This is a genomic window from Bordetella tumbae (assembly GCF_054780995.1).
Genome location: NZ_BAAGVG010000018.1, coordinates 1026857 through 1142199 on the forward strand (window position 1 = coordinate 1026857; position 115343 = coordinate 1142199).

Annotated in this window: 93 protein-coding genes and 2 riboswitches (2 of these 95 running past the window's edge); of the genes, 56 read left to right on the top strand and 37 right to left on the bottom strand. The window is 60.6% G+C overall.

Annotation, left to right across the window (positions count from 1 at the left end; genetic code table 11):
- Nucleotides 1-453, top strand: the 3' portion of a protein-coding gene (locus ACYVI2_RS19665; protein ID WP_094823318.1) for a (2Fe-2S)-binding protein. The gene continues 27 nt to the left of window position 1, outside the view; only the last 453 of its 480 coding nucleotides appear in the window; its start codon lies off the left edge, out of view; its stop codon occupies nucleotides 451-453.
- Nucleotides 454-470: 17 nt separating this feature from the next.
- Nucleotides 471-2801: a xanthine dehydrogenase family protein molybdopterin-binding subunit gene (locus tag ACYVI2_RS19670; protein ID WP_415818594.1), complete on the top strand. Its 2331-nt coding sequence runs from the start codon at nucleotides 471-473 to the stop codon at nucleotides 2799-2801.
- Between the two features lie 60 nt (nucleotides 2802-2861).
- On the opposite strand, the gene ACYVI2_RS19675 is transcribed toward ACYVI2_RS19670, so the two are convergent.
- Nucleotides 2862-3848 (bottom strand): tripartite tricarboxylate transporter substrate-binding protein, encoded by a 987-nt coding sequence (locus tag ACYVI2_RS19675; protein ID WP_415818367.1) that lies wholly within the window; start codon nucleotides 3846-3848, stop codon nucleotides 2862-2864.
- Nucleotides 3849-4329: 481 nt separating this feature from the next.
- On the opposite strand from ACYVI2_RS19675, the gene tssA reads away from it, so the two are divergent.
- From tssA to tssH, 12 genes are all read left to right on the top strand, one after another.
- Nucleotides 4330-5400, top strand: a complete 1071-nt coding sequence (gene tssA, locus ACYVI2_RS19680) for a type VI secretion system protein TssA (RefSeq protein ID WP_460490337.1) — start codon at nucleotides 4330-4332, stop codon at nucleotides 5398-5400.
- Nucleotides 5401-5445: 45 nt separating this feature from the next.
- Entirely contained in the window at nucleotides 5446-6000 is a 555-nt protein-coding gene (gene tssB / locus ACYVI2_RS19685; RefSeq protein WP_415818363.1) for a type VI secretion system contractile sheath small subunit, read from the top strand.
- 18 nt (nucleotides 6001-6018) lie between these two features.
- Entirely contained in the window at nucleotides 6019-7521 is a 1503-nt protein-coding gene (gene tssC / locus ACYVI2_RS19690) for a type VI secretion system contractile sheath large subunit (RefSeq protein ID WP_415818361.1), read from the top strand.
- 56 nt (nucleotides 7522-7577) lie between these two features.
- A complete protein-coding gene (locus ACYVI2_RS19695; protein ID WP_415818359.1) occupies nucleotides 7578-8063 on the top strand; it encodes an Hcp family type VI secretion system effector in 486 nt (161 codons plus the stop codon).
- A 171-nt stretch (nucleotides 8064-8234) separates the two neighbouring features.
- Complete coding sequence (locus ACYVI2_RS19700; RefSeq protein WP_415818357.1) at nucleotides 8235-9050, top strand: type VI secretion system accessory protein TagJ; 816 nt, start codon at nucleotides 8235-8237, stop codon at nucleotides 9048-9050.
- Nucleotides 9050-9613: a type VI secretion system baseplate subunit TssE gene (gene tssE, locus ACYVI2_RS19705; RefSeq protein WP_415818355.1), complete on the top strand. Its 564-nt coding sequence runs from the start codon at nucleotides 9050-9052 to the stop codon at nucleotides 9611-9613. Before ACYVI2_RS19700 ends, tssE begins: the two co-directional genes overlap by 1 nt.
- Entirely contained in the window at nucleotides 9613-11517 is a 1905-nt protein-coding gene (tssF, locus tag ACYVI2_RS19710) for a type VI secretion system baseplate subunit TssF (protein WP_415818353.1), read from the top strand. The genes tssE and tssF overlap by 1 nt, the downstream gene beginning before the upstream one ends.
- Before the next feature lie 32 nt (nucleotides 11518-11549).
- Nucleotides 11550-12206 (top strand): DUF3540 domain-containing protein, encoded by a 657-nt coding sequence (locus ACYVI2_RS19715; protein ID WP_415818352.1) that lies wholly within the window; start codon nucleotides 11550-11552, stop codon nucleotides 12204-12206.
- A 3-nt stretch (nucleotides 12207-12209) separates the two neighbouring features.
- Entirely contained in the window at nucleotides 12210-13394 is a 1185-nt protein-coding gene (tssG, locus tag ACYVI2_RS19720) for a type VI secretion system baseplate subunit TssG (protein WP_415818350.1), read from the top strand.
- Entirely contained in the window at nucleotides 13391-13915 is a 525-nt protein-coding gene (locus tag ACYVI2_RS19725) for a DUF2778 domain-containing protein (protein WP_415818348.1), read from the top strand. Before tssG ends, ACYVI2_RS19725 begins: the two co-directional genes overlap by 4 nt.
- Nucleotides 13905-14291, top strand: coding sequence for a DUF2195 family protein (locus tag ACYVI2_RS19730; protein WP_415818346.1), 387 nt, complete (start codon nucleotides 13905-13907; stop codon nucleotides 14289-14291). Before ACYVI2_RS19725 ends, ACYVI2_RS19730 begins: the two co-directional genes overlap by 11 nt.
- Before the next feature lie 99 nt (nucleotides 14292-14390).
- Nucleotides 14391-17165: a type VI secretion system ATPase TssH gene (tssH, locus tag ACYVI2_RS19735; protein WP_415818344.1), complete on the top strand. Its 2775-nt coding sequence runs from the start codon at nucleotides 14391-14393 to the stop codon at nucleotides 17163-17165.
- A 25-nt stretch (nucleotides 17166-17190) separates the two neighbouring features.
- Here the strand turns inward: tssH and ACYVI2_RS19740 are convergent, their stop codons facing one another.
- Entirely contained in the window at nucleotides 17191-18555 is a 1365-nt protein-coding gene (locus ACYVI2_RS19740; protein WP_415818342.1) for an FHA domain-containing protein, read from the bottom strand.
- A gap of 201 nt (nucleotides 18556-18756) precedes the next feature.
- Between ACYVI2_RS19740 and tssJ the strand changes: the two genes are divergently transcribed.
- From tssJ to tagF, 5 genes are read left to right on the top strand one after another with little or no spacing between them, the layout of a single operon-like run.
- Nucleotides 18757-19311, top strand: coding sequence for a type VI secretion system lipoprotein TssJ (gene tssJ, locus ACYVI2_RS19745; RefSeq protein ID WP_415818340.1), 555 nt, complete (start codon nucleotides 18757-18759; stop codon nucleotides 19309-19311).
- 54 nt (nucleotides 19312-19365) lie between these two features.
- Nucleotides 19366-20700, top strand: a complete 1335-nt coding sequence (gene tssK, locus ACYVI2_RS19750; protein ID WP_415818338.1) for a type VI secretion system baseplate subunit TssK — start codon at nucleotides 19366-19368, stop codon at nucleotides 20698-20700.
- A 20-nt stretch (nucleotides 20701-20720) separates the two neighbouring features.
- A complete protein-coding gene (locus ACYVI2_RS19755) occupies nucleotides 20721-22004 on the top strand; it encodes a DotU family type VI secretion system protein (RefSeq protein WP_415818336.1) in 1284 nt (427 codons plus the stop codon).
- Nucleotides 22001-25609 (top strand): type VI secretion system membrane subunit TssM, encoded by a 3609-nt coding sequence (gene tssM / locus ACYVI2_RS19760; RefSeq protein WP_415818334.1) that lies wholly within the window; start codon nucleotides 22001-22003, stop codon nucleotides 25607-25609. Before ACYVI2_RS19755 ends, tssM begins: the two co-directional genes overlap by 4 nt.
- Before the next feature lie 12 nt (nucleotides 25610-25621).
- Nucleotides 25622-26326, top strand: coding sequence for a type VI secretion system-associated protein TagF (gene tagF, locus ACYVI2_RS19765; protein WP_415818332.1), 705 nt, complete (start codon nucleotides 25622-25624; stop codon nucleotides 26324-26326).
- Here tagF and ACYVI2_RS19770 read toward each other — a convergent pair.
- Nucleotides 26323-27606, bottom strand: coding sequence for an RNA-guided endonuclease TnpB family protein (locus ACYVI2_RS19770; RefSeq protein WP_415818330.1), 1284 nt, complete (start codon nucleotides 27604-27606; stop codon nucleotides 26323-26325). The two genes, tagF and ACYVI2_RS19770, sit on opposite strands and share 4 nt — an antisense overlap.
- Before the next feature lie 86 nt (nucleotides 27607-27692).
- Here ACYVI2_RS19770 and ACYVI2_RS19775 point away from each other — a divergent pair, with 86 nt between their 5' ends.
- Nucleotides 27693-29444, top strand: coding sequence for a hypothetical protein (locus ACYVI2_RS19775; RefSeq protein ID WP_460490338.1), 1752 nt, complete (start codon nucleotides 27693-27695; stop codon nucleotides 29442-29444).
- Between the two features lie 77 nt (nucleotides 29445-29521).
- On the opposite strand, the gene ACYVI2_RS19780 is transcribed toward ACYVI2_RS19775, so the two are convergent.
- Entirely contained in the window at nucleotides 29522-30352 is an 831-nt protein-coding gene (locus tag ACYVI2_RS19780; RefSeq protein WP_415818326.1) for a winged helix-turn-helix domain-containing protein, read from the bottom strand.
- Between the two features lie 280 nt (nucleotides 30353-30632).
- Here ACYVI2_RS19780 and ACYVI2_RS19785 point away from each other — a divergent pair, with 280 nt between their 5' ends.
- Both ACYVI2_RS19785 and ACYVI2_RS19790 read left to right on the top strand, forming a co-directional pair.
- Nucleotides 30633-31160, top strand: a complete 528-nt coding sequence (locus ACYVI2_RS19785; protein WP_415818324.1) for an META domain-containing protein — start codon at nucleotides 30633-30635, stop codon at nucleotides 31158-31160.
- Nucleotides 31161-31248: 88 nt separating this feature from the next.
- Entirely contained in the window at nucleotides 31249-32013 is a 765-nt protein-coding gene (locus ACYVI2_RS19790) for a sulfurtransferase (protein ID WP_415818322.1), read from the top strand.
- 106 nt (nucleotides 32014-32119) lie between these two features.
- Here ACYVI2_RS19790 and metG read toward each other — a convergent pair whose 3' ends face one another.
- Nucleotides 32120-34195 carry a methionine--tRNA ligase gene (gene metG, locus ACYVI2_RS19795; RefSeq protein ID WP_415818320.1) on the bottom strand — a complete coding sequence of 692 codons (2076 nt, stop codon included), beginning with the start codon at nucleotides 34193-34195 and terminating at the stop codon, nucleotides 32120-32122.
- 371 nt (nucleotides 34196-34566) lie between these two features.
- Entirely contained in the window at nucleotides 34567-34869 is a 303-nt protein-coding gene (locus tag ACYVI2_RS19800) for a hypothetical protein (protein ID WP_415818318.1), read from the bottom strand.
- Nucleotides 34870-34967: 98 nt separating this feature from the next.
- Here ACYVI2_RS19800 and apbC point away from each other — a divergent pair, with 98 nt between their 5' ends.
- The 13 genes from apbC (at nucleotide 34968) to gcvP (ending at nucleotide 54390) form a co-directional block, all read left to right on the top strand.
- Nucleotides 34968-36074, top strand: coding sequence for an iron-sulfur cluster carrier protein ApbC (apbC, locus tag ACYVI2_RS19805; RefSeq protein ID WP_415818316.1), 1107 nt, complete (start codon nucleotides 34968-34970; stop codon nucleotides 36072-36074).
- A gap of 3 nt (nucleotides 36075-36077) precedes the next feature.
- The gene (locus ACYVI2_RS19810) at nucleotides 36078-37949 is read left to right on the top strand and encodes an autotransporter assembly complex protein TamA (protein ID WP_415818314.1); all 1872 of its coding nucleotides are present in this window, start codon (nucleotides 36078-36080) and stop codon (nucleotides 37947-37949) included.
- Nucleotides 37946-41788: a translocation/assembly module TamB domain-containing protein gene (locus ACYVI2_RS19815; RefSeq protein WP_415818312.1), complete on the top strand. Its 3843-nt coding sequence runs from the start codon at nucleotides 37946-37948 to the stop codon at nucleotides 41786-41788. Before ACYVI2_RS19810 ends, ACYVI2_RS19815 begins: the two co-directional genes overlap by 4 nt.
- Before the next feature lie 42 nt (nucleotides 41789-41830).
- Nucleotides 41831-42394 carry a dCTP deaminase gene (gene dcd / locus ACYVI2_RS19820; protein WP_415804027.1) on the top strand — a complete coding sequence of 188 codons (564 nt, stop codon included), beginning with the start codon at nucleotides 41831-41833 and terminating at the stop codon, nucleotides 42392-42394.
- Between the two features lie 118 nt (nucleotides 42395-42512).
- Nucleotides 42513-42959, top strand: coding sequence for a hypothetical protein (locus ACYVI2_RS19825; protein ID WP_415818310.1), 447 nt, complete (start codon nucleotides 42513-42515; stop codon nucleotides 42957-42959).
- A gap of 124 nt (nucleotides 42960-43083) precedes the next feature.
- On the top strand, nucleotides 43084-45345 hold the full coding sequence (locus ACYVI2_RS19830) for an Orn/Lys/Arg family decarboxylase (protein WP_415818308.1): 2262 nt from the start codon (nucleotides 43084-43086) through the stop codon (nucleotides 45343-45345).
- Between the two features lie 67 nt (nucleotides 45346-45412).
- Nucleotides 45413-46699 (top strand): BaiN/RdsA family NAD(P)/FAD-dependent oxidoreductase, encoded by a 1287-nt coding sequence (locus ACYVI2_RS19835; protein WP_415818306.1) that lies wholly within the window; start codon nucleotides 45413-45415, stop codon nucleotides 46697-46699.
- A gap of 196 nt (nucleotides 46700-46895) precedes the next feature.
- A complete protein-coding gene (locus ACYVI2_RS19840; RefSeq protein ID WP_415818304.1) occupies nucleotides 46896-47372 on the top strand; it encodes a DUF2753 family protein in 477 nt (158 codons plus the stop codon).
- Between the two features lie 118 nt (nucleotides 47373-47490).
- Nucleotides 47491-48105: a superoxide dismutase gene (locus tag ACYVI2_RS19845; protein WP_415818302.1), complete on the top strand. Its 615-nt coding sequence runs from the start codon at nucleotides 47491-47493 to the stop codon at nucleotides 48103-48105.
- Nucleotides 48106-48142: 37 nt separating this feature from the next.
- Nucleotides 48143-49036 carry a ZIP family metal transporter gene (locus ACYVI2_RS19850; protein WP_415818300.1) on the top strand — a complete coding sequence of 298 codons (894 nt, stop codon included), beginning with the start codon at nucleotides 48143-48145 and terminating at the stop codon, nucleotides 49034-49036.
- 540 nt (nucleotides 49037-49576) lie between these two features.
- A riboswitch (glycine riboswitch) is annotated at nucleotides 49577-49679 on the top strand.
- A gap of 38 nt (nucleotides 49680-49717) precedes the next feature.
- Nucleotides 49718-49831: riboswitch (glycine riboswitch) on the top strand.
- Between the two features lie 83 nt (nucleotides 49832-49914).
- Entirely contained in the window at nucleotides 49915-51015 is a 1101-nt protein-coding gene (gene gcvT / locus ACYVI2_RS19855; protein WP_415818298.1) for a glycine cleavage system aminomethyltransferase GcvT, read from the top strand.
- Nucleotides 51016-51076: 61 nt separating this feature from the next.
- On the top strand, nucleotides 51077-51454 hold the full coding sequence (gcvH, locus tag ACYVI2_RS19860; protein ID WP_415818296.1) for a glycine cleavage system protein GcvH: 378 nt from the start codon (nucleotides 51077-51079) through the stop codon (nucleotides 51452-51454).
- 62 nt (nucleotides 51455-51516) lie between these two features.
- Nucleotides 51517-54390, top strand: coding sequence for an aminomethyl-transferring glycine dehydrogenase (gene gcvP / locus ACYVI2_RS19865; RefSeq protein WP_415818295.1), 2874 nt, complete (start codon nucleotides 51517-51519; stop codon nucleotides 54388-54390).
- 121 nt (nucleotides 54391-54511) lie between these two features.
- On the opposite strand, the gene ACYVI2_RS19870 is transcribed toward gcvP, so the two are convergent.
- From ACYVI2_RS19870 to aptA, 8 genes are all read right to left on the bottom strand, one after another.
- A complete protein-coding gene (locus tag ACYVI2_RS19870; protein WP_415818293.1) occupies nucleotides 54512-56641 on the bottom strand; it encodes a DUF945 family protein in 2130 nt (709 codons plus the stop codon).
- Between the two features lie 239 nt (nucleotides 56642-56880).
- Nucleotides 56881-58356: a M81 family metallopeptidase gene (locus tag ACYVI2_RS19875; RefSeq protein ID WP_415818291.1), complete on the bottom strand. Its 1476-nt coding sequence runs from the start codon at nucleotides 58354-58356 to the stop codon at nucleotides 56881-56883.
- 168 nt (nucleotides 58357-58524) lie between these two features.
- The gene (locus tag ACYVI2_RS19880; protein WP_415818289.1) at nucleotides 58525-60186 is read right to left on the bottom strand and encodes an ABC transporter ATP-binding protein; all 1662 of its coding nucleotides are present in this window, start codon (nucleotides 60184-60186) and stop codon (nucleotides 58525-58527) included.
- A gap of 4 nt (nucleotides 60187-60190) precedes the next feature.
- Complete coding sequence (locus ACYVI2_RS19885; RefSeq protein ID WP_415818287.1) at nucleotides 60191-61090, bottom strand: ABC transporter permease; 900 nt, start codon at nucleotides 61088-61090, stop codon at nucleotides 60191-60193.
- Nucleotides 61091-61092: 2 nt separating this feature from the next.
- On the bottom strand, nucleotides 61093-62034 hold the full coding sequence (locus tag ACYVI2_RS19890) for an ABC transporter permease (protein ID WP_415818285.1): 942 nt from the start codon (nucleotides 62032-62034) through the stop codon (nucleotides 61093-61095).
- 15 nt (nucleotides 62035-62049) lie between these two features.
- Nucleotides 62050-63615, bottom strand: a complete 1566-nt coding sequence (locus ACYVI2_RS19895; RefSeq protein WP_415818283.1) for an ABC transporter substrate-binding protein — start codon at nucleotides 63613-63615, stop codon at nucleotides 62050-62052.
- Between the two features lie 77 nt (nucleotides 63616-63692).
- On the bottom strand, nucleotides 63693-65204 hold the full coding sequence (locus ACYVI2_RS19900; RefSeq protein WP_415818281.1) for a M81 family metallopeptidase: 1512 nt from the start codon (nucleotides 65202-65204) through the stop codon (nucleotides 63693-63695).
- A 657-nt stretch (nucleotides 65205-65861) separates the two neighbouring features.
- Nucleotides 65862-67187: an omega-aminotransferase AptA gene (gene aptA / locus ACYVI2_RS19905; RefSeq protein WP_415818279.1), complete on the bottom strand. Its 1326-nt coding sequence runs from the start codon at nucleotides 67185-67187 to the stop codon at nucleotides 65862-65864.
- 145 nt (nucleotides 67188-67332) lie between these two features.
- On the opposite strand from aptA, the gene ACYVI2_RS19910 reads away from it, so the two are divergent.
- Nucleotides 67333-68757, top strand: a complete 1425-nt coding sequence (locus tag ACYVI2_RS19910; protein WP_415818277.1) for an aminotransferase-like domain-containing protein — start codon at nucleotides 67333-67335, stop codon at nucleotides 68755-68757.
- A gap of 126 nt (nucleotides 68758-68883) precedes the next feature.
- Here the strand turns inward: ACYVI2_RS19910 and ACYVI2_RS19915 are convergent, their stop codons facing one another.
- The 4 genes from ACYVI2_RS19915 to ACYVI2_RS19930 are packed head-to-tail and all read right to left on the bottom strand — an operon-like array spanning nucleotide 68884 to nucleotide 71887.
- Nucleotides 68884-69378, bottom strand: coding sequence for a dihydrofolate reductase (locus ACYVI2_RS19915; protein ID WP_415818275.1), 495 nt, complete (start codon nucleotides 69376-69378; stop codon nucleotides 68884-68886).
- Between the two features lie 15 nt (nucleotides 69379-69393).
- A complete protein-coding gene (locus ACYVI2_RS19920) occupies nucleotides 69394-70215 on the bottom strand; it encodes an IclR family transcriptional regulator (protein ID WP_415818273.1) in 822 nt (273 codons plus the stop codon).
- A gap of 33 nt (nucleotides 70216-70248) precedes the next feature.
- Entirely contained in the window at nucleotides 70249-70695 is a 447-nt protein-coding gene (locus tag ACYVI2_RS19925) for a MaoC family dehydratase (protein ID WP_415818271.1), read from the bottom strand.
- Nucleotides 70696-70711: 16 nt separating this feature from the next.
- Entirely contained in the window at nucleotides 70712-71887 is a 1176-nt protein-coding gene (locus ACYVI2_RS19930) for a CaiB/BaiF CoA transferase family protein (protein ID WP_415818269.1), read from the bottom strand.
- A 190-nt stretch (nucleotides 71888-72077) separates the two neighbouring features.
- On the opposite strand from ACYVI2_RS19930, the gene ACYVI2_RS19935 reads away from it, so the two are divergent.
- From ACYVI2_RS19935 to ACYVI2_RS19955, 5 genes are read left to right on the top strand one after another with little or no spacing between them, the layout of a single operon-like run.
- On the top strand, nucleotides 72078-73052 hold the full coding sequence (locus ACYVI2_RS19935) for a C4-dicarboxylate TRAP transporter substrate-binding protein (protein WP_415818267.1): 975 nt from the start codon (nucleotides 72078-72080) through the stop codon (nucleotides 73050-73052).
- Between the two features lie 11 nt (nucleotides 73053-73063).
- Nucleotides 73064-73582 (top strand): TRAP transporter small permease, encoded by a 519-nt coding sequence (locus ACYVI2_RS19940; RefSeq protein WP_415818265.1) that lies wholly within the window; start codon nucleotides 73064-73066, stop codon nucleotides 73580-73582.
- Nucleotides 73579-74892 (top strand): TRAP transporter large permease, encoded by a 1314-nt coding sequence (locus ACYVI2_RS19945; RefSeq protein ID WP_415818263.1) that lies wholly within the window; start codon nucleotides 73579-73581, stop codon nucleotides 74890-74892. Before ACYVI2_RS19940 ends, ACYVI2_RS19945 begins: the two co-directional genes overlap by 4 nt.
- A gap of 16 nt (nucleotides 74893-74908) precedes the next feature.
- Nucleotides 74909-76048 carry an extracellular solute-binding protein gene (locus tag ACYVI2_RS19950; protein ID WP_415818262.1) on the top strand — a complete coding sequence of 380 codons (1140 nt, stop codon included), beginning with the start codon at nucleotides 74909-74911 and terminating at the stop codon, nucleotides 76046-76048.
- Nucleotides 76045-77271: a CaiB/BaiF CoA transferase family protein gene (locus ACYVI2_RS19955; protein ID WP_415818260.1), complete on the top strand. Its 1227-nt coding sequence runs from the start codon at nucleotides 76045-76047 to the stop codon at nucleotides 77269-77271. Before ACYVI2_RS19950 ends, ACYVI2_RS19955 begins: the two co-directional genes overlap by 4 nt.
- On the opposite strand, the gene ACYVI2_RS19960 is transcribed toward ACYVI2_RS19955, so the two are convergent.
- From ACYVI2_RS19960 to ACYVI2_RS19975, 4 genes are all read right to left on the bottom strand, one after another.
- Nucleotides 77207-78178 carry a thymidylate synthase gene (locus tag ACYVI2_RS19960; RefSeq protein ID WP_415818258.1) on the bottom strand — a complete coding sequence of 324 codons (972 nt, stop codon included), beginning with the start codon at nucleotides 78176-78178 and terminating at the stop codon, nucleotides 77207-77209. The genes ACYVI2_RS19955 and ACYVI2_RS19960 overlap by 65 nt on opposite strands.
- Nucleotides 78179-78296: 118 nt before the next feature.
- The gene (locus tag ACYVI2_RS19965; protein WP_415818256.1) at nucleotides 78297-78737 is read right to left on the bottom strand and encodes an OsmC family protein; all 441 of its coding nucleotides are present in this window, start codon (nucleotides 78735-78737) and stop codon (nucleotides 78297-78299) included.
- Between the two features lie 156 nt (nucleotides 78738-78893).
- Entirely contained in the window at nucleotides 78894-79649 is a 756-nt protein-coding gene (locus ACYVI2_RS19970) for an RES family NAD+ phosphorylase (RefSeq protein WP_415818254.1), read from the bottom strand.
- The gene (locus tag ACYVI2_RS19975; protein ID WP_415818252.1) at nucleotides 79649-80020 is read right to left on the bottom strand and encodes an MbcA/ParS/Xre antitoxin family protein; all 372 of its coding nucleotides are present in this window, start codon (nucleotides 80018-80020) and stop codon (nucleotides 79649-79651) included. The genes ACYVI2_RS19970 and ACYVI2_RS19975 overlap by 1 nt, the downstream gene beginning before the upstream one ends.
- A 174-nt stretch (nucleotides 80021-80194) precedes the next feature.
- On the opposite strand from ACYVI2_RS19975, the gene coq7 reads away from it, so the two are divergent.
- From coq7 to ACYVI2_RS20025, 10 genes are all read left to right on the top strand, one after another.
- On the top strand, nucleotides 80195-80872 hold the full coding sequence (gene coq7, locus ACYVI2_RS19980; RefSeq protein WP_415818250.1) for a 2-polyprenyl-3-methyl-6-methoxy-1,4-benzoquinone monooxygenase: 678 nt from the start codon (nucleotides 80195-80197) through the stop codon (nucleotides 80870-80872).
- Nucleotides 80873-81690: 818 nt separating this feature from the next.
- Nucleotides 81691-82785 (top strand): MraY family glycosyltransferase, encoded by a 1095-nt coding sequence (locus ACYVI2_RS19985; RefSeq protein ID WP_415818248.1) that lies wholly within the window; start codon nucleotides 81691-81693, stop codon nucleotides 82783-82785.
- 107 nt (nucleotides 82786-82892) lie between these two features.
- The gene (gene tviB / locus ACYVI2_RS19990) at nucleotides 82893-84167 is read left to right on the top strand and encodes a Vi polysaccharide biosynthesis UDP-N-acetylglucosamine C-6 dehydrogenase TviB (RefSeq protein WP_415818246.1); all 1275 of its coding nucleotides are present in this window, start codon (nucleotides 82893-82895) and stop codon (nucleotides 84165-84167) included.
- 10 nt (nucleotides 84168-84177) lie between these two features.
- Nucleotides 84178-85203 carry an SDR family oxidoreductase gene (locus ACYVI2_RS19995; protein WP_415818244.1) on the top strand — a complete coding sequence of 342 codons (1026 nt, stop codon included), beginning with the start codon at nucleotides 84178-84180 and terminating at the stop codon, nucleotides 85201-85203.
- Nucleotides 85204-85296: 93 nt separating this feature from the next.
- A complete protein-coding gene (gene murJ / locus ACYVI2_RS20000) occupies nucleotides 85297-86658 on the top strand; it encodes a murein biosynthesis integral membrane protein MurJ (protein WP_415818242.1) in 1362 nt (453 codons plus the stop codon).
- Nucleotides 86658-87794, top strand: a complete 1137-nt coding sequence (locus ACYVI2_RS20005; RefSeq protein WP_415818240.1) for a glycosyltransferase family 4 protein — start codon at nucleotides 86658-86660, stop codon at nucleotides 87792-87794. The genes murJ and ACYVI2_RS20005 overlap by 1 nt, the downstream gene beginning before the upstream one ends.
- A 45-nt stretch (nucleotides 87795-87839) precedes the next feature.
- On the top strand, nucleotides 87840-89768 hold the full coding sequence (asnB, locus tag ACYVI2_RS20010; RefSeq protein ID WP_415818238.1) for an asparagine synthase (glutamine-hydrolyzing): 1929 nt from the start codon (nucleotides 87840-87842) through the stop codon (nucleotides 89766-89768).
- Complete coding sequence (locus ACYVI2_RS20015; RefSeq protein WP_415818236.1) at nucleotides 89765-90889, top strand: glycosyltransferase family 4 protein; 1125 nt, start codon at nucleotides 89765-89767, stop codon at nucleotides 90887-90889. The genes asnB and ACYVI2_RS20015 overlap by 4 nt, the downstream gene beginning before the upstream one ends.
- On the top strand, nucleotides 90886-92133 hold the full coding sequence (locus tag ACYVI2_RS20020; protein ID WP_415818234.1) for a glycosyltransferase family 4 protein: 1248 nt from the start codon (nucleotides 90886-90888) through the stop codon (nucleotides 92131-92133). The genes ACYVI2_RS20015 and ACYVI2_RS20020 overlap by 4 nt, the downstream gene beginning before the upstream one ends.
- Complete coding sequence (locus tag ACYVI2_RS20025) at nucleotides 92130-93269, top strand: glycosyltransferase family 4 protein (protein WP_415818232.1); 1140 nt, start codon at nucleotides 92130-92132, stop codon at nucleotides 93267-93269. The genes ACYVI2_RS20020 and ACYVI2_RS20025 overlap by 4 nt, the downstream gene beginning before the upstream one ends.
- Nucleotides 93270-93365: 96 nt before the next feature.
- On the opposite strand, the gene ACYVI2_RS20030 is transcribed toward ACYVI2_RS20025, so the two are convergent.
- Nucleotides 93366-94769 carry a phosphomannomutase/phosphoglucomutase gene (locus tag ACYVI2_RS20030; RefSeq protein WP_415818230.1) on the bottom strand — a complete coding sequence of 468 codons (1404 nt, stop codon included), beginning with the start codon at nucleotides 94767-94769 and terminating at the stop codon, nucleotides 93366-93368.
- A gap of 237 nt (nucleotides 94770-95006) precedes the next feature.
- Between ACYVI2_RS20030 and ACYVI2_RS20035 the strand changes: the two genes are divergently transcribed.
- Nucleotides 95007-96422: an FAD-binding oxidoreductase gene (locus ACYVI2_RS20035; protein WP_415818228.1), complete on the top strand. Its 1416-nt coding sequence runs from the start codon at nucleotides 95007-95009 to the stop codon at nucleotides 96420-96422.
- Between the two features lie 42 nt (nucleotides 96423-96464).
- Here the strand turns inward: ACYVI2_RS20035 and ACYVI2_RS20040 are convergent, their stop codons facing one another.
- The 4 genes from ACYVI2_RS20040 to ACYVI2_RS20055 all read right to left on the bottom strand — a co-directional run bounded on the left by ACYVI2_RS20040 (nucleotide 96465) and on the right by ACYVI2_RS20055 (nucleotide 100323).
- Complete coding sequence (locus tag ACYVI2_RS20040) at nucleotides 96465-97748, bottom strand: TRAP transporter large permease (RefSeq protein WP_415818226.1); 1284 nt, start codon at nucleotides 97746-97748, stop codon at nucleotides 96465-96467.
- The gene (locus tag ACYVI2_RS20045; RefSeq protein WP_415818592.1) at nucleotides 97739-98245 is read right to left on the bottom strand and encodes a TRAP transporter small permease; all 507 of its coding nucleotides are present in this window, start codon (nucleotides 98243-98245) and stop codon (nucleotides 97739-97741) included. Before ACYVI2_RS20045 ends, ACYVI2_RS20040 begins: the two co-directional genes overlap by 10 nt.
- A 54-nt stretch (nucleotides 98246-98299) precedes the next feature.
- Entirely contained in the window at nucleotides 98300-99283 is a 984-nt protein-coding gene (locus tag ACYVI2_RS20050; protein ID WP_415818224.1) for a TRAP transporter substrate-binding protein, read from the bottom strand.
- A 122-nt stretch (nucleotides 99284-99405) separates the two neighbouring features.
- Nucleotides 99406-100323 carry an SMP-30/gluconolactonase/LRE family protein gene (locus ACYVI2_RS20055; RefSeq protein ID WP_415818222.1) on the bottom strand — a complete coding sequence of 306 codons (918 nt, stop codon included), beginning with the start codon at nucleotides 100321-100323 and terminating at the stop codon, nucleotides 99406-99408.
- Between the two features lie 254 nt (nucleotides 100324-100577).
- Here ACYVI2_RS20055 and ACYVI2_RS20060 point away from each other — a divergent pair, with 254 nt between their 5' ends.
- Nucleotides 100578-101312, top strand: coding sequence for a FadR/GntR family transcriptional regulator (locus ACYVI2_RS20060; RefSeq protein WP_415818220.1), 735 nt, complete (start codon nucleotides 100578-100580; stop codon nucleotides 101310-101312).
- Nucleotides 101313-101919: 607 nt separating this feature from the next.
- Here the strand turns inward: ACYVI2_RS20060 and fahA are convergent.
- Both fahA and hmgA read right to left on the bottom strand, forming a co-directional pair.
- Nucleotides 101920-103233, bottom strand: a complete 1314-nt coding sequence (gene fahA / locus ACYVI2_RS20065; protein WP_415821539.1) for a fumarylacetoacetase — start codon at nucleotides 103231-103233, stop codon at nucleotides 101920-101922.
- Between the two features lie 14 nt (nucleotides 103234-103247).
- Nucleotides 103248-104549, bottom strand: a complete 1302-nt coding sequence (gene hmgA / locus ACYVI2_RS20070) for a homogentisate 1,2-dioxygenase (protein WP_415821538.1) — start codon at nucleotides 104547-104549, stop codon at nucleotides 103248-103250.
- Nucleotides 104550-104740: 191 nt separating this feature from the next.
- On the opposite strand from hmgA, the gene ACYVI2_RS20075 reads away from it, so the two are divergent.
- On the top strand, nucleotides 104741-105649 hold the full coding sequence (locus tag ACYVI2_RS20075) for a LysR family transcriptional regulator (RefSeq protein WP_415821537.1): 909 nt from the start codon (nucleotides 104741-104743) through the stop codon (nucleotides 105647-105649).
- A 14-nt stretch (nucleotides 105650-105663) separates the two neighbouring features.
- Here the strand turns inward: ACYVI2_RS20075 and ACYVI2_RS20080 are convergent, their stop codons facing one another.
- Genes ACYVI2_RS20080 through ACYVI2_RS20095 form a run of 4 tightly spaced genes read right to left on the bottom strand, consistent with a single transcriptional unit; the run spans nucleotide 105664 to nucleotide 108956 of the window.
- On the bottom strand, nucleotides 105664-106059 hold the full coding sequence (locus ACYVI2_RS20080) for a RidA family protein (RefSeq protein ID WP_415821568.1): 396 nt from the start codon (nucleotides 106057-106059) through the stop codon (nucleotides 105664-105666).
- A 56-nt stretch (nucleotides 106060-106115) separates the two neighbouring features.
- Nucleotides 106116-107261 (bottom strand): DSD1 family PLP-dependent enzyme, encoded by a 1146-nt coding sequence (locus ACYVI2_RS20085; RefSeq protein WP_415821536.1) that lies wholly within the window; start codon nucleotides 107259-107261, stop codon nucleotides 106116-106118.
- 28 nt (nucleotides 107262-107289) lie between these two features.
- Complete coding sequence (locus tag ACYVI2_RS20090; RefSeq protein WP_415821535.1) at nucleotides 107290-108282, bottom strand: tripartite tricarboxylate transporter substrate-binding protein; 993 nt, start codon at nucleotides 108280-108282, stop codon at nucleotides 107290-107292.
- Nucleotides 108279-108956 (bottom strand): HAD family hydrolase, encoded by a 678-nt coding sequence (locus tag ACYVI2_RS20095; RefSeq protein ID WP_415821534.1) that lies wholly within the window; start codon nucleotides 108954-108956, stop codon nucleotides 108279-108281. The genes ACYVI2_RS20090 and ACYVI2_RS20095 overlap by 4 nt, the downstream gene beginning before the upstream one ends.
- A gap of 96 nt (nucleotides 108957-109052) precedes the next feature.
- Here ACYVI2_RS20095 and ACYVI2_RS20100 point away from each other — a divergent pair, with 96 nt between their 5' ends.
- A complete protein-coding gene (locus ACYVI2_RS20100) occupies nucleotides 109053-109952 on the top strand; it encodes a LysR family transcriptional regulator (RefSeq protein WP_415821533.1) in 900 nt (299 codons plus the stop codon).
- A gap of 34 nt (nucleotides 109953-109986) precedes the next feature.
- Here the strand turns inward: ACYVI2_RS20100 and ACYVI2_RS20105 are convergent, their stop codons facing one another.
- From ACYVI2_RS20105 to mutM, 4 genes are all read right to left on the bottom strand, one after another.
- On the bottom strand, nucleotides 109987-110184 hold the full coding sequence (locus tag ACYVI2_RS20105; RefSeq protein WP_415821532.1) for a DUF2783 domain-containing protein: 198 nt from the start codon (nucleotides 110182-110184) through the stop codon (nucleotides 109987-109989).
- 11 nt (nucleotides 110185-110195) lie between these two features.
- A complete protein-coding gene (locus ACYVI2_RS20110) occupies nucleotides 110196-111929 on the bottom strand; it encodes an FAD-dependent oxidoreductase (RefSeq protein ID WP_415821531.1) in 1734 nt (577 codons plus the stop codon).
- A 120-nt stretch (nucleotides 111930-112049) separates the two neighbouring features.
- Nucleotides 112050-113003 carry an MBL fold metallo-hydrolase gene (locus tag ACYVI2_RS20115; protein ID WP_415821530.1) on the bottom strand — a complete coding sequence of 318 codons (954 nt, stop codon included), beginning with the start codon at nucleotides 113001-113003 and terminating at the stop codon, nucleotides 112050-112052.
- A 307-nt stretch (nucleotides 113004-113310) separates the two neighbouring features.
- Nucleotides 113311-114138: a bifunctional DNA-formamidopyrimidine glycosylase/DNA-(apurinic or apyrimidinic site) lyase gene (mutM, locus tag ACYVI2_RS20120; protein WP_415821529.1), complete on the bottom strand. Its 828-nt coding sequence runs from the start codon at nucleotides 114136-114138 to the stop codon at nucleotides 113311-113313.
- On the opposite strand from mutM, the gene ACYVI2_RS20125 reads away from it, so the two are divergent.
- A protein-coding gene (locus ACYVI2_RS20125; protein ID WP_415821528.1) for a tetratricopeptide repeat protein crosses the window boundary here: on the top strand, nucleotides 114137-115343 show its 5' portion. It continues 692 nt past the right edge of the window; 1207 of the gene's 1899 nt are visible here — the first part of the coding sequence; its start codon is at nucleotides 114137-114139; its stop codon lies beyond the right edge, outside the window. The two genes, mutM and ACYVI2_RS20125, sit on opposite strands and share 2 nt — an antisense overlap.

Here is a 115343-nt window from a genome sequence, read left to right on the forward strand (position 1 = left end):
TCCCAAGAGGTAGACGTTCCCGATGATATGCCGTTGCTATGGGTGATACGTGACCGGCTGGGAATGACCGGCACGAAATTTGGGTGTGGCATGGCCATGTGCGGCGCCTGTACGGTGCATCTGGACGGTCAACCGATACGCTCCTGTATCACGCCGGTCGCCGCTGCGGCCGGCAAGCCGATCACGACCATCGAGGCAATAGGCGATGACGCCGTCGGCAAAGCTGTCAAAGAAGCCTGGGTAGAGATCGGCGTGCCCCAATGCGGATACTGTCAGTCGGGCCAGATCATGTCGGCGACCGCGCTGATCAAAGGCAACCCGAAACCTACCGATGAGGACATCGACGCGGCCATGAGCGGCAATATCTGCCGCTGCGGCACCTATCCGCGCATCCGGGCTGCGATCAAGGAAGTGGCCATCAAACAGGTCGCCAGCACAGGAGCCGCGAAATGAACCATTTTGCTCATTTGATGACGCAGCCGTCCGGAGCGATGGCTGATATGGCTCGTGCGGATCAACTGGCCTCGCCGGGCCGGCGCGATTGGATGAAAGCGGCAGGCGCGTTGACCGGTCTGGTGCTGATGGTGGGCGCGGGCGGCATGGTGCGTGCTGCAGAGGCCGCTAAAGAAGAAAAGAAGTACGGCGCCGACGGCATGCCACATGGTACGGTGGACGATCCTCTGGTGTTCGTATCGATCGGCAAGGATGGCATTGTCACGATCATCGCGCATCGCGCCGAGATGGGTACGGGGGTACGGACGGGTTTGCCGATGGTGGTGGCCGACGAGCTTGAGGCCGACTGGAGCAAAGTCCGTGTGATCCAGGCGCCAGGCGATGAGCCGCGCTATGGCAATCAGGACACGGATGGTTCGCGCAGTACGCGGCATTTCTTTCAGCCCATGCGGCGTGTCGGTGCGTCAGCGCGAGCGATGTTGGAAATCGCGGCAGCCAAGCAATGGAATGTGCCTGTGACCGAGGTCGTGGCGCGCAATCACGAAGTCCTGCACGAAGCCTCCGGACGCAAGCTCGGTTATGGAGAGCTCGCCGAGGCAGCCGCTGCGCTGCCGGTACCGGCCACCGACGCATTGCGGTTGAAAAAGCCAGAGCAGTTCCGCTATATCGGCAAGCAAAGCACGCGCAGCGTCGATATTCAGGACGTGGTGTCCGGCACGACGCATTTTGGTATCGATACCCGCCTGGATGGCATGCTGTATGCCGCGGTCGCGCGGCCGGCGGTACTGGGCGGCAAGGTCAAGAGCTATAAGGCCGATGCCGCCTTGAAAGTGCCGGGGGTGCTCAAGGTCGTGGAGATTCCTGCGGGTCCGATGCCGCCGGTGTTTGCCGCGTTGGGTGGCGTGGCGGTTGTTGCGGCCGATACGTGGGCGGCGATGAAAGGGCGTAATGCCCTGGAAATCGAGTGGGATGATGGCCCTAACGCGAGCTACGATTCAGAGGCGTTTCGCAAGACCCTGAGCGAGGGGGCGAATAAACCGGCCCCGGCGGTGCGCAATGATGGCGATGCGATGAAAGCCCTGGAGGGCGCAGCACAACGCATTCAAGCGGAATATTACCTGCCTCATTTGGCGCATGCGACCATGGAGCCTCCTGCGGCGACGGCGCGTGTGGCCGATGGCAAGTGCGAGGTCTGGGCCTGTGTGCAGTCGCCATACGGCACGCGCGAGAACGTGGCCAAGCAGCTGGGGTTGGATATCTCGGCCGTCACGGTTCATCAAACACTGTTGGGCGGCGGTTTTGGCCGCAAGTCCAAGTCGGATTACGCCGTCGAAGCGGCGTTGTTATCGCGTGCCATGGACGGCAAACCGGTCAAAGTCACCTGGTCGCGCGAGGATGACATCACCAATGATTATTTCCATACCGTATCGGTCGAACGCCTGGAGGCTGGGGTCGATGCCAACGGCAAGGCCGTCGCATGGCTGCATCGCACTGCCGCGCCGACCATAGGTTCGACCTTTGTCGCGAATGCGCAGGGCCAGCAGCCTTTCGAGCTGGGTATGTCGGCCGTGAATATTCCGTTTGCCATCCCGAATTTTCGGGTCGAGTCGGTGCCGGTGCCTGCCCATACGCGGATAGGCTGGTTCCGCTCCGTGTCGAATATTCCGCATGTTTTTGCGGTGCAGAGTTTCGTTGCGGAGATGGCGCATGCGCTCAAACGCGATCCGAAGGATTACTTGTTAGAGCTCATCGGGCCTGCGCGCAAGATCTCTCCGCCAGATATGTCCGACAGCTGGAATTATGGCGAATCGCCCATGATTTATCCACTGGACACAGGCCGTATGCGGCATGTGGTCGAGGTGGCTGCCAAAGCCGCGGGCTGGGGGCGCGAGCTGCCAGCCGGTCGAGGGCTGGGCTTGGCGGTGTCGTATAGCTTTGTGACCTACGTGGCCACGGTGGTAGAGGTCGAGGTCGGCAAGGACGGCAGTCTCATCGTGCATCAAGTGGACGTAGCCGTCGATTGTGGCCCGCAAGTCCATCCCGACCGGGTGCGTGCCCAGGTCGAAGGCGCATGCATCATGGGGCAAAGCCTGGCTACACGCAGTGAGATTTCGTTCGCCAAGGGCCGCACCAACCAGACGAACTTTCACCAATATGAGGTCACGCGCATGTCGGAGGCGCCGCGGGTGATCAAGGTGCATCTTGTTGAGCACGGCTTTGATGTGCCGTTGGGTGGCGTAGGCGAGCCCGCGGTGCCGCCATTTGCGCCAGCCTTGTGTAATGCGATTTTTGCCGCGACAGGCAAGCGTATTCGCAATTTGCCGATACGGGATCAGCTCAAGGCATGACGGGACAGATGCTTCGGCCCGGGCGATGTGCCCGGGCCGAAGTTCGTGTCACGATGGCTATCAGTTGACGTTAATGCCCTCGGCTTTCAGGATGGGTGTCCATTTGTTGATTTCGGATTGCACCCATTTTTTGAGGGACTCGGGCGTCTGACGGTCTTCCGAGACGATTTCCGCTCCCAGATCGGCCATCCTTGCGGTGAACTCAGGCGACTTGAGTGCGGCCTTGAGCGCTTTATTAAAGATGGCGATGTCTGCGGCAGGCGTGCCTTTCGGCGCGTAGATGCCGTGCCACACCTTCACCTCAAAGTCCTTGAGCCCTTGTTCGTTCAGGGTGGGAGCATCTGGCAGTTTAGAGATGCGGTTCAGTGTGGTGACGCCATAGAACTTCACATTGCCTGCCTGGATGTGAGGGATGGTCTGCGTGGTCTGGTCGCACAGCACGTCGACTTGTCCGCCCAGCAGGGCCGACATGGCGGGGCCGGTGCCTTGGTACGGAATGGTAGTGAATTTCACGTCCAGCGCTTGTTGCAGCAGTGAGCCGCACAGTTGCGAGACTGCACCCGGGCCGGCATTCGCCAGGTTGATTTTGTCGGCGTTGGCTTTGGCATAGGTAATGAATTCGGCCATGTTGCTGGCCGGGAAATCCTTGCGGGCCAACAAGGTCATGGGCACATCGATGACTTCGCCGACGTACTCGAAACTCGTCAGCGGATCGTATTTCAACGCGGGATAGAGCGCTGTGGCGGTGGCCATGCCATTGTGGTGGATGAAATACGTATAGCCGTCAGGCGCAGCGTTGGCGACATAGTTGGCTGCCACGGTGCCGCCCGCGCCAGTGCGGTTTTCTACGACGATGGGTTGCTTGAGTATTTTGCCGAGTTCAGCGCCGAGCGAACGGGCGACGACGTCAGTGGGCCCGCCTGCAGCAAAGGGAACGACCAGCGTGATGGGGCGGGAGGGATAGTCTGCGGCCTGTACGCTCGATGCGATGGAAAAGGACAAGGCGAGCGCCGACAAAGCAATATTTATAGGGCGATGGAAAAGCATACTGTCTCCTGTTAGGGGGCTTATGTTTTCCGAACCGCTCCAGTTCAGCAATTTGATTTTTTGGAAGCAGGGGTTTGGAGTGAGGAAAGCGGGGTAAACCCTGTTGTTGCGTCGCCGCAAAAATAAGCAAAGCTATGGCCTTAATTAGAGCCATAAAAATATTGCGGCCCTTGGGACTCTATTAAAAGAAAGAATTAAAAATAAGTGTCACAAATAAGGCTGACTCGGCACTGCAAAAACACGGTGATTTGCGGTGATGGGGGCTGTTGTGACGTGGCAGTATTGTTTCAATATATTGAAATTAGCAGTGTGGAATTTGTTCGAAGATTTTCTTATTTGTTAATGAATCGTAAGAAAAAACAGTAGCTGTTAGGTGTCATTGGGATGCGCACAGGCTATGCCTAGAATTCCGACTTCTGCGGGAGATAAGCGAAGATGGCCTATTTTAGGCTCAGGGTAATCCCGGATATGAACGATAGTTATGGAATTTGCCGATATTCTGACCGCTCTGGACCCACGTCTGCCTTGCGGCGAAGACTTGGAATACGACGCCGAGTTTCTGCAATTGCAGCAAGCTGCGGTCGAGCGTAGCGAGCAGCAATTCGGGTCGACGATCATTCCGGCCCAGCCGCCTGACTGGCGCGAAGTCGAAAGGCTGGCGCGCGGGTTATTGGACCGGACGCGCGACGTGCGCATCATGGGCTATTTGACGCAGGCCTGGACAGAGGCTCGTGGTCTGCCGGGTTATGCCGATGGCCTGACATTGGTGGCGGACACATTGGAGCGTTATTGGGACGCGGTGCATCCTCGTCTGGATAGTGTGGACGATAACGATCCGATGCCGCGCATCAATGCGTTGGTATCGCTGGGGGATCATGCCGGCGGCGCGCGGAGCGCGCGTTCCAGCCGATTGGTTAATGGCGTGCACGGGCAATTGTCGTTGCGCGATGCCGAATCCTTGCTGGACGGCAGCCGTTCGGATCCGGATTTTTATCCGGGCGGCCGCACACGCCTGATCGAGCATTTGCGTCAAGCATGGCTGCAGCAAGATGAAGATTTGATTGCCTTGTCGGCTGCCGTACAGGCGTTGCGCCGCATCCAGAATCAAGTCGCGGACAAGCTTGGGCAAGAATGGGTGCCGGATTACGCGGGCATCCTGCGGACGCTGGATGTGGTGATGCAGGTGCTGGGTGATAACGCCCCCATGACCAGTGCGGACACGTTAACTGGGGACGCAAGTGCTACGGCACAGCGTGAGGTTGCCGTAAAGGCCGCTGCAGAGCCCGCCTCATCGCATGCCGCGCCAGCGCCCGTGATGCGTTGGCAAGACGCACAGATTCAATCACGCGAAGAAGCTGCGGCGATGTTGGCCAAGGTCTGCGCGTATTTTGAAGTGCATGAGCCCAGTCATCCGGCACCGTATTTGATCCGGCGGGCGCAGCAGTTGATTTCCATGAGTTTTCACGACATTGTTAAAAATCTGGCGCCGCAAGGTCTCGAGCAGTTCGAGGCCTGGTTACCCAGGGACGCCAATGGCGGACCTGGCAACTGAGGTGACGTAATGCAGGCACACATATAGCTGGACAGGAGAGCACACATGGTAACGACACTAAAAGGCAGCGGGCAGAAGTTCATCGCACGTAACCGAGCCCCGCGCGTGCAGATCGAATATGACGTGGAAATCTATGGTGCAGAGCGCAAGATTCAACTGCCTTTTGTGATGGGCGTGTTGGCAGATCTGGCCGGTAAGTCTGTGGAGCCTCAACCTGATGTGGCCGAACGCAAGTTTCTGGATATCGACATCGATAACTTCGATGAGCGCATGAAATCCATTCAACCGCGCGCGGCTTTCCAGGTGCCCAATACGTTGACCGGCGACGGCAATCTGAACGTGGATATCACGTTCGAGAGCATTGACGATTTTTCGCCTGCTACGGTGGCGCGCAAGGTGGGCGCATTGAACGAGCTGCTGGAGGCTCGTACGCAGTTGGCGAACCTGTTGACCTACATGGATGGGAAAACAGGTGCCGAGGAATTGATCGGCAAGGTATTGAAAAACCCCGCTCTGATGAATGCGTTGGCTGCCGCACCGAATCCGGATGCGCCGACGACGGACGCCAATACGTCCGAATCTGATCCGGCCGCGAAATAAACGATAACGGAGATCGCGATGACTGCAGTAGCCAAACACGCAGATGCCCGCAGCACTGAAACGCTGGAGGCCGATGGCCTGTCCGCGTTGCTGAAGAAAGAGTTCAAACCCAAGACCGAGCAGGCCCGCGAGGCCGTCGAACACGCTGTCCGTACGCTGGCGCATCAAGCGCTGGAAAACAGCGGTGTGGCGGTGTCGGCAGATGCCTATCGAACGATTCAGGCCATCATTGCCGAGATTGACCGCAAGCTGTCGGATCAGATCAATCTGGTCATGCACCATGCTGATTTCCAGCAACTGGAAGGGGCATGGCGCGGTCTGCATTATCTGGTGACCAACACAGAAACGGACGAGTTGCTGAAGATCCGCGTGATGTGTATCTCGAAAAAGGAACTGGGCCGTACCTTGAAGCGTCACAAAGGCGTGGGCTGGGATCAAAGCCCGATCTTCAAGCGTGTGTACGAGGAGGAATACGGCCAGTTTGGTGGCGAGCCGATCGGTTGCCTGGTGGGCGATTACCATTTTGACCACAGCCCGCCCGATGTGGAGCTGCTGAGCGAAATCGCGAAGATTTCCGCCGCAGCGCATTGCCCGTTCATCGCAGGTGCATCGCCCAATGTGATGCAGATGGATTCGTGGCAAGAACTGGCGAACCCGCGCGATCTGACGAAGATCTTTACGAACACGGAATACGCTGCATGGCGTAGCCTGCGCGAGTCGGAGGATGCGCGTTATATCGGCTTGGCGATGCCGCGATTCCTGGCACGCCTGCCCTATGGGGCACGCACGAATCCTGTCGATGAGTTCGATTTCGAAGAAGACACCGACGGCGCGAATCACGACCGTTATGCGTGGGCGAACTCGGCGTATGCCATGGCGGCCAACATTAACCGTTCGTTCAAGTTGTACGGTTGGTGCACGTCGATTCGCGGCGTGGAGTCGGGCGGCGCGGTGGAAAATCTGCCATGCCATACGTTCCCGACCGATGACGGTGGCGTGGACATGAAGTGCCCCACCGAAATCGCGATCAGCGATCGCCGCGAGGCCGAGTTGGCCAAGAATGGTTTCATGCCGCTCGTGCATCGCAAGAACTCTGACTTTGCGGCGTTCATCGGCGCGCAGTCCCTGCAAAAACCGCACGAATACTACGATGCCGATGCGTCGGCCAACGCCAAGCTGTCGGCACGCCTGCCGTATTTGTTTGCCTGCTGCCGTTTTGCGCACTATCTGAAGTGCATCGTGCGCGACAAGATTGGTTCGTTCCGTGAGCGTGATGACATGGAACGCTGGCTCAATGACTGGATCATGAATTACGTCGATGGTGATCCTGCGAACTCGTCCCAAGAGACCAAAGCACGCAAGCCGCTCGCGGCGGCCGAGGTCCAGGTGCAAGAGATCGAGGACAACCCCGGCTATTACTCCGCGAAGTTTTTCTTGCGGCCTCACTATCAGTTGGAAGGGCTGACAGTGTCGCTGCGTCTTGTGTCCAAGCTGCCATCCTTGAAAAAGAATGATGGTTGAGATGGGCATTTTTTTCAGGGCACTTCGTGCCGTGACAGCAACTTAGGGAGAGAGAAGTGTCTGTTGACATGTTCATGAAGATCGACGGTGCCAACGGCGAGTCGAAGGATGCCAATCATAAGAATTGGACCGATATCGTTTCGTTCTCGTGGGGTGCCACACAGCCCGGCAACATGGCTAGCGGCGGAGGCCTGGGTGCTGGAAAAGCCAGTTTCAACGACTTGCACGTGGTGGCGCGTATTGACAAGGCCGCTCCGGCTGTCATGAAGCATTGCGCCAGCGGCAAACACCTGAGCAAGATTGAGTTGTCGGTGTGCAAGGCTGGCGGCCAGCAGATTGAATACACGAAGATCACGTTGGAAGACGTACTGGTGTCGTCCGTGCAATTGTCGGGTGAACTGAACCAGGAGTCCGTGACGGTGAACTTCGCTTTTCAAGCTGCCAAGGTCAAACAGCAATACTGGGAGCAGACGGAGCAAGGCGGCAAGGGCGCGGAAAGCGTGGTCGCTTGGGATATCAAGAAGAACCAGGAAGTCGGTTAAGCCGTCGGTACGGGCCTGGCGTTTCGGTGTCGGGTCCGTCCACGTCAACTCTTGCTCCCTTGAGCTGGCGCCACTGCGGGAAGTGTGTTGTGGTGGAGTCTCTTTGTTTTATGGCGACGGGCGATTTTCGGATCGACCGTCGACTTTGTTTTCTGTCTGCGGTGCTTTCTTATGATCAGACCTGCCGTTGCGTTGCGTGAAAGCAGCTTGTCCCAGCATCTGGAGACGATCCAGTCCCAGATACGTCGTCAACCGGCGGACGCTGATTTGCGGGCGCAGTTGTTCCAGTTGATGGTTGTGCAGGGTGATTGGGGACGAGCATCCGAACAATTGAAGTTGTCTGCCCAGTTGAATGCGCAGGCGCAGCCTACTGCCATCTTGTATGAGCAGGCGATTGCCGCTGAACGTCAACGCGAGCGCGTGTTGATCGGCCAGGAACAGCCGGCCGCGTTTGGTGAGGCACCCTCGTGGTTCGCTGATTTATGGAGAGCTTTGAGTTGTGATGCTGATGCGCCGGAGGAAGCGGCGCAATTGCGTGAACGTGCTTATGAGGCGGCCGAATCCCGAGCCGGGACATTGACGGTGTCCATGGATGATGCCGCGGCGACGTTCGAGTGGATCAGCGATGGCGACAGTCGTCTGGGGCCGGTTTTTGAATTCATGTCGGCGGGGCGTTATGGCTGGCTCCCGTTCTCGGCGTTGCGCGAGGTGCGGCTGTTGCCACCCGAAGGGTTGTGCGATGTGGTGTGGGCACAAGCGGAAGTGACGCTCGACGAAGGCCGTACCCAATACGGCCTGATCCCCGCGCGCTATCCGGCCCTGCCGGGACAAGTATTCGCTGATTTGCCGGACGGGGTGAAACTCGGTCGAATGACAGATTGGCATCCCCTGCAAGGCGAGATGTATGCCGGCGTGGGGCAAAAAATGTGGATGACCGATCAGGGGGAATACGCATTGCTGGATATCCGGTCGCTGGAGATGCGCTGATGGCAGTATCTGAGTCGACGGCGAGCCTGCGTCCCTGGGAGCAGTTGCCGCGCAGTGAGCGCGTGGCTCGGGATCGTTTGCAGCCGTCGCTGTTGGATCGCTTGATGGATAACGATCCATCCAAACGGCAGGAGCCTCGCGAAGCGTCGATGCTGACTCATGATGAGCTGCGGGTTGCCGTGCTGCGAGATCTGCGCTGGCTGCTCAATACCGTCAATTTACAGACCACGGATGATTTATCGTCGTATCCGTCTGTGCCGGAATCGACATTGAATTTCGGCGTACGGGCCATGGCAGGCAAGCGCATGTCGGAGATCGACTGGATCGACGTCGAGGATTCGATTCGTAATGCGATCGCGGCGTTCGAGCCTCGTATCCTGGATTCGTCGGTCGAGGTCCGGTGCGTGACAGATACCGGTACGCTGGAGCATCACAATGTGCTGAGCCTGGAAATCAAGGGCATGCTGTGGTGCGTGCCGCATCCCATGGAGTTCCTGTTTCGTACGGATATTGATCTGGAAAGCGGTCATATGGACCTGCGCGACCTGGGGGGTGTTGCCTGATGGATTCGCGCTTGCTCGACTATTACAACCGCGAGTTGGTGTACATGCGGGAAATGGGCGCCGAGTTTGCCCAGATGTACCCCAAGGTCGCCGGTCGTCTGGGGATGCATGGCACTGAGGTGGCGGATCCCTATGTCGAGCGGCTGCTTGAGGGGTTTAGCTTTCTGACGGCGCGTATCCATCTGAAGATGGATGCCGAGTTCCCGCGGTTTTCGCAGCGCCTGTTGGAGGTGGTGTATCCGAATTACCTCGCGCCTACGCCTGCGATGGCGGTGGTGCAGTTCTCTCCCAGCATGAACGAGGGGACGCTGGCCCGCGGCTTTGATCTGCCACGAGGGACGTTGTTGCGCGGACGTGTGCCGCGCGGCGAGCAGACACCGTGCGAATTCATGACGGGCCATGAGGTGCGTCTGTGGCCGCTGCGTGTGACGCAGGCCGAGTTCACGGGGACGCCGCCGGATCTGCCCTTGGCCCGGCTCGGATTGGGCGGACGCAATAGCCGCGTGCTGAGCGCTTTGCGAATTCGCATCGAGGTCTGCGGCGGTGTGCGTCTGGAAGACATGGATCTCGACCAGCTCGTGTTTCACCTGGCGGGCCAGGATCTGCAGATGCAGCGCTTGTTGGAAATCCTGATGGGCCATACCGTGGCGGTGCTGGGGCACGATACGCAGCGGCCGGTCAGTTGGATCAACAAGCTGTCTCCCTCGTCGATACGCCATGAGGGATTTGACGACGATCAGGCATTGCTGCCGGCCGATTCCCGCGTGTTTCAAGGGTATCGTTTGCTGCAGGAATATTTTGCATTTCCGCGCCGCTTCCTGTTTTTCAGTGTGAACGATCTGAAACGCGGCTTGCGTACGCCGCCCTTGTCGGGAAGTACTCGCCGCGAGACACGCAGTTTTGATCTGACGTTCTTGTTTTCCGTTGCGGCGCCGGAACTGGAAGGCGCCATTGCGGCGGAGCATCTGGCGTTGCATTGTGCGCCTATCATCAATCTGTTTCCCAAGCGTGCCGATCGTATTGCAGTGACCTCGCGTACGAGCGAATACCACTTGGTCGTGGATCGTACGCGCCCATTGGACTATGAGGTGTTTGGGGTAACCCAGGTGTTGGGGCATGCCTCGGCAGAGCGGCCCGAGCAGGAGTTCAGGCCGTTTTACGGGACGCTCGGGTCGGACCCGGATGATTACGGTGCGTATTACTCGACGCGTCGTGAGCCGCGCTTGTTATCTGAGCAGGCAAAACGCAACGGCACACGTACGGGGTATATCGGCAGCGAGGTGTTTGTGTCGCTCGTAGACCGGAATGAGGTGCCGTTTTCCGGTCAACTGCGTCATCTGACGCTGGATACGCTGTGCACGAATCGGGATCTGGCGATGTTGTTGCCGCTGGGAACGGATACGGATTTCACCTTGCGCGTATCGGCGCCAGTCGGTGCGGTAAAGGTGCTGCACGGTCCGACCCGTCCGCACGCTGCGTTGGCAGAGCATGCTGCGACGTGGCATCTGATCAGCCACTTGGGTCTGAACTACCTGAGTTTGATGGACCTGGACGCGGAGCAGGGCGCCCAGACGCTGCGCGAAATGTTGAATGTGTACGGCAATCTGGCCGATCCTGTCGTGCGTAAGCACATAGGCGGTGTACGTCACGTGCGTGCGGATCCGATGCATCACCGTCTGCCCCTGCCTGGTCCTATTGTGTACGGACGAGGCGTTCGTATCAGTATGCAAGTCGACGAGGCTGCGTTTTCGGGCATCAGTCCGTATTTGTTCGGCGCCGTACTGGAACAATTTTTTGCCCGGCATGTATCGATCAATATGATGTCGGAATTGGTGTTGTCTACATTGCAGCGCGGCGATATCGCCCGCTGGAAGCCTCGCATGGGGGCGCGGCCCGCCGTATAGGGCTGTCAAGGTTGATAGAAAGGAGTCGTGCCATGAATACCGCTGCGAAACGTCAGTATCCGGTCTACGATCCGGTGCATTTAATTGGCACGGTGTTGCATCGTGATGACGACGGTGGCTTTGTTGTCGAGTGTGATGGCCACCAGTGGCGCACGCGCTTGGCCGCCAGTTGCTTGTTGGTGCCGCAAGAGGGGGATCATGTGCTGATCAGTGGTCCTGAGGCGTCTCGCGTATATCTGATCGCTGTAGTTGAGCAGGCGGATCCGCAGCGTGCGCAGCTCGAGACGGTGGGCGACGTCGTACTGCGTTCGCGCACGGGCAGCGTGTCTCTTGAAGGGGCAACGGATGTCAATGTGTCCGGACAGAACGCGGTCAAGATCGATACTGTGTCGTTGGCGCTGCAGGCGAAAGAAGCCAGCTTCGTCACGGAAAAAATGAAATATCTCGGCGCAGAGGTGACGGCCACGGTCGGGTCTACGCGGGTCGTGGGCAAGGTATACGAGGCCATCATGGATCGGCTGTCGTTCTTGTCGCGCGTGACGTTCCGTGCGGCGGAGGAGGTCGAACATGTGCGCGCCGGGTCGTTGGACTATCGCGCCGACAAGAGCGCGCGATTGCATGCGTCGTACACCATGGTGACCGGCGAGAAGCTCGTGAAGGTGGACGCCAAGCAGATTCACATGGGCTGACGGATGACAGACACGATGGCGCAGGCAGGGGTACAAGCGACGGCCGACGAAATGTCAGGGTCGCAACCCGCTGCGACCGAAGCGGATCAGCAGGCGCCACAGACGTTGCCACCATCCAACGGCACGCTGCCGGGCATGCCGGCCGAGTTCTGGCGGGCATTGTCGCAGGACCCGTATTCCCACGATCTGTTTCATACGTTGCGCTGGATCGATGCACGGGCCGGCGCCCGTTTGCCGCTAGGCCGCGATACGGTCGCGCGCAATGAGCCCGTACGCTTGAGGCAAGAGCCGTCGATGGCTTTTGCGCCATCGACGCTGGCTTCGGTCGCGCTTGGGCGCGGAAACCGGCCGCCTGAACTCTCGATCTACAGCTTTGGCCTGTTCGGTCCGAATGGTCCGCTGCCGCTGCATTTGACGGAGTATGCACGCGAGCGCATGCATCACTATGGCGATCGAACGTTGTCGGGCTTTGCCGATGTCTTTCATCACCGGTTGATCCTGTTGTTTTATCGGGCATGGGCCGATGCGCAGAGCACGGTCAGCCTGGATCGGAAAGAAGCCCGTTTTACCCGCTATGTGGCGAGCTTGCTGCATATGGGCATGCCTTCGCTGGCCAGGCGCGACGCGGTGATGGATCACGCCAAGTTTTTCATGGCGGGCCATTTGTTGCGGCAAACCCGGAATCCCGAAGGGTTAAAGCAGATTCTGCAGACGTTTTTCTCCGTGCCGGTACGTATTGCGGAATTTGTGCCGCAGTGGATACGGCTGGATCCCTCGCAGCGATTAGGGCTGGGTGGATCCATGGGATTAGGGCAGGACACGATTCTCGGGGCGGCGGTGCGGGACGCGCAGCACAAGTTCCGCATCGAGCTGGGGCCGTTGACGCGGGCCGATTACGCCAGCTTTTTGCCTGGCGGCAGACGCGCCAAACAATTGCTGCATTGGGTGCGCGACTACATCGGTGTCGAACTGGCGTGGGATGTCCGGCCGGTGCTCAAGCGGCAGGACGTGCGCGGGGTCAAATTGGGCGAGCAGCAACCCTTGGGTTTGTCATCCTGGCTGGGTAAGCGCCGGGCAGAGCAAGGTGATGCTCGCGATTTACTACTGGATTATGAAGGCCGTGATCGTGCAAAGCGTGATGCACGCCAGGCGGCCGCAACATCGCAGCCCGAGGAGGCGAGATCGTGACGCATGACATGTTCTACGATGGCCAGGTACTGCATTGGCCAGGCCATGGAAAATTCCGTGCGACAAGCGGGATGCGCGGATCACAGATTCCGTCGGAATCGTGCACACCGGATGCTGGCCCGGTGCCGCCCGGGCTGTACAAGATATTCCTGGCGGATCAGGGCGCGGCGCAGGACGATGGGCGCGGCGCTTGCGCGTTGCAGCCGGCGTGGGGAATTCAGACGATCCCGCGTGGCGCTTCTGCCGGCGCGTGCGAACCGTATTGGGCCAACTGGGGCGTCAATCGCGCACGGATGGAGCCTGCCGATACGGCCACGCGTAATCGTTGCTCTCCGGTGCGCGGCGGGTTCTATCTGCATGATTCGACCAAGGGATTCAGTCATGGATGCATCGAAGTCGATGGCCGTATCTTTCCGCTGCTGCGCACGTATGCGCGTGGCGGCCGAGGGCGTTCGACGATGATCATCAAGGTCGATTATGTGGCCGGGCGCCAGACCAATGGAGGCACGCTTGTCGAATAATGCACGATGCCTGGCGGTGTTGTTGGCGGCCGCCCTGATCGGCACGGCGGCACAAGCGGCCGGGCCGATCAAAGTCGAGAATGCCCTGGCGCAATGCGTAACCTTGCAGCCAGGCGTGCGCACGACAACCGGAAAACAGGTGGTGACTGAAGCCACCCTCACTGTCAAAAAGCCAATCGGGGAATGTGGCTGCAAGTCTGCTATTGCGACGTATACCTCGCAGGTAGAGATGGAAGGAGGATATCGCAGCTTTTTGCAGCGCGGCGCCTTGTTGGTCAAGGAGTCGGGAGTGCAGCCGCTGACATTGGCCAGCAGTGAGCAATTGCTGGGGGATCGCGGTGTGGTGCTATCGTTGGCTTGCGCAGGACCGGATTGACGTTGCTCGAGCATGGCACTTGATTGATTTTCCTGTTTGATTCCTGCCGGATGATGCTGGCGGGCAGATTCGCTTTCACGCTGGGTACAACACAACGATATGTCTGACATTGGCCGCATAGATTTGTTTGGCAAGCTCAATCCGCTGCTATACCAGGCGCTGGAGGGGGCGACCTCATTCTGCAAACTGCGAGGTAATCCCTACGTTGAACTGGTGCACTGGATACACCAGATCGTACACACGCAGGATAGCGATCTGCATCGCATCGCGCGTCGGTTTGATGTTGATATGGGGATGCTGCAGGCCGATCTGACACAGGCGCTGGATCAACTGCCACGCGGTGCGGGGTCAGTATCCGATCTGTCGGAGCATATTGATCATGCCGTTGAACGAGCCTGGGTGCTCGGATCGCTGCGCTATGGTGCCGGACGCATTCGCGGCGGGCATTTGATCGCGGGTCTGGTAAAGACTTATGCCTTGCGCAACGTGCTGCTGGGGATGTCCGACCAGTTTTCACGCATTGTGCCGGATGTGTTGCTGGAGCAGTTGGACGCCATCGTGCATGGTTCGCCTGAGGATGCCACGGCGCAGCCGGTGGAGACTGACTCGGGGGCACCGGCATCCGTCGAAGGCGGTGGTTCCGCTTTGGCGAAGTATGCGGTCGACCTGACTGCCAAGGCCCGTGCGGGCGAAATCGACCCTGTGTCCGGAAGGGATGAGGAAATTCGCCAGATCGTCGATATTCTGATGCGGCGCCGGCAGAACAATCCCTTGCTGGCGGGCGAAGCCGGTGTAGGCAAGACGGCGGTGGTGGAGGGCCTGGCCTTGCGTCTGGCCAGTGGCGACGTGCCGCCTCCGCTGCGTGAGGTTTCTCTGCTGCTGCTGGATATCGGGCTGTTGCAGGCTGGGGCCGGCGTCAAGGGCGAATTCGAGCAGCGTCTGCGCGGCGTGATTGACGAGGTGCAATCCAGTCCTCGTCCGATCGTGTTGTTTATCGATGAGATTCACACGTTGGTAGGTGCAGGCGGCGCAGCGGGTACCGGCGATGCGGCCAATCTGCTCAAACCTGCATTGGCGCGTGGCCAGTTGCGTACGATCGGCGCAACAACCTGGTCGGAGTACAAAAAGTACATCGAGAAAGACCCGGCGCTGACCCGGCGTTTTCAGGTGGTGCAGATTCATGAACCGGCCGAACCTCGGGCGGTAGGTATGTTGCGCGGCCTGGCCGCGACGCTGGAGGCGCACCATCAGGTGTTGTTGCTGGACGAGGCGATCGAGGCGGCGGTGTCGTTATCGCATCGATATATTCCTGCCCGGCAATTGCCTGACAAGGCGGTTGCCTTGCTGGATACAGCGTGCGCTCGCGTTGCCGTGAGCCAACATGCGGTGCCTGCTGCACTGGAAGATGCGCGTCGCCGTATCGAAGCCCTGGAAATCGAGCAGCGTATCGCCGTGCGCGAGGCGCACTTGGGTGCGGGCGAGGAAGACCGGGTGGCCCAGGTCGGGACGGGTCTCGAACAAGCACGTGCACAAGAGAGCGAACTGGTGCAACGCTGGGAGGCCGAACGTGAGCTGGCTGAGCGGGTGTTTGCGTTGAGGCAGGCGCTGGATGCGTCGAATGCGCACGATGGTGAGCCGACAGGCGCAACGGCTGGCAGTGAGGCTGTCGCGGGTGAAGCATCGACGGTGCGCGCCGCTGACGCGGCCGATGCTGCTGGAGTGAGTGCAACGGCTGCGGCTGATGCATCGGCGCAGAGCCCGGCCGCCACGGTGGCCCCTGCGCAATTGCGTGCCGAGTTGGCGCAGGCGCAAGAGGAACTGGCGCGCCGTCAGGGCGAACAAGCGCTGATTTACCCCGCCGTGGATGCCGCCGCGGTGGCATCCGTCGTTGCCGATTGGACCGGCATCCCTGTGGGCCGCATGGTACGCGACGAGGCCCATTCGGTATTGCGTTTGGCAGATACGCTGGAACAGCGGGTCATTGGACAACGGCATGGTCTGGAGGCTATCGCACGGCGTATTCAGACGTCCCGTGCGCGCCTGACCGATCCCAACAAGCCGGTGGGCGTGTTCTTGCTGTGCGGCCCCAGTGGCGTGGGCAAGACCGAGACGGCATTGACCTTGGCCGAGGCCCTGTACGGTGGCGAGCAGAATCTGATCTCGATCAATATGAGCGAGTTCCAGGAATCGCATACGGTGTCCACGCTGAAGGGCGCGCCGCCGGGCTATGTAGGCTACGGCGAGGGCGGCGTACTGACTGAAGCCGTGCGGCGCCGTCCCTACAGCGTCGTGTTGCTCGACGAGGTGGAAAAGGCCCATGCGGACGTGCATGAGATTTTTTTCCAGGTCTTCGACAAAGGCTGGATGGAAGACGGCGAAGGCCGCTACATCGATTTTCGCAATACCGTCATCATCCTCACTTCGAATGTCGGTACAGAGTTGATCAGCAGCCTGTGCAAGGATCCGGATCTGATGCCGGATGCGGATGGTTTGGCCTCAGCCTTGCGAGAACCGCTGTTAAAGGCGTTTCCTGCGGCATTGCTGGGGCGTCTGGTGGCGGTGCCCTATTTGCCGCTCTCTGACGAGATGCTGGCCCGTATCGTGGATCTGCAGTTTGAGCGAATCCGCCAACGGCTCCGGGATAACCACGGCATTACGTTGACGGTCAGTCCTGGGGCGACGGCGCTGGTGGTGGCGCGTTGCACCGAGGTCGAGTCGGGCGGACGCATGGTGGATGCAATCCTGACGAATACGGTATTGCCGCAGATCAGCCACGAGTTGCTGACGGCATCAATGGATGGGCGCAATGTGCGTGCAGTCAGTTTGCTGGCGGCTGATGGCGAGTTTCAGTACGAGTACGAATCGCAGTCTTGAGTGTGCGGGCGCGCCTGCAGCGCAGTTACTTGCGGCGAGGCGTGTCTGTTTTTTGGCCGGTATTATCGTCAGATGCAGGAGAGGGCTGTTGCACGCGTGCAGGGCGCAGGTAGCCACCATATTCGCGTAAATGATCGCGTGCGGCCCAGCCCTGATTATCGTGATCCTGCGTGTTGCGCAGAGCCTCGCTGACGGGATCCAGTCGATGCGGGGCCAGCGGATCATCTGAGGGCAGGGTCGAGGGCGTTTGATCTGAAAATACGTTGTGCACGTCATCGCCTTCGTGAGAGTCCAGCAGGTCCAGTGGATCGCGCAGGGGACCGGAAACATTGGCATCGCCGCGCGGCAAATGACGTAAGGGGTCTTCAGGGTTGCGGTTTTGTGCGGATTCCATATCGAAGGGATGCGCGGAAACATCGGGTACGCTCCCGACCGGGAGGGTGCCAGGGCCGAACAGGTCGCTGAAAACGTCGGTGGATGAGGTATCAGCAGCCGACGTATTGGCAAACGGTTCGTCGAACAAGCGTTCCTCGGCGACCGGTGGACTGGACACGGCTGCCGTATCAGTAACGGCGTCCGTGGCCGCGGGTTCTGCGAAGTGTGTTGTGGGTGGCGACGGGGCAATGGCCTCGTCCGCGGGCTGAGGAATATCCTCGTTCAAGGGGGCCGTTGCAGTGGTATCTGCAGCAGTTGTAGTAGTAGTGTGGGCCTCGGCGACGGCTGCCGTGTCCTCGATATGTGAGGAGGGTGCGTTGTCGGACTGAGCCGTGGTGTCGGGCTCGGGCTGGGCGGCGGTGAGCGGGGCTGCGGCTTCTGCAGCAGCGGTCATCGCGACACTGGCCGTGGCGAGGGCGACAGGCGCCGATGATACTGATGGAGGCGAGGGAGGTGCTGAGGTGGTTAGCGAGATAGGAGTCGGGTTTTCCCGAGGTGGTGTGGGCGTTGGTGCTATCGCTGCAAGGTCGAGCAACGGGCTTTCCAGCAGAGGGTCCGGTTCTGCCGAGAGCGGGGTTTGCCCCGCATTCAGCGTCGTGAATCCGTCTGCCGATGCTGCGGTGTTCTCGACGGTGGGGGCAAGCGGGTCTTCTGCTCTGAGCTTATAGGAGCCGATCACCAATTCGTCGCCGAGGGAGAGCGGCACCTCCTGGTCTCGATGAATGGCGCGGCCGTTGATACTGACGCTGCTCATGCTGCTGAGATTCACCAGGTAGCAGGCATCGTTGCTGATGCGCACGGCTGCTTGGATACGGCATATGCCATGCGTGGGATCGGGCAGGACGAGGTGATTGTCTGCCGACCGTCCCAGCGTGCCGCCCGGGGCTTTGAATACCGCGGACCAGGGTGTGATGAAGCCGGAGTCTTCGGGGCGTTGCTGAACGGTGAGTTTCATGCAGAGATCTCCAATGCAGATGATCCAATGATAACGACCCTGGTAGGTAGAAGTGATGACGGGGAGTGATGAAAATTAATCGGCTCGGGTTTTTTTCGCCATGAGCGTAACAGTCGTAACTGTTTCTGTATTTACACGACAGTTTCTTATTTTTCGCTTGATATAGTCGGTTTATTCATAAGCTAGGGAGGCGTGCCGCGAATGATGGTGTTCCGTAGTACCTCGACTGCGCTTGGGAAAGCCCTGCGCATAGGGCTGCTGATGATTTTCTCGCTGGTGATCGCGGGCTGTTCTTCCACGGCGAGCCGTGTTGCGGTGCCGTATGCCATTGAGTTGACGGCTGATAAGCAGGTAAACCCTGATATCAACGGGCGGCCGTCTCCTGTGCAGATCACTATTTATGAGTTGAGCTCCACGAGCGCGTTCAGTTCCCGCGATTTTTTTGCACTGCAATCTGATCCCCAGGTCGCGTTGGGCAAAGAGCTGCTGAATTCGGATCAGGTGGTGCTGCGTCCTGGCGAAACAAAGACCCTGCACTATTCGGGCAACACCGAAGCCCGTATGGTGGGTATCGTCGCGGCGTATCGCGATCTAGAGAAAAGCCAATGGCGCCTGGCTGTGGAGTTGCCCGAGGCGCAGAAAACGAACATCTTCAAAGTATGGCAGTTTTCACCCAACGAAGAGACGATCAAGGTCTCTGTCAAAGATAACGAAGTGGTTGTCACGGATCGGGATAGATCGTGGTGGCCGTTCTAGGCGCATGGCTCGCGCTGCCCGCGGTCTGACTCCAACCCTATTGCAAGCATAACCATGGCAGAGAAGAACAAGGTCATTTGGTCAGAGGGGATGTTTCTGCGTCCCCAACACTTTCAACAATTCGAACGTTATCTCGATGGTGCGTTAAAGCAGCGCACTGCGGCGTTGCAGGGGTTTTCCTGGGGCTTCAGTCATCTGGTGCTGGATCGCGATGCGTTGGCGATCGGCAAGCTGGTGATGACGCAGGCCAGCGGCGTCTTGCCCGACGGCACGCCGTTCGATTTTTCTCATCCCGATGATGCGCCGGAAGCTTTAGATGTGCCAGGCTCGGTGCAGGACGTCCGCGTCATGTTGGCCTTGCCGCGTGTGCGGCCCGGGGCCACCGATGTGCAGTACGAGGACGAAGCCGATTCGCTGGCGCGGTACCTTGTGCAAGAGCTGGAGGTTGCCGATTCGGGATCGGTGGGATTGGAGCCTGCATTGCTGCAGGTGGGGCGTCTGCGCTTGCGTTTGATGCTCGAGACCGATATGGGTGACGAGTGGCTGGGCCTGGGGGTGGTGCGCGTCATTGAGCGCCGCGCGGACAACCGGGTCGTGCTGGATGAGCGCTACATTGCCCCATGGCTGTCGGTGGGGGCTCATCCCTTGTTGCTGGGTTTTGTACAGGAGCTTTACGGCCTGCTGCAGGCGCGCAGCGAGGCGCTGGCGATGCGTTTGTCGCAACCTGGCCGCGGCGGCGTGTCCGAAGTCTCCGATTTCATGCTGTTGGAGACGGTCAATCGCTATATCGGGTCGTTATGGCACACCCGTCAGACAACTTGGCTGCATCCCGAACGGCTGTTTCATGACTGGCTGATGCTGGCGTGCGATTTGGCGACTTATACCGCCGCGACGCGACGGCCGGAGGTACTGCCGACCTATGAGCATGACGATCTGCAGTTGACGTTCGGTACCCTGATGGATGAGTTGCGCCGTTCGCTGTCTGCAGTGTTGGAGCAGCACGCTTTGCAGATCCCGCTGCACGATCGTGGCCAAGGGGTGAAGGTGGCGCAGATTCCCGATCTGGAACTGCTGCGCACAGCGGGCTTTATCCTGGCAGTGCATGCGGATATGCCGTCGGATACGGTGCGCTCGCGTTTCCCCGCGCAGGTCAAGATTGGCCCGGTAGAACGTATTCGCGATCTGGTGCATTTGCAGTTGCCCGGTGTGACGGTACGGGCTTTGCCGGTAGCGCCTCGCCAGATTCCGTACAGCGCGGGCCATGTGTATTTCGAGCTCGACAAGGGCGGCGATTTCTGGAAACAGCTGGAGCGCACGGGCGCTCTGGCGTTGCATTTGGCGGGTGAATTCCCGGGCCTGTCCATGGAGTTCTGGGCCTTGCGCGATTAGGGTAGCCTGCCGGAGATATCATGCACGCATCTGATTCTGCATTACCCGGTCCCATGGGGTCGGGCCTTCCGGAAGGGGGCGCTTCGGCCTCCGGTCGCTTGCGGCCACACGAGTATGTGATCAGCGGTTCCAATCCACTGGTGGCTGCTGCGAACCCACTGCTGGACTTGATCCCCCAGATACGTGCGACCACGTCGCACCCGTCGCCAGCCATACTGCGCGAGCATCTGCTCGATGAGATTCGACAGTTCGAGTTGCGTGCACAACAGGCGGGTATTCCTAACGAGACTATTCTCGGAGCACGATATTGCCTGTGCACCGCCTTGGACGAGGCCGCCGCATTGACCCCGTGGGGGGGCAATGGGGTGTGGTCCGCACACAGTTTGCTCGTGACGTTTCACAACGAGACCTGGGGCGGGGAGAAGTTTTTTCAGTTGCTGGCGAAACTCTCGCAGAATCCCGGTCAGCATCTGGACTTGTTGGAACTGCTGTACTTTTGCCTGGCGTTGGGATTTGAGGGGCGCTATCGCGTACTCGATAATGGCCGTTCGCAGCTGGAGACGCTGCGTCAACGCTTGCTGCGGATTCTGCGCGGCGCCCGCGGCGAATATGCGCTGGCCTTGTCGCCGCATTGGCAGGACGTGCCGGCCCAGACGCAATTGCGGCGCTTGCCTGTGCCGTTATGGGTGTTTGGTGCACTGATTGCCGTGTTGGCATTGGCAATTTATTGGGCCTTGGCTTGGAGTCTGAGCCGGCAGTCTGACGTGGTGTTTTCTGCGGTGAATAGTCTGAGACCGCCTACGGTGCAGATCGCACCGACACGCCAGCCGGCGTCTTCTCCGCGTTTGGCCGTGTTTTTGGCGCCCGAGATCAGAGATGACCTGGTGACTGTGCGTGATGAGGTCGATCGCAGTGTGGTCGTGCTGCGCGGCGACGGATTGTTTGAGTCGGGGTCGGCCTCGGTGAGAGATCAGTATTTGCCGGTGCTGTCGCGCGTGGCCGATGCCATGCGTCAAACCGAAGGCAATATTCTGGTGCGTGGATATTCCGACAATGTCCCGATACGCAGTGCGCGCTATCCATCGAACTGGCATTTGTCGCAGGAGCGTGCAGATGCGGTCAAGGATCTGCTGGAGGCCCGATTGAATCAGCCGAACCGCGTGCGGGCAGAGGGCCGTGGCGATGCCGATCCGGTTGCGCCCAACGATACGGCAGCAGGGCGCGCGCGCAATCGTCGCGTTGAGATAACGCTGATGGTGCCGCCGGTGCCGCGAGGGGAAACTGTCGAGGGTACGCGGCAATGATTCATAACGTATTTAGTTTTATCTTTAGCCGAGGGCTGTGGAATTTCTTTGGCCTGGTGGCGATTTCCTTGCTGATCTGGATTGCTGGGCCGCTGTTGGCCATCGGCACGACTCGCCCTCTGGAAAGCGAGATGACCCGCATCATTGTGATTGCGGTGTTGTTCGGGCTCTGGTTGTTGCGCATTATCTGGCGCAAATGGCGCGAGGGCCGATTGAATGCGCAGTTGCTAGGTCAGCTGCGCAAGCCTGCGGCCAAAAAGAAAGTCGAGCCGGAACCCGGTAACCCCGAGATTCGTCAGCTCGAGGAGCGTTTCAACGAGGCCGTGGAGTTATTGCGCAAGACGCGCTTTGAGGGCGACAAAAGGCGATTTTCGTTGTCCCGCTTTTCCAAGCAGCATCTGTATCAGTTGCCTTGGTACGTCATCATCGGTGCGCCGGGGGCAGGAAAGACGACGGCGTTGGTGAACTCGGGCCTGAATTTTCCGCTCGCGGATCGTTTTGGCAAGGTGGCGCTGCGTGGCGTGGGCGGCACACGGAACTGCGATTGGTGGTTTACCGATGATGCGGTGTTGTTGGATACCGCTGGCCGCTACACGACTCACGAAAGCGATGCGACGGGAGACGAAGAGGAATGGAAAGGATTCCTCGGCCTGTTGTCGAAGTATCGCGGCCGTCAACCGATCAACGGGGCCATGTTGACGATCAGCGTGGAGGATTTGCTGGCCGCCTCGGATGCCGAGCGCGCGCAGCATGCCGCAGTGTTGCGCCGTCGTCTGCAGGAGTTGCGTGAACAGCTCGGTATTCAGTTTCCCGTGTATGTGCTGGTCACGAAAGCGGACTTGCTCTCGGGTTTCGAGGAATATTTCGGCTCCTTCAGCCGCGAGGATTTGTCCCAGGTCTGGGGCTTTACCTTGCCGTATACCCGGACGCAGGAAGCCGATTTCGATTTGTACGAGGCATTTCATACTGAGTATCAGTTGCTGCAGCGCCGCTTGCATGATGCGTTGCCTGAAGTGCTGGCTGCCGAGACGGATCCTGCTCGGCGGGCATTGGCCTATATGCTGCCGCAGCAGTTCGCAGGGCTGCAGACGGTGCTCGGACAGTTCCTGAGCGATGTGTTTGCGACGTCGAAATTCGAGGCACGGCTGGTGCCACGCGGGGTGTATTTCACCAGCGGCACACAGGGTGGAGAGACGTTTGACCAAGTAACGGGCTATCTGAAGCGCTACTTGCGTATTGATGGCGGTGCCGCGCAGGCAGCTGCTGTCCCGGAGGAAGACGGACGCAGCTATTTCTTGAAAGGCGTGTTGCAGGACGTGATCTTTCGCGAGGCGGGTCTGGCAGGCCGGAACTTGCGCTGGGAACGCCGCTATCGCCGTCTGCACTGGGCCGGTTATGGCCTGATCACGGTGGTGTTGATTGCCTTGTTGGTCGGATGGGGAATCAGCTATCGCAACAACAAGACGTACGTCGCCGAAGTCGAGCGTCGCGTGCCTACGGTAGAAAAGCTGGGGCGCGACATCAAGATTACGCGTGCGGGGGATGTGCTGGGGTTGATGCCATTTTTGGATAGCCTGTGGTATTTGCCGCGCGATGCGAGTTTTGAGTTGGCCTCGCCGCCGTTGACGTATCAGTTTGGCCTGTATCAAGGCCAGAAAATGCAGTCCGCGGCCCAGGGGGTATATCGAAATACTCTGGAGCAGGTGCTGTTGCCACAAGTGGCACGGCGTGTAGAAAGCGCGTTGCGTACCGCAGCGCCGAATGATCTGGAGTTTTCGTACGAGGCGTTGCGTGCGTATCTGATGCTGTATGAGCCGGATCACTATGATGCAGAGTTCATGCATGCTTGGCTGCTGTCCGATATGCAAAAGACTTTGCCTGAGGGCTATACGCGGCGTCAGTATGATTTGATGTCGTTGCATTTACGCAATCTGGTGCAGGGGCGTGTGTTGTCATCACCGTTCCCGCGTGATGACGAGTTGGTCGCCCAGATGCGTCAGCGGCTGGCGCATTACACACTGGCGCAACGCTCGTATAGCCGTCTGCGCCGATTGCTGTCCAATACGGATCAAGGTCCGGAGCAGACCGCGGTGACGCTGGGCGGGCCTCAGGCCAGCGCCGTGTTTGTACGCAAGAGCGGCAGGCCACTGACGGATGGAATCCCCTCGCTGTATAGCTACGATGGCTATTGGAAGGTCTTCAATCAACGGGTAAACCGGGTGGCCGAGCTGTTGCGTCAGGATGATGCCTGGGTGCTGAATATTGCCCCGCCAGGAGCGTTGGATCAGGCGGCACAGCAGCAGTTGATCGTGGATATCAAGCGGTTGTACATGAACGACTATGTGCAGCAGTGGGATGCCTATTTGAACGATCTGAAGTTGGCGCCCGCAACATCGTTGCTGCAGAATATTCAGATTGCCCGCACGCTGTCCGCGCCGGATTCGCCGTTGGTCAAGCTGGTGCAAGGCGTTGCGCGCGAGACAAATCTATTGCGTGATACCGGTGACGGACGCTCGCTGATGGACCAGGCCCGCGAACGCGTAAGCAGCACCCGCGATGCGTTGGAGCAGATGTTTGGCCCGACAGGACCCAACTCGGCAGTCCGCAGCGATGCCACGGATGAAAAGCTCGAGCGGATTGTGGACCTGCATTTCGAGCCCTATCGCCGCCTGGCCCAGAGTGAAACGCAAGGTGGACCTCCGCTGATTACCGCCACGACGGGTTTGATCAACGATCTGTACACGTATTTGACCGCCGCCGATGCGGCGCTGCGCAGCGCAAGCCCCGCACCCAATTCGGATGTTGTGACCAAGCTGCGTGCCGAGGCCGGGCGATTGCCGGAGCCGATACGTGATGTGCTCAATACGATGTCGGTAAATGCTTCTGGTGAGATCTCGGGGGCGTCGCGCCAGCGTATGGGCGAGACGATGTCGGCGACCATCGGATTATTCTGCCGGCAATCGATCGCGGGACGTTATCCGTTTGCGCGCAGCTCGTCGCGCGATGTGGCGCCGAACGATATGGCACGCTTGTTTGGCCCCAATGGGATGATGGATGAGTTTTTCCAGAAAGAGTTGGCCACACAGATCGATGTGTCGGGCCCGCGGTGGCGCTTTAAACCTGGCATCGACGGTGAAAAAGGCGAGCGTGCGTCGTATCTGGATTCGTTCCAGCGTGCAGGGGTGATCCGCGATGTGTATTTCATGGCGAGCAGCCCGTTACCGTCTTACCGCGTCGCAATTCGTCCGATCGAAATGGATGCGCAGATTACGCAATTCGTGATGGACGTGGATGGCCAGGCCGTGCGCTATGCACATGGTCCGCAGATTGCGACCACGGTGCAATGGCCGGGGGCCAGAGGATCGAATCAGGTGCGCATTGAACTGACGCCGCAAACGGGAGGCGCAGGACTGTCTGCTTCGGGGCCGTGGGCGTTGAACCGTTTATTGGACAAGGCGCAGTTGAGTCGTGGCCCGTCGCCTGAGATTACGATAGCGACGTTTGATATTAATGGCCGCAAGGTCGTGTTGGAGATCACTGCGAGCAGTGCCAAAAGTCCCTTCAATCTCGCCGAGATGCAGGGATTCGCCTGCCCGGGCCGCTAGATGAGACTCGCCATGGACGACGCAAGAGGACAGTTGGGGTGGTACGGCAAGATTCCTGCATCGGGAGATTTTGTCCATCGTCGCTTGCCGCGTGAACTCATTGCCTGGTGGGACCGATGGCTGCAATATGGATTGGCGGCGATGAAGCAGGCGCCCGATGACAGCGCGGCTCGCAGTTTTGCGTCGGCGCCGATCTGGAATTTCGCCATTCCGGCTGGACCGAGCGGCCATGGAGCACAGCTGGGTTGCCTGGCGCCAAGCCGGGACAGAGTGGGGCGCGCCTATCCTTTGTGCGTGATGATGCCGATTGCCGAGAGCGACTATCACAGCAGCATCCTGGATGGTGCGAGCGACTATTACCGCAAAATCGGCGCGAGCATTCTTACCGCAGTGCGTCATGGTTGTGTAACGGAACAGTTCGATCGCGAGTTGCAGACGATCCAGATACCCGGTGTTGTGCAGCCGGTGGCGCGCTCCAGCGGCAGCGATATCATGGATATCTTGAATGCGGGTCTGGAAACGGCGGCAGAGCCGGTGGCGGCGCGCAGTTTGACGGCATGGCCCGATTTGCCTTTTTGCTTTAACCCCAGTTCGCATACCAGCTATTGGTGGACGAATCAGATTGATGGGGCTGCATTACAGACGTATATACACGGCGGGGCATTCAATGCCACGTTATTCACCCGATTGTTTGCCTCGCTGCCCGCATGGCGCTAGCGACGTAGCAGGTGTCTGGAGTCCGGAGTTTGACTGCTCCCTTCCCTAAAGGAAAGGGATTCCCACTTCACCGAACCGAGCCGTTGCACATCATCATTCATGTACTCAGGTCTTACCGTTTCTCCATGGGCTAACACCGCCAGCCCGGCGGCTAATACGTTATGCGCCGCGTTGATGTCGCGGTCGTGGCCGGCGTTGCATTGCCGACAGGACCAATGTCGCACGCTCAATGGCAGCTTTGGTAACACGTGCCCGCACATGTGGCAGCGCTTGCTCGACGGGTACCAGCGATCTACCCGCACGAACTCACGTCCATACCAATGGGCCTTGTATTCGAGCTGTCTCAAAAATTCCGCCCACCCGGCATCGCCGATGGACTTAGCAAGGCAGCGGTTTTTCTGCATGTTGGACACAGACAAGCTTTCTACGGCAATCACTTGGTTCTCGTGGATCAACCGGGTAGAAAGCTGGTGCAGGAAATCTCTGCGAGTGTCTGCGATCTTTGCATGCAGCTTGGCGACTTTCAGTTTGGCCTTGGCACGACGAGCCGATCCCTTCTGCTTCTTCGCCAAGCGGCGCTGTAGCGTAGCTAACTTAACTTCATGCTTACGAAAGATCTGTGGCGCATCGACTTTTTCTCCTGTTGAGAGCACCGCAAAATGAGACAGGCCCAGATCAATCCCGACACAGTTCGGCGTAGGCGCTTTCCGCGCTATAACGTCGTCGCACAGCAGGCTGACAAAGTATCGTCCTGTCGGGTCTTTGCTGACCGTAACGGTGGTGACCTTGGCGGCTTTAGGGATTTGACGGGACCAACGGATGGACAACGCCTCAGTCATCTTCGCCAGCTTGAGAGAACGGCCATCCCATCGAAAGGCACTGGCGGTGTATTCCGCCGATTGCGGGCCATCCTTGCGTTTGAAGCGAGGATATCCCGTTCGCCTGGCAAAGAACCCGGTAAACGCCGTTTGGAGATGGCGCAGTGTCTGCTGCAACGGAACACTGCTGACCTCGTTCAGCCAGACATAGTTCGGCAGCTTTTTCAGCGTCGTCAGCGCAGCAGACGTCGCGTGATATCCCAGCCGCTCTTGCCGCTCAGCCCAGGCTGTCGAACGAAGACTAAGCATGTGGTTGTAGACCACACGAACACAACCAAACGTGCGAGTCAGCGTGATCGCTTGCTCGGGCGTCGGATAGAACCGGAATCGGTAGGCACGTTTGGTTTGCATGCCCGAGATACTATCCACGCCAGACCAGAAAACTGGATATTTATCCAGCAATCAACTCAAATCAGACCAATTCTGCAGCCTTACGGCTGCGCCCCTTACCTCCCCGGCGTGAATGCCGAGGTTTCTCGGAGCAGTGGATGAGTGCGACCACCCCTTTGCCCAAGCGCGATGCGTCTGCGAGCGATGCTCTTGGATTGCGATCTCTGAATGTGATTGCCGCTGCGGCCAACGGCGGCGTTCCTCAGGCGCGGATCCGCAGAGTGTTGGCCGATGTCGCCGAGTTGCTCAAACCATTGCACGCGCAAGGCGGTGTGCATGGTGGCATCGCTATGAGCACGATCGGCTTGGATGCATCGGGCAAGGCTCACTTGTTGATTCCGCCGCTGACGCCCGCTGCCAATGCAGAGAGCGCCGCCCGAATGGATGGTTATGCGGCCTTTGAGCAATACACGGACGATCCGGATTTGCCCTGCGGGCCTTGGACAGATATTTATGCCTTGAGCGCTGTGGCGCATACGATGCTGGTGGGGCAAGCCCCGCCATCTGCACTGGAGCGTTGCGTCAAAGATGTGTCTATTCCCTTGGCGGGTCGTGATATTGGTGTTTACGACCCCGAGTTTCTCGAGGCGGTGGACCGCGGGCTGTCGATGAGGCCGTCCGCTCGGCCAGCGAGTCTCGAGTCGTTTGCCCGTGCATTTGGTTTGGAGCCGGCCGTCTCGGCCGTTGCACCGGTTGCTGCGCCCGCTACAGCGCAAGCGCCGGCTCCTGAGCCAGCTCAGGCGTCTGCGCATGAGCCGGAGCCCGTAGTGCAGACGCAGCCAGAAACGGAGCAGCCTGTCGAGGCCGCTGTCACGTCTGCCGGTCCGCCTCCGATGATGGCTCCGAAGGTAGCGGGAGGGGCCAAGTCGGGACCGCGTGTGCCCTTGCTCGTTCTATTGGGAGTCTTGGCGGCGATCTCGCTGGCGGTCTATATGTGGTTGCGCCCCGATGGCCCGCTGTCGGCTTCGAGCGGACAAAAGCCCGCCGCCAGCGCGGGAACGGAGCCGGCTCCCACGCCGGCTCAACCGGAACCTCCGATTCCGGCGCCACCCGCCTTGTCCGATCTCGGGCGTGGCGGGCGTGCCAATGAGGCGGCCGGGGGGACGGCGACGGCGCCTGGTACATCGCCCGCGGCTAATCCCGACACATCTTCTGCGGTTAACTCAGGTGCTTCGCCCACGACTAATCCGGACGCGCCATCAGCAGCAGACAACGCTAGCGGTGCGGGCGCGCAAACCGGGGCGGCCGATTCGAGCTCGTCCGTGAATGCTGCGGGAACGGGGGCGTCGACCTCCCCATCTGTTGCGCCAGGAGGGGCGATTGCCCCACATGCTTTATCGAGCCCCGACAGTGTTGTGAACCCGGGAGCTGCGTCGAGCACTGAAACTGGGCCCGGTCCTCAAGCGCCGTCCAATGACGGCGCGGCTGCGGGTACGACGGGCGCCGGTGCGGGGGCAGATGGCGCTTCAACATCGCTCCCCGCGACCGGCGCATCCCCCGACACAGCAAACGGGTCAACGGTCACGGACGGTAATCAAGCCCTCGGCCAGGATGCCGACGCAGCCGCACAGGCTAAAGCCGCGGCGGAGGCGAAAGCTGCCGCGGAAGCTAAAGCTGCGGAGCAAGCCAAGGCATCGGCGGCACAGGTTCCGGTGCGGATCAGCGTGCGTCCCTGGGGCGAGGTGATTATTGACGGCCGTTCGCGGGGAATCAGTCCGCCGCTGGGTCAAGTAATGCTGCCGCCGGGGCGGCACCAAGTCACGATTCGCAATCCTGCATCATCCGATTATCAGACGACCATTAACGTCGGCGCAGGCGGTTCGGCAGGTATTTCTCACGTCTTTGAGTGAGGGCGGGTGGGGATGTTGGCGCCTGAGCGGCGCCAACATGGGCTGTGTGGATCTTTCAGGCCAGCGTCCTGATGACGCTAGTTTGAGTCCGCCATTGTTCCCTCGTAATCGGGGATGTCGGCGTCGACGAGCAGATCGGCGGTGAACATATAGCCCCAGCCATGGACGGCTTTGATGGGCAGGCGGACTCGCTGAGCGGCTGCCTTGCGCCGCATGCGGCTGATCATGACGTCGATAAAGCGCCCGCGGCGATCGCTTTCGGAGCCTTCGCCTGTGGCGGTGTCGAGGCTCAGTGCATCGCGGCTGATCCGCTTGTCGGGCTCGTGGGCAAACCGGAGCAGCAAACTGCGTTCGGCTGTGGTCAGGGAAAGCATCTGCCCACTGGGCGCCATCAACGCCCAGCCTTTGCTGGTCAGGCGCCACCCGCCCGACGGCGACGGGGCAGGATCGGTGGCTGGATAGGCAGATTCCTGTACTGTTGCGGGAGGCGTCAGCGCTTGGGCCGACGCCGCGTCTGCCGCAGCGGTGGCCTGCGTCGCATCAGGAACCCGGCGCGTGAGCGCCTGAAACACGGCAGCCAATTCGAGGCCGTTGACGTAGGTGTCCAGACAAGCATCGGCACCGCTCAAGAGCGTGCGTACCCGGGCATCGCTATCGGGAAACTGTGCGAGTGCGACAATCCCGATACCGGGACGCATGACACGCAACTGCGCTGCCGCAATATCGATGATGGCCAACGGACCTGAGAGCACCACTAACGGAATGGCCTGCTGAGACAGGTGCAGATATAGCTCCGAGAGCCCGGAATAACGGTGTACTTGAAATCCCAGGCGCGATAACTCAGTGATCTGCTGTGGATAGGCGGTGTCGTCGCCAGTAAGAAAAAGGACGTCCGGCGATGTGTTCATGATTCCATTCCGAATAGGGCGTCGAGACCCATCAAATAGGTCCGTGCCTAGTCTACCCCGGCGAGGGACTTGTTTATGTTGTGGCTCAGAATGAGCCGTGCGGGATGCACGCGGCAAAACTGAGCTAATGTCCAATTCGCGCGGATCAAGGATAGATCGCCACGCTGTAACAGACGAGATGTGAAGGGCAATCTTGTGTGACGCTGTGTGTCATATGGCGCGATGCGGGCCGAAGTCCGCGTTACAGTTAATGAGTGTACAAATAAGTTGGAGTGCAAAGATGTTCACTTGGTTGCATGTGCGTAATGTGATATTTGCAAGCCTAATTATCGGGACGGCGGGGTGCGCCAGCACGACCGGCCATGCTACGGCAGAGGGGGCTGCGGCCAGCAACGCGGCCACCAGTGCGGATTCGCTGGCCCAGACTGGCTGGGAATTGACCCGCTGGGTTAATTCGACAGGAGATCAACGGGCGATTCCGCATGGTGATAATGGTGAACCTATTCAGTTGGTATTTTTGGCTCAAGGCCAAACGTATCGGGTCAATGGGTTTTCCGGGTGTAATCGCTATATGGGCAATTATCGCTTGCAGGACGGGAAACTGTCGATTTCTGTGCAGGGGACGACACGCATGGCATGTGCGTCTCAGGACCGTGCGCAGTTGGAATCCTCGTATTTGCGCGCGTTGGCGGATATTCGCTCATTTACCCTGGATAGCGGCGGTGCGCCGCGCCATCTGACGTTCAATGTGCGAAATGGGGACGTGTTGGAGTTTGTGCGCAGGCAGGACCCGCCGACACCACGATAATTTACCCGGGTAAAATTTTGAAAGACGTCATTTGCGGCTGACTCGTTTACTATTACGCCGCTCCGCTTATGCCGTTGTTTCTTTTGCCATGTCTTCCGTCGTCAATATCGCTGCTTACAAATTTGTCCCTTTGCAAGATCTTCCTGTCTTGCGGGCCGAGGCGTTGGCGCGGGCCGGGGCGGCCGACCTGAAAGGCACTGTGCTGCTAGCCGAAGAGGGTATCAATCTCTTTTTGGCAGGATCTGCGAGCGGTATTCAGACGTGGCTGCAATGGCTGCAGTCCGATTCCCGCTTTGCCGACCTGGAGGTGAAATTCAGCCATTCGGCGAATGTTCCGTTTCGCAAGATGCTGGTCAAGATCAAGCGCGAGATCATTCGTATGAATCATCCGGCGATCCAACCCCGTGCTGGGCGCGCCCCGGCGGTAGCGCCTACGACCTTGGCCCGTTGGTTGGATCAAGGCGTGGACGACGAAGGGCGGCCGGTAGTGATGCTGGATACCCGCAATGCCTTCGAGGTCGACGAGGGGACTTTTGACGGAGCCATCGACTGGCGCATCGACCGGTTTACGCAGTTTCCCGATGCGGTGCAGGCGAACCGCGATAGTTTGCTTGGCAAGACGGTGGTCAGTTTCTGCACAGGGGGCATTCGCTGCGAAAAGGCCGCCCTGTATATGGCGGAAGCCGGGGTCGAGCATGTTTATCAGCTCGATGGCGGTATTCTGAAATATTTCGAGGACACCGGCGGCAAGGGCTTCCGCGGAAATTGTTTCGTGTTCGACGAACGTATCGCGCTGGATCCTGAGTTGGCGCCGGCCCCTGCATCGGACGATTCAGCCGGGCAGGGCCAATGACGCAGGTGCGGTGCACGGTGTTCTGTCTGACACGGTAATCCATAGAAAATCAGGGGCCGGGTTGCAACGCACTCGGCCCCTGGTTTTTATCCGGTGCGGTGCCCTTTTAACGTACGCGCATGCCTGGCTTGGCGCCAGGCCAGGGCTCCAGGACGTAGATGCCGGCATCGGCCTTGTCATCGGCATGACTGCCGGCCAAGACCATACCCTCGGAGACGCCGAATTTCATCTTGCGCGGCGCCAGGTTGGCGACCATGACGGTGAGCTTGCCGACCAGGTCCTCGGGCTTGTAGGCGGATTTGATGCCGGAAAACACGTTGCGATGACGGCCCTCGCCGACGTCGAGCGTGAGTTGCAGCAGCTTGGTCGACCCTTCGACGTGCTGGCAATCGACGATCTGCGCAATGCGCAGGTCGATCTTGGCAAAGTCGTCGATGGTGATGGTGTCCGCGATGGCTTCGCCGCCCGGCATGGGAGCGGTCGGCTCTGGTGCTGCCGGCGGTTCGAAGAGCTGATCCAGCATGGCGGGATCGACGCGCTGCATCAGGTGCTTGAAGGGCGCCACATGCTGCGGCAGCACGGACGCGTCAGCCCAGGTGTAGGCCTGCTGGGCACCGAACAGCTCGCGTGCGACGCGATCAGTCAAGGCGGGAAGGACCGGCGTCAGCATGACGGACAGTGCCTTGAAACCGGCCAGCGAACGCGAGCAGATATCTTGCAGCGCGGCCTTTTGCGCCGCGTCAGCGGTGCCGATGCCTTTGGCCAAGACCCAGGGCTGGGCCGTGTCGAACGCCTGGTTGATGCTGTCGGCGTAGGCCATGATCTCGCGGATGGCGCGGTTGTATTCCCGGGCCTCGAAGGCGGTACGGATGGACTCTGCCTGGGCAGCGAAACTGGCCGAGAGCGCGTCGGTGTCGCCGGTATAGGCCAACGCGCCGTCAAAGTGTTTGGTGATGAAGTTGGCCGCGCGGCTGGCGATATTGACGTACTTGCCCACCAGGTCGCTGTTGACGCGTGCGATGAAGTCATCGGGGTTGAAATCGATGTCTTCAACCTTGGCGTTGAGCTTGGCCGCGATGTAATAACGCAGCCATTCGGCATTCATGCCGATTTCCAGATAGCGCAGCGGCGAGATGCCCGTGCCCCGGCTCTTGGACATTTTTTCACCGCTGACGGTGATAAAACCGTGCACGTTCAGCGAGTCAGGCGTTTTGCGGCCGGCAAATTTGAGCATGGCCGGCCAGAACAGCGCGTGGAAATAAATGATGTCCTTGCCAATGAAGTGCACCTGCTCGGTGCTGCCTTGCGGATCCAGCAACGCGTCGAAATCCAGTCCTTGTTTGTGGCAATAGGATTTGAGCGACGCCAGGTAGCCCACCGGCGCGTCCAGCCAGACGTAGAAATATTTGCCCGGCGCATCGGGGATTTCGATACCGAAATAGGGGGCATCGCGCGAGATATCCCAATCGCCCAGTTTGGCCTCGCCGTCGTTGCCACCCAGCCATTCGCGGGTCTTGGCCTGGACCTCGGGTTGCAGGTGCTTCAGGCCAATGGCGTTGGTGCCGGTCGTCCAGTTTTGCAGAAACTCGACGCAGCGCGGATCGGACAGCTTAAAGAAAAAGTGTTCGGATGATTTCAGGACCGGCGTGGCGCCGGTCAGAGCCGAGTAGGGGTTGATCAGCTCGGTCGGGGCATAGACGGCGCCACAGACTTCGCAAGAGTCACCGTATTGGTCCTTGGCATGGCACTTGGGGCATTCGCCCTTGATGTAGCGGTCAGCCAGGAACATGCCTTTGACCGGGTCATAGAACTGCTCGATGGCGCGCGTTTCGATCAGGCCCTGGGCCTTGAGTGCGCGATAGATGTCGTGCGACAAGGCGACGTTTTCGTCCGAGTCGGTCGAATGCCAGTGATCGAAACGGATATGGAAACCGTCCAGGTAGCGAGGGCGCTCGGCGGCATAGCGAGCCACCAGATCGCGCGGCGAGATCCCTTCTTTTTCGGCCTTGAGCATGATGGGCGCGCCATGCGCGTCGTCCGCCCCCACGAAGTGCACGGTGTGACCGGCCATACGCATCGAGCGAACCCAGATGTCGGCCTGGATGTATTCCATGATGTGGCCGATATGGAAAGATCCGTTGGCATAGGGAAGCGCGGTCGTGACGAACAGAGTGCGAGACATATCGTGGATGACGGTTTGAGGACTAGAGTGGGGCTATTTTACCGGCCCTGCCGGGCTCGTGTGGCAGGGGTAAAAAAAGCCCCCACGCCGCGCCTTCGGCTTGCTGCCCCCCGAGGGGGCTGTTTTTATCTTGGGACGGCCCGGCGATAAAAAAGCCCCCACGCCGCGCCTTCGGCTTGCTGTCCCCGAGGGGGCCGTTTTTATCTTGGGACGGCCCGGCGATAAAAAAACGATGCCCCCGCTCTGGCTCGTGCCAGAACAGGGGCTGGGTGATCGGTGCGCCGGATACAGCGATCTGTGACGCGTCCGGGGGACGCGCGCTGCACCAGGGACTCGGCACATCGTCGATCGTGCCGGGTCGGTGGCGGGAATTAGTGGATTTCTCGGGCCTCGACGTCGATGACCTCGCCGCGCGGCGTCGCAAAAGGCGACGCGGAGCGAGGGGGCGACGATGCGGTCTGGCCACCGGGCCGGAAAGCGTTCGGGCGGCCGTTTGCGCGCTGGCTCCAGTAGGCGCGTACGCCGAAGGGCTTGCCGCGGACCTTGGCGACGAGATACAGGATACCGATTGCGATGGCGGTCGATATCATGAAGGCCAGCGCCATGGCCATGCCGAACAAGGCCAGCACGGCGAACGCTACAGCACGAAGAAATCGGGAAATTGTGTCGATCATGATCATCCGATGCAAAACAGGAGAAAAGGTTCCCGTGTATCCGCTATCCTTGCGGGTAGCGGCGAGCGCAAAGCTCTCCTGCCTATGGAATTAGAGTAATGAGTATAACGATAGCGCAAGTTCGCGAGGTGTTGCGAGCAGTTACAGATTCGGCAGACCCCACCGACGCGGCGGCGGGGCAGGCGTTAGCGACATTTGTAAGGGACAGTGACATTCAAGTGGCCGGCGAATCGGTGTCGCTCACGCTGACGCTGGGATATCCCGCTGCGTATGCCGCCGCTCGCATCGAGCAGGCCGCTCGGCAGGCTTTGATCGAGGCGGGCGCGAAGCAGGCGCAGGTGTCCGTGAATTGGGCCGTCAAGCCGCACGCCGTGCAGCGTGGCCTGAAGCCGCTGCCCAATGTGCGTAACATCATCGCGGTAGCCTCGGGCAAAGGCGGCGTCGGCAAAAGTACGACAGCGGTCAATCTGGCGCTGGCATTGGCTGCTGATGGCGCGCGGGTGGGAATGCTCGACGCAGACATTTATGGCCCCAGCGTGCCGACCATGCTGGGGATTTCGGGCCGCCCCGCCAGCCATGACAACAAGACGATGGAGCCGCTGGAGGGCCATGGCCTGCAGGCGAATTCGATCGGGTTTTTGATTGATGCCGACGCTCCTGCGATCTGGCGAGGCGCGATGGTGACTCGAGCTTTTGAGCAGATGCTGCGCCAGACAAACTGGGGCGATCTGGATTATTTGATTATCGATATGCCGCCAGGTACGGGTGATTTGGCCCTGACCCTGGCTCAAAAGGTGCCTGTCGTGGGTGCGGTGATTGTGACGACGCCGCAGGATCTGGCGTTGCAGGATGCCCGTAAGGGGTTGCGTATGTTCCAGAAGGTCGATGTCCCGATTTTGGGGATTGTGGAAAACATGGCTGTGCATATTTGCACGCAATGCGGCCATGCCGAACATATTTTCGGCGAGGGCGGCGGCCAGCGCATGGCACAGCAGTACGAGACGCCTTGGCTGGGAAGCTTGCCGTTGACGATGCGCATCCGCGAGCAAACGGATTCGGGCCGGCCCACGATGGTGTCGGATCCAGAGAGCGAAGCGGCCCGGCATTACCGCGATATCGCGCGTAAATTGGCCAGAGCGGTTGCGGCGTTGCCGCGTGACATGGCGGGCAAATTGCCTTCTATCGTCGTTCAGCCGCCGACCTGACGTATGCGGGTCGGGGTTGCACTGTTATTCGTAGGCCTGCTGGGCGTGATGGGCAGCGCTCGCGCGCAAGGGCCCGAGGTCATTATTGATTCAGGGGGCGTACCGCCGGCGGCGTTGACTTCCATTACCGAGGCCGTTGCCGCGATCACGCGTCTGGCCGAGGACCAGGACGGTGGCGAGATCAACCGGTTGCGGCGTCGCGCGCGCGATGCTGCGTTGGCCGCACTGGCCACGCAGGGATATTTCACACCTAATGTCACGCTCGAGGTCGGAAAGGATGTTGGTGGTGAGACCTGGGATATCACGATTGAGCCCGGCAAGCGGGCCACGGTGGCTGCGGTCGATCTGAAATTCACCGGGCGCGTGACTCGCCCTGAGTACGCGACGCGCATCGAAGAACTACGCAAGAGTTGGTCCTTGGCGGTCGGGCAGCCCTTTATTAATGGTGATTGGAACAAGGCCAAGGCGGACCTGTTGGATGCGGTGTCGTCGCGCGATTTCATGCTGGCCTATATGACGGCATCGGAGGCGGCAGTGCACGCCGAGACTGCAGAGGTCTACCTGGCGGTCACCATCGATAGCGGGCCGCTGGTGCGCATGGGGCAGCTCAAGACCCAGGGTTTCAAGCGCGTGCCTGATTCATTGGCGCGCCGTTATGTGCGCTACGACGAAGGCGAGCCCTATAGTCAGGACAAGCTCAATGATTGGCAGCAGGATCTGCAGGCTACGTCGTTTTTCCGAGGGGCTTTTGTGACCTTGGGGTCAACGTCGTCCGACGAGCAGTCGCGGTCTTCGGGAGCGGGCGACCTGGCGGCGGCGACGCCGGGCGGTGATCCGGCTGTGTCGGGTGGCCCGACAGCGGCGCCTGCACCCTCTCGCGATTCCGACGGGGTCGTTACCTTGCCGGTCGATGTGCGCGTGGTCGAAGGGCCCGCACGCCGCTTGAGCGCTGCCATTGGCGTGGACGACGATGTGGGCGTGCGTGGTGAAGTGACGTATCAGCAGAATGTGGTGTTCGGTCTGCCCGTGACCCTGGAGAGCGGGATCAGCCTGGACCAGAAGGAGCAGCGCGCCTATGCCGATTTTCATTTGCCGCCCGATGAAAAAGGTCAAAAAGATTCCGTCGGTGTATTGGCCAGCCATTCGGATATTCAAGGGCTGGACGTCCGCCGTGTTGCCCTGGGGGCGACGCGGCTGCGCGAACGCAAAGGCGCGGGCGATAGCCGGGTTGAATACGAAAACCGTTGGGGCGTGCTGTTGGCCTATGACAAGGTCAAAATCGATGGCGGCGACGAGTATGACTTACCGACGGCAACGCTGACCTCGGAATGGCTGCGGCGCGATGTCGATAGCAAATATGATCCGCGCGAAGGCAATTTGATTGCACTCGGCGGCGGGGTTGGGGTGGTGCTGGATACCGGCAAGCCGTTTTTCCGTGCCCGCTTGCGTGGCCAGAAATGGTGGCCGATTGGCGAGCGTGATGTCTTGACGCTGCGGGGCGAGGTTGGCCGCGTTTGGTCCGATTCACAGACCCGGGTACCGGATGATTTCGGGTTCCGTACTGGCGGCGCCCGTACGATCCGGGGTTATCGCTACCAGAGTATCGGGGTGGAGCAAGACGACGCGGTGGTGGGGGCGCCTACGTTGGCCGTCGCGAGTATTGAATACGATCATTACTTTGACGAGCGGTGGGGGATGGGCGTCTTTGTCGATGCCGGCGATGCCGCCGAGTCGTTCGGCGAGATGGAAATGCATGTGGGGTACGGGGCAGGACTGCGGGTGCGCACGCCGGCTGGCCCTATCTTTCTGGATCTGGCGTACGGTCAAAAAGAGCGTGACCTGCGGCTGCACTTTTCGTTGGGGATCGCGTTTTGAAGGGCCTGCGAGCGCTGTTACGTCACCTCTTGGTGTGGTGGTTGCCGCTGCCGATTGCGTTGGTGGTGTTGCTGTGCGGCTTTGCATTGTGGCTGACAGGAACGCAATCGGGAACGCGCATGTTGCTGGGCGCGGTGGCGCAGCAGTTTGATGGGCGGGCAGAGAACGTCAACGGTACGATCCTCGGCAAATTGCAGGTCGGGCGCCTGCAGTTGGCGTTCCCGGGGACGGCTGTCGATTTGGCGGATCTGCGTCTGGATATACGCTGGAGCGCCCTGGGGCAGCGTTTGGTGCACGTACAGGAGTTGTCCGCGGGCAGCGTACAGGTGGCTTTGACGACGACGCCGGATGAGCCTGAGCCACCGGCAGTCGACGAGCCTTTCGTCATGCCGGAACTGCCCGTGAAAGTGCAGGTTGACCGATTTGCCGTGGGCGGCCTGGACGTGACGATGGACGGCGAGCCCTTGCCTGTCGCGGTGAGTGATTTTGCCGTCAGCCTGGGGGCGGATCAAAAGGGCGCCAGCTTGAACCTGCATAGCTTGCATGTGGCGCACGACCAGGTGCTGGCTGACATGCAGGGCAAGGTCGAGTTGTTGGGCATGGCGCAGCCATGGCCTTTGCAGGCAGCGCTGGATATCCAGGCCCAGGGAAGAAGCGCCGATTCCCCGCTATGTGCCAGCCAGATGCTGGCTGCGAAATCCGATAAGGCCGCAGGGACGAAAGCGGCGGCCGCTAAGGGCGCTACGTCGAAGTCGCCAGCATCGAAAGCCGAAGCATCGAAGGCATCTGCTTCAAAGACAACTGCCTCGAAAGCCGCGGCATCGCAGGACGCTGAGCAGAAAACCGCAGACTCGACGGAAACATCAACGGCGACGTCCCCCGCTGCATCGACCGTCACTTGCGCGGCCACGGTCCAGGTTCAGGCTGAGGGCTCGCTGCAGCAGATGGATGTGCGGCTGGATGGCGCGACCGCCGATGGCGCGTTGAAATTGTTGGCGCAGGCTGGCCTGGAGTTTGAACAGCCGTTTCCATTGCGTACGGCCAATGTGAATATGCGCTTGGCAGATCAGTCAGGCATCGTCGTGACGCTGGATCGTCAACCTTTACCGTTACAGTCCGGTGTCGATCGGGTCGTGGCGACGTTGGATGCCGAGCGGTTGAATGTCGGCGATTTTGTCGGGGATGTGATCCCGCCCGCGTTGTTGAGCGCGCGCATGGCTGTCGATGCACAGGTCGAAAATGTCTATGATTTGAAACACGCCTATGTGCAGGCCACGATTTCCAAGGATAGCCGCTGGAATAAGCAAGTGTTGGCCGGAAGTCTGACGGGCCGCATTGATGCGCTGCCAGTTGCGGAATCTGAGGCAACATCTGGATCGACATCGACATCGACATCGACATCGACGCCAGTGTCCGGGACGCCTGCCGCGCATTCCGACGATCCCCTGGCCGGCTTTGAACTTCGTGATCTGCTGCTCGATCTCATCGTAGGCCCGAATCGCGTGAAGGCCCAGGGTGGACTGAGTCGGGGCGAGGGCACGTTGACGTTGGACGCCAATACCCCACGGCTGGATGCTTTCTGGCCGGATCTGCCCGGTGGCGCATCGCTGAAAGCCAAACTGGCCGGACGGCTGGATCAGCATCAGGGGCAGCTTTCGGCCCGCTATACGCCGGGGGATTCCCGCGCCGATACATTGGGCCGCGCACCGATGCAGGCCGACCTCGCTTTTAGCGGCGGTTGGGGGCCGGGCCGTCCCGCAAATGCTTCGCGAGCTGCAACTGCTGAGCAGGAAAAGGCTTCGTCCGGCGCGACGGAAAACGGCGCTGCGGGCCTTGTCGGTTGGCGCGGCAAGATAGAACGCTTGACGGCTGGATCGATGAACTTCGCGGCGGCGTTGCAGCCCGTGATGTTGTCGTTCCTGCCTGAGGCCAAGGCCCCTCACTGGCAGTGGGACGTGGGGGCGACGCAATTGACCCTGACCCTGCCCGACAAACAACGTGCCGTGCTTTCGCACCAGGGATCACGCGGCGGCCAAGGGCGGTGGCAGACGGCCGGCCGTGCGGATAATCTCGTTGTTACCGCGTCGATGTTGCGCCAGATCATGCGGGCGCTGGATCCTGCCGCAGCCGAAGCTCGTCAACAGCGTGTCAATGCGCGCCCATCCGAGGGACAGCGCCGCATTGCGCTGGATGCTGCTTGGGATCTGAAATTTGCAGGCGCACTGTCGGGCACCGCACGTGTCGCGCGCCGTGACGGGGATTTACGCATTCCCGGGGATCCTCCGATTCCTCTGGGGCTGACCAATCTCGCGATCGACGTCAAAGCGACGCCGACGGGCGGCAACGCCAGCCGTCTGGATGCGACGCTGGATGTGCGTACTCAGAAAATGGGCACGGTGGCCGGTTCAGCCTCGGCGGTGCTCGTGAGCGGCACGGGCGGCGCAATGGGCCTGGATGCCAAACGTCCGATACGCGTCAATCTCGATGCAGACATTGCCGATCTGACGTGGGTAGACCTGTTTGTCGGCGACACGATGGAAGTGCGCGGCAAGGTCCAGGCCAAGATCGACGCGCAAGGCACGCTGAATGGCAAGTGGAGTACGGCGGGCACGATTCAGGGCCAGGCGCTGCGTATTGTCCGCATCGATGATGGGGTTCGCCTCATTGACGGCACATTGAACGCGCATCTCGATGGCACGCGCCTCGTGTTGGACTCGTTGAAATTCCCGGCCTCGCTGCGGGTGTTGCCGGATGAGTGGCGCACGAAGGAATGGGTGACTGAGAGTCCCGACGCCAAGAACGGCTACGCCGAGGCCTCAGGGCAGTGGGATTTGCAAACGATGCAAGGCGCGATTCGCCTGAAGCTGCATCGATTCCCCGCGTTGCAACGTTCTGACCGCTACGCCATGGTGTCGGGGACGGTCGATGTTGATGCGCAATTGCCCCGGTTGGCGATTACCGGCGATCTGACCGCGGACGCGGGCTGGTTCAGCCTGGAGATCCTGCAGGGCGTTCCGAGCCTGGATGACGATGTTCATGTCATTAAAGTCGGCGAGACGGATCAGCCTGCCGATTCGCCGATGCAGATGTCCATGACGCTGAAATTCGACATGGGGCCGCGTTTCTACATTACCGGCATGGGGCTGGATGCGGGATTGTTGGGTTCGATTCAGATTCACATGGCCGACGGCCGGCTGACGGGGATCGGGGCGTTGCGCACACGAGGCGGCGGTATCGAGGCATACGGACAGAAATTGCGCCTGCGGCGCGGTACCCTCACGTTCCAGGGGCGATTGGATAATCCATTGCTCGATATCGAGGCGCTGCGTACTGGCGATCAGGTCGAGGCCGGCGTCAAGGTAGGCGGAACGGCGCAGCGTCCGAGGATCGATCTGGTGTCGTATCCGGATGTCAGCGATGTTGAGAAACTGTCATGGCTGGTGCTGGGCCGTGGTCCGGACGAGAGCGGTAATGACGCTGCCCTGATGTTGTCGGTCGGTGCGGCGCTGCTGGGCGGTGGGCAGCCGTTTTACAAGCAGTTTGGACTGGACGATGTGAGTATCCGCTCTGGCGCCATCGGCAGCTCGGGGAGTCTGCTACCCGACCGTACCGTTGCCAGTGGGGTCAACGCAGACAGTGATAGCGATTTGGCGACGCAATTCCTGGTCGCGAGCAAACACTTTGCCAATGGGATCACGCTGAGCGTCGAACAGGCGATGGCGGGCTCGGAAACGGTGGGGCGCGCCAGTTATGAACTGTCCCGCCGCTGGTCGCTGGACCTGAAGGGCGGGGCGGTCAACGGGCTGGCATTGGTGTACCGGACGTTCTTTGCCGATTGAGGCGATAAAATACCTGTTAACCAACCTGAGCAAGTTATTACCATGAGCATTAAAAGCGACCGCTGGATCCGACGCGCGGCCGAGGCCGGCATGATCGAACCTTACGAGCCAGGCCAGGTTCGCACGGCCAATGGCGGCCGTATTGTGAGCTATGGCACCAGCAGCTATGGCTACGACGTGCGCTGCGCCAACGAATTCAAGATCTTTACCAACATCAACTCCACCATCGTCGACCCCAAAAATTTCGACGAAAAGTCCTTTGTGGATTTCACGGGCGATGTGTGCATCATTCCGCCCAATTCGTTCGCCCTGGCGCGTACGGTGGAGTTTTTCCGCATTCCACGCAGCGTGCTGACCATTTGCCTGGGCAAGAGCACGTATGCCCGCTGCGGGATCATCGTCAACGTCACGCCGCTCGAGCCCGAATGGGAAGGTCACGTCACGCTCGAGTTTTCCAACACCACGCCGCTGCCTGCCAAGATCTACGCTGGTGAAGGCTGCGCGCAGATGCTGTTCCTGGAAAGCGACGAGGTCTGCGAGACGTCCTACCGTGACCGTGGCGGCAAATACCAGGGGCAACGTGGGGTCACCTTGCCGCGCACTTGATGGATCGCCTGCCTCTTGGGCGGGTGCTGGGTGGTGTTGCTTTTTTGCAACTTTACGTGGGTTGCCGGAATATAATGGAATTTCCTTATCGCGCGGGTTGCCGGCGCAGGAGCCTACGATGTTCGGTTTCCTCAAAAACACCCAGCATGTGGATGAAGACGCGCAAGACGAGTTCGTTGATCGTGTCCATACAGCAGCCGAAGAATTTTTGACGGCAGTGTCTGATCAGTCCGCTCTGGACTATTCCCTCCAAAGCCTCGGTGCCTTGGATTCGGTGCTGGATGACGCTCACCAAGGGCGCATCACCCTGACTCCGATGCAAACCGTTGGTGCGGCCGCCTATCTGTACGAGGTGGCTCGGCGGCACTATGGCGGTTTGTACGAGGTGTGCGACGATGAGGATCCGGTGGTTCTGGTGACGGGCGAGCCCGAGTTCGACGTCTGCCTGTGCGCGATTGCCAAGGTTGAACGGCGGATCCGTGATGGCGAGGCCGAAGCATTGCCGGCCTTTTTTCAACGGTATGTCAGCGCAGTGAATGCGCGCGCCTCGGTGACGATCAGCTAGTGCGATTGCTCGATCGGCACTATCCAGTTGTAAATCTCCCTGCCAGGTTGACGAGATGTCAACCTGCTGCCTCCTTATCGCTGTACACTCGCGTCCGTTTTGGCCTTGCCTCAGGAGCGCCCGCATGAAATTCCGCTTCCCCATTTTTATCATCGACGAAGACTACCGTTCCGAGAACGCCTCGGGTCTGGGGATTCGTGCATTGGCGACGGCGATTGAGGCCGAGGGCGTCGAGGTCATCGGCGTCACCAGCTATGGTGATCTGAGTTCCTTTGCGCAACAGCAGAGCCGGGCCAGCGCGTTTATCCTGTCGATCGACGACGAAGAGTTCGACGTTGCTTCGCCCGAGGATGTGGCCAGCGCGATCAAGAATCTGCGCAGCTTTATCGGCGAATTGCGTTTCCGCAATGCCGACATCCCGATTTATCTGTACGGTGAGACGCGCACCTCTGAGCATATCCCCAACGATATTCTGCGTGAGTTGCATGGCTTTATTCACATGTTCGAGGACACGCCTGAGTTCGTAGCGCGTCACATCATCCGTGAGGCGCGCAGCTACGTCGATGGCCTGCCGCCGCCGTTTTTCCGCGAGTTGGTCAACTACGCCCAAGATGGTTCGTATTCGTGGCACTGCCCAGGGCACTCGGGCGGCGTGGCATTCTTGAAGAGCCCGGTGGGGCAGATGTTCCACCAGTTCTTTGGCGAAAACATGCTGCGTGCCGATGTGTGCAACGCCGTAGACGAACTGGGCCAGTTGCTGGATCATACCGGCCCGGTGGCTGAGTCAGAGTTGAACGCCGCGCGTATTTTTCACGCGGATCACTGCTTTTTCGTGACCAACGGCACGTCCACGTCCAACAAAGTCGTGTGGCATGCCAACGTGGCTGCCGGCGACGTGGTGGTGGTGGATCGCAACTGCCACAAGTCGATTCTGCACGCCATCACCATGACCGGCGCGATCCCGGTGTTTCTGCGTCCGACGCGTAATCACCTGGGCATCATCGGCCCGATCCCGCTCGAGGAATTCGACCCCGAGAACATCAAAAAGAAAATCGAGGCCAACCCATTCGCGCGCGAGGCGGTCAATAAAAAACCGCGCATCCTGACGCTGACGCAAAGCACTTACGATGGCGTCATCTACAACGTCGAGATGATCAAGGAAAAGCTCGGCGATTACGTCGATACGTTGCATTTCGACGAGGCGTGGTTGCCGCACGCCGCGTTTCATGAGTATTACCAGGACATGCACGCCATTGGTCAGGACCGTCCGCGTCCGCACGGGCCAATGGTGTTCGCCACCCACTCGACCCACAAGCTGCTGGCCGGTATCTCCCAGGCGTCGCAGATCATTGTGCAAGAGTCCGAGTCGCGCAAACTGGATCGCAATATCTTCAACGAAGCCTATTTGATGCACACCTCGACGTCGCCGCAGTACGCGATCATCGCCTCGTGCGACGTGGCGGCTGCGATGATGGAGCCTCCGGGTGGCACTGCCTTGGTGGAAGAAAGCATACGCGAAGCCATGGACTTCCGTCGCGCGATGCGCAAGGTGGAATCCGAGTTCGGCAAGAACGACTGGTGGTTCAAGGTCTGGGGACCGAATCGCCTGGTGTCCGAAGGCATCGGCAATCGCGATGATTGGTTCCTGGAGGCCAATGATCACTGGCATGGTTTCGGCGAGATGGCCGACGGCTTTAACATGCTGGACCCGATCAAGGCGACCTTGGTCACCCCCGGATTGGACATCTCGGGCAGCTTTGGCGAGACGGGTATCCCCGCTGCCCTGGTGTCCAAGTATCTGGCCGAACACGGGGTGGTGGTCGAAAAGACCGGCCTGTACTCGTTCTTTATCCTGTTCACCATCGGCATTACCAAGGGCCGTTGGAATACGCTGTTGACCGCGTTGCAGCAGTTCAAGGACGACTACGATCGCAACCAGCCTTTGTGGCGCATTCTGCCCGAGTTCTGCCGCGGTCATCGCCGCTACGAGCGCATGGGTTTGCGCGACCTGTGCCAGCAGATCCACGAGGCCTATCGCGCCAACGATGTGGCACGTCTGACGACCGAGATGTATCTCAGCGACATGGTGCCCGCGCTCAAACCGTCGGATGCGTTCGCACGCATGGCGCACCGCGAAGTCGAGCGCGTGGAAGTCTCGCAACTGGAAGGGCGCGTGACTGGCGTGTTGCTCACGCCTTACCCGCCGGGCATTCCGCTGTTGATCCCGGGCGAACGCTTTAACCGCACTATCGTGCAGTATCTGCAGTTCGCGCGTGACTTCAACGAGCGTTTCCCCGGGTTTGAAACCTATATCCACGGCTTGGCCGAAGAGACCACACCCGATGGCAGCAAGCGGTATTACGTGGACTGCCTAATCGAAGAGTGAGCGCGGTGTTCGTGACTGCCGTGCTGGGCTCGGAGCACGGCGGGCTCCGTGATGTCGGTGGGGACAAATGTCCCGCACCGGGGAGCCGCCTGTGTTCGACGTAGCCATCATCGGTGCGGGCGCTGCAGGCATGATGTGCGCCGCCGTGGCAGGGCAGCGAGGGCTGCGGGTCGTGTTGATCGACCATGCCGAGCGCCTGGCGGAAAAAATCCGGATTTCCGGCGGCGGCCGCTGCAATTTCACGAACCTGGGGGCAGGGCCGGCAAATTTCTTGTCCGATAACCCACACTTCTGCCGGTCGGCGCTGGCAGGCTACACCCCGCAGGATTTTCTGGCGCTGTTGCGCAGCCATCGCGTGGCGTGGCACGAAAAGCATCGCGGACAGTTGTTCTGTGATGACAGCAGCGAATCCATCATCGAGATGCTGCGCGCCGAATGCCAGACAGGACGCGTGCAATGGCGCATGCCCTGCAGTGTGAGCGAGATCAGCCGTTCCGACGCGGGCTATGCCTTGCACACCAGTCAAGGCGAAATCCGAGCTGCCAAACTGGTCATCGCCACCGGCGGAATGGCCATTCCCCAATTGGGCGCCACGGATTTTGGCTTGAAAATCGCTCGGCAATTCGGTTTGAAAATCATCGAACCTCGTCCTGCCTTGGTGCCGCTGACGTTCGACGCTGCGCAGTGGAAGCCTTTTGCCGAACTGTCCGGGGTGGCGCTGGAAGTATCGCTGACCACAGGGGCAGGCCGTGCGCGCGGCGAGTTCCTGGAGGACTTGCTGTTCACGCATCGTGGCTTGTCTGGACCGGCGATTTTGCAGATCTCCAGCTTTTGGCAGCCTGGTGAGGCCATCGTGATTGATCTTGCGCCGGGTCGTGACCTGGCCTCTGAACTGATCGCAGCCAAGCCGGGCAGCCGACAGCAGTTGCATACGGTCCTGGGCGCGCTGTGGCCCAGGCGCCTGACTGATCAATGGCTGGGCGTCGCGGGGCAATCAGGACAGCAGCAGGTTGCCGGGCAAACCAAGCAGGGAGGGCGGCAAGCCAGCGGCCCTGCCGGCAAGGGCGAACTAGCCGAACTGCGGTTAGCTGACATTCCCGATAAAACGTTGCGGTCCCTGGCCGACGGCATTCATCAATGGCGTCTCGCGCCCAGCGGCACCGCCGGATATAAAAAGGCCGAAGTCATGCGCGGCGGTGTCGATACGCGCGGACTGGATCAAAAGTCGATGCAGGCGCGCACCGTGCCGGGCCTGTACTTCATAGGTGAGGCGGTCGATGTGACCGGCTGGCTGGGTGGGTACAACTTTCAATGGGCCTGGGCCTCGGGCGTGGCGTGCGGCCGGGCGCTGTGAGAGTGCGGCCGGCTTAGGGGCGATGCGACCTGCACGCATCACCCCTATTTTTCCTACTCAAGAGTCCATCAGGCTAAAGCAAGCCTGAATCTGGCCGCCATGGGCGTGCGCAGGATGTCTCGCGTTGTTTTATTAAATAAAAATGACTATCATTTGAGTTATCTTTATTGATTATTTCATCCTGACGGGAGTCTCGATGGTCCATATTCAAACCAGGCCTGCCGCAGTACTGCCACCTGCGACCACGTCCTGCCTCGGCGTATGGCAGCGGGCGACGTTGCGGGGCAATCGTGCCTATGAGCGGGGCGATCACGCTGCGGCCTTGACGCAATACCGCGCGGCCCTGAGCCTGGCCGATACCTTGCCGGGGCAGTTGGATGATGTCGAGGCGGCGGTGGCCGCGCTGGTGGTGTCGCATCACAACCTGCTGACGTTGTATGAGCAAACCGGGCAATCTGAGTTGGCCGCCGCCCACGCCTGTCGGGCACATGAATTGCTGCATGAAATGGCGTTGGATCCCGCCTTGCCAGAGTGTTGGCGCGAGGCCGCCTGGCGCCATGGGCGTGTGACCTATGCGGAGTTGCTGCAGTTTTTGCAGCGTCATCCGGATCACGATCGCGCCCGCCGTGCTGCCGCGCTGGTGTGGCGCGACGAGACACAGCCGCAGCATTGAATCTCAAGGAAATGTCGAGCGCTTCCAGTTGTTGCCAGAGGCGCCACGTATTTCATTACGGCCGATTCACCTCGGCATCCGAACCGCTCCCTCCGGGAGCTCGAACAGGAGATTTGCCATGCCCTATACCTTGCCCGATCTGCCCTACGCCTACGATGCGCTCGAGCCGCACATCGACGCGCAGACGATGGAAATTCACTACACCAAACATCATCAGACCTATATCAACAACCTGAATGCCGCGCTGGAAGGCGCCGGTCTGTCGACGGACGAGCCGGTCGAGAAGCTGATTGCCCATATCGACAGCCTGCCCGAGGCAGTGCGCGGCGCCGTCCGCAACAACGGGGGCGGCCATGCCAACCACAGTCTGTTCTGGAAGGTCATGTCGCCCAAAGGCGGCGGCCAGCCTCAGGGCCGTGTGGCAGCCGCTATCGACGCCGATCTGGGTGGCGTCGAGGCATTCCGTGATGCCTTTACCAAGGCGGCCTTGACCCGTTTTGGCAGCGGCTGGGCCTGGCTGAGCGTCACGCCGCAAGGCAAACTGGTGGTGGAAAGCTCGGCCAACCAGGACAGCCCCCTGATGCAGGGTAATACCCCGGTGTTGGGCCTCGATGTCTGGGAACACGCGTATTATCTGAAATATCAGAACCGTCGCCCGGAATACATCGGCGCGTTTTTCAATGTGATTGACTGGGCCGAAGTGGCCCGCCGTTACGAGGCCGCCTTGGCCTGAGTACCGGTTTGTGCTGCATCCTTTGCGCAGGTTGTTGATGAACACATTTAGCCGTCACCGTATTCGCCCGCAGCTGACCAGCATCAGTGTCTGGACACTGGCCGTCCTGGTCGCGTGTCTCGGCGCTCATGCGTTGTGGGAATATCTGTTGCCGCGCGCGCCTCACGTTGCCAACGCATTGGCGGGTGGCTTGCTGGCAGCGGGCGCGACGGCGCTGGGCACAGTGCCGGTGATGTTCTCGCAGACCCTGTCCGACAAGGTGCAGGACACGATGTTTGGATTCGGCGCGGGCGTCATGTTGGCGGCCTGCGCCTTTTCCCTGGTGGCTCCAGGCCTCGACGCCGCCGGCCAGCTGGGGCATGGGCCTTGGGGATCGGGTTTTATCGTCGGCGGTGCGATTTTGTTGGGTGCGGCAGTGTTGTTGACGATGGACCGTCTCTTGCCTCACGAACATTTCATCAAGGGCAAAGAAGGCATCGAGGTGCATCGTTTGCGCCGCACCTGGCTGTTTGTGTTTGCCATTGCGCTGCATAACCTGCCCGAAGGCCTGGCCATAGGCGTGGGATATGTGGGTAACGACCCGGTGCAAGGCAGTGCGCTGGCGACCGGGATCGCGATTCAAGACGTGCCCGAGGGGCTGGTGGTCGCGCTGGCGTTATTGTCGGCGGGCTATAGCCGGGCGTTTTCCGTAGCGCTGGGCATGTTGTCGGGGCTTGTGGAGCCCTTGGGGGCTGTCGTCGGAGCCCTCGTGGTCGGCTGGTCGGCGGAGTTGCTGCCCTGGGGGCTGGGCTTTGCGGCGGGCGCCATGTTGTTTGTCATCAGTCATGAAATCATTCCGGAGTCCCATCGCAAGGGCCACGAGGTGTTTGCGACCGGGGGGCTGATGATCGGTTTTGTCCTGATGATGTTGCTGGATACGGCGCTGGGGTAAATCAGCTGCGCCAAATGCAGCTTGCCTCGCCCAGGCACCCGACAGGGACTCACAATGAGGGAATGCAACGAGGGCTGATTGCCACCAGCGGTTTTCGAAGCTGTCTTTGCGAATGCGATGGGTTGAGCTGGCGCCACCCGCGTAGCCAGAACGCCACTCAACAGCGTTGATGCAGCAAGGGAAGGCGTACGAACATCCGTCAATGGCGGCCATTGCGAGCAGGAGGTCGGCGTGTAAAAGCCCCGCCGGGCCGTTGAGCCGCGATTTAGCCCGCGAAGCGGGCCGAGGCCCCTGGTCATGGGCCGAGTCGCGGCGATAGGCCCGGCGGGGCTTTTACACGCCGACCTCCTGCGCCAAAAAAACTCCACCCGACGCATGCCACAGACCACAACCGTGGCGGGGAAAAATGCCCCACGTCGCGCCTTACGGCTTGCTGCCCCCTCGGGGGCTTTTTGATGTCCAACTGCCTCGAGTATGGAAAACCGGCACGCCGCCGCTAGTCGGCACCCCGCTTTTCGCGGTATGCTTCACTCCGCTGTCATGTTCGTCGCGGGAGAGAGCGGCCCACCACCACGGTATAGGGTCGTCGCCGAAGGCGCAATTCGCCCGGAATCGCTCAGGTAACCCATACCGCGACGCATCAGTTTCCTGTCTGGCTCTTGGGGCCAGCGCAGGTCGCTGACACAGCACTCTGGAGAGACCTGGCGCCGCGGATTCCGTGTGTAGCCCAGGCGCCGAAGGTGCAAACCCGCCGAACGCGGGGCAACTCTCAGGCAAAAGGACAGAGGGGCGGAAAATCCAGCTGGTTTCTGGCGCTTTCCGCATCCAGGCCGGCATTCCGTAACCTCAAGGCGATGCCGCCACTCTGGAGCCTGTCCATGTCTGCTGTTCTTCAACGTACCCCCTTGGCCGAGACCCATGTCGCCGCTGGCGCGCGCATGGTCGATTTTGGCGGCTGGGATATGCCGCTGGCGTATGGGTCGCAACTGGAAGAACACCACGCCGTGCGCCGTGACGCAGGTATGTTTGACGTGTCCCACATGTTGAACGCCGACGTGGCCGGCCCTCAGGCGACCGAATTCTTGCAGCGTCTGGTGGCCAACGATGTCGCCAAACTGACGGTGCCGGGCAAAGCGCTCTATACCTGCATGCTGAACCCGCAGGGCGGCATTGTGGACGACTTGATCGTCTATTTCTTTGCCGTGGACCAGTGGCGTGTGGTGGTCAATGCCGGTACGGCCGACAAAGACATCGCCTGGATGCGCCGCGTGGCGGCCGCCGGCCAGTTCGACGTGACGATTACGCCTCGCCGTGATCTGGCCATGGTGGCAGTACAGGGCCCCAACGCCCGCGCCAAAGTCTGGGCCGCGCGTCCGGCCTGGCAGGCCGCTACCGAGCCGCTGACGCCCTTTGTGGCCGCTGAAGTGGCCGACGATACCCTGGTGGCGCGTACCGGCTATACCGGCGAAGATGGGTTCGAAATTGTCCTGCCTGCCACCGAGGTCGTGGCATTGTGGAACGATCTGGCCGCTCAGGGCGTGCGTCCCTGCGGTCTGGGTGCGCGTGACACGTTGCGCCTGGAGGCTGGCATGAATCTCTACGGCCAGGACATGGACGAATTGACCCAGCCGAATCAGGCCGGGCTGTCCTGGACCGTTTCTCTGAAAGACGCGGCGCGCCGTTTCGTTGGCCGCGATGCGTTGGAACAATTCGCGACGCCGTGCGCATTCGTGGGGCTGAAGCTCCAGGACCGCGGCGTGATGCGTGCCCATATGGCGGTGCGTACGCCGCAGGGCGCGGGCGAGCTCACCAGCGGCACCATGTCGCCGACCTTGGGCGTATCCGTGGGTTTTGCCCGCGTTCCCCTGGGCGTCGAACCCGGTCAGACAGTCGAAGTCGAGATCCGTGGCAAATGGATGCCCGCCTTGGTAACCAAATTACCATTCGTGCGTCACGGCAAAGCCGTCGAACACTCGTAAACTGCCGCCATGCGCTGGCAGGGGTGCCGGCGCAGGCGCGACCCAATTTTTAGGAGCTTTTATGAGCCTGCCCACCGATCGTAAATACACTGAGTCCCATGAATGGGTGCTCGCCGAAGGCGATGTGTTCGTCGTCGGCATCACCGACAATGCCCAGGAGCAACTGGGCGATCTCGTCTTCGTTGGCGATGTCAACGTAGGCGCCAAGCTCAAGGCTGGCGAGACCGCAGGCGTGGTCGAGTCGGTCAAGGCCGCCTCCGATATCTATGCGCCCGTGACGGGCGAGATCGTGGCCTTTAACGAAGACCTGGAAAACACGCCGAACCTGATCAACGAGTCGGCCTACACCGCCTGGATCTTCAAGATCAAGCCCGATAACGCCGCTGACGCCGACAAACTGTTGGACGCCGCCGGCTACGAAGCCGTCGCCAACGGCTGATCTGGCCGATGCTGCGCGGGCGTTGGCGCCCGCGCGGCCATTTTTCTGTACCGAGACCTCTCATGTCGCGCGCTCTAGATACCCACTCTGATTTCATCCCTCGTCATATTGGTCCCTCATTGGGGGATCAGGAAAAAATGCTCGCAGCCGTTGGCTGCGACAGTCTGAACACCTTGCTTGACGAGGTGGTGCCGCCCGCGATTCGCAGCCAAGCGCCCTTGGCGTTGCCCGCGTCGCGCAGCGAACCCGATGTGCTGGCCGAACTGAAGGCTATCGCCGGTCGCAACCGCATTTACCGCAATTACATCGGCCAGGGGTATTACGGCACGCACACGCCGAACGTGGTGTTGCGCAACGTGCTGGAAAATCCCGCCTGGTACACGGCCTATACGCCGTATCAACCCGAGATCTCGCAAGGCCGCCTGGAAGCCTTGTTGAACTACCAGACCATGGTGGCCGATCTGACGGGCTTGGATATCTCCAATGCATCGCTGCTGGACGAGGGGACGGCGGCTGCCGAGGCTATGACGCTGGCGCGTCGTGGTTCTAAATCGGCCAGCCCGGTGTTCTTTGTTTCGGCGCACTGCCATCCGCAAACGATCGAAGTCGTGCGCACGCGTGCCGAAGGCCTGGGTATCGAGATCGCCATCGGCGACGAGGCGCAGGGCTTGCCGGAATGCTTTGGCGTGCTGCTGCAATACCCGCACAGCCTGGGCGCGGTGACGGACTATCGTGCGCTGGCCGAGGCCGCGCATGCACAAGGCGCCGTCGTCGCGTGCGCGACAGACTTGCTGGCGCTGGCGTTGTTGACGCCGCCGGGAGAGTGGGGCGCGGACATCGCAGTGGGTTCGTCGCAACGCTTCGGGGTGCCGTTTGGTTTCGGTGGCCCGCACGCGGGCTTCATGGCCTGCAAAGACGCCTACAAGCGCAATATGCCGGGCCGTTTGGTCGGCGTGTCGAAAGATGCGCAGGGCAATCCGGCATTGCGTCTGGCATTGCAGACGCGCGAGCAGCATATCCGTCGCGAGAAAGCGACGTCGAATATTTGCACGGCCCAGGTGCTGTTGGCCGTGATGGCGGGTTTGTACGCCGTATGGCATGGTCCCGAGGGCATCCGTCGCATCGCCACGCGCGTGCAGCGCTACACGGCGATTCTGCGCACGGCGCTGACGCAGTTGGGGATCAAGGTTGTCAACGACACGTTCTTTGACACGCTGCTGCTGGAAACCGGGGCAGCGACGCCCGCGTTGGTGGTGGCCGCCGAGTGCGAACACATCAATCTGCGCCGCGTCGATGGCGCCCGCCTGTCGATCTCGCTGGACGAGACGGTGACGGCAGCCGATTTGCAGGCTTTGGTGAATGTCTTTGCCGCAGGCCTGGAAAAAGACGATGTGGCGCTGGACATCGATGCCCTGGACGCCAAGGCTGCCGGCGGGATTCCGGCTGCGCTGCAACGTGAGGGCGCGATTCTGTCGCATCCGGTGTTCTCCAGCATTCAATCCGAAACCGACATGCTGCGTTATCTGCGCAAGCTGTCCGACAAGGACCTCGCCCTGGATCGCAGCATGATTCCGCTGGGGTCGTGCACGATGAAGCTGAACGCGACGGCCGAGATGATTCCCATCACCTGGCCCGAGTTCGCACAGATCCATCCTTATGCGCCTCTGGACCAAAGCCAGGGCTATCGCGAATTGGTGCAGCGCCTGTCCGACGCGCTATGCGAAATCACCGGATACGACGATATCAGCCTGCAGCCGAACTCGGGCGCACAGGGCGAATATGCCGGCTTGCTGGCAATCCGAGGCTATCACCGCGCCAACGGCCAATCGCAGCGCGATGTGTGTTTGATCCCGGCATCGGCGCACGGCACCAATCCCGCATCCGCGCAATTGGTGGGGATGAGTGTGGTCGTCGTGGCGTCTGACGCCAACGGCAACGTGGATATCGCTGATCTGCGCGCCAAGGTGGAACAGGTCGGCGATCGCCTGGCTGCCTTGATGATCACCTATCCGTCGACCCACGGCGTGTTTGAAGAGTCCATCACCGAGATTTGCGATCTGGTGCATCAGGCCGGTGGCCAGGTGTATCTGGATGGCGCCAACATGAATGCCATGGTCGGTGTCGCCCAACCCGGAAAATTCGGTTCCGATGTCTCGCACCTGAACCTGCACAAGACGTTCTGCATTCCGCACGGCGGTGGCGGTCCGGGTGTCGGTCCGGTGGCCGTGCGTTCGCACCTGGCGCCGTATTTGCCGGGCGTGTTGAATGCGCAAGGCAAACTGGATGTCGAAGCTGAAGTCGGCCCCGTGTCCGCAGCCCCGTTTGGCTCGGCCAGCATTTTGCCGATCTCGTTTGCCTATATCGCGCTGATGGGCGCCGACGGCCTGCGTAGCGCGACCGAAATGGCGATCCTGAACGCGAACTATCTGGCTGCACGGTTGCGTGATCATTATCCGGTGCTATACGCCGGCCGTAATGGCCGTGTCGCGCATGAGTGCATTCTGGACGTGCGTCCGTTGAAAGACACGACTGGCATCAGTGCCGAGGACATCGCCAAACGTTTGATGGACTATGGTTTCCATGCGCCTACCATGAGCTTCCCCGTTGCCGGGACGCTGATGGTCGAGCCGACCGAATCCGAAGGCCTGGCGGAACTGGATCGCTTTGTCGACGCCATGATCGCCATCCGCGAAGAGATCGCGCAAATCGAACGTGGTGAGCGCGATCGCGATGACAACGTACTGAAGAACGCGCCGCACACGGCGCAGATGCTGTTGGCCGAAGAATGGCACCACGATTACCCGCGCCAGCAGGCCGCGTATCCGGTCGAGTCACTGCGCGAGACCAAGTACTGGCCGCCGGTGGCGCGCGTGGATAATGCCTACGGTGATCGCAATCTGGTGTGCGCGTGCTTGCCTATCGAGGCGTATGCGTGACATCGTAGTGTGACGATGACGCCGCGCGGATAGCGCGCGTCAACGTAAAAACGCCCGCCGATTGATAGTCGGCGGGCGTTTTTGTTTAGTGATGCCGGCAGGGCCGGCATCATGTCAGTGCTTATTTACGAGGCGCTTCTTTGATCGTGTTGGTGAACATCGACACATTGGCCAGGAACATCTGCACCGTGAATTCCACGTTGTCTTGGCCCACGCCGCCGTAGGCGTTCACGTCCATTTCCATCGTGGCAACTTTGTTTTCGGCGTCCCAGTAGGCGCGCGTCAGGCGGTTGTTCTGGTTCCATTCGTTGAGTACGCGCATCGGCACGGCGTAAGGCGTGGCGACGGAGATGCGCATTTGCATGTCCGAGCACGAGGATTCGGTTTCGCAATCGTTGAACAGGATGTCGACGCTTTTGGCGCCTTCGTTGTTGCCATCGATCGTCAACACGGGTGTGTCGTAATCCGAGGTGCCGAGTTCGTAGTCGAAGCCCGCGTCACTGACCATTTGACCGATCTGAGCAGGATCCAGCGAATTCAGCATGGTGTTTTCGCTCTCCTCGCCATAACTGTGATCGTCGTCCTCGACACTGCTCAGCAGGGCGCCAAACAGCTCGTCGGCGGGGACTTCTTCACCATTCAGATTGGCCTTGCCGTCGGCATAGTGGAACGTGCTCACGACATTGTCGCCGTCGGTCTTGGCGATACCGAACATTTCGGCCATGCCGGCCATGGAGCTCACTTGGTCAGCGGCTTCTTTGGCGGCGGCTGCGGCGTCGACTCCCTCACCTTGCAAGTACTGCACGGCCAGGCCCTCCACCATGGGCTTGGACACCGTGACCTTCATGTCGATCAGCTTGACGGATTGCTGCAACAGTTGCTTGGCATCGTCTGGCAGTTCCTTGCCTGCGACCAGGCCGGCAGGCTTGGTCAGCTCGATGGCCAGATTCAGGTTGCTCTGGCCTTTGGCGGTTTCCCAAACGAAAGGATCGACGCGCATGGTCGGGTTGGCGGCCAGCAATTGGATAGCCTGGTTGACGAGCTCGATTGCCTGCGCTCCATCCGCCGTGCTGTCTTCCGCACCGTTGGCAATCTTGGTCAGCATTTCGTTATAGAGATCGGACAGTGCTTTTGCGGCTTTGCCGTCGATCTTGTCGAACTTGATCGTGGCATGGCCTTTACCGAAATCGCTGCCATTGACGGCGATCTGGCCGATTTTGTAGTCGGCCGCGACGTTTACGGTGGTGTCTTGTTCGGCGATTTTCGCGGTGTAAGCCAGATCCTTCAGTTCGATCTTGGTCTTGACGGTTGCGGCCGGGGCCTGAGCAGCCTGTTCAGGCTGGGCAGACTGTTCGGGTTGAGCCGGCGTCTGGCTTTCTGCACTCGGATTCTGCGCGGCATTGGCTGCCTCGTCGGCGGCTTTTGCGGCCTCTTCGGCTGCTCGGGCGGCTTCTTCTTCGGCGTCCGATGTTTCGTTCGCGTAGGGATCCAGCGGCTCTTCGACCTCGATCACGATGTTATCGAACTTGGCGCCGGAGCTGCCTACGCCAAAGCCGAATTTGCCTTGCTGGCTATCGACGTCCACCGTCATGCCGGTGATATTCGCGTTGACCTTCTGGCCTTCGTCATCCTCTGACAATTGCAGAGCCAACTGGTTGATCTTGCCGGTGCCGACCGTGTGTTTGGTGGCGCGTACGAAGCTGCCTTCGAATTGGGCGCCGCTGAACTTGACGGACTGGCCTTCTTGCGGGGCGTAATCGACGGGAGCGATCGTGGCCGTGCCGACGCCATCACCGTTGTAGGACAGAATCGTGTCACCGACCAACGGCGAGACGCCCTTGGTCAGGTCGAACAAGGGCTTGACGAGATCATTTGAGGCGACTTCGCTGTGAACAAAAGCCAGCTTGGGCAGCCATTGGCCACGGGCCAATGCGCCTTTGGGGAACGGGCCGTGTTCAATGCGGCCGACAATCTCAACCATGCCTTTGGGGGGCGTTTCTTCGCCCGGGACTTTAGTCAGCTGAATGCCATAACGGACATCGCTGCTGAAAAAATGGCGTTCGTAGGAAATCTGGCTGATCGTGACACCGAAGCCTGTGCTGCCCAATGCGCTGGCCAACTCCTTGTTGAGTTCCGTCAGGCGCACAGGCTCTTCTGTTTCGATGCGCTTGCCGGTGTACCACGTGGTGCCGAGCCAGCCCGCGACTGCGATGACGACCACGCCCGCCGTGATCCCTACTGCCTTTTTCATTTTTTCGTCCATTTATTGTTTGCATGCTGCCGGTATAGCGATGGTGCGCCATACCGGCACGGGCGATACCCGCCCGCGGCGAGTATAACGAGATGTAGCGGCAGTGTTGCCGGATCAACCGTTACGAGTCGTTTCTGTAGTAGACAGAATGGCAATAGACAGCTCAGAAGGGCAGGCAGATGCCGTGGTACGGCATGGTGCCTGTGCCGCGGGTGTTCGTGAATGAATGGACTCCTGTTTCAAAGGGTATCGAGCGGATAGATCGGCCGCCGCACGTGCTTGAATTCAATTTGACTGTAGTCTGAGGTGGTCACGCCCAGGCCGGTGCATGGAATGATCTCCGTTGCCATGTCGGCAAAGCCGGCACGCCAGTGGACACGGCTTTTCAGCACGACATAGCGCTTTTGTAGAGGATCGATACCGGCTGATAGCAGACAGTTGATATCAAAGGGCTCCTGGTGGCGGGAAATCAGGACGATTTGCACCTTGCCGGTATCGAATACCACTGTCAGGCCGGTGTCATTGCGCACGCCGCGATACATGGGGCCACGGTTCAGGTACACGCCATCGAATACGAGTTTGACGCGGCCGGTGACCGACAGCGGCCGGCTTTGCTGTTTCAATGCGGGCATGGGCAGCTTGCCGCCCATGGACAGCGTGATCTCGGCGCCTACGCCAGCGGCCGCGGCCTGTTGCGCAGCCTCGGGGTCGCAGAGAGCGTAGAACGCGACGTTTTCCAGGCCTTGGCGCAGGATCTCCGCCAGGACTTCAGTGGTATCCATCGTGCCGCCTGAACCGGTGTTGTCGAAGTGGTCCAGCAGTACGACGGGGCCTTGCTCAATGGCTTTGGCGCGTGTAATGGCAGGGGCGAGGGGTTCGCAGTGAAATACCCATTGCGCCCGGGCTTGCCAGGCTGTATCGAGCAATTCGTCGCGATAGCGCTCGGCTGCCGGCAGATCGCCGTCGGTGCAGATGACGGCGCTCAGACCCGCCTCACGTATATCCGCATGAGGAAAACCCACAAAGACCGAGGCGGCTAGAACCCCTTGCGACTCCAATGTCCGGCAACGTTCTTGCAAGGACTTATTCGGCTCGGCATGGGTGCCCTGGCACATGATGTGTGGCAGCATGGGTTTGTTGGCCCAGGTCATCACGGGACGAATTTCGCCTTTTAGGGTGCGTGCAATGGTATCGGCCGCACGGACCCCTGCGGCGCGAATGTCAACGTGAGGATAGGTATGAAATCCGGTGACGACGGTGGCATGGCGCACGATATCGTCATAGATGTTGGCATGCATATCCAGCGTGACGCCTACCGGCGTGTCGGGATCAATCTCGCGCAGGCGATGCAGCAGATTACCCTCGGCGTCTTCGACGCCGTCTGCCACCATGGCGCCGTGCAGATCGAGCAGGATGGCGTCGTAGCCGCCGCGCCGGACCTCGTCCAGGATGAGTTCGCACAAACGTGCGTAAGTGTCTGCGTCAGTGGGGGCGCTGGGCCACGATTCTGCGGCGACGGGGATGGTGATCTCGGCGCCTTCGCGGCGTGCGATCTCGATATAGCCTCCCAGGCCGCTATCGGTGTTCTCGTAAGCGCGAACGGCACGCTCGCCCGCCAGGATCTCCGGGCTGCCGCGAAAGAATCGCTCGAGCGGCGTGGGCACGGGAGAAAAGGTATTGGTTTCATGCTTGATCATTGCCAGTAGCCAACGCATGTCGAAGTCCTTATTAACCTATCAACAGAGGGGCCAAAGCCCGCGAGAGAGATAAAAAAAGCCCCCACGCCACGCCTTCGGCTTGCTGCCTCCCGAGGGGGCGCTTTTTGCCTTGGGGCGGCCCGGCGGTAAAAAAACCAGCGGTCGCCGAGCCGATCAGCAGCGCCGTCAAGCGGCCGCCAGCGGCCGGAAATGCTGAAAATCCCAACCGCGCCCGGGCGCGGCGTCAATCAGGGCGCGGGTGTAATCGTGTGTCGGCTGCGTGAGTACCGTTTCCGCCGCGCCCGTTTCCACGACTTGCCCGCGTTGCATGACCAGAATGGTGTCGCAGATTTGCGCCGCGACTCGCAGGTCGTGTGTAATGAACAGCACGCCCACGCCGGTGCGTTGGCGGATTTGTTCCAGCAGCCCTAATACTTGAGCCTGTACCGAGACATCCAATGCCGAGACAGCCTCGTCGGCAACGAGGACTTCGGGTTCCATCACCAAGGCGCGGGCGATGCAGATTCGTTGCCGTTGTCCGCCGGAAAACTGGTGGGGATAGCGATCCATGGCATCAGCATCGAGCCCGACGACGCGCAATGTGTCGACGGCCTTTGCGGTGGCTTGATCGCGTGGGGTGCCGAAATTCAGCAGGCCTTCGATAATGGATTCGCCAATTTTGCGGCGTGGATTCAGCGAACGATAGGGGTCCTGAAAAACGATTTGAATACGCTGGCGTACTGGTCTGAGCGCAGTGCCCGATAGCATGGCGATATCGTCGTTGCCCATCAATACTTTGCCTGTCGTGGGCTCGATCAAGCGCATGATGCAGCGCGCGACCGTGGACTTACCGGAACCCGATTCGCCCACGATGCCCAGGATCTCGCCTTTGCGCAGCACCAGATTGACGTCTTGGGCGGCAGGTACCTGGCGCAGGCCGCCGGACCAGAATGAACGTTTATCGACATAGGTGCGCCCGAGCCCCTGTACCCGCAATACCGGTTCGCCCGTCGGCGCATCGCGGCGCAGCGGGACCAGGCTGGGCACGGACGAGACCAAGCGCCGGGTATAGCTTTGTGCGGGGCGCGCCAGAATCTCGTCTCGTGTGCCGGATTCGATCAGGTCGCCTCGATTCATGACCACAATGCGGTCGGCGATTTCCGCGACCACGCCAAAATCATGCGTGATGAACAGGACCGCGGTCTGGTGTTCGGTCTGCAGTTCTTTGATCAGTGCCAGGATTTGTTTTTGCGTGGTGACATCCAGGGCAGTGGTCGGCTCGTCCGCAATCAGCAGGCGAGGTTCCAGAATGAGCGCCATTGCGATGACGATACGCTGGCGCTGACCGCCAGAGAGCTGGTGAGGATACGAGTCATAAATGCGCTCGACGTCTGGCAGATGTACCGAACGGAACATGCTCAGCACTTTCTCGCGCCGCTCGGCGCGTGATAGCCGGCGATGCAACCGCAGGACCTCATCGACCTGACGGCCTACGGTATGTACGGGATTGAGCGCGGTCATGGGTTCTTGAAACACCATGGCCATGCGGGTGGCGCGCATCTCGCGCAAACGCTGCGGTGTTGCGCTGAGGATGTCCTCGCCTTCGACGCGAATGGCGCCGCTGGGTTTGAGCGCGCCGGGCGGCAGCAACCCCATGACGGCCAATGAACTGACCGATTTGCCCGATCCTGACTCGCCCACCACGCAGACGGTTTCGCCTGCGCGCACGTCCAGGCTCAGATTACGTACGACCTGTTTGCCGGTTCCTGCAACCGTGACGGAGAGGTTGCGGATAGCCAGGACGGCGTCCGACGTGTCTCCGGCGGGGGGGTACGGGGAATAGGACATGAGGTTAGATCCTGCGCACCATTTTGGGATCGAGTGCGTCGCGCAAGGCATCGCCCAGGATATTGACGCTGAGCACGGTGAGCGACAGAAACAGGCCCGGGAACAGAATCAGGCCGGGCAGCATCCGAAAGTACATGCGTCCCTCGGACATGATGTTGCCCCAGGACGGAATTTCCGGCGGAATGCCTGCGCCCAGAAAACTGAGAATGGCCTCTGTCAGCATGGCCGAGGCGAATACGTAGGTGCCTTGTACGGTGAGCGGAGCGATCGTGCTGGGCACCATATGCCGCCACAACAGCAACGGCAATGGCGTTCCCAGAGCCAGGGCGGCCTCGACGTAGGGCTCGCCGCGTACGCTCAGGATCTGGCCACGCACGAGGCGTACGACGCGAGGAATTTCGGGGATGGTGACGGCGACCAGGACGGTAGTCAGACTGGCGCCCGTGACGGCGACCAACGAGATCGCCAGCAAGATTCCCGGGATCGCCATGATCGCGTCCATGACGCGCATGATGAATCCATCCAATCGACGGAACCAGCCTGCGAGCAGGCCGATGACCAAGCCCAGGGTGACACTGATGACGGCGGCGCCCAGGCCGGTGATGAGCGAGACGCGTGCGCCGTACACGATGCGAGACCAGAGATCGCGACCAAACGCGTCTGTCCCCAGCAGGGTTTCAGTAAAAGGCCGTTTGAGCCGCTGGCCAGGATCCAGGGCAGTCGGGTCGACTGTTCCTAGCCAAGGCGCCAATAGCGCGGCCGCGGTGATGATGAGCAGGATCGCCAGCGCCAGCAGCACAGGCCAGCTTTTGAATCCCTGCCGCACACGATGCCATGCCGTGGATCGCGGCGGTGCATCGGGTGCCTGAACGGCAGGGGCGGCGACGTTGGACGGGGTGGCCATGGTCAGTACCTGATGCGCGGGTCGAACAGCGTATAGGCGCAATCGACGACCAGATTGATGAACACATACACAAAGGCGAAGAACAGCGTCAGCCCTTGAATGACCGGATAGTCGCGCGCCAACACTGCCTCGACCACCAGGCGCCCCAGGCCAGGGATGTTGAATACGGATTCGGTGACGACGACTCCACTGATGAGCAAGGCGATGCCTACCCCGATCACCGTGGCGATGGGCACGGCCGCATTGCGCAAGGCATGTCCCAGCAATACACCGGTTTCCCCCAGGCCTTTGGCTCGTGCCGTGCGGATGAAATCCTCGCCCATGACCTCGATGACACTGGTACGTGTGATACGCGCAATCAGCGCGACATAGATCGTGGAAAGTGCCAGCGCGGGCAAAATCAAGCGGTGGAGAAAGGGCCAGAAGCCGCTGGATAACGGCGTATAGCCTTGCACCTTGAACCAATTCAGTTCGATCGCAAAGGCCCAGATCAAGAGATAGCCTGTCACGAAGACCGGTACGGAAAATCCCAATACGGAAAATCCCATGACCATGCGATCGAGCAAGCGGCCCTGTTTCCAGGCGGCCAGTATACCCAGCGGCAGCGACACGATCAGCGTGAATAGCAACGTCAGGACAGCGAGGCTGAGCGAGGGCTCCAGGCGTTGCCCGATCAACTGCCGTACAGGGACTCCAGACATCAACGAGGTGCCAAAATCGCCTTGTACAAGGCGGCCCGCCCATAGAAAAAACTGTTTGAACAGTGGCTGATCCAGCCCCATCACCTGGCGTATCTGCTCGATGCGTTCGGGTGTGGCCCCGTCGCCGGCCATGATGACCGCCGGATCGCCAGGGCTCAGACGCAAGATGGCAAAGACGACAACGGCCACCAGGATGAGTACTGGAATGGTGGCCAGCAATCGGCGCAGAATAAAAGCCAGCATGGCGGGGCTACCGGATCAAGGAGCTTTCTTGACGTTCCAGAACGCCATGATCGGGGCGTGCACCAGCCCGCTGAGTTTGACGGAGTATGCGGTGGGAACGGACATCTGACCCAGCGGCACATACAGACCCTCGTCGATGCCGATGCGTTGCACTTCGTCGGCGATTTTCTTTTGCTCGGCAGGATCTGAGGTCAAGGCGAATTTGGTGCGCAAGGCTTCGATTTGCGGGAAATCGGGCCAGCCGAACCAGGCACTGTCGCCATTGGCCGATGCGGGGGCGGAGCGCACCGGGTCCATGATGTCGGTGGCGTACCAGTTGGTGTTGTGGATATTCCAGCCGCCAGCATCCGGTGCGGCCTTTGATGCACGGCGCGTGGCGACGCTTTGCCAGTCCATGGCGGCCAGGTTCACATTAAAGCCGGCTTTGCGCAAAGCCTCTGCCATGACGACGGGTTGCGGGCTGAGGGTGCCGACGTCCGTCGCATGCATGACGAGGATAGGGGTATTGTCGTAACCGGCTTCTTTGAGCAGCGCCTTGGCTTTTTCGATGTTGGACGGTACGACAATGTCTTTGCCGATATCGCTTTCAAACGGCGTACCGCAACCCCAGAGCGACGCGCAGGTCTGGTAGTACTTTGGATTGCCGACCAGCGCTTTCATGACGTCTTCCTGGCCAATCGCGTACATGGCGGCCTGGCGGATTTTTTTATTGTTGAAAGGCGGGTATTTGAAGTTGAAGCGATACATCGTGAAATAACCCACCGGGCTGAGCGACTCGACTTTGAATTCGTCGTTGCCATCCAGCATGGGCAGCAGATCGTATGGGAACTGCTCGACGTAATCGAGCTCGCCGCCCAAGAGCGCATTCGCCGTGGTGAGCGCATCGGGCATGACGTCCCAGACGACTTTGTCGACGTTGACGACTTTGCCGCCGGCCAATCCGCTGGCGGGTTCTTTGCGCGGTACGTAGTCCGTGTTCTTGACGTAGACCGTTTTGACGCCGGGTTTGAATTCGGCCACCTTGAACGGGCCGGAGCCTGTCATGTCGGTGATGGGCTTGCCGATGGGCGTCTCGGCGATGCGCTTGGGCATCATGAACGCCGCGGTGCCGGTGGGTTTGGAGAGCGCGCGCAAGGCCAGGTCCGTGGGCTCGGTCATGACGATGCGAAAGGTGCTGTCATCGACCACGTCAATGCTGGAGACGAATTTCAGCAGCGTGCGGCCCATGCCGTCGCCGGCGGCCCAGCGTTTGATCGAGGCGACACAGTCTTCGGCTTTGACCGGCTGGCCGTCATGCCATTTCAGGCCGGGCCGCAGTGTCATGGTGTACGTCTTGCCGTCACTCGATACGTCCCACTTGTCCAGCATTTGCGGCTGGATTTTGTTGTTGGCGTCGGTAGCCAGCAAGGTGTCATAGATCATGTAACCATGCCACGTGGTGATGTATGCCGTGGTCGCATGAGGGTCGGTCAATCGCAGCGGGGAGTGCATGACCGCGCGAATGGCGGTTTCTGCATGAGCGCTTCCCATTGCCAAGAGCGCAGCACCGGCCAGGGCGGCCGCACGAACAAACTTCAACATGAAAATCCCCTTTTTCCGTTGTTGGGCGGACCAAGGCCGCCGCATGATCGGATACGCCGTGAAGACGGCGTATCCGATCAGAGTGTTGCCGCGCGGGCCGCAAAAGCGGGACCGCAAGGCGCCATTCTGATGCCATGGCGCAGCCGTGTCCATGGCTGCTGTGCTGCATCCATCAGCATCGATCCTGGCGCAGCGCATACCAGGATGGTCTGCGCAATCTGGGTGAAATCCGCCCGGAAATGGGCAGAGCTTTTCAGTACGAGGATGGCCTGGCGCGTAGGCTCGATGCCAGCAAAGCGGAACATTTCCTGATCCGCCATCTGGACTTTGTTGGACGCGACTACGATGCGTACGTCATTCAGGCGCAAGCAGGCACTGGGGCCGAGATCCATGTGAAAGCCGCGGTAAAACGCGCCGTGCGTGTCGAAACGGCCGTCGGATATTTTTTCGACGATGTAGTCGGCTTCGAGAGGTTCGTCGTCAGGAATGCCAGAATGTCCGCCCAGCGCGAGGCGCACGGTTTTGCCTTCGCCTGCGTGATGCGCAGCGAGCGCCGCTGCGGGATCCACGATCAGGCCGATGGCGGCATCGGTGGCGTTGTGACGTATCAGGGCGCGCAAAACGCCGGTGGTATCCGAGCTGCCGCCTGCGCCGGGGTTGTCCTGGACGTCGGCAATGATGATGGGGCGAAGGCTGGTGTGAGCCAGGGTAATGGCCATTTGCACGGCTTCGTCCGCGTTCAGTATTTTTCCGCCAAAGTCGGCTTCGGCGTTGAGAACCGCGCGTTCCATGGCGTCTGCCGCAGCGTCGGCGTCTGCCTGGGTGTCACCGTAGGCCCAGACCGTAGGGGCACATTCGGGAAAGTCTGCCGCTGGAAAGCCGGTGGCAAAGGACAAGCTGATCGAGGCGTCGCGAGACTCCAGATCCTCCAGCCGCTGATACAGGCTGTTCGAGGGTTCGATGTCGGTGGATTGCCAGCACAGTGATATCAAATAGGGGATGCTGCGCAGGGCGACGTAGGGGCGCGGCATGCCATGCAATCTGCGGTCGAGCAGTTGTGCTGCACGTTGGCCGGTCTCGGCCATGTCGATGTGCGGATAGGTGCGATAGCAGATCAGGCTGTCGGCGTGCGTGATCATGGCGCGTGTGACGTTGGCGTGCAGGTCCAGGCTCGCGACGATGGGAACGCTCGGGCCGACGAGTGCGCGTACGCGGCGCAGGAGTTCGCCTTCGCCATCGTCGAGATGTTCGGCCACCATGGCGCCGTGCAGGTCCAGATAGACGCCGTCCAGAGGGAGTGCTTGTTCCAGGCCGCTGAGGATCATGCCGCTGATGCGCTCGTAGGCGTCGCGGGTGACGTGTCCGGAGGGGCTGGCTGCGGCCCAGGTGGTGGGCAGGAGGGTGTAGGCGCGCATGGCATCGATGAAGCCTGCGATGGGGATGTTGGCGCCTGCGACGGCGTCAAACAGGGCTGGACCGGATACTAGTTTGGGCCAGCCGCCGCCTTTGTCGGCGAATTCTTCCCAGGTGGCGCGTGAAGGTGCAAAAGTGTTTGTTTCGTGCTGGAACCCGCCTATCCCGATACGCATCGGTACGATCCTTCTGTAGTGGGCGTGCGTTGGTGGTAGTTGACTATAAGGATTCTGCGGAAGATGCAAGGGATGGGCAATCAGGCTTTGCCCGGATGTATGAATGAGGCGCGCCTGTGAGGCGGGGTGTGCCTTTCAGTGGGGATGTTTGTTTTTGTAATTGGCGTTTGTTTTTAACGCGGGAGTTTGTTTTTGGCGATGGCGTTTGTTGATTTTTTGCGGTGATGCTTTTTGTGTTTGATGTGCCGGAGAGCGATCGTTTGTCTTTGACTCGTTGTTTGTTCTTTGGTCATCGGACAGCTCGTTCTTAACACGTCGGGGCTGGGGGATAAAGGCGAACGTCCCGGCTTATCTGATGTGAGTTTGTCGCCGCCCGGCGGGAGTCGCGGGCAGGCCTGTCGGAGGCTGCCGAGTCCGCAGAGGATTGGCGGGGGCAGTCCGGGGGCCATGTTTGAGCGAAGCGAGTTTGGCCCCCGGCCCGCCAATCCTCTGTGGACGAAGGCCGAACCCCCGTTCAGGGGGTGAGTCAGCCGACCAGGCCTGTCCGCGACTCCCGCCGGGCGGCGACAAACGCGTTAAGAACCCGATCCTTCCCTGCACTAAAGCTACCGAAAGATATCTACTGAGCTCTATTCAATCAGAGCCCGATTCGATTTATCAGGCAATGTTTTTCAGAGCATTGCCGATGTGTTGGAAGAGCTCTGCGATCTGGGCTTCCTCGATGATCAGCGGAGGCGACAGGGCAATGGTATCCCCGGTGTAGCGGACCATGAGGCCGCTGTCGAAGCATTTTTGGAATGCTTCGGCGGCGCGGGCGCCGGGGGCGCCTGCACGGGGAGCGAGTTCGATGCCCGTGACCAGGCCAATGTTGCGCACGTCGATGACGTGAGGGGCGTCTTTCAGACTGTGGGCGGCAGCTTCGAAGGCGGGGGAGAGCTCGCGGGCACGGGTGAAGAGTTTGTCGCGCTGGTAGAGGTCCAGCGTGGCCAGGATCGCTGCCGCGGCCAAGGGGTGGGCCGAGTAGGTGTAGCCATGGAAAAACTCGATGCCGCCCTGTACGCCGTTGACGATGGCGTCGTGGACGTCGCGTTTGACGGCGACAGCGCCCGCGGGGACCGCCGCGTTGCTGATGCCTTTGGCCATGGTGATCAGGTCGGGGGTGACACCGAAATACTCGCTGGCGGTGGCGGCGCCCAGGCGGCCAAAGCCGGTGATGACTTCGTCAAAGATCAGCAGGATGCCGTATTTGGCGGTGATGGCGCGCAGGCGTTCCAGGTAGCCTTTGGGGGGAACCAGGACGCCGGTGGAGCCGGCCATGGGCTCGACGATGACGGCGGCGATGGTGGATGGGTCATGCAGGGCGACGATGCGTTCGAGATCGTCGGCCAGGTATTCACCCCAGGCGGGCTGGCCTTTCGAGAAGGCATTTTTCTCCAGGTTGTGGGTGTGCGGCAGGTGATCGACTGCGGGCAACAGGGCGCCGGAGAAGGTCTTGCGGTTGGGCGAGATGCCGCCGACGGAGATGCCGCCGAATCCCACGCCGTGGTAGCCGCGCTCACGGCCGATCAGGCGTGTGCGTTGGCCTTCGCCGCGCGCGCGGTGGTAGGCCAAGGCGATTTTCAGTGCGGTGTCGACTGATTCGGAGCCGGAGTTGGTAAAGAAGATGCGATCCAGGCCCTGCGGCATGAGTCCGGCAACGGCCGATGCGGCTTCGAAGGCCAAGGGGTGCCCCAGCTGGAAACCGGGCGCGTAGTCCATCTCGGCGGCTTGGCTGGCGATGGCTTGCACGATTTCTTCGCGGCAGTGGCCGGCATTGACGCACCACAGGCCGGAGGTGCCGTCCAGGATCTGGCGGCCGTCAACCGAGGTGTAGTACATGCCCTTGGCACTGGCCAACAGGCGCGGCTGGCTTTTGAATTGCCGATTGGCGGTGAAGGGCATCCACAGATGGGACAGGTCGGGCAAATCGGTGGGGGCGTTCATGATGCAAGCTCCAGGTGAAACTGCGCGAAGGCCGCTGGTACGCAGCAGGATGGCACCATTCTGATCGCGCCGGGACGGGATGAAAATATACAATTGGTGCAAAACTTGCGAACTGTACTGGCCCCAATTCTATAACTGTATTGATATGTTCGATTTTCAGCCCGTTCGTACACGTAACCAGGCGCCGACTCTGGTGGACCAGGTGGTCGACGCCTACGTCAGCGCTATCCGAGACCAGACGCTGCGTTCGGGCATGCCTGTGCCGTCCGTACGCGATTTTGCCCGGACCTATCAACTCAGCACGTTTACGGTGGCGGGCGCCTATAGCCGGTTGGTGGCGCAAGGGTGGTTGGTCGCGCGGCCCGGCGCCGGTTATCGCGTTGCCCCTCGGCCTAAAGCGGATGCAGAGGCAATGCCCACGTCATGGCAGCCGCCACGGCTGAATGCGGGCTGGCTGCTCTCGGATATTTATGCGGATCATTCCATTCCGATCAAGTCGGGCGGGGGATGGTTGCCGGGCGAATGGTTGAACGAAGATGGTCTGCATCAGGCATTGCGGCATCTGGGGCGTGTGCCGGCTTTGCGTATTGCGGGTTATGGACATCCGTACGGCTATGCGCCTCTACGCGAGATGGTGGCGGCCGGTCTGGCTGCGCATGGTCTGGATGTGGCGATGGATCAGGTGGTGCTGACGCAGGGCGTGGCGCATGGTCTGGATGTGGTGATTCGTACCTTGTTGCGGCCGGGAGATACGGTACTGGTCGAGCAGCCCTGCTATGCCAACCTGTTGCCGTTATTGCGTCTGGCGGGGCTGCGGATCGTCAGTGTGCCGCGCACCTCGGAGGGACTGGATTGCGAGGCGTTGACTCGGATGGCCGAGGCGCATCGTCCGCGGGCGTTGTTCGTCAACACGGTACTGCAAAATCCGTCCGGTGCCGTGATGACCATGGCGAATGCGTTCCGGGTGCTGCAGGCCGCGCAACAGCATAATCTCTGGATTATCGAGGACGATATCTCACGCGAGTTGATGTCTGGTGCCGCCCCGTTATTGGCGGCGCTGGACGGCGCGCAACGCGTGGTGTATCTCGGTGGCTATTCCAAAGTCATCAGCCCGTCGGTCCGCGTCGGCTACATCGCTGCGCATCGGGATTTGATCCGTGACATCGCGCGCACCAAGATGGCGGTGGGGCTGACCTCGCCAGAGATCATGGAGCGTGTCGTGCACCAGGTGATCCGCGAGGGGCGTTATCGCGCGCATATCGTGCGCACGCGAGAACGTCTGGCTCAGGCTCATGCCCAGGTCACGCAACAGATGGATGAACTGGGTATGCAGGTGTGGGCGCGGCCGCAGGCCGGGCTGTTTCTATGGGCTCGCTTGTCCGATGCCAGCGCGCACACCGGCGCAAACGCCTTGGCCGAGTTGGCGCTGAAAGACGGTATCTGGTTGGCGCCGGGTTCTTATTTCGACCCGGACGAAGCGGATATCCCCTGGATACGCTTTAACGTTGCGTATTCGCAGGGCCCGCAGTTATGGCGATTCTTGCAGCGCGTGCAGGCTGGCGAGCGCTGACAGAGGGCGTGGTCTGCGATTACACTCAGGGCGACTGCGGCATTGGCGCAAGATGACATGCGCCTTTGGATTCAGTGACGGCTGCAATGGTCGCCCGGCGCTCGTGCGTCATCGTCCCGATGACGATCAGGTCCGGCGCTCGTACACGACAAAATCGTACGCGTAGCCGTTCTCGGCGGGCTGCGGTTCACGCGATAGTTCTTGCCATTGCTCAGCGGGCAATGCAGGAAAAAACGCATCGCCCTCAACCATGGCATGCACTTCGGTGGCGATCAACCGTTGCGCGATCGGCAGGGCTTGTTCATAAATCTGTGCGCCGCCGATGACGTACGCATCGGCTACCTCGCCACAGGCCTGAACGGCGGCTTGCAGGGTGGGCACGACGACGGCGCCGGGCGCGGCATATTCCGTATTACGGCTCACGACCACGTTCGTGCGTCCCGGCAACGGCCGTCCCAATGATTCCCACGTCTTGCGGCCCATGATAATCGGGCTGCCCAGTGTGGTCCGTTTGAAATGCGCCAGATCGCCTGGCAGTTTCCAGGGCAGCGCATTGTCGCGGCCGATCACGCGATTATCAGAATAGGCGACGACGAGGGTCAGGCGAGGCAAGGCGGACATGGCAGTAATGATGAGTTATGGCGAGGGCTCATCGGTGGCGCCGTGCATGAGCAAGCCCGCCTGATGAGCGATGTCTTGAGCACAGCGGGTCAGGCGAGGCAGCGCCTCTAGCAGGTCTGGACCATCCCGGCGCTTTAGTGTTGCCACCGTCAGCGCGGCTTGAGTCTGAGAATGGGGCGTGCCGACAGGCACACCGAGGTCCAGGCCGCCGACGAATTTTTCGCCATCTGCGTACTCGTATCCGCGATCGCGAATAAGCTCCAATTGTGCCAGGAACTGACGGCGTCCGGCAGAAGGCATGCTGACAAAGTCAGCGCGCTGGTTCAACAGGGTATCGCGTTCGGTTACCGGTAAATGGGCCAGCAGCACGCGTCCCGAGGTGGTCAATACCGGGGAATGCAGTGACCCGGCCTCGACCGACAAGCGAAAGGGTTGCGGGCTTTGTTCCTGGGCCAGCACCATGACCTGGCCCCGGTGCAGCACACAGAGGTGACACGACTCGCCTATGGTGTCGGCTAATTCGCGCATCAAGGGCTGCGCCGTCTGCAAGAGCTTGTCATGCGGCGAATGCGCGCGGCTGAGTTCGAACAGTTTCAGTGTCAGGCTGTAGCCGCCGTTGACGGGATCGCGCCGCAGGTAGCCGCGTGATTCCAGGCAGGTCAGCATGCGAAAAATCTCGCCTGGCTGCCGCCCCAGCGCTCGTGCAATTTGCGATTGAGTCAAGGGCACTGCCCGGTCGGACAGGTGCTCGAGCACATCCAACGCTTTTTCTACCGCTGGGACGGAATACTTGTTTTTTTTGTTGTCGTCCGGTGGGGGGGAGGCTGTTTTGGGCATAAAGGCGGGGCGGGACGGTGGATTGCGCGAATCTTAACGCGTTCTCCGTTCAACCAAATGCAAGTGATCGCACACCAGGACCACTTCGTCGTGTTGGTTGATCATGGTGACGGTCTCGGTCACGATGCCATGTTCGGTTCGCTTGGGGTGATCGCGCTTGTCTGTAATCTGCACACGAGCATAAATGGTATCGCCAATAAAGACCGGCTTCACAAATCGCAGGCGGTCATACCCATACGACATTGCGCGCGGGTTGACCTGACCCGCGGTTAGGCCGATGCCTACGCTGAAAATCAGCGTGCCATGGGCGATACGTTGTTTGAACGGCTGTGTCGCACACCATGCTGCGTCCATGTGATGGGGGAAAAAATCCCCCGTCTGCCCGGCGTGCAGCACGATATCGGTTTCGGTAATGGTGCGGCCCTGGGTGCGCCGCTCGCTGCCGATGGCGTAGTCTTCGAAATAAATGTCCTGGCTCATATCGATCTCCGGGAGGTCATTGCGCCGATGGCAGGCCAAAAGCGGTGACGATGTCTTGGGTGTGCGCGCCCAGTCTCGGGGCGCCGCGAGTGTGCCGCAAGGGCTTGCCATCGATACGGATCGGGCAGCGCGTTGTGCGCATGCGCGCGCCGCTGTCGCTGGTGATTTCCTGCACCATGTCCAGGACCGTAAAGCCGGGGTGCGCGACCAGTTCGGGCCATGTCAGGACGTCTGCGCACCAGATGCCCGCAGGTTCCAATCGCTCCAGCCAATACGCCGTGCTTTGCGTACGCAGATGTTCGGCCAAGAGGCGCTTGAAATCGTCCCGTCGGCTGAACCACGTGTCGCGTGCCGCCGCTGCGGCGATGCGCAGCGGCTCGCATTCCAGCAACGTCCCAAGGCGATCCAGGGCGCCCATGGCCAGCGCCAGATGCCCATCCGATGTCGCATAGATACCGTACGGGGCAGCGGCATGCACATTGGCGTGGCTGACTGCACTGCGACGAGGTTGTTGACCGGACGGATCGTTCAAGAACGCAGTGAACGGTTCGAATTGCAGGTCCAGTGCGGACTCCAATAGACTGGCCTCGACCAGTGCGCCTCGTCCGTGAACGGCGCGGCGCAACAAGGCCGCCAGGATGCCTTGCGCCAGATGGGCGCCGGTCAGGATATCTACGACCGAGACGCCGGCGGGTGTCGGCGGATCTGCGTCGTTGCCTGCCAGCCAGGCGAGGCCGGAGAGCGACTGCACTAATAGATCCTGGCCAGGTTTGTCTTGCCAAGGTCCTTCGGCGCCATATCCCGTGATGCTGGCGTAGACCAGGCGCGGGTTGACCGCCGAGGCCGAGGCGTAATCCAACCCGACGCGTTCCATGACGCCAGGCCGGAAATTATGAATCATCACATCGGCCTGACGTACCAGGGCGATCACGCGCGCGAGATCGTCTGGATCTTTCAGGTCCGCGGCAAAGCTGCGCTTGTTGCGGTTGATGGTGTGGAACAGCGCGCTGTCGCCATCGTGCGTCTGGTCTGCTACGACCAAGCTACGGCAGGCATCGCCGCCTTGCGGGCGTTCGATCTTGATGACGTCGGCTCCCAGGTCGGCGAGTCGCATCGCACACGAGGGGCCAGCCAGATACTGGCTGAAATCCAGAACCACGAGCCCCGTCAGGGGAAGATCGTGTGCCTCCATGTTTCCTCTATGTGTCGTTGGTAATTTTTGTTTGTTGAAAAATATTAAGTTTATATATAAACGTAGTCAATCCGGTGTGATGCAATTAATTTGCTTGACTGGCAAAATTTTGCCGGCTTAGAATTTTGCATATAAACAATAAATTAATATTTGAATAAATATGCCTCAGAGGCAAACAAGGAGACAAACCATGAAAATCCGCCATCTGGCGCTGGCCGCAGTGCTTTGCCTGGGAGCGTTCGGCTCTGCCGCCGCGCAAACGGTGCGTTTTGCGACCTCGCAGGTCAACCCGAACGAACCGGTCGTGAAAACGATGAAAGCCTTTGCGCAACGGGTAGAGGAGCGCTCCGGGGGCAAGCTGAAATTGCCTTTGTTCACGGGCGACCAGTTGGGCGCTCAAAAGAAAGTGAACGAGATGCTCAAGAGCGGCGCACGCATTGTGAACGTGACCGATTACGGCCAGCTCAGCCAGTTCGTGCCGGACTTGGGCATTCTGGCCGGGCCATACATGTACAGCAATCTGGACGAGGCCAATCGTCTGTTCGCGTCTGACGTCTTTGCCGAACTGTCGGGCAAACTCGAAGCGCAGGGCATCAAGCTGATCATGGCTGATGGCCTGTTTGGCTACCGTCACGTGATTGCCAACAAAGCCGTACGCAAACCGGCCGACATGCAGGGTATGACCATTCGTGTGCCGCCATCGCCCATCATGCTGGAGACATTCACCGCGTTGGGTGCGCGGCCCACGGACCTGCCGTGGAGCGAGGTTTACAACGCCTTGCAGACCGGGGTCGTGGATGCGGCGGAAGCCAACTTCGGTTCTCTGGCAGGATCCAAGCTGTACGAGGTGCGCAAGGTCGTCTCCATGACCAGTCACCAGATCATGTTCGCTGCGTTTGCCACCAGCACGCAGTTTTTCAATAGTCTGTCGCCGGATCTGCAGACCATCTTGCTGGAGGAAGGCAAGCGCGCTGGCCAGGAGCTGACAAAAGCGACCCTGGAGTCGGACGCCGCCTATGCAGAAGAACTAAAGCGCCACGGCGTAGAGATCGTCACCGATGTCGACGTAAAGGCTTTTGCTGAGAAAGCGCGCACCGCCTATGGAAATATCAAGGGATTGACGCCCGGTATGGTGGATCGCGTACGCGCGGCCATGGCCAACTGAGGGGCATTGCCGTGAGTGAAGCCGATATCGCAGAGGACGAAGGCCCGCTGTTCAGCCTGCGTCGCCTGGATGAACTGATTGCCGTATGTTGTCTGCTGGCCATCGTATTCGCTATCGCGTGGGGTGTCGTGACACGCTATGTGTTGCCTCAACCTGCGTCGTGGACCTTTGAGGTCGCCGTGATGGCGTTTGCCTGGATGGTGTTTTTCGGCGCCGCTGCCGGTGTGCGGCGTCGTATGCACGCGGATATCGATGTGTTGACTGCGTGCTTTTCGCTACCAGTGCGACGCGTGATCGCCATCTGCAATTGGGTATTGTTGGCTGCGTTTTTTGCGGCCATGACTGCCTTGTTCGCGCTGCAAGCCGTACTGGCGCATGGCATCTTGACGGTCGCCCTCAGTTTGCCGCGCTCGGTGGTGTATGCGCCGTTGGCGATTGCTTCGGCCATGATGTTGCTGCAGCACGTCTTGCTGCGTCCGTGGCGTCATGGATGGATGGCTTCACAACAACATGCCGAGGTGCCGCTATGACCTGGATGCATTTATGGCTGCCGTCAATCCTGATGCTGGTGCTGCTGTTCATGCAGACGCCCATTACATGGAGTATGGCCATTGCGGCATTGAGCTTTTTCCTGCTCAATATGGACACCATGCCCTTGGCCAATTTCGCCCAGGAAATGGCGGCAGGGACGGAGTCGGTGTCATTGCTGGCGTTGCCCTTGTTTGTGCTGGCCGGATGCATCATGAACGCATCGGGGATCACACGGCGCCTGATGAATGTGGCTGAAGTGCTGGTGGGGCACATGACTGGCGCGCTGGCACAGATGTGTACGGTGCTCGGGACATTGCTGGGCGGCCTGACCGCGTCGGCGAATGCGGATGCCGCCATGCTGGCCAAAACCATCGGCAATCAAATGGCGCAGCGTGGCTATAGCCGTGCGTTTGCCGCGGTGATTACCTCGTCCGCCGCCATCATCACGGCGTTGATTCCGCCATCTATCGGTTTGATCATCTACGGATTCTTGTCCGAGACCTCGATCGGCAGATTGTTTGCCGCGGGTGTCGTGCCCGGCCTGTTGTTGGCCGTCGGCCTGATGCTGACAACGCATGTCGTGGCCCGGCGGCGTGGCTACACCGCGCAACGTGCGACGAGAGCCAGCGCGGGCGAGATATCCAAGGCCGTCATCGATGGATTATGGGCCTTGTCGATTCCCGTCGTGATTTTTGCCGGGACCCGGTATGGTCTATTTACCACCACCGAGTCGGGCGCCATCGTAGTGCTATACGTGCTGCTGGTTGCGGTGCTGGGCTATCGGGAAATCCGTATGCGGGACTTGCCTGGCGTGTTGGCCGAGTCCGCGCGCGATGCTAGCTCTGTGATGATGATGATCTGCGCCGCCTCGGCGTTCGGCTTTTATCTCACGTGGGAACAAGTGCCGCAGTCGATGTCCTCGTGGCTGGCGGGGGCGACGTCTGATCCCCTCACCATGCTGCTGTTGATCAACGTGACCTTGATTCTGCTGGGCACGGCCATCGAAGGCTCTGCCGCGTTGATCATCTTGACGCCGATGCTGCTGCCCATCATCGACCACTCACAGATCGACAAGGTGCATTTTGGCATTGTCATGATCACCAATTTGACCATCGCAGGCATCACGCCGCCTGTCGGCGGACTGATGTATATCTCGTCGCAGGTCTTGCGTGTCCGAATGGGCGAATACGCCCGTGAGGTCTTGCCTTACCTGGCCATGATGATGTTGCTGCTCGTGCTGCTGTCGGCCTTTCCCGGCATTACGTTGTGGCTGCCGGATTTGATCTATGGCGGTGTTGCCGTCCAGTAACCCTTGATTGTTGATAATGATGCTCACCCTACATGGCATGACCTGGGATCATCCGCGTGGCTATGACCCGCTTGTGGCTTGCGCCCAGCAATGGAAAGCGCAGACCCAGGTCGATATCGTCTGGCATCGCCGGTCCTTGCAAGACTTCGAGTCCTATCCCGTTCAGGAGTTGGCCCGCCAGTTCGATCTCATCGTGATCGATCATCCTCACGTCGGACAGATCACGCAGGAACATTGTCTGGCACCGTTGGACGAGCCTCAGCGTCAGGCCGATCTAAACGCCATTGCGCGTGACGCGGTGGGCGCATCGCTGCAAAGCTATCAATGGGATGGACGTATCTGGGCGCTGCCTATTGATGCCGCCACACAAGTCCAGGCCTGGATTCCGGGGCGTCTGGAACAACCTCTGCGTGACTGGGACGACGTGATTGCTCTCGCTGAGCAAGGTGCAGTCGCCTGCCCGTTGCGCCCGCCGCATTCCCTGATGGTGTTGTATACCTTGTCCGCCCATCTGGGCGGACTGACTCGTGTCACAGGGCCCGAGTTGTTCAGCGGCGATGCGCCGCACGAAGCCTATGAGCGACTACGCGAGTTGGCAGCGCTGGTGCCCGCCGATAACTTCGGCATGGACCCCATTGCCGTATTCGAAGAGGCGGCGCTACCGCAGTCTCGCGTGGCGTGCGTCCCCCTGATTTATGGCTACGTGAATTACGCGATCGAGGGATTCCGTGCACAGCGCATCGCTTTTGCCGATATGCCTGTGATAGCAGGGCGAGCGCCGCGAGGTTCGGCGTTGGGCGGGACTGGCATTGCCGTGTCGGCCATGCGCGAGCATGCTGTGCACGCGGCCGATTTCGCCTATTGGGTGGCAGGGGAATCCACGCAGCGGACCTTGTATACCGCGGCAGGAGGACAGGCAGGACATGGCCGGGCGTGGGAAGACCCCGCGGTCAATGCCGCGACAGCAGATTTTTATCGCGCCACGCGGGCGACGCTGAATGGCGCGTGGGTGCGGCCGCGGCACAACGGCTATATGGCATTTCAACATGCGGCTTCCCTGCGTTTGAACCAGGCTTTGGCAGCCGGCGAGACGTCTGCCAGTTTGCTGCATGATCTCAATCGTTTGTTTCGCGATAGTCTGGCGGTGTCCGCATGATGCAGGCGACGGTTACGGGCCAGCCACCCTTGAACGGCTTGCTGGTGCTCGACTTGAGCCAGTTTTTGTCTGGGCCGTCCGCTGCCTTGCGGCTCGGGGATTTAGGCGCGCGCGTCATCAAAGTCGAACGTCCCGAGGGGGGTGATATCTGCCGTCATTTGTACTTGAGCGATACCGATCTGGGCGGCGACTCGACCTTGTTTCACGCCATCAATCGCAATAAGGAAAGCTTCGCTGCCGATCTGAAAGACGCAGGCGATCTGGCGTACGTGCGTGAACTGATTCGCCATGCGGATGTGTTGATCCAGAATTTCCGACCCGGCGTCATTGAGCGGCTGGGGCTGGGGTATGACGAGGTCCGCCAAATCAATCCGCGTCTGATTTATGCTGGAATCTCGGGTTATGGAGAGAACGGCCCGTGGGTGGGATTGCCGGGGCAGGACCTGCTGGCGCAAGCCGTGTCGGGAGCCATGTGGTTGACGGGAAATCGCGATGACGGCCCCGTGCCGTTTGGGTTATCCGTGGCCGACATGCTGGCAGGGCATGCGCTCGTCGAAGGCATTCTGGCCAGCCTGGTACGGCGCTCGATAACGGGCGAAGGCGCATGGGTGCAGACCAGCCTGCTCGAGGCGCTGATCGACTTTCAGTTCGAGGTCCTCACGACGCATTTGAACGACGGCGGCCGTTTGCCGCGGCGATCGGCTGCATTCAACGGCCATGCCTATTTGGCTGCGCCGTACGGGGTCTACCCCACGCGGGATGGCTACCTGGCAGTGGCGATGATGCCGTTGGCGCAGTTGCGCGACAGTTTGCCGTTGCCCGGGCTGCAGGCTTACTGTGACGATGCGTCGGCCGGCTTTGAGCATCGCGACGTCATCAAGCAGTTGATTGCCGATTGCCTGGCTCAACGCGATACCGCGCATTGGTTGACTGTGCTGCAGAAGGCGGGCATCTGGTGTGCCGAAGTCTACGATTGGCCCAAGCTGCTGCAAAGCGAAGCCATGCGTCGTCTGGATATGCTCCAGGTGGTATCGCGTGACGCTACGCACATCACAACGACGTGCAGCCCTGTCCGCATCGACGGCCGCCGGTCGAGCACGGCACGGGCCGCGCCCCATATCGGCCAGCACACGGCGGCCATTTGCAATGAGTTCGGCCTCAGACCGCCATCGGCGCCGTCAGGGCAGGATGGTGCTCGTAGCCTTCCAGGACAAAATCCGTAGGCTCGACTTGTTCCAGCCATTGCGGTTCATATTTCCCGGTCACTGCGTAATCGGGGATGCGATCCGACAGCACCAGTTGCGGCGCGGCGTAGGGCTCGCGCGTCAATTGTTCGCGCAGCATCGGCAGATGGCTTTCGTAGATATGCGCATCGCCGATGAAATACGAGAACCAGCGCGGCTTGTAGCCCGTCAGGCGGCCGACCAGGTGCAATAGCGCCGCGCCCTCGGTCAGGTTGAACGGGGTGCCCAGGCCCACGTCGTTGGATCGGATATACAAGCACAGCGAGATTTCCCGCGTGCTGGCATTCGGCAGGAATTGATACAGCAGATGGCACGGCGGCAGCGCCATTTCCTCGATCTGCGCCCAGTTCCAGCCATGGAACAGGATGCGGCGATCCTGTGGGTTGTTCTGAATCGTGTCCAGGCATTGACGCAGTTGGTCCACTGCTTTGTACAACAGGACATGAGGCACCCCGTCTTCGTCGGGTTCGGCGACCTGGCGGTAGCCGCGGCCTAGCGCGTCCTGAATCTGCGCGGTGTTTGCGCGAGGCAGCAGTTTGTACGCAGGCCAGCGGCGCCATTGGACGCCATAGACCGGACCCAGGTCATCGGGGCCTTCACGATAGGGGTTGGCCAGCCAATTGGCGTTTTCATTGGCGTTCTGGTCCCAGACCTTGCAGCCCAACGCCCGGAAATCGGCCGCGCTACGTGCGCCGCGCATGAAACCTACCAGTTCGCCGATGGCGGATTTGAACGCCAGCTTTTTGGTGGTCACGGCGGGAAAGCCCTGTTGCAGGTCAAAACGCAGCGCCGCACCGGGTAGCGAAAGCGTCCGTATGCCCGTGCGGTTTTCCTGCCACGCACCGTGGTCGAGAATGGATTGAATGAGCGAAAGGTATTGTTTCATGGCGATCTGCCCGCCGATGCGGGCGTGATGGCGAGGCGGCATTCAAAAACGCGCAGCTGCCTCAAATTGCTTGAGCCCTCTCGGGGCAGCCGGACAACGTCCGGCCCTGGGAACTGCTTTACGCGGCCTGTGTTTCCTGCGTGTCGGCAATATCTACCGAGAACGTTAGCTCTGCCGTTTTTTCCAGCATGGCGGACGCCGAGCAATATTTCTCGTGCGACAGTTGCACGGCGCGCTTGACTGCGGCACGGGGCAGGTTCTTGCCCGTGACGGTGAAGGCGAAATGAATCCGGGTGAAGACCTTGGGGTCCGTTTCCGCACGGTCGGCGGAGAGCTTGACGCTGCAGCCGGTGACCGCGTGGCGGCCGCGCTTGAGGATCAACACGACATCGTATGCTGTACACCCGCCGGTGCCAGCCAGCAGCAACTCCATCGGGCGCGGCGCCAGATTGTTGCCGCCGCCTTCGACGGCGCCATCCATGGTGGCGATGTGACCGCTGCCCGTCTGGGCCACGAACAGCATGCCGTCCGGGCCGCCCCAGTTGATCGTGCAATCCATGAGAAGAATTCCTTGTGCGTGATTCGCGAACAAAGGTTGATGATAACCGCTACGTGGGTAGGCGCGGGGGCGTGCGGCAGGGGTAATGGCGCCGTCCGTATCCCGGTAATCTTGTGTCGCTCGCAGGGGCTTTCAGCGATCTGGGACTGTCGTACATCATGCGGGCAATGGCAGGGTGCCGTTCACCAGGAACGTATCGATCGAAAACGTCGTGACGACGGCCTCGCCGGCTCGTTTGAACGTGATCTTGTCTGCCGTGGTCTCGCACAACCACGATTGCAGGTCATGTGGGTGTTTACTGGCGAAGGCGCGAGGAGTGAACAGGGCTACGCAGAGGCCCTTGTGCTGCGCACGTGCCGAAGGGTATTGAAACGCCTCGATCCCAGCCGTGCGCATGGCAGACCCCAGTTCCTGGCAAGGCAGGTAGTCGCGCGGGTGTGTCAATTGACTGTGGTGGTCGCCAAACGCGGCATCCTGCAGCCGGACCCCGTATTTCGTGGCATAGCGCGCTGAGAATAGAGTGTGTTCGGTGTGCATGGTGGGCTTGGCCGGCGGGGCGTCCATGGAAAACCAGAACACAAAGCGGTAATAGGCCGATTCGGCCAAGGTGGTCTGCAGGTCGGCGCCGCCGTAAAACAGATTGGGTTCGTGCACGCGCCCATAGCGCGAGCCCCATTTGAGAGGGGGATAGCGAAAGGGCGTACGCAGCAGGTAATGCAGATCGGTGCCGTCCGTCAGGCCCGGTGGCTTGACCGATTCGAGGAGGTCTTCTAATAGGGCTTGTTCTTCGAGGGTGTCGACAAAGCTCAGCGTCGCGATTTGCTCCTGGCTTTCGACGAGACGCAACACGACACCGGACATTGGCGCGACATGTTGCGGGCCTTGGCAGGCTTCCCATAGGTTGGGGTTCATTAAATCTTGCCCCGGATGGCGTCTACGAACTGCAATACCGTAATCAAGCCCTGAATGCTGCGGACCTGCTGAGCGGGAATACCGCCCGTGACAGTGTTGGGGGTTTGCATGAAGTGGCGCATCCATTCGGGGTCACCGCCCGTCAGCGCGAATAGCGAACGGGCCAGTCGCACCAGCAGCAGTGCCAACTCGCCTTGTTTCGAGGATGGATCCAGCGCCGGTGTGTGTTTCAGGCGGCTGATGGCGGTACGGTGCACGCCCAGCACCGCAGCCAGATCGGCCTGGTTCAGGCCGATCTGGCGAGCGGCGTTCAGCACGGCCTTGGCCAGAACGGCGTCAGCAGAGAGGACGGGCTTGGGCAGGGCAGTCATGATGGGCGGCCTGAAATGTTCATATTGCACAAATTGTAGGTAAAAAGTTGGTTTTGCACAATTTCTCGAAGGTCCGAGGCTTCCAGTAAAGCTGCATTGGTCTGGCAATTCCGTACAATTCCTCAGGGAGAACCCTGCCATGGCAGGCGGAGTGTCCATTCAGGAGCTTGTTTTATGTCTGTAGCCCCCACGCTTTCCGGTTTTGCGCCATTTTCACGCCGTCGCGGTCCGCTTGATGCCTTGTTCGGCGAGGTGGACAGGGCTCTGAGGGTGTTGACCGGAGCGGCGACGGCGTCGCGTCCTAATCCCGCTGAGGCTCCCGAACCGGAGCCTGCGCTGACCGAGCAGGAAAAACGCCATGCGGCGGGGTTGATGCGTGTCAATCATGTCGGCGAGGTGTGCGCACAGGCGCTTTATCGTGGCCAGGCTGCGGTCTGCCGTGACGAGCCCGCACGGAAATTGTTGCTCGAAGCTGCTGTCGAGGAGGTCGACCATCTGGTCTGGTGCTCTCAGCGGCTCGAGGAGCTGGGCAGCCGCCCCAGTCTGCTTAATCCCATGTGGTATGCCGGCTCGTTCACATTAGGCGTGCTGGCCAGTTATGCGGGCGTGCCGCGCAATCTGGGTTTCATGGCAGAGACCGAGCGTCAGGTCGAAGAGCATCTCGATGGCCACCTGATGACCTTGCCCGAGACCGATCAGCGTTCGCGCCAGATCGTGAGCAAGATGAAGGACGACGAGGCCAAGCACCGCTCGAGCGCCGAGAATGCCGGCGGGGTCCCTTTGCCGGCGCCGGTGAGAGGGGTGATGCGAGCCATGTCGCGGGTGATGACGACGACTGCGTATCGGATTTGAAGTCCGGCGACGGTTGGTGCGTTGCACAAGAAAATCCTCATATGGATATGAATTACCTCAACGTGTCCCACATAAGTAGTTGAAAACTATAGGGTAAGCCCGCAAGGGTTTACCCTTTTAGCTAAAATCGCGTTTGATGCATGTGCTTGTTGCGGTGCGGCTTTCCGGTGAGGTGATGTGGTTTTGCAACACTCGATGGCGATCAAAAACCCAGTTCAAAAAATATCTTGCATCGCACAAAACGATGCGCTAATATTCATTCATGGATGTTGAAAACGCAGCGGCGCGGTGAATAACCCCGATGCGTAGCGGTCGAACCTGATGCAGTGTTCACCCCAACATGCCCCGGTTGTCTCCTCCACCCTCCTCCTTTGGTGGATTTAGCCCGAGATCGCAAGATCTCGGGCTTTTTTTTAACCTGAATTAATGTGTCCCCAATTTCAAAGGGGGCAGGCTGCTATTCGATATCAAATTCATTTGAACCGCCTCAACACGGGTGGTCTGCGTGGTGTGGCAACACGCTCCTGAATTTGTTCTGGCGTCTGCCAATTTCTTTGTCTCTCTTAGTCTAGGGATAGCATTACAATCCGTTGAAACGGTGTGTGTAATGTGTACCTGCGCCAATGGCGCCGTTACGTTTTGTGGGGGTGCCTTGCACTTGTTTATGCCCTGCATACAAGAGCGTTACACGCACTGTAGATAATGATGTGTTTCCGGGCATTCCGCCCAATCCGCTTTTTTGCCGCCGAGCCGGCTCAAGGCAAAACGCCTTCTTCTGAGGGCAACAAGCCGAAGGCGCAGCGTGGGGGTTAGATTTTGTGACTTGGTTGTATATCTGCGTGGCGGCGTTCATGGTTGGGGGGCTCATCGTTGCCTCCGAGCGCTGGCATGGTGCGTTTACCGGTGATAGCGACCTGAGCAAGCCGCAGGCCTCGCACACGCGTGCGACGCCCCGGGTGGGCGGCTTGGCCGTGTTGGCGGGCTCATTGGCGGGCCTGCTGGTGCTGGGGCCCAGCAACATGACGCTGACTTGGCTCTGGCCGGCGCTGTTTGTCGCGGCGCTGCCTGTATTTGTGGCGGGCCTGCTCGAAGACATTACAAAAGATATCGGCGCCAGCAAACGCCTGCTGGCGGCTTTTCTGTCGGCAGCGATCGCCTGGTGGCTGCTGGGCGGTGTCAGCCGTGTCGGCATGGCACCGGTAGATTGGGTGCTGTCGTTCTGGCCTGTCTCGCTGGTTTTCACGATGTTCGCCGTCGGTGGCTGTACTCATGCCCTGAATATTGTGGACGGCATGAACGGCTTGGCGGGTATGGTCGCCACGCTGATGGCCGTGTCCATTGCGCTGGTCGCGATGCAGGTCGGCGATATGCCCATCTTTATGATTGCGGCTTCGTTGGCGTCGGCGACGTTGGGCTTTTTGGTGTGGAATTTTCCGTTTGGCCGGGTGTTCCTGGGCGACGGTGGGGCGTATTTCCTGGGCTTCATGTTGGCGGAACTGGCCGTGCTGCTGGTGGTGCGCAATCCGTCCGTGTCGCCTTTTTATGCCTTGGCCGTGCTGTTTTATCCGGTATTCGAAACAGGGTTTTCGATCTGGCGCCGCCGTTTCAAGCGCGGTGTGCCGGTCGATCAGCCTGACGCGCTGCACTTGCACCAATTGGTGTTTCGCCGGTTGGTCCGGGTGACGTTCAGCCGCGGGCGCCGCCATGCGGTGCCGGCCTTGTGCAATGCTTTGGCTTCCCCATATATGTGGGTGTTGGCCTTGATTGGCCTGGTTCCGGCGACCATCTGGTGGGACAACGCCTGGATCCTGAGCTTGAGTCTGGCCGTGTTTGCGGCAGCCTATATCTGGCTGTACGTGCGGCTGGTGTCGTGGCGTCGTCCGGGGTGGCTGTTGTTGCCACGTACTCACTGAGTGAATGTCCTGACGAGAGGCCCACAACGGGTCAAGGGCCGCTGTTACAATTTTCCCCGTTCCTATTTAAAATGCCGTGATCGTAGCGCGGCAAAGGGAGAGCTATCTTGCGTATCGATGAGGTAAAACTTGCCGTGGTTGGCCTGGGCTATGTCGGGCTGCCGCTGGCCGTGGAGTTCGGCAAGAAGCGTCCGGTCATTGGGTTTGATATCAACACCAAGCGTATTCAGGCCCTGCAGGCAGGGCATGACCACACGCTGGAGGTGGACGATGCCGAGTTGGCCGAGGCCAAGCATCTGACATACACCGCCGATCGTGCCGAGTTGGCCAAGGCCAATGTGTACATCGTGACGGTGCCCACGCCCATTGACGAATACAAACAGCCCGATCTGACGCCGCTGGTCAAGGCCAGCGAGACCATCGGTGCGGTGCTCAAGCGCGGCGATATCGTCATTTACGAGTCCACCGTCTATCCGGGCGCGACCGAAGAAGACTGCGTGCCGGTACTGGAGCGCGTGTCGGGCCTGAAATTCAACGAGGATTTCTACGCCGGCTACAGCCCCGAGCGTATCAACCCGGGCGACAAGGCGCACCGCGTCAGCACGATCAAGAAAGTCACTGCGGGCTCCACGCCCGAGGTCGCTGATCTGGTCGATGCGCTGTACAACGAGATCATCACTGCGGGAACGCACAAGGCGTCCAGCATTCGTGTGGCCGAGGCCGCCAAGGTCATCGAAAACACGCAGCGTGACGTGAACATCGCGCTGATCAACGAGCTGGCCTTGATCTTCAACAAGATGGGCATCGACACCGAAGCCGTACTGCAGGCCGCAGGCACCAAATGGAATTTCCTGCCGTTCCGTCCAGGCCTGGTGGGCGGACACTGCATCGGTGTGGATCCGTACTATCTGACGCACAAGGCGCAATCCATCGGCTATCACCCCGAAATCATTCTGGCGGGCCGCCGCTTGAACGATTCCATGGGCGGCTACGTGGTGTCGCAGTTGGTCAAAGCCATGACCAAAGAGCGTATCCACGTCCAAGGCGCGCGCGTGCTGGTGATGGGCCTGACCTTCAAGGAAAACTGCCCCGATCTGCGCAATACCCGCGTGGTCGACATCGTGCACGAGCTGGGTGAATACAACGTCGATGTCGACGTTTACGATCCCTGGGTCGATGCGGAAGAAGCCGTGCACGAATACGGCATCACGCCCGTTGCCAAACCGGAGCCGGGCAAATACGACGCCATCATCCTGGCGGTGTCGCATGAACAATTCGTCAAAATGGGCGCTGCCGAGATTCGTAAACTGGGCAAGGCCAAGCATGTGTTGTACGACTTGAAGTACGTGCTGGCCACCAACGAATCCGACCTGCGTCTGTAAAGAGGGTGGTATGAGCGAACGTTACGAAAACATCCAGCGCGAGTTGCGTGCCACGCCACGTAAATGGCTGGTCACGGGCTGCGCCGGATTCATCGGGTCTAACCTGCTGGAAGCGCTGCTCAAGCTCGACCAGACGGTTGTGGGGTTGGATAACTTCGCGACTGGCCATCAGCGCAATCTGGACGAGGTGCGTGACTCGGTAGAGCCCGCTCAATGGGCGCGCTTTACCTTTATCGAAGGCGATATCCGCGATCTCGAAACCTGCCAGAAGGCCACGCAAGGCGTGGACTATGTGCTGCACCAGGCAGCGCTGGGGTCGGTGCCCCGTTCGTTGAACGATCCGATCACGACGAATGCGGTCAACATCAGCGGTTCGCTGAACATGCTGGTGGCCGCGCGCGATGCCAAGGTCAAGACCTTTGTGTATGCCGCATCCAGTTCCACCTATGGCGATCATCCTGCCCTGCCCAAGGTCGAAGACCAGATCGGCAAGCCGCTGTCGCCCTACGCAGTCACCAAGTACGTCAACGAGCTGTATGCGGATGTGTTTGCGCGCTCGTACGGTTTCCGTAGCGTGGGCCTGCGTTATTTCAACGTGTTCGGCAAGCGCCAGGATCCCGATGGCGCCTATGCGGCGGTCATCCCGAAATGGACGGCGGCCATGATCGGCGGCGAGGATGTCAATATCAACGGTGATGGCGAAACCAGCCGTGATTTCTGCTTTGTGGACAACGCTGTGCAGGCCAATTTGCTGGCCGCGTTGGCACCCGAAGAAGGCATCAACCAGGTTTACAACGTGGCCTATAGCGGCCGCACGACGTTGACCCAGTTGTACGGCTTTCTGGCCAAAACCTTGGCCACGCAGGGCGTGCAATACGACAAGAAACCGGTATACGTGGATTTCCGCGCAGGCGATGTACGGCATTCGCAGGCCGATATCGGCAAGGCAAGCAAACTGCTGGGTTATCAGCCCGCGTTCGATATTCTGCGTGGCCTGGAAACCGCGATGCCCTGGTACGTCAAATTCCTGGGTTGATCATTCGAAAGGCCGTGGGCGCGCTCTGCCGAGCCGCCCGCGCGCCAGGCGGTCGCTTTTACCGCGACGAATCATAGGCGAGTGGGAGAATTCTTGAAAGCGCTCATTCGCAGAGTCAACGCGATCCATCCGGATCATCAACGCATCTTCAAGGCTGCGTTTCGGGTGGCGGTCTTCTTGATCCTGGGCAAGGCCGCCGGCGCCGTCAAGGAAATGGCGGTCGCGTACCGTTATGGCATCAGCGATGCGGTAGATGCCTATCAGTTCACGATGACCATGACCAACTGGTTGCCGGTCACGATCGTGGGCGTCCTGGGGGTGGTATTGATCCCTGTGCTCGTGCGCCTGCGGCGCACGGGGGGCAAGGAACGCGACCTGTTCATCAGTGAGCTCCAGGGCTGGATGCTGATGCTGGGGCTGTTGTTGGCCGTGGCGACTGCACTGGCCTGGCCTTGGGTGTTGCAATGGCTGGGCAGTGGCCTGTCTGTACAGGTCGCCAGCATGAGCACGGATTTGCTGCTGGCGTTTGCACCGGTGACGGTATTTCTGTTGATGGCGGGTATCAGCGGGGCGCGTTTGCGCTCACACGAGCGGCACGTCAATACCTTGCTGGACAGCGTGCCGGCCGTTGCCACGTTGGCTTGGGTCATGCTGGCCGCCGCCTCACCGCACGATGTGGGGCCGTTGCTGTGGGGCACGCTGGTTGGATATGCGATTCAGGCGGTGTGGCTGGCTTGGCTGGCTGCGCGCGCCGATAATGGCTTTTGGGGGGCTCCCCGTCTGACGATGCAGTCATCGCATTGGCCCGAGCTGGTGAGTGCGGCGGGCATCATGCTGGTGGGTCAGGTAGCGATGAGTTTCGTCGGTCCGCTGGATCAGTACACAGCTGCAAATCTGGGCGACAACGCCAACGCGACGCTGGGATATGCGGCTCGCTTGTTATCGTTGTTGATCGGTATTGGTGCCGTGTCCGTCGGGCGTGCGGCGCTGCCGGTGTTGGCAGACATACAGAGCCGTGGCGATGCGGCGCGGGCGCGTACGATGGCCTTGAAATGGTCAGTCTTGATGCTCGGGGCGGGTGCTGTTGCGGTCGCGATTGCCTGGGTGTTGGCGCCCTGGGGGGTGTCGGTGTTGTATCAGCGCGGCGCTTTTACCGCTGAAAACACGCAGGCTGTGGCCGAGGTGTTTCGTTGGGGGCTGCTACAGCTGCCGTTTTATTTCGGGGTGTTGATTCTGGTGCAACTGTTGGCGAGCCAGAATCGATATCGTGTCATGGCGCTGATTGCCGTCGCCAATTTTCTGCTCAAGGCTGTGTTGAATACGGTGCTTGCTCCGCGCATGGGGGCATCGGGCATCATGCTGGCGACGGCGTTGATGTATGCCTTGTCGTTTGCGTGTTATCTCGTGGTGGCGTTACAGCGTCATGAGCCGCCGGCCGCTAAGGAGACCGTTTGATGGATTCGCCCGCGATGCGTGAGCCGCGTGTCCTGATCTTCATTCATTCGCTGCATGGCGGTGGTGCGGAGCGTGTCGCCGCGGATTTGAGTGCGCATTGGGCTCAGGCCGGCTGGCAGGTCATGCTGGTTACGCAGGCGGATGCCAGCGAGGATGCCTACACGCTGCATCCGCACGTGCAGCGCAAAGTCCTGCACACGGTGGGTGAGGGTGGTGGTTTACGCGGGATATGGGCGAATGTGCGGCGCGTGCATGCTTTGCGCCGGGTACTGCGAAAGTTTCAGCCCGATATCGTGCTGGGCATGATGACGACGGCCTCGGTGTTGGCGGTGATGGCCGCGCGTGGCATGCCGTGCCAGGTGATTGCGACAGAACATACGCATCCGCCATCACAGACTTTGTCGGGGCTGTGGCAACGCCTGCGCCGGTGGACATATCCGCACGCCGCAAAGGTAGTGGCATTGACGCGTGGTACGGCGGATTGGTTGGACCAGCATGTGCCGGGGAGCAAGCTGGCGGTGATTCCGAATCCGGTGCATTGGCCGTTGTCGCGCGCCGAGCCGGTCGTCATGCCGCCTGTGGCCGATGGCCGCCGCCGTCTGCTGGCGGTGGGACGATTGCATCCGGACAAGGGGTTCGACCTGCTGGTACAAGCCTATGCGCAGATTGCTAGCCGGCATCCCGAGTGGGATCTGATCATCTTGGGCGAGGGTGGCGAACGTCAACGCTTGCAGGCACAGATCGATGCGGCAGGCCTGCACGGGCGTGTCAGCATGCCGGGGCGGGTCGGCAATGTGGGCGACTGGTATGCGAGTGCGGACATCTATGTGTTGAGCTCTCGTTTCGAGGGATTGTCCAATACGTTGCTGGAGTCTTTGGCCAGCGGATTGGCCGCCGTTTGCTTTGATTGCGATACGGGGCCGCGCGAGGTTGTCCGTGACGGTACGGATGGTGTGCTGGTTCGGCCCAATGGCGATGTCGCGGCCATGGCGGCGGCGCTGTCGGCGTTGATGGATGATGACGAGACCCGCCAGGCCTTGGCGCAGCGGGCTATCGAGGCGCGTGAACGATTTTCGGCTCAGCGGGTGCTGGGCTTGTGGCAACAACTTTTCGACGATGTGCGAGGGCAGGGCTGATCGCCCCGTCCGCCAGTCGTCTGGACGAGCACGGAAGAAACCATCATGTGTGGAATAGTCGGAATCTGGGGAACCTTGCAGGACAAGGCGCAGGTGCTGGCCGAGAGCTGCCGGCGTATTCGGCATCGTGGTCCCGACAGCAATGGCTTTTGGGAAGACCCCGCAGCCGATGTGGCGCTGGCACATGTCCGCCTGGCCATTCTGGATCTGACCGAGGCCGGGCATCAGCCTATGGTGTCGGCCTGCGGCCGGTATGTACTGGTGCTCAACGGCGAGATCTACAACCATATGGAGTTGCGTGCTCGCCTGGAGCAGGCCGGGCAGGCGCCTCAGTGGCGTGGTCACTCCGATACGGAAACCATACTGGCCGGCTTCGCCGCATTGGGTGTCGAGGCAACCTTGCAGGCGGCTGTGGGCATGTATGCGATTGCCTTGTGGGATCGGGAGCGCCGTACTTTGACGCTGGCGCGAGACCGCATGGGTGAAAAACCTCTGTATTACGGCTACACGGGCGCCAATCTGGTGTTCGCCTCCGAGCTGAAGGGGCTGATGCCGATTCCGGGGTTTGGCCGCGAACTGAGCCGCGCTGCGATGACTTCGCTGATGCGTCACAACTACATTCCGTCGCCTCAATCCATCTACGAAGGCATCTACAAGCTGCCGCCGGGAACGTGGTTGGAGATTTCCGAGGCAGACATGCGCGCGCGGCGTGTGCCGGCGCACCATGCCTATTGGTCTGCGTTGCAGATGGCGGATCAGGGTGTGCAGACACGCAGTAGTTTTGCTTCGGATGCGCAGGCCACCGATGAACTCGAGGCCGTTCTGTCCAAAGCCGTTGGCGGGCAGATGTTGTCTGATGTGAGCCTGGGCGCATTCCTGTCGGGCGGCATTGATTCGTCGACGATAGTCGCACTGATGCAGGCGCAAAGCTCGCAGCCTGTGCGCACGTTTGCGATCGGTTTTCACGAAAAAAAATATAACGAGGCCGAACACGCCAAGGCAGTGGCGCAGCATTTGGGCACCGACCATACCGAGCTCTACGTCACGGCCGACGATGCCTTGGCTGTCGTGCCGACGTTGGCCGATATGTATGACGAGCCGTTTGCAGATTCCTCGCAGATTCCGACCGCGCTGGTGACGCGCATGGCGCGCCAGCATGTGACCGTGGCGCTGTCTGGTGACGGGGGCGACGAGTTGTTTGGCGGGTATTCGCGGTATTTTCGCGTGCGGGACTGGTGGCACAAGTGCGGACGTTTTCCTGGGCCTGTGCGCCATGCGATGGGTGCCATCATGGGTGCGTCCACGGCGTTGCCCGGACGTGGCGCCTGGCGCGGTAAAGTCGGCAAATTCGGTGAGATGCTGCGCGCCGACACGCATGGTGATTTTTATCGGTCGTTCGTGTCGTATTGGTCGGACCCGGCGCAGGTCGTCAAGCAGGGTGTTGAACCCCCATCGTTGTTCGAACAGCCTATGGATGGCTCCGTGTTCGACGTGATGATGAAGCTCGACACGGTGACCTATATGCCGGACGATATTCTGGTCAAGGTCGATCGCGCCGCCATGGCAGTCAGCCTGGAAACGCGGGTACCCTTGTTGGACCATCGCGTTTATGAGTTTGCCTGGCGCTTGCCCTTTGAATACAAGGTGCGCGGCGACACCGGCAAGTGGTTGTTGCGCCAAGTGCTGTATCGCCACGTGCCGCAGTCGTTGGTGGATCGCCCCAAACGCGGATTTGCCGTGCCGCTGGCGAGCTGGCTGCGCGGGCCGTTGCGCGATTGGGCCGAATCGTTGCTGGACCCGGCGCGCCTGCGCCAAGAGGGCTGGTTTGAGCCCGAGCCTATCCTGCACAAATGGCGTGAGCATGTCTCGGGTCATCGCGACTGGAGCAGTCGCTTGTGGGGCGTGTTGATGATGCAAGCCTGGTTAGATCGCTATCACGCCGGCGTCGCCGGCGAAAAGGATTCCTTACGATGAAAATATTGCTGCTGGTCAGTTCCATGCATGCAGGCGGAGCCGAACGGGTGGCCGCCACGTTAGTAAACGCCTGGACCGATCGCGGTGATACCGTGACACTGGTGCCTACTTATTCCTCCAAGGGCACGTGTTTTTATCCTGTTTCCGATGCCGTGAATCTGATCTGGCTGGCCGACCGGGTCGGCACGCGCAGCGGCGGCCCGTTGGCCGCGTGGAGGCGATTGCGCGCATTGCGGGAATTGATTCGCGAGCAGGATCCCGATGTGGTGGTGTCCTTTCTGACCAACGTCAATGTGGCCGCGATCTTGGCGACAAAGGTGCTGGGTAAATTGGATATCCCGCTGATTGTCTGCGAACGGACCAACCCCGTTGCCGAGCTGTCGACCGGCCGCGTATGGCGTATTGCGCGCCGCTGGCTCTACCCCCGTGCGGACATGGTGACGGTACAGGCCGATGATACGGTCGGTCCGTTTGCGCGTCAGGTGCCCGGCATCAAGCAATTGAAGGTCATCCCCAATCCTTTGCCGCCCGAGTTGTTGAATGCCCCTGTGGTAGATACGCAGGCCGTTACGCCGCGTAAACAGCTGTTGGCAATGGGACGGCTGGCGCCGGCCAAACGATTCGATTTACTGATTGACGTTTTTGCGGACCTGGCCGGCGAGTTTCCCGATTGGGACCTCAGCATCTGGGGCGAAGGCGCGGATCGCGACGATCTGCAGGCACGTATCGACGCAGCTGGTCTGGACAATCGCGTGCAACTGCGTGGGCGTACCGACGCCCCTTGGGATGCTTTGTCTCAAGGGCACGCGTTTGTGCTGAGCTCGGCTGTAGAGGGCTTTCCGAATGTATTGCTGGAGTCGATGGCATTGGGCCTGCCCTGCGTGACGTTCGATTGTCCGAGCGGCCCGCGCGAGATGACGCGCGATGGCCAAGACGCCGTGCTGGTGCCCGCGGGTGACCGGGACAAGCTGCGAGAGGGGCTGCGCCGGGTATTTTCCGACCCGGCCCTGCGCCAAGAGCTCGGCAAACGCGCCGCCGAGTCGGTGCGTAATCGCTACGCCTTGCCGGCGGTGCTGGCGCAATGGGATGCCTTGTTTGACAGCGTAAGAGGCAAATCATGAATAACCCTGCGACCCTGCGCGTCACGCATGTGATTACCGGTTTGGGGCAAGGCGGCGCCGAAGCTGTCCTGTTTCGCTTGGCGACTTATCCCGATCAACAGGTGCATCACACGGTGGTATCGTTGACGGATGAGGGCGTGTATGGAGAGCGCCTGCGTGCGGCTGGTGTCACGGTGCATACGCTGGGCATGGCGCGTGGCCGTGTGAGCCTGGGTGGGTTGTTGACGTTGCGCCGGTTATTGGCCGAGCAAAAGCCCGATGCGGTGCAGACATGGATGTATCACGCGGACTTGATCGGTGGGCTGGCTGCGCGGTTGGCCGGTGTGCGCGCTGTGGCGTGGGGGATTCGTAATTCCGGGGCTCATCTGCAACGCAGCAGCCGTTCGGCGCGATTGGTGTTGAAGCTCTGCGCGTTGTTGTCAGGCCGCGTGCCTGCGGCCATTGTTTGCGCGGCGCGCGACGCTGCTGTACGGCATGAACAGTATGGTTATCGCGCCGATCGCCTCGTGGTGATCGCCAATGGCTATGATTTATCGCGGTATCAGCCCGATGCCGAAGCACGCCAGCGAGTGCGTGGGCAATGGCAATTGGCCGACGAAGTTCCTGTGATTGGCTGCGTAGCGCGCTGGGATCCACTGAAGGATCATGCGAATCTGCTGGGTGCTTTGGCCGTGTTATTGCGCCAGAATGGTGGTCAAGGTCTGGGCGCTGATCCGGGGCACAGTAATACGCAGCAGGACGCAGGGTCTAGTGCTGATGCGACGGCTGGCTCGACCGCATGGGCTCAATTGCGTTGCGCGTTGGTGGGACGCGGCATGTCGCCAGACAATGCCGAGCTGGGCGCTTTGATAGATCGTTTGGGACTGCGTGATCGTGTTCTGTTGTTGGGTCCTAGTGATGAGGTCCCTGCCGTCATGAATGCGTTGGACATTCACGTACTGTCCAGTTGTGCAGAAGGCTTTCCCAACGTGGTCGCCGAGGCCATGGCCTGCGGCACGCCTTGCGTCGTCACGGACGTGGGTGACGCGGCTCACATCGTCGGGCAGACGGCCGCTGTCGTGCCCCCCGAGAACGCCGAGGCCCTGGCCCAGGGGATCGCCAGCACATTGCAAGACATCGCTGCACGCGGCCGTCAGGCTGTGGGCGAGCCGGGGCGCGCACGCGTGCTGGCGGAATTCGACTTGGCCCACATGGTCGCGGCATACGACGCCGTGTGGCGCCGCATCGCGCAGGAGGCCAGATGACCGCACCTCGTTTGCTGTTCGTGGTGAATAATCCCGCGTTCTTTCTCTCGCATCGTTTGCCATTGGCACTGGCCGCGCAGCGTGCCGGCTACGACGTTCACGTCGCCACCATGGCAGGCGACAGCGTGTCGCGCATCGAGGGCTATGGGCTGACACATCATGCGATCCCGATGACGCGCAGCGGAAAGAACCCGGTGCAAGAGCTACGCACGGTATGGGCCTTGTATCAGTTATTCCGCCGGTTGCAGCCGGACGTGGTGCATCTGGTGACGATCAAACCTGTGCTGTACGGCGGCATCGCCGCACGGCTGGCCGGTGTGTCCGCGATGGTGTCGGCCATTTCGGGATTGGGTTTTGTATTTGTCGCCAAGGGCGCCAAGGCGACGTTAGTACGTCAGGTCGTTGCCATGTTGTATCGCCTGGCGCTGGGCCATCGCAACAGCCGTATCGTTTTTCAGAATGGAAACGATCGGGACGTGCTGCAGGGTCTGGGCGCTGTGCGCGATGAACAGGTGGTCATGATTCGCGGGTCCGGTGTGAACCTGGCTGACTATGCTGCCGTTGCTGAACCGCCGCCGCCAGTGGTTGCTCTGATGGTGGCCCGTCTGCTGCGAGACAAGGGGTTGCAGGAGTTTGTCGAGGCCGCTCGCATCCTGCGTCGTGAAGGGATCAACGTGCGTATGCGGTTGGCCGGCGGCATTGACCCCGGTAACCCCGCCTCGGTCACCCAAGCTGATGTCGACGGATGGCAACAGGAGGGCATTGTCGAGGCCCTGGGCGAACGCAGCGATATCGCTGCGCTGTATGCGGCTTCGCATATTGCGGTATTGCCCTCATATCGAGAGGGCCTGCCGAAGTCGCTGATCGAGGCTGCGGCTTGCGGCCGTGCGGTCGTCACCACCGATGTGCCGGGTTGTCGTGACGCCATCGAGCCTGATACGACAGGGCTGCTCGTGCCCTCGCATGATGCGCCGGCGTTGGCTGCAGCGATTGGCCGTTTGGCCAGTGATGACGCGCTACGCCAACAAATGGGCCAGGCAGGGCGTGTACTGGCCGAGCGAGAATTCGATATCGACGATGTGTGTCGTCAACATCTGGATATCTATCAGACGCTGCTCGATCAGCGTGTTCGTTAGTTAACCGAGCGGCATCCAATTAGAGATATTTGCGAGGGTGGAGTGCCTTCGCAAAGAATGACGGGCCGCCTTGAGTCAACAAGGTGGCCCGTTCAATCAGAACGGCAATTTCGCATCAGGAGCGAGTTGCTGCAATTGCTTGCGGAAATCCTCCTGGATGCGGGTCAGTGCCTCGTCCGTGTCAGCCTCGAATCGCAGCACGACGACCGGCGTGGTGTTCGAGGCACGTGCCAGACCGAAGCCATCGGGATATTCTGCACGCACCCCATCGATGGTGACCACGCGCAGGGAACCGTCGAATTTGCCTTGCTCCTGCAGCGTCTTGATCAGGGCAAACGGCTGGCCTTCTTCCATTTCGAGTTTGAGTTCGGGTGTGGAAACGGCCTGAGGCAGGGCCTCCAGCAGTTGCGACGGATTGCTTTCGCGCGAGACGATTTCGAGCAGCCGTGCACCGGTGTACAGGCCGTCGTCGAAACCGAACCAGCGCTCCTTGAAGAAAATATGCCCGCTCATTTCGCCAGCCAGCGGCGCGCCGGTTTCGGCGAGTTTGGCCTTGACCAATGAATGGCCGGTCTGCCACATCAGCGGCTTGCCGCCGGCGGCCTCGACAGCCAGGCCCACGTGGCGGCTGCACTTGACGTCGTAAATGATGGTCTCGCCGGGGCAGCGCTGCAGCACGTCGCGCGCGAACAGGATCAATTGGCGATCGGGCCAAATGATCTGTCCGGATTTGGTGACCACGCCCAGACGGTCGCCGTCACCGTCAAACGCCAGGCCGATTTCGCAATCGGTTGTCGCCAGGCAGTGAATCAGGTCTTCCAGGTTGTGCGGGTCGGCTGGATCGGGATGGTGATTGGGGAACGTGCCGTCGACCTCGCAGAACAGCTCGGTGACTTCGCAGCCCAGTGCACGAAAGAGCTGCGGCGCCACGGCGCCGGCGACGCCGTTGCCGCAGTCGATGGCGATCTTGAGCGGGCGCGCCAATTTGACGTCGCCGACGATGCGCTGGATGTATTCGTCGATCAGATTCAGCTCACGGCGGGTGCCGCGCTGGCCTGCCGGCGCAGTTTGCCCCGACGTTGCCGCGGTATTCATGGCATCGCGCAGCGCCAGGACGCCTGGTCCGTAGAGCGCCTTGCCGCCCATCATCATCTTGAACCCGTTGTATTGCGGCGGGTTATGGCTGCCGGTGATGGCAACTCCAGAGCCGGTTTTCTGGGTATAGGCTGCGTAATACACCAGCGGAGTCGGGACTTCGCCGATATCGATCGTGTCGACACCGCCATCCAGAATGCCGTCTTGCAGGGCCTGCGACAGTTCGGTGCTGCTGAGACGGCCGTCGCGGCCGATCACCAGCGCGGAAATGCCTTGGGTACGTGCCTGGTCGGCCAGCGCGCGGCCCAGTGCAACAGCAAAGGCCGGATTCAAGGCATCGGGTACCGTACCCCGGATGTCGTATGCCTTGAAGACGGAATCGGGGTAATGAGTAGCGGTGTTCAAGCAGACTCCTGGGAATGATGAATAATCAAATAGGGCTGATCATATTCAAGCAGAGAGGCGTTACGTGTGCGTGAATGTGAATTATGTGTGCAGGAATGTGAATTATCCTCGATTCGCGGGGCTTGCGGGGCGGCTGCCGGCCGGCGGGCCGCCATATCTGCCGGTCAGCCCCTACAATAACCCTCCTGTCTTCCATGTCGTCCTGCGTGGCCGGGCGCTTTGATTGCGGTTTTCGCTATGAGCTTATTAAACGCATTGCAATCCCTACTGGGCTCGGCCCACGTGCTGACCGGCGACGATGCTGCGGCGCACCTGCAGGACTGGCGTCGTCGCTATCGCGGCACTGCGCTGGCGGTGATCCGTCCCGATTCCACTGAACAAGTCGCGCAAGCAGTGCGTCTGTGTGTCCAGCATGGCACGCCCGTGGTGCCGCAGGGCGGTAACACCGGCCTGTGCGGCGGCGCAACCCCCGACGACTCGGGCCAGGCGGTAGTGCTGTCGACAGGCAGGCTGAACCGCGTTCGTGCCATCGACACCGCCAACGATACGATTACGGTCGAGGCCGGCTGCATTTTGCAAGCCGTGCAACAGGCGGCTGCCGAGGCCGGCCGCCTGTTCCCCCTGAGCCTGGCGGCCGAAGGCAGTTGCACGATAGGCGGAAATCTCGCCACCAACGCGGGCGGTACTCAGGTGTTGCGCTACGGCAATGCCCGCGAATTGGCGCTCGGGCTGGAGGTCGTGACCGCCGAAGGCGAGATATGGAATGGCCTGCGGGGGCTGCGCAAAGATAACACTGGTTACGATTTACGTGACCTGTACATCGGCAGCGAGGGCACGCTGGGCATTATCACGGCCGCCACCCTGAAGCTGTATCCGCAACCCGTGGCCTCTTGTACGGCGTTGCTGGCCTTGGACTCCATCGACGCCGCAGTCGAGTTGCTGTCGCGAGCGCGTTCCGGGTTCGGGGCGTCGCTGACGGGGTTCGAGTTGATGGCGGGCGATTGCCTGCAGACGGTTGTGCAGCTATTCCCCCAGCAGCGTCTGCCCTTTGAGGGCGATTCGGCTAAATCCCCTTGGTTTGCCCTGCTGGAGCTGTCTGACAGCGAGAGCGAGGCGCATGCTCGCGAGCGTTTCGAGGCAGTATTGGGCGAGGCGATCGAGGCGGGGCTGGTCACCGATGCGGCCATTGCCGCCAGCGTGGCGCAGAGCCGCGCGCTATGGCATTTGCGCGAGAGCATTCCCTTGGCCGAGGCCGAGCAGGGCAAAGGCGTCAAGCACGATGTATCGATTCCGATTTCATCGATTGCCGGGTTTGTGCACAAGACCAATGGGTTGCTGCAGGAACGCTTTCCCAATGTACGCAATGTGGTGTTCGGCCACCTGGGCGATGGCAACCTGCACTACAACGTGGCGCGTGCGCCCGGGCAGACAGAGGCCGATCTATTGGCGTTGCAGCAAGACATTTACGACATCGTGCATCGGAGCGTGATCGAGCATGCGGGCTCGATCAGTGCCGAGCACGGGATCGGGCAGCTCAAGCGTGATGAGTTGCCTCATTACAAGGCGGCTCTGGAACTGGGTTTGATGAAACGTATCAAGCAGGCGCTGGATCCCCGGGGCTTGATGAATCCGGGCAAAGTCTTGCAGGCTTGAACTGAGCCCGCGGCGGCACTGCCGCCGCGGTGTGTCTCACGCTCACTTGAACAGCAGGTCGGGTAACCACGACGAGAATGTCGGCACATAGGTCACGAGTGCCAACGCCGCAATCAGCGCGCCATAAAACGGCCAGATGGTGCGCATGACGGTGCCTACCGATACCTTTCCTATGGCGCATCCCACAAACTGCACCGTACCTACCGGGGGCGTGTTCAGTCCCAGCGCGCAATTCAACAAGATGACCACGCCGAATTGCACGGGGCTCATGCCGTACTGCATGCAGATCGGCAGAAAGATCGGCGTGCAGATCAGGATCGTCGCCGCCATATCCAGAAAGGTGCCCAGCAGAAACAGCGCGATGTTGACCATCAGGAAAATGGCCCAGGGCTCTGTGGAGATCGAGCCCATCAGTTCACCGGTCTTTTCTGCGACGCCGTAGAACCCGATCAAATAGCCAAAGGTGGCTGAAATACCAATCAGCAACAGGACGATGCCCGTGGTCTTGACGGCTTTGGCAGCTGCACGGATGAATTGATCCCAGCTCAGCGACCGGTACACCAGTGCGGTCAGCGCCAGTGAATACAGGACGGCGACGGCGGCAGATTCTGTCGCCGTGAATACGCCACTGAGAATGCCGGTAATGATCAGCACGATCACGAACAATCCCGGTGCCGCCGACACGAGCGATCGCACCACCATGGCCCATCCGGGAAAGGTGCCTGCAGGATAGCCGCGTTGGCGGGCCACGAGATAGGCTGCCGCCAGGTTGCACAGCGTCAGGATGACCGCCGGTACGACGCAGGCGGCAATCAATGCGGCGATGGAGACCTTGCCGCCGGTAGCCAGGGTATAGATGATGATGTTGTGGCTGGTAGGCATCAGCGCGCCGACCAATGCCGCATGCGTGGTGACGTTCACCGCGTAATCGGCGTGATAGCCCTCGCGTTTCATCATCGGGATCATGACGGAGCCCATGGCCGAGACGTCGGCAACTGGTGACCCCGATACGCCGCCGAACAGCGTGCAAGCCAGGACGTTGGACATTCCCAGCCCGCCACGCACGTGACCGACCACGGATTTGGCAAACGTGACAATACGGTCGGCAATGCCGCCGTACAACATCAATTCTCCGGTGAAGATAAAAAACGGAATGGCCAGGAACGAAAAGGCGTTCATGCCCGAGGTCATCTGCTGAAAAGCCACCGCGATGGGCAGGTCCTCATAGACGATGGCCGATATCGAGGCCAGACCGATGGCAAAGGCTACCGGCACCCCGATGACCAGAAAGCCGATGAACGTCAATGAAAGTAGAGTCAATGCCATGCGGGTACCACCTTTTGATTGCGCAGCAGCGCAATGATGTGTTCGATCGAAAACAACACGATCAATGCACCGGATAACGTGGCGGGCGCGTATTTCCAGCCTTCGGACAAACCCAGGTTGGGGATCTTGTAGCTGTGCACCGACTCGGCCAGCTGGCCGCAGTACCACGCCATGAGCGCACCGAACAGCAGCACCAGCAAATGGATGACGATTTGCAGGCGTCGCTGGCCGGCTTCGGGCAGCAGATTGACCAGGGACTCAAAACCGATATGGCCTGCATCGCGCACGGCCACTGCCGCGCCGAGCATCGTGACGTACAGCACCAGCAGCAGCGACAGGCTCTCGGCCCAGGTCGGTGTGTTGTTCAGCACGTGACGGCCGAAGATTTGATACGAGACAGCGGCGACCAGGCATATCACTCCGATCACACTTAGCACCATGCATAGCCGGGCAATGGCTGCGCACAGACGTGCGTAGCCATTTAATACCCGTGACATTGTGCTGCCGCTGCTTTCCGTGGATGAAAGCGTTTGGGCAGACATGGCTCTTCCTTATTTAACTGCCTGGATGCGAGCCACCAGATCTTTCATCTCTGGCGTCGTGACAAAGCGTTCATAGACGGGCTTCATGGCCGCCTGGAACGAGGCCTTATCGGGTTCGATGATTTCCGAACCGGCTTTGACGACGATGGCGCGCGACGTGTTCTCGCGTTCGCTCCATAGCTTGCGCATGTAGGGCACCGATTCGCGCGCGGCATCGCGAATGATCTTGCGGTCTTCATCTGACAGCTTGTCCCATTGACGTTTGGAAAACAGCAGGATTTCCGGTGTCATAGTGTGTTCGGTCAGAGAGTAATACTTGGCCACCTCATAATGGTGTGCGCTTTCGTAGCTGGGATAGTTGTTTTCTGCGGCATCCACGAGGCCGGTCTTTAATGCCGTGTAGACCTCGCCCATGGACATGGGGGTGGCATTGCCGCCCAGTGCCTCGACCATGGCGACTGACAGATCCGATTGCTGGACGCGGATCTTCATGCCTTTTATGTCGTCTTTGGTCTTGACGGGTTTGTTGCGCGTGTACATCGAGCGTGCGCCGCTGTCATACCAGGCTAGCCCGACAAAGCCTGCGTTTTCGCAGGATTTCAGGATTTGTTCGCCGATGTCGCTATCGAGCACTTTGTGCAGGTGTTCTTTGGACCGGAATAAAAAGGGCAGCGACGGCACGCGTGTCGTTTCGCAGATGTTGTGCATCGCGGCGCTGCTGACGCGCGTCATGGCGAGCGCGCCCATTTTGACTTGTTCGATGGAGTCTTCTTCGCGGCCCAGTGTGCCGCCGGCATAGACCTTGACGTCGATGCGTCCGTTGGTCCGTTGTTTGATCAACTCGCCCATGTGGCGTACGGCTTGTACGGTGGGGTAGTCGTCAGGGTGGATGTCCGCCGAGCGCAGCGTTTCGGCATGAAGGGATGCACCTGCGGACAGGCACGCAGCAGTCAACGCGGCCACGGTGGCGCGTTTCAGGGTAAAGCACAACATTGTCTACCTCCGGCTTAGGAGTGGGGCGTAATCAGGTTTCTTGTGGAAAAAACGCTGCGGGCACTACGTTGGTGCCAAGTGGGCCATGGGTGTTGGCCCGTTATGAGTCAGTCACTCGGGGGCTAGCCGATAAAAGCGGGTTCCTCCAGGCCGCGGGTGCCAGGTGTGAGGGCGAACAGCGCGCCATCCAGCGCGTCTGGAGCGACGTGAGGGGGACGTATGCTGGTGATGAATAGTGTGTCCAGGCCGGCGCCGCCAAAAGCGCACATGGCCGGTTTGGCGATGGGCAGTGTCAGGCTGCGATCCAGTTTGCCTGCCGGGGTGTAGCGGTACAGCATGCCGGCATCGTTGCCGCATATCCAGTAGCCGCCGTCTTGATCCACGGCTGCGCCATCGGGGCGGCCGGCTGGCAGGCGGTCGATGAAGACGCGGCCATGATGCGGCACGCCGTTGTCGATGTCGTAATCAAAGGCCCATACGGTTTGGCGATCCGGGTGCGAATCGGACACATACATGGTGCGGCCGTCGGGACTGAAGGCCATGCCATTAGGCACGATGAATGTCATGGGCAAGGGGATGCTGAGCTCACCGCCCGCGTAGCGATATAACCGGCCAGCGTCGTGGCCCAGTGCCATGTTCTGGACCATCGTGCCTGCCCAGAAACGGCCCTGGCGGTCGCAGCGGCCGTCGTTAAAGCGCATGTCGGGTGCCGCGTGCGTGACCAGGGCCAGCGATGTCGCAGGCAGCGGTGTTGTTTCAGAAACGCTATTGCCGGTGCTGGGTGACGCGGTGACTGCTGGCAAGGCATAGAGGCCGCTTTCCATGGCAGCCAGCCAGCCCGTGCCGTGCATCGCAATGCAGCCCGCCATTTCAGGGAGCAGCCAGTGATGTGCCAATCCTTGGGCGGGATCGTAGCGCCACAGGCGGCGTGCCGGGATGTCTGTCCAATACAGGGCCTGGTCACTGGCACGCCAGACGGGGCTTTCGCCCACGGTGCATAGCATGCTGCCCAGCCGTTCTGCTTGGGGCTGGGTGTTCATGGGTGGTCTCTGAGGTGAATGCCCACCGCCCGGCTAGTCAGCGAGCGATGGTAGTGTCGGGTGTTCGTGGGTGATTCAGTAACGAGAGTCATTCAAGCATTCCGGCGGTGTAGCAGAAGCAAGGGACAGACTGAGTGATACGTGAACGCCGACAGATATCCTGGGTGAAACAGATACGTTGTCGTACAACTTCGGGCAGTATAATGAGGCCAGAATTTTCACGTCAAGCGCAGTATTACTCGGGATATCCCTTGATGACGAACAACGCAGACTGGCCGGTTTCTGTGCCGCGTCGGCCGCGCAATCTGGCGCAAGGCTTGGTTGAGGACGTGTCCGAACGTATTCGGGGTGGGCAAATCCGGCCAGGTGAAAAATTACCGACCGAGTCCGAATTGATGCGGCAATTCGGTGTCAGCCGTACTGTGGTGCGCGAGGCTTTGTCGCGTTTGCAGGCGGCGGGGTTGGTCGAGACGCATCACGGTATTGGGACTTATGCGCTGGAACCCAGCGGCGGAGCGGATTTTCGGGTGGATCCCGCGGATCTGGCGACGGTGCGTGATGTGCTGGTGTTGCTGGAATTGCGTATCTGTCTGGAGAGCGAGGCGGCTGGGTTGGCGGCGATGCGCCGTACGGATGCGCAGTTGGCGGATATGCGGGTGGCGCTCGATGAGTTCCGCCATAGCCTGGGGAATGCGGGCGATACGATTACGCCCGATTTCAGGTTTCATTTACTGATCGCACAAGCGACGGACAATCGTTATTTTGCTGATCTGATGTCGCATTTGGGGTCGGCGGCTATTCCTCGGGCGCGGATTAATTCTGCGCGTATTGCGGATGAGGACCGGGAGCAGTATCTGGCTCGGGTTAATCGGGAGCATGAGGATATTTATGACGCGATTTCGCGTCAGGAACCGGATGCGGCTCGGGCGGCTATGCGGACGCATTTGAGTAATAGCCGGGAGAGGTTGAGGAGGGGGCAGACGCGGTAGGGGTGTCTGTCTGTGCGCATGTGTGCGTTGCGTATGCAGTGCGTGTGCTGTTTATTCCGTTTTGGTTGCGAGGGCGGATGTTCTTATGGACGTCGAGCCGAGGCAATCGGGCCGGGAGGCCTTCGCAAAGCCAGTCCGGCGCGCGGGCGCCGGACACCGCGTTCGCTCGCTTCGTCCGGCCCGTTCGGGCCTACCTTCAGCATCCGCTCCGCTTGGCTTTGAGGCGGCCTCCCGGCCCGATTGCCTCGGCTCGACTGGCGGCAATTAGAGCTCCCTGCATCGCTGGCACGTTTTGTTTGCTTGGCGTTTTTGCGCGCCGGTGGTGGCAAAGAGGATGATCTTGCGGGGCTGTTTTCGTTGAGCGCCCTGCGCGCCCAACGAAAACGATCATGCACAGAGCGTGTGGAGGTATCTCGAATCGGCGGCCCGTTTGCCCCGCATGGCGGTCAGATCTGATGTGCGGGAGTATTCGCGATCGTCTTGCGTGTCGATGAAAGCCATCGGTTCACGATGTGCACTGACATGCGCAATCGCGTCTCTGTAAGCCCGCCCGATGAAAGCATCGGGCGGTGATTGCTGAATGGCGGGTCGTCTGCGATACAGACGATTACCGGGCAGGCAGGACGGTGCCGGCGGATTCGCCGAAGGCGATGCGCGGATAGCCGGGTTTGCGGCATTCGGCGCGGATGATGATTTGGTCGCCGTCTTGCAGGAAGGTGCGCTGTTCGCCCCACGGAAGGGTGATGGGGGTTTTGCCGCCTTGGGTGAGTTCCAGGATGGAGCCGACTTGGTCGGGTTCAGGGCCGGACAGGGTGCCGGTGCCGAGCAGGTCGCCAGGTTGCAGGTTGCAGCCGTTGACGGTGTGGTGCGTGATCAACTGAGCGATGTTCCAGTAAGCGTCGCGGAAGTTGCTGGCCGACAGGTGGGCAGGCGCATGTTGGGCGGTGCGGGAGGCCTGTGTGGTCATGAGTACTTCCATTTGCACGTCGTAGGCGCCCTGGGCTCGGTTGGTGTCCGAGGCCAAGTACGGCAGGGGTTGCGGCTCGCCGGCTGCGCGCGTGAAGGCGGTGCGGAAGGGCTCCAAGGCCTCGAGGGTGACGATCCACGGCGAGATCGTCGAGGCAAAGTTTTTGGACAGGAATGGGCCCAGCGGTTGGTATTCCCAGGCCTGGATGTCACGTGCGGACCAGTCGTTTAGGATGCAGAGGCCGAAGACGTGTTCGTCTGCTTGGTCCAGCGGGATGCGGTGGCCTTGTTCGTTGCCTGTGCCTACGAATACGCCGAGTTCCAGTTCGTAGTCCAGGCGTTGGCAAGGACCGAATTGAGGCATTTCGCCTTCGGCGGCTGGGCGGGTCTGGCCGACGGGCCGCGGGAACTGTTGGTTGACGCCCAGGCTGGAGGCGCGGCCGTGATAGCCGATGGGCACCCATTTGTAGTTGGGCAGCAGGGGATTGTCGGGGCGGAATTGTTTGCCGATGTTGGTGGCGTGATGCACCGAGATATAAAAGTCGGTGTAGTCGCCGATGCGCGCGGGTGTGGTGTATTCGGCGTCACTTTGGGCGAACAGCAAGGGCTCGATCTGCGACTGCAAGGTCGAACCGGTGCGCAGCGCGCGCGATAGCGACAGGCGCAGTGCACTCCAGTGGGTACGGCCCAGCGCCATCAGGGCGTTCAGGCTGTCTGCCGTGCAGGCGTTCAGCGCTGCGGCGGCCTGGCCGTCGAACAGGTTCAGTTTGGCCAACGCGGCCAGATCGACAATTTGGTCGCCAATGGCGACGCCGGGGCGGAAGGCTTCCGAGGAGCCGCGTTTGCGGAATACGGCAAAGGGCAGATTTTGTACCGGAAAGCCTGTCGTGTCGTCGTTCGCGCTGGCGACCCAACTGGTGAGGGCGGCGTCGTGGGTTTCGTTCAGAGTGGTCATGGGCGTCGTATCAATCAGTTAGGGGTGGAAGGCGTGAAGTGTTTTTTCAGGCCCTGCCAGCATTGGTAGTAGTCGCTTTGCAGTTCAGCGCAGGCCAGCGCTTGGCCGGTAGGCCGGATGACGCGGCGTGTTTCGAACATGAAGGCCATCGTATCGCGGATGTAATGCGCTTGTTTGGTGTCGGCGACGCTGGCTTTTTCAAAGGTTTCCGCATCGGGGCCGTGGCCGCTCATGCAGTTGTGCAGGCTCGCCCCACCGGGGGCGAAACCCTCGGCTTTGGCGTCGTAGACGCCGTGAATCAATCCCATGAACTCGCTGGCGACGTTGCGGTGAAACCAGGGCGGACGGAATGTATCTACCATGGCCAGCACGCGCGGCGGGAAAATGGCGAAGTCCATGTTGGCGGTGCCCGGGGTGTCGGACGGTGCAGTCAGGACGGTAAAAATCGAAGGGTCCGGGTGATCGAAACTGATCGAGCCGACGGTGTTGAAATGGCGCAGGTCGTATTTATACGGAGCATGTGTGCCATGCCAGGCGACGACGTCCAGCGGGGAATGGTCAATCTTGGCGCGCCAGAATCCGCCGGTGAACTTGGCGATCAATTCAAAGTCGCCATCGATGTCCTCGTACCAGGCGACAGGCGTCTGGAAATCGCGGGCGTTGGCAAGGCAATTCGATCCCAGCGGCCCGAGCTCCGGCAGGCGCAGCGCTGCGCCGAAGTTCTCCAGCATATAGCCGCGAGCCTCGCCATCAGGGAGCTCCACGCGCAGGCGTACGCCTCGAGGGATGACGGCGATCTCCTGGGGTTCGAGTTCGATGATGCCCAATTCTGTGACCAGGCGCAGCCGCCCTTGTTGCGGCACGATCAGGAGCTCGCCGTCGGCGTTATAGAAAAAACGCCCCTGCATGGAGCGGTTGGCCGTATACAGGTGAATGCCGACACCGCTTTGCTCACCCGGAGAGCCGTTGCCGCCCCAGGTTTGCACGCCTTCGATAAAGTCGGTAGGACTGTTCGGAATGGCCAACGGACTCCAGCGCAGCTGATTGGGGGTGACGGGGTCTGTACCAAAGTCGCTGAGCCAACGTGAGGCTGCGCCGAACGGCTCAAACGGCTGGTGCTGTGCACCGGGCCGGATACGATACAGCCATGAACGGCGGTTTTCGGAACGCGGGGCGGTAAAGGCCGTGCCCGACAATTGCTCGGCATAGAGGCCATAAGGGCAACGCTGAGGGGAGTTGCGGCCGATAGGCAATGCGCCGGGCAAGGCCTCCGTGGCCCAGTCGTTGCCAAAGCCTGATTGGTATTGCAAGGACATGATGTGAGTCTCCTGGCGCACGTATGGGTTGGCCGTGTGTGAATGGCCGGGGGGGCGCCGTGATGCAGGTCTCATTGTCGGAAAAAAGTAGAGCCGTGGCTACGGGAATAAAAAAATATCGACTATAAATTTCATGAATATTGGTACTATCGTCGAATGGTGGTTTGGCTGAGGCCAGCTCAAGGAAAACGATGGCTGAATTGCGCAATATCGATCTGAATCTGCTGGTGGTGTTTCAGCATTTGCTGGAGGAACGCAATATCTCGGCTGTCGCCCGGCGGCTCGATCTGTCTCAGCCGGCGGTCAGCAATGCATTGCGGCGCTTGCGTACGGTGCTGGGCGACGAGTTGTTCGTGCGCACCGCGCACGGCATGCAGCCCACCCCTCAGGCAGAACGATTGGGCGGGCCGGTGGGCGAGGCGCTGGCGCTGTTGTCGCACACGCTGGATGCGACACACGATTTTCGCGCGGCGGACAGTCAGCGGCGTTTTCGCATCGCCATGTCAGACGTGGGCGAGATTCACTTTATGCCCAGGCTGATGGAGCAATGTGCGCATCACGCGCCGGGCGTGCGTATTGATTCGCTGCGGCTGTCGGGCGCGGATTTGCGTAGAGAAATGGACGCGGGCCGCGTTGATCTGGCGATAGGCGCATTCGAAGACCTGGGCAGCGGTTTTATGCAGCGCATGTTGTTTCGCCAGGGTTACGCGACGCTCTTTCGGCGCGGCCATCCCACCGCACACGAGGGGATGAGTTTGAAAGCGTTTCGCGCCGAACGGCATTTGGTCGTGTCGCACGCAGCGCCGTATGGTCAGGTGAATCAGTCGTTGGAAAAGGCCGGGGTAGCGCTGGATGCCCATTTCAGCGTGCCGCATTTTTCGGCCGTGCCCTATATCGTGAGCACGACCGACTTGCTCGCGACGGTGCCTAAAAAACTGGCCGACACGGTGGCCACACATTTCCAACTAGGGCTCCTGACGCCGCCGTTGCGTGTACCGGCATTGCAGACCAATCTCTATTGGCATCGGCGCTTTCATCGAGATGGCGGCAATCAATGGCTGCGCGCGATGACGATCAATACGTTCGCCGACGCGTCCTGAGCCTGCGGGCGCACTCAGGCTTTAGCGACAGCTTCCACTTCCACCTTGAATCCATGATGCAGCGGGCCGGTGGGCACGATGGCGCGCGCTGGCCGCGCCGCTCCCGCCCATTCGGCGTACACCGCATTGAAGGCCGGCCAGTGTTCGACACTGTCGATATATACCCGCACCTGCACCAGGCGGTCGATGCCGCTGCCGGCCGCTTCCAGTGCGGCGGCGACATTGGCCAGGACCTGGCGTGCCTGATCCTCGAACGAGGCGTCAGCCAGTTTCACGCCGTCGTGCCGGATCGGCAACTGGCCGGAAACATAGACCATGCCGTTGGCGACGCAGGCATGGCTGTAGTGGCCGCCGGGCGTGGCCAGCGTGCTGGGCGAGACATATCGGATCTCGGCGTCTGGGCCGGGCATGGTACGCGATTGTCCCGCCGTGGTGGTGGTGGCATCAGTGATCGTGGACATGGTGTTCACCAACCGTGCGCGCGGTCCCAGGCCTGCAGGCCGCCATCAGGCGACAAGGCATGGTATTGCGGGAATTGTGCACCGGTGGCGCAGGCGTGGTTGGGCAGGATGCGCAGGCGCGTGCCGATCGGAAACTGCGCTGCGATATCCGCGCCTGCCGATGTGGCGGCCGCCACAATGCCGTGTTCTTGATTGGCGCCGATGACCGTATACCCAGGCAACGGCTCGCCGTCGAGCGTGCACACCTGGCCGTAGCCGAAGTCGTGCTTTTGCTTGCGCGTGCCTTGGTCGCGGCTCATCGCCATCCAGCCGGCATCAACGATGACCCAGCCTTTTTCGGTCTGATGTCCGATTACCGTGGTCAACACGCTGAGTGCCAGTTCGTCAGTGCGGCATACGCCGATGTTGTGCATCACCAGGTCGAAAAAGACATAGACGCCAGCGCGCACTTCGGTCACGCCTTGGAGTTGTACGGCCGACAGTGCAGTCGGCGTTGAGCCCACGCTGACGACTGGGCAGGGCAAGCCGGCGGCGCGCAGGCGTTCGGCCGCGCGTACACAGCCGGCGCGCTCCTGCTCGGCCATGGCCTCCAGTGCCGATGCAGTATCCAGATCGTAGCTGGAGCCGGCGTGAGTCATGACGCCGCCCAACTGCATGCCACCTTCGTGCAACGCCGTGCCCACTTCCAGCAGCGCGGCGTCTTCCGGTTTGATGCCGGAGCGATGGCCATCCGTGTCGATTTCGATCCAGACCTCGAAGCGTTCACCGTGCGTGCGTCCAAACGCGGCGATGGCCTGTGCCGAGGCGGCATTGTCGGTGATGATCTTCAAGTCGCAGCCGCGCCGGCGCAGTGCCAGGGCGGCCGGCAGGCGGTGTTCGGCCATGCCCACAGCGTACAGAATGTCGGTGACGCCGGCCTCGAAAAACAGCTCGGCTTCTTTGAGTGTGGACACGGTCACGCCGCGTGCGCCCGCGGCCAGTTGAGCCTGAGCGACAGGTATGCATTTGCTGGTCTTGACGTGCGGCCGCAGGGTCACGCCCAGCGTGTCCATGCGTTGCTGCATACGGGTAATGTTGGCCTGCATGCGCGCCACGTCGATGATGGCGGCAGGCGTATCCAGAGGGGCGAGGGGATGAGTGGAATGGGGCATGAGTTAGCGTATCGTGGCGCGGGGCGCCTCAGTCTAGGAATTCCTGCTTGGCCCGCAGGGCGGGTACATCTTCGCGCAGGCCACGTTCGATCAGTGTAGTCACTGCCTGCGGCTGTGCGGCGTCGTTTTGCGGGAGGTCTACACCTACCGCCTGCATCTGGCTGCCGAATTTGGCATCGGCCGCAGCTGCCTGCAAGGCCTGGCGCAGCGGCGCCATGGCGGATTCGGGCGTGCCGCGCGGTGCAAAGATCGCGTTCCAGGAACGTACGTCCAGCGCGTAGCCAGCTTCCGCTGCCGTGCCGACGCCGGGCAGCTGCGCCAGCCGCTCGTTCGAGAGTATCGCAATGGCTTTGAGCTTGCCCCCCGCGATCTGTGGCAGCGAGGTGGTGGTCTGATCGCACATGAAGTCGGTCTGTCCACCCATCAGATCGCTGATGGCCGGCGCCACGCCGCGATAGGGAACATGCGTGGCCGATTGCTTGAGCGCAGCCAGAAGCAGCACGCAGCCGTAGTGCGAAATTGACCCGATGCCGGCGCTGCCGTAGGTGGCTTGCTTGCCCCGGGCGGTCAGCCAGGCGGCAAACTGCGCCAAGTCGTTGGCGGGGAAGTCGGCGTGAGCCAGCAGCAGCATGGGCGCCGACCCGGCCAACCCCACCGGCTGGAAATCGGCCACTGGGTCGTAGGGCAGTTTCGGATAGACGGCTGCGTTGGCGACGTGCGTGCCCAGCGTGCCAAAGGCCAGCGTATAGCCATCGGCGGCGGAGCGGGCCACGCGCTGCAGGCCAATGGTGCCGCCGGCGCCGCCGACGTTTTCCACCACGACGGCCTGCCCCAATCGTGCGCCCATCTGTTGGGCAAAACCACGCGCTAGCGCGTCGCTTGGGCCGCCGGCTGGAAACGGCACCACCAGCGTAATGGGGCGCTGTGGATAATCGGCCTGCTGCGCGCCCGCTGGCAGCGCGAGTAACATCAGGCCAGACAGTGCAGTCAGTCGCAGCGCAAGGCGTTGGAGCGGGTTCATGAGCGATCTCCGGCACGTCCTGCGGCAGTGGTCTGAAAGGTCTGCAGCCAGGGGAGTGCGGCTTGCAGTGTGGACGACTGCATATCGGGTTGCGGTGCTCCGTCCGGCAAGGCCAGGCCAACGCGGTTGTGCCAATAGGTGCGCAAACCAACCCGCGAAGTGCCGAACAGGTCGTATCCCGAGCCCGCCACGAATGCCGCGTCGGCCGGCTTCACATCCAGTATGTCCAGCGCCATCTGGTAAGGGCGGGGGTCTGGTTTGTAGTAGCCGGCCTGCTCGGAGGTCACGACCGTATCCCACTCGATACCCAGCAACGCTGCAGCGCGTTCACCGAGCCGTTGCGAGCAATTCGTCACGACGGCCAGGCGGCAGTGCGGACGCAATGCCTGCAGCAGCGTGCGAGCACCGTCCCATGGGGGCAGACCGTCCCAGCTCGCTTCCAGTGCGGCGGGGGCGGTCTCGGCCAAACCAACGGTGCGTGCGGCATCGCGCACCAATTGCTCGTAAGGCACGTAACGCCCACAGCCATAGGTCAGGCGCAGGTACTCGGCGCGCCAGGCACGCCCGACCGGTTCTGACCCCGCGGCGGCATTCCAGACGGTCCAGGAATCGAGCAGTGCCGTGAGCAGGTCGAACAGCACAGCACGTGGATACGCAACAGGCGCAGCAGACATGAAGAACTCCAAGGTCGATGAGCAATGCGATGACTATAGGCGAGGCTGACCCCGTTGTGATTTAATGATTCTTCATCAATCGTTAAGCTGTGCTGAATGATCAGGATCGAGAATCTGGAGCTCATCGCCGCGTTGGCCCAGGCGCCATCGCTGAGTGGCGCTGCCCGTGCACTGAATGTGACGCCGCCCGCATTGTCGATGCGGCTACGCAAACTGGAGACGGCCCTGGGTCTGGCGCTGGCGGTGCGCACCGCGCGCCGTCTGAGCCTGACGCCCGCGGGTGAGCGTTTTGCTGCGGAAGCCTCAGTCCTGCTGGCTCAACTGCAGGCCCTGCCCGAGGCGCTGCAGCGCGACGACAACAGCCTGACCGGCACGCTACGCGTCGCCGCGCCATTCGGCTATGGACGGCGTCACATCGCGCCGGTGTTGGCGCGCCTTGCGCAGCGTTATCCGGGCTTGCGGGTACAACTGGATTTGCGCGAAACGCCCTGGCCGGACTATCACGACGCCGACGCCGTCGTGCATATCGGCGCGGTGCGCGATTCGTCGTGGGTGGCGCGGCGGCTGGCTGCCAACGAGCGCTGGCTGTGTGCCAGTCCGCACTACTTGCAAGCGTTCGGCATGCCGCGCGAGCCCCGCGATCTGCTGCATCATCGCTGCATCTGCATCCGTGAGAATGACGAGGATGTCACCCTGTGGCGTTTTCGCCGGCCGGGCCGGCGCACCGCGGGGCAAAAGGCTTTTGAGACGGTGCGGGTGACAGCCGCCTACGTCTCTAACGACGGCAATGTGGCGCGAGCCTGGGCCGAACAGGGTATGGGTATGGTGGTGCGCTCGCAATGGGATGCCGAGGCAGCCGTGGCGCGTGGCACGCTGGTACGCGTGTTGCCAGCTTGGCAATTGGAGGCCGCTCCGGTCATGCTGCTGGTGCCGGGTCGCAAAGGCCGCAGTGCGCGGGTCAAGGCGTTGCTGGCATGCTTCGACGAGACTGTCTAGAGTCAGTCCTGCCCCACTTCCGTGTCGCAGGACGTCAACCTTGCACCGACTGACGCGCTCGCTGCAGTGCCTCCCGGATGATCTCCATGTCGCCAATATGATTGGCCAACAGCAGAATCAGCGCGGCATTCATTTCGGCGCTTTGTTCATCCGTCAGGCCGCAATGCGTATCGATCAAGGTCTCGTAGAACGCGTCCGGGGCGGGTAAATTGGGTTCAACGATGAGGGGCATGATGGATTCCTTCAAGCTCGGCCCAGGGCGCGTTGCAATGCTGCGTTCATGACGGTCTCGTCGAATTCACGGCGGCGAGCGGCAATATGCTGATCGGGCCGCAATAAATAGCAGGTGCCAGGGCGAGCATCGTAGCGTTGCGTGAGGCAGGCATGCTCATCCTGTACAACCGTGAAGTCATCGGGGACGATCAACGGCGCGCTGCCATCACCGATCAATACGATACGCACCGGCATGGCGCCGTGCGCGAGACGTTGCAATGCCTCCAGCGTTGTGCTGTCCGGTGCGACGGCGCCGCAAAACAACGCCAGCACAAAGCGGCCATCCAGATACGATAGCCACCAGGATTCATTGTCCTGCGCATCACGAACGGGGGCATCGAGCGCCACGGCGCCCGGCACCATGCGGCCTGTAAATGCGGCGACATTTTCTGGAGGAGCCTCGGGGCCAGCGAGTGCGTGGACATCAACCACATCCGCATCACGCGTGTTCAGCGGCGAGTCTACGTAAGTGCTGGGCAACGAGAGCCGTCCGCTATTGACCAGGCCACGCGCGAAAGGATGTTCGCGCGCCAGGTTCAAGACCGCATTACGGAAATGCCGGCTCGTCGCGCTCTTGGGCGTGATGAAATCGGTCGATCGAGTGGAGTTCAACAGGTTTTCATCAGCGGCGTGTTCGCGTTCCGAGGCATAGGTATCGATCAATGTTTCGGGTGCGATGCCGGCCAGGACCGCTTGCAATTTCCACGCCAGGTTTTCAGCATCCTGCACGCCACTGTTCGCGCCGCGTGCGCCAAAGGGCGAGACACGATGCGCAGCATCGCCCGCAAACACAATGCGCCCGTGACGAAACGCGTCCATGCGTTCGCAGGCAAAGGTATAAACACTCGCCCATTGCAATTCAAATTGCGCCTCGGCGCCCAGCAGAGCGCGAATGCGCGGCAGGACATTGGCGGGTTTGATCGCTTCTACGGGGTCGGCATTCCACCCCAGCTGGAAATCGATGCGCCATACATTATCAGGCTGCATGTGCAGCAGCACCGATTGATTCGGATGAAAAGGCGGATCGAACCAGAACCATCGCTCGGCCGGGAAATCGGCGTGCATTTTCACGTCGGCGATCAGGAATCGATCCTTAAAAACGCGGCCATGGCTTTCCTGGCCCAGCAGTTTGCGGATGGGCGAGCGTGCGCCATCACACGCAATCACCCATTCACTATGCAGTTCATACGAGCCGTCAGGTGTCTCGATACTCAAATCGACGCCGTTCGCCCGCTGCGTGACGCCCACCACTTTGTTTTTCCAGCGCAGGTCGATCAATGGGTGGGCCGCAGCGGCTTCGTACAAGAAGCCTTCGACATAGTATTGCTGCAAATTGACAAAGGCCGGACGTCGATGGCCGTGCTCGGGCAGCAGATCAAAACGCCAGACCTCCTGGTCGCGGAAAAATATTTTGCCGACGTTCCACGACACGCCCTTGCTGGTCATCCGCTCACCTATACCTAGGCGATCCCAGATTTCCAAGGTACGCTTGGCAAAACAGATAGCGCGCGATCCAGTGGACAATTTGCAATCGTCGTCCAGCACGACGACCGATACGCCGCGCTGCGCCAAGTCCAATGCAGTCGTCAGGCCGACAGGGCCAGCACCGACCACGATCACGCGATGCGATGCGGGCGCGGGGGCTGTCTGATCCGCGTGTTTTAAATAGGCGAATTCCAACGCCTGATAATCGATATCGGTCACGCATGGTCTCCTGATGACGAGCGTTTTCGCTCATCACGGCCCGTCGCCACCCCCTCTGATGGGGGACGTGCGTGAGCCTTGCGATGCAGATGTTGTTGTTACGACCCTTTGTTCGGCAGATCAGCCTTCCAACTGTTTCCACATCTCGATATCACGCTTGTCCGTCCAGATGCGCGGATCGTCGTAGCCGGAGGCTTCATCGTAGGCACGCGATACGTCAAACGGCATGCAGTGATCAAAGATGACCCAGTCGCTATAGCGAGGCTGCATGAAGTCATAAACCTCGCGGTAGATCGTCTTCAGATCTTTGCCATCGGCGACCCCGCGGTTCACGGCGCTGTACAGATCGGTCAGAAATGCGCGGGTACCAGCCAGTCCCTGCCGGACTTCGGTGGCGTTTTTCAATGCCGGTCCGCGGCCGGGAACCATTTTTTCAGCGTTGAATCCGGCCAGCGTATCCAGCGTGCCGGGCCAGTCACGGAAATAGGCGTCGCCGCAATAGGGCGTGGATTGGTATTCGACCAGATCGCCTGCAAACAGGATCTTTTGCTCTGGCAGCCAAGCGATGGTGTCACCTTTGGTATGGCCACGCCCGACTTGCAACAGTTGGACCTCCAGATTGCCCAGATTCACCGTCATGGCGCCTTGAAACGTCATGGTAGGCCACACGAGACCGGGCGGAATGGACTCAGCGTTGCGAAACAGGCGGGGAAAACGCCCGATTTCACTGGCCTTGTCCTGCTCACCGCGCTCGGCGATCAGGTCGTACGTGTCGCGGCTGGCCAGAATTTCCTGTGCGTTATAGGCCGAGGCGCCGAACACGCGCACCGCATGGTAGTGCGACAGCAGGATGTATTTGATCGGCTTGTCGGTGACTTCGCGGATGCGGCGAATGACATCCTGCGCCATGACGGGCGTTGCCTGAGTGTCGATCACCATCACGGCTTCGTCGCCGATGATGACGCCCGTGTTCGGGTCGCCCTCGGCGGTGTAGGCGTAGGCGTTGTCGGAAAGCTTGTCGAACGACACGACCTTGTCGGCCATGTCAGCGTGCGAAGCGAATTGTTTGCTCACGATGTCTCCTTGTTTTATTTCGGCCGACGGGCCGCGGCGATGGAGGCAATATTAAATTGCAATTCGTTTTTATGCAATACGTTCGCTATAAACGAATTATCGAAGCACGTCCGTCGTGTTCGTGGTGAGCAGGCGTAAGCAGGCTCCATCCGGGATGGTCGTTCGCCGTGCCGGGCGGACCGCCGCAGAGAGGCGTCATTGGGGGCGCACGGCCGTCCCCAAACTCGTTCGCGCACAGCCTGCTTCTGCGCTCAGGGGAGGCGCGAGCTATCCGGGACAGGAGGGAATGCAGGGCGCGGAGGGCGGCTTATCGCCGTTGGCAGCGAGGGCAGTAATAAGTGGCGCGTTGGCCTTGGGCCAATCGCCGGATAGGCGTGCTGCAAACCCGGCAGGGCTGGCCGTCACGTTCGTAGACAGCGGCATGGATATCGAAATAGCTGCCCGGTTGCCCGGTCGCACCCACATAGTCGCGCAGGGTGCTGCCGCCCGACGCCAGCGCATCGGCCAGCGTGGCCCGGATGCTGTCGGCCAGCCGCGTGCACCGCGCCAGAGAGACCCGGCTGGCTGGCGTCCGAGGATCGATTCCAGCTCGAAACAGGCTTTCCGAAGCGTAAATGTTACCCACGCCGACCACGGCGCTGCCCGCCAGCAAAGCCTGCTTGATGGCCATGCTGCGGCCACGAAACTGCTGGTACAGCCAAGCTCCATCAAAGCGTGGATCAAACGGCTCGATTCCCAGCTTTGCCAACAAGGGGTGGGCAATGATCGGCCCATCGCTATCCGGATGCCACAGCACCGCGCCAAAACGGCGCGGATCGTGCAGCCGCAGCGTAGTGTGCTCGAAGATCCAGTCGACGTGATCGTGTTTACGCGGGGCCTCGTCTGCCGGCACGCTGCGCAGCGACCCCGACATGCCCAGGTGCACAATCTGCGTACCATGTTCGAAACGTAGTAACAGATATTTGCCGCGGCGCGCACATTCCAGGACCGTACGATCGGAAAGCAGTGAGGGCAGTTCAGCAGGGATAGGCCAACGCATACGGGCCTCGCGCACGACCAGGCGGCGCAGTGTCTTGCCGGTAATGACGGCGTCGATTCCGCGACGCGTTGTTTCGACTTCGGGGAGTTCCGGCATGAGCCAGTGTAAGATGATCAAACGTTGTACAGATGATTGTGCCATTAACCGGGCGGGTCGTGTGAAGTCGTCATTCAAATCAGTTCATTTCCTAACTTCCGTGCTGGCGTTTGCGCTGGCCGGCTTACAGCCATTACCGGCGCTGGCCGCCGGTGCCGTTCCGGGCGATGCCACAGGGCCGCGCATGGGCACTCAGCCCCGAGGCCCAGAGACCCAAGTCATACGCTTGCGGCCCGGCCAACTGCCTTATGTATCGCTGACAGGCGATATCTTTTTTCGCATCATGGCGTCCGAGATCGCGGCGCAACGCGGCATGTACGACACGGCGGCAACGACCTTGTTGGGGCTGTCGCAGGAAACCGGTGATCCCCGCTTGGCGCGTCGCGCGCTGGAATTCCAGCTTGCGGGCGGTAACTTGCCGGGCGCTTTAGCGGCCGCGCGCACCTGGTCACGCCAGGCGCCTCGCGATCTGGAGGCCAGCTCCACCGAGCTGGCTTTAGCTGCCGCCAATGGCGAAACGACGGGGTTGTCTGCAGCATTGCGCAACCGCATCGATGCCTCTCCGAACAAGCCCGCTGCGATTGCCCAGGCGCTCGGAGTGCTCAGCCGCCTCAATGATCGCCGCCTGGCTCTGCGGATTTTGAATGAATCGTTCAGCCCCGAGGTGCGCAAGCTGCCCGAGGCGCATCTGGCGCTGGCCGATGTGGCTCAAGCTGCCGGCGAAGACGCCCGCGCTGTGGCCGAATCGCGCGCTGCATTGCAGGCCGATCCGAGCTCGGAAGCCGCCGCGCAACGCGTACTGGAATATGGTGCGAGAGTCGATCCGGTCCGTGCAGAAAGCGAGGCACGCGCCTTTTTGGCCAAACACCCCGATGCCCGTAAATTGCATTTGTCGCTGGCGGGCCTGATCGCCGATCGGGGCGATTACGACGGGGCGTTGGCCGAATTGCAGGTGATGTCGCGCCGTGCACCAGAGGACTTTGACCTGCTGTACCTGCAGGCACAGTTGGCTTACAAGGCCAACCGGAAAGACCAGGCGCGCGTATTGCTCCAGGAATATCTCGACGTCCAGAATCAACGCCAGGAGGCCATCGCCGAAGGGGCAACCGATGCGGGCGCCGCCGAGGCCGATGCGCGCGTTCTGCTCTCGCGTATCGCCGAGGACCAGGGTCAGTACGATGAGGCCATCTCGCAGTTGGGCCAGA

Coding starts and splice junctions, on each gene's coding strand:
- ACYVI2_RS19670 (WP_415818594.1), top strand. CDS start 471: ATGACGCAGCCGTCCGGAGCGATGGCTGATATGGCTCGTGCGGATCAA.
- ACYVI2_RS19675 (WP_415818367.1), bottom strand. CDS start 3,848: ATGCTTTTCCATCGCCCTATAAATATTGCTTTGTCGGCGCTCGCCTTG.
- tssA (WP_460490337.1), top strand. CDS start 4,330: ATGGAATTTGCCGATATTCTGACCGCTCTGGACCCACGTCTGCCTTGC.
- tssB (WP_415818363.1), top strand. CDS start 5,446: ATGGTAACGACACTAAAAGGCAGCGGGCAGAAGTTCATCGCACGTAAC.
- tssC (WP_415818361.1), top strand. CDS start 6,019: ATGACTGCAGTAGCCAAACACGCAGATGCCCGCAGCACTGAAACGCTG.
- ACYVI2_RS19700 (WP_415818357.1), top strand. CDS start 8,235: ATGATCAGACCTGCCGTTGCGTTGCGTGAAAGCAGCTTGTCCCAGCAT.
- tssE (WP_415818355.1), top strand. CDS start 9,050: ATGGCAGTATCTGAGTCGACGGCGAGCCTGCGTCCCTGGGAGCAGTTG.
- tssF (WP_415818353.1), top strand. CDS start 9,613: ATGGATTCGCGCTTGCTCGACTATTACAACCGCGAGTTGGTGTACATG.
- ACYVI2_RS19715 (WP_415818352.1), top strand. CDS start 11,550: ATGAATACCGCTGCGAAACGTCAGTATCCGGTCTACGATCCGGTGCAT.
- tssG (WP_415818350.1), top strand. CDS start 12,210: ATGACAGACACGATGGCGCAGGCAGGGGTACAAGCGACGGCCGACGAA.
- tssH (WP_415818344.1), top strand. CDS start 14,391: ATGTCTGACATTGGCCGCATAGATTTGTTTGGCAAGCTCAATCCGCTG.
- ACYVI2_RS19740 (WP_415818342.1), bottom strand. CDS start 18,555: ATGAAACTCACCGTTCAGCAACGCCCCGAAGACTCCGGCTTCATCACA.
- tssJ (WP_415818340.1), top strand. CDS start 18,757: ATGATGGTGTTCCGTAGTACCTCGACTGCGCTTGGGAAAGCCCTGCGC.
- tssK (WP_415818338.1), top strand. CDS start 19,366: ATGGCAGAGAAGAACAAGGTCATTTGGTCAGAGGGGATGTTTCTGCGT.
- ACYVI2_RS19755 (WP_415818336.1), top strand. CDS start 20,721: ATGCACGCATCTGATTCTGCATTACCCGGTCCCATGGGGTCGGGCCTT.
- tssM (WP_415818334.1), top strand. CDS start 22,001: ATGATTCATAACGTATTTAGTTTTATCTTTAGCCGAGGGCTGTGGAAT.
- tagF (WP_415818332.1), top strand. CDS start 25,622: ATGGACGACGCAAGAGGACAGTTGGGGTGGTACGGCAAGATTCCTGCA.
- ACYVI2_RS19775 (WP_460490338.1), top strand. CDS start 27,693: ATGAGTGCGACCACCCCTTTGCCCAAGCGCGATGCGTCTGCGAGCGAT.
- ACYVI2_RS19780 (WP_415818326.1), bottom strand. CDS start 30,352: ATGAACACATCGCCGGACGTCCTTTTTCTTACTGGCGACGACACCGCC.
- ACYVI2_RS19785 (WP_415818324.1), top strand. CDS start 30,633: ATGTTCACTTGGTTGCATGTGCGTAATGTGATATTTGCAAGCCTAATT.
- ACYVI2_RS19790 (WP_415818322.1), top strand. CDS start 31,249: ATGTCTTCCGTCGTCAATATCGCTGCTTACAAATTTGTCCCTTTGCAA.
- metG (WP_415818320.1), bottom strand. CDS start 34,195: ATGTCTCGCACTCTGTTCGTCACGACCGCGCTTCCCTATGCCAACGGA.
- ACYVI2_RS19800 (WP_415818318.1), bottom strand. CDS start 34,869: ATGATCGACACAATTTCCCGATTTCTTCGTGCTGTAGCGTTCGCCGTG.
- apbC (WP_415818316.1), top strand. CDS start 34,968: ATGAGTATAACGATAGCGCAAGTTCGCGAGGTGTTGCGAGCAGTTACA.
- ACYVI2_RS19810 (WP_415818314.1), top strand. CDS start 36,078: ATGCGGGTCGGGGTTGCACTGTTATTCGTAGGCCTGCTGGGCGTGATG.
- dcd (WP_415804027.1), top strand. CDS start 41,831: ATGAGCATTAAAAGCGACCGCTGGATCCGACGCGCGGCCGAGGCCGGC.
- ACYVI2_RS19825 (WP_415818310.1), top strand. CDS start 42,513: ATGTTCGGTTTCCTCAAAAACACCCAGCATGTGGATGAAGACGCGCAA.
- ACYVI2_RS19830 (WP_415818308.1), top strand. CDS start 43,084: ATGAAATTCCGCTTCCCCATTTTTATCATCGACGAAGACTACCGTTCC.
- ACYVI2_RS19835 (WP_415818306.1), top strand. CDS start 45,413: ATGTCCCGCACCGGGGAGCCGCCTGTGTTCGACGTAGCCATCATCGGT.
- ACYVI2_RS19840 (WP_415818304.1), top strand. CDS start 46,896: ATGGTCCATATTCAAACCAGGCCTGCCGCAGTACTGCCACCTGCGACC.
- ACYVI2_RS19845 (WP_415818302.1), top strand. CDS start 47,491: ATGCCCTATACCTTGCCCGATCTGCCCTACGCCTACGATGCGCTCGAG.
- ACYVI2_RS19850 (WP_415818300.1), top strand. CDS start 48,143: ATGAACACATTTAGCCGTCACCGTATTCGCCCGCAGCTGACCAGCATC.
- gcvT (WP_415818298.1), top strand. CDS start 49,915: ATGTCTGCTGTTCTTCAACGTACCCCCTTGGCCGAGACCCATGTCGCC.
- gcvH (WP_415818296.1), top strand. CDS start 51,077: ATGAGCCTGCCCACCGATCGTAAATACACTGAGTCCCATGAATGGGTG.
- gcvP (WP_415818295.1), top strand. CDS start 51,517: ATGTCGCGCGCTCTAGATACCCACTCTGATTTCATCCCTCGTCATATT.
- ACYVI2_RS19870 (WP_415818293.1), bottom strand. CDS start 56,641: ATGAAAAAGGCAGTAGGGATCACGGCGGGCGTGGTCGTCATCGCAGTC.
- ACYVI2_RS19875 (WP_415818291.1), bottom strand. CDS start 58,356: ATGCGTTGGCTACTGGCAATGATCAAGCATGAAACCAATACCTTTTCT.
- ACYVI2_RS19880 (WP_415818289.1), bottom strand. CDS start 60,186: ATGTCCTATTCCCCGTACCCCCCCGCCGGAGACACGTCGGACGCCGTC.
- ACYVI2_RS19885 (WP_415818287.1), bottom strand. CDS start 61,090: ATGGCCACCCCGTCCAACGTCGCCGCCCCTGCCGTTCAGGCACCCGAT.
- ACYVI2_RS19890 (WP_415818285.1), bottom strand. CDS start 62,034: ATGCTGGCTTTTATTCTGCGCCGATTGCTGGCCACCATTCCAGTACTC.
- ACYVI2_RS19895 (WP_415818283.1), bottom strand. CDS start 63,615: ATGTTGAAGTTTGTTCGTGCGGCCGCCCTGGCCGGTGCTGCGCTCTTG.
- ACYVI2_RS19900 (WP_415818281.1), bottom strand. CDS start 65,204: ATGCGTATCGGGATAGGCGGGTTCCAGCACGAAACAAACACTTTTGCA.
- aptA (WP_415818279.1), bottom strand. CDS start 67,187: ATGAACGCCCCCACCGATTTGCCCGACCTGTCCCATCTGTGGATGCCC.
- ACYVI2_RS19910 (WP_415818277.1), top strand. CDS start 67,333: ATGTTCGATTTTCAGCCCGTTCGTACACGTAACCAGGCGCCGACTCTG.
- ACYVI2_RS19915 (WP_415818275.1), bottom strand. CDS start 69,378: ATGTCCGCCTTGCCTCGCCTGACCCTCGTCGTCGCCTATTCTGATAAT.
- ACYVI2_RS19920 (WP_415818273.1), bottom strand. CDS start 70,215: ATGCCCAAAACAGCCTCCCCCCCACCGGACGACAACAAAAAAAACAAG.
- ACYVI2_RS19925 (WP_415818271.1), bottom strand. CDS start 70,695: ATGAGCCAGGACATTTATTTCGAAGACTACGCCATCGGCAGCGAGCGG.
- ACYVI2_RS19930 (WP_415818269.1), bottom strand. CDS start 71,887: ATGGAGGCACACGATCTTCCCCTGACGGGGCTCGTGGTTCTGGATTTC.
- ACYVI2_RS19935 (WP_415818267.1), top strand. CDS start 72,078: ATGAAAATCCGCCATCTGGCGCTGGCCGCAGTGCTTTGCCTGGGAGCG.
- ACYVI2_RS19945 (WP_415818263.1), top strand. CDS start 73,579: ATGACCTGGATGCATTTATGGCTGCCGTCAATCCTGATGCTGGTGCTG.
- ACYVI2_RS19950 (WP_415818262.1), top strand. CDS start 74,909: ATGATGCTCACCCTACATGGCATGACCTGGGATCATCCGCGTGGCTAT.
- ACYVI2_RS19955 (WP_415818260.1), top strand. CDS start 76,045: ATGATGCAGGCGACGGTTACGGGCCAGCCACCCTTGAACGGCTTGCTG.
- ACYVI2_RS19960 (WP_415818258.1), bottom strand. CDS start 78,178: ATGAAACAATACCTTTCGCTCATTCAATCCATTCTCGACCACGGTGCG.
- ACYVI2_RS19965 (WP_415818256.1), bottom strand. CDS start 78,737: ATGGATTGCACGATCAACTGGGGCGGCCCGGACGGCATGCTGTTCGTG.
- ACYVI2_RS19970 (WP_415818254.1), bottom strand. CDS start 79,649: ATGAACCCCAACCTATGGGAAGCCTGCCAAGGCCCGCAACATGTCGCG.
- ACYVI2_RS19975 (WP_415818252.1), bottom strand. CDS start 80,020: ATGACTGCCCTGCCCAAGCCCGTCCTCTCTGCTGACGCCGTTCTGGCC.
- coq7 (WP_415818250.1), top strand. CDS start 80,195: ATGTCTGTAGCCCCCACGCTTTCCGGTTTTGCGCCATTTTCACGCCGT.
- ACYVI2_RS19995 (WP_415818244.1), top strand. CDS start 84,178: ATGAGCGAACGTTACGAAAACATCCAGCGCGAGTTGCGTGCCACGCCA.
- ACYVI2_RS20005 (WP_415818240.1), top strand. CDS start 86,658: ATGGATTCGCCCGCGATGCGTGAGCCGCGTGTCCTGATCTTCATTCAT.
- asnB (WP_415818238.1), top strand. CDS start 87,840: ATGTGTGGAATAGTCGGAATCTGGGGAACCTTGCAGGACAAGGCGCAG.
- ACYVI2_RS20015 (WP_415818236.1), top strand. CDS start 89,765: ATGAAAATATTGCTGCTGGTCAGTTCCATGCATGCAGGCGGAGCCGAA.
- ACYVI2_RS20020 (WP_415818234.1), top strand. CDS start 90,886: ATGAATAACCCTGCGACCCTGCGCGTCACGCATGTGATTACCGGTTTG.
- ACYVI2_RS20025 (WP_415818232.1), top strand. CDS start 92,130: ATGACCGCACCTCGTTTGCTGTTCGTGGTGAATAATCCCGCGTTCTTT.
- ACYVI2_RS20035 (WP_415818228.1), top strand. CDS start 95,007: ATGAGCTTATTAAACGCATTGCAATCCCTACTGGGCTCGGCCCACGTG.
- ACYVI2_RS20040 (WP_415818226.1), bottom strand. CDS start 97,748: ATGGCATTGACTCTACTTTCATTGACGTTCATCGGCTTTCTGGTCATC.
- ACYVI2_RS20045 (WP_415818592.1), bottom strand. CDS start 98,245: ATGTCACGGGTATTAAATGGCTACGCACGTCTGTGCGCAGCCATTGCC.
- ACYVI2_RS20050 (WP_415818224.1), bottom strand. CDS start 99,283: ATGTTGTGCTTTACCCTGAAACGCGCCACCGTGGCCGCGTTGACTGCT.
- ACYVI2_RS20055 (WP_415818222.1), bottom strand. CDS start 100,323: ATGAACACCCAGCCCCAAGCAGAACGGCTGGGCAGCATGCTATGCACC.
- ACYVI2_RS20060 (WP_415818220.1), top strand. CDS start 100,578: ATGACGAACAACGCAGACTGGCCGGTTTCTGTGCCGCGTCGGCCGCGC.
- fahA (WP_415821539.1), bottom strand. CDS start 103,233: ATGACCACTCTGAACGAAACCCACGACGCCGCCCTCACCAGTTGGGTC.
- hmgA (WP_415821538.1), bottom strand. CDS start 104,549: ATGTCCTTGCAATACCAATCAGGCTTTGGCAACGACTGGGCCACGGAG.
- ACYVI2_RS20075 (WP_415821537.1), top strand. CDS start 104,741: ATGGCTGAATTGCGCAATATCGATCTGAATCTGCTGGTGGTGTTTCAG.
- ACYVI2_RS20080 (WP_415821568.1), bottom strand. CDS start 106,059: ATGCCCGGCCCAGACGCCGAGATCCGATATGTCTCGCCCAGCACGCTG.
- ACYVI2_RS20085 (WP_415821536.1), bottom strand. CDS start 107,261: ATGCCCCATTCCACTCATCCCCTCGCCCCTCTGGATACGCCTGCCGCC.
- ACYVI2_RS20090 (WP_415821535.1), bottom strand. CDS start 108,282: ATGAACCCGCTCCAACGCCTTGCGCTGCGACTGACTGCACTGTCTGGC.
- ACYVI2_RS20095 (WP_415821534.1), bottom strand. CDS start 108,956: ATGTCTGCTGCGCCTGTTGCGTATCCACGTGCTGTGCTGTTCGACCTG.
- ACYVI2_RS20100 (WP_415821533.1), top strand. CDS start 109,053: ATGATCAGGATCGAGAATCTGGAGCTCATCGCCGCGTTGGCCCAGGCG.
- ACYVI2_RS20105 (WP_415821532.1), bottom strand. CDS start 110,184: ATGCCCCTCATCGTTGAACCCAATTTACCCGCCCCGGACGCGTTCTAC.
- mutM (WP_415821529.1), bottom strand. CDS start 114,138: ATGCCGGAACTCCCCGAAGTCGAAACAACGCGTCGCGGAATCGACGCC.